Raw genomic sequence first — 113,058 nt, 5'->3', positions numbered from 1 at the left:
CGCAGACCACCAGGCGCAGCATGCTGTGACCCCAGCGGCTCATCCAGGCATCGTTGGCCTCGGCGAGCAGGTAATCGACTTCATATACGCGCTCCGGGTCGAGTCGGCCCAGGGGCTGAACGGCAAAGTCACGACCGGCATTGAGGTAGGGGTAGTCGCTGGTGCAGGGCTCGCTGGGCGGCGCCCAGTCGAAGTGCTCGCGCAAGTAGCGCGCCAGCGAAGGCCGGCGGCAGGCATAGCTGGGGTCGAGCAGAAAGTATTCGAGGTTGACCGCGACGAACTCCAGCGGATTGGTCAGTTCGTAGCTATCCGGGCTACGCGCAACCTGACCGTTGTCCAGATCGCGCGCACCGCGCTGTCCGACGCGTTGCTGCCAGCCGGCCAGGTCGAGTAGACGTGGATCGTCACTTAGGGTGAAGCGTCGCTCGCTCTGGCCGCGGCAATCTTCAGGCAACCCGACCAGGCCCATCGAGCTGACGCGTTGTCGGCATTGGCTGATGTGGCGGTGCTCGGCTGCGGGCCATAGGCGAGCGCGGTCGTAGAGATGGGTCAACTCATGCAGCAGGGTGGCCAGCAGTTCCTGGCGCTCGGTGCCGTGCGGGCGACCGGTACGGGTTTCTGCCGCCGAGCCGTCGACCAACCTCGGCAGCAGCTCTGCATTCAGTTCGATGCCGCTGAAGCGCCCGACCTGGCCGTAGACCTCCGAGGGCAGGCCGGTGCGCCAACTGACCTTCACCTCGCGATCCAGATGCTGGATGAGGCGCGGTGGCAATGCAGCCATCGCCTCGTCCAGCAGGGATTGGCTCGCCTGGTGCTGCGCGGTGTCGAGAGCGCCGTCCTCCAGCGTCAGACGCAACTGCGCCTGGGCGACGCCAGCGGCCAAAGCCAGCAGCGCGCCGCAGCACCAGGCGAGAAGGTGGGTCACAGAGCGAGAATGGCTTCGGCCAGTTGCAGGTCGCTGGCGGTCTGCGCTTCGGGCAGTTGCTGGCGAATGGTCAGCAACGCGGCTTCCAGTTGCGCGCCACGAATCTCCCCGGCGCTGGCGACGAAGCTGGCGGCGTCGTCACGAGCCTGAACCACAGCTTTCATGTCGCGCAGCGAAGTGGTGGTGTCGGATGTGAAGTTGATGCTGCGATCCAGGGCGCGCACCACGATGTTACTGGTGGCGACCACGGTTTGCGCCTGAACGATACCGCTGAACAGGGCGCAGGCGGTGACGGCGATGGCGAATGAACGACGCATGATGAGTAGCTCCGAGAACGGCAGAACGGACGATTTGACGCAGGCCGGCCGGCGCGGTTCCCCGCGCCTAGGCAAGTGGGCGAAGTTTACGGGGCGCAGCTTCAGCGGTCAGCAGCGAGCCGTTCGCTAGACGTGTACAAAGTTTTCACAAGCTGAGGATGGCCTGGGCCAGTGCGAGGTCATTGGCCTTGGCCAGTTCGGCGCTGTGACTACGAAGCAGCAACAGGGCTGCTTCGAGCCGGGCGCTGCGAATGGAGCCGTCACTGGCGACGAAGCTGGCGGCATCATCGCGGGCCGCGCGCAGCTGTTTCATGTCACGCAACGAGCTGGTCGCGTCCGAGGTGCCCTCGACAGTGCCGGCCAGGGCTCCGCCCAGGGTGTCGGTCGTCGCAACCAGGCTGCTGGCGCAGGCGGTGCCTGCCAGCCCGAGCGATAGCAGGGCTGCGATAAGGGATTTTTTCAGGTGCATTGGGATAACTCCGATGAGCGGGTCGCTGTTCTGCCCGCGTCCAAAGCTTAGCCCAACGTACCGTGCGACTCCATTGCTGGCTCAGCGCCAGAAAGGTTTGGCCAGCTCCTGCAGTCGCTGGGCGGCAGTGATACCAGCATCGGCCAGTTGCTGATCGTTGAGCTGCGCGAGTTGTTGGCGAGTGCGTCGGTTGCGTTGCCATTGACGCAGGGTCGAATAAAGCCCAAGCCAGTTCAGGACGTTGTGCGGACAGGTAGAGAGAGGGGGCGGTGCGTGCGATCCATGGCGTTCTCCCGTCGACAGACAAGGGTGGCGCTATAGGGTCTCGCAAGTGCTCATGGACGAGCAGATACAAGCGGGGAGAATTGTGCGGACGCAGTGGGCGTTCTATGGCAACTGTACTGCTCGATTGGGCCGTGACTGTTGCAGATAAAACGAAAGCCCCACCGCAGCAGAGACGATGGAGCTTTCAGAAGATCCCTGATTAGGGATGGAGCAAAGCAGGGTGTTAGCGCCAGAACGGCTTCTGCAGTTCGACGTAGCGCTGATTTTCGGTGATGCCGGCGTCAGCGAGCAGGCGGGCATCCAGTCGAGCCAGTTGACGACGGCTGACGATGCGGCGCTGCCACAGCGTAAGGGTGGCAATCACACGGAGCGGCCAGGCCGATTTGTCGCTGGCAACGCTTTGAGTTTGAAGCAGGGCGGAACTGAGGGTACGTTCCATGGCGATCATCCTTCCGCTTGTGGCGGGTCTGGTGTTTGCTTTCGATGAGCAAATTATCCCGAGCGGAGAGGTGAGCCAGTAGTCACAGCTGGATGAAATTGTTGTGCTATTAGATAGGTTGCTTTGTAACTGTTCGGTCAGGAATCGGTAGTTCTGTACCGGTCATAAGTTGAAAAACTGGGTGCAACCGATTTGCGCGAGATTTTTAACTGGGTGCAACCCGTTAATTCTGGTTTTTCGAACGGTACAGTTTTGAATTGATCTGTTTTGGTGATTGACCTGAAAATCAAGTTTTCACAGGGTCAACCTCGAAGTAGAAACGGCTTGATCAAGGCAAACATGCGCTCGGTGCTGAGCTCCACCGAGCACAGAGAGGTATCGAGGCTGAGGCTCGCTTGACTGGGTTCTTCATAGGGCGCGGAGATTCCAGTGAATTCTTTTATTAGCCCTGATCTGGCTTTTGAATAAAGGCCTTTGGGGTCGCGTTCCTCGCAGTGTTTCAACGAGGTGCTGATGTGGATTTCGCGAAACGCCTCGTCGCCGATGATTTCGCGGGCCATTGCACGGTCTTCACGGTAGGGAGAGATGAAGGAAGTAATCACGATGAGACCGGCGGTATTCATGAGCTTGGCGACTTCCGCGATACGCCTGATGTTCTCGGTTCGTGCCTCAGGAGAAAAGCCAAGGTCACGGTTCAGGCCGTGACGTACATTGTCACCGTCCAATACGAAGCAGGCGTGTCCACTTTCAACGAGCCTCTTTTCAAGAGCGAAAGCCAGGGTCGATTTGCCTGATCCGCTCAACCCTGTCATCCACATCGTGACCGGGCTTTGCCTGAGCAGGGTACGACGCTGGTCCTCCTTGACCTGCGTTGCCTGCCAGACCAAATTGCGAGCGGTTTGCTGTGATTCCATGGTTCTTTCCCGAGGTTTAAAGTTTTCCGAGGATGGCTGCTAGTACCAATGCCAGGTTGCCAGGTGTTGTCTGTCTATAAAGTCCTGCGTTGGCCAAGCCTTGCAAGCGGGTCAGTATCCCGCCGCGACGAGCATTTACAAAGGTATGCAGAATCTGTTGATTGTCTTCGCTTAGCAGCTCCTGACATTGGCTCAAGGCCGCCAGATTGATGTCATTCCAATCCTGAAAATGCCCTGCGAACATCCGGCGAATTCGATAAAGACGATCTTTGAGGCTGGAGTTGGCGCCGATCAGGTTGCCACCATGTTGGCGGTAGTCGACAGTGGGGGTTTCGCTGTAGTGGATGCGGCCCTGCGCGCCGCTGACCAGCATGTAAAGCCACCAGTCATGAGACACAATCGGTAGCTCTCGGGTGCGGGCCAGTAACCGCTGGGCACTGCGGTTAAAAACCATGGTGTTTCCCCCGGCCAGGCTTTGAACGAGGGCATTGGCAAACGATGGGGGGCGGCAGAAAAGCGGCGAGATACCAAATGGTTGACCGTCATCCTGTACAAGACGGGTTCGCCCGCAATATAGAGCGGGAATGTCTCCGTCTATCGACTGCATCCACTTCAGGGCACGCTGAAGGTGGTCAGGATGCCAGACGTCATCTTGGTCACTAAAAGCAAAGTAGTCGGCGTCGGTCCTCGGGACATTCGCTAATGCCATGAAGTTCGCGGCAAAGCCCTTTCGAGGGCCTTGGATAATGCGCAGACGTTCTTCGCCGAGCAGTTGCTGGTAACGTTTCAATAAAACCGGTGTGCCGTCGGTTGAGCCGTCGTCGGAGGCGATGATCTGCCAATTATCGTGGCTCTGATGGATGATTGATTGCAGCTGCTCATCCAAGAAGCGTTCACCGTTGTAGGTGCCCACTAGGACCGTTACGCGGTCTGTCGCTGCTTTTTCGATATCCAAAACAGGACCCTGGCAGTCGCCCATTCCCTGCACGGCTTCTTTGTACATGTATCGGCCCCTTTCTTGTCGCTATGGACCCAACCTGATCTTGATGGGTTCGGCAGCCCAGGTTTGCTCTATCGCAGAGGCGCCCATTCATGATGAGGCGCCTGGCGGTTAACGGTTGTGGGCCTCTTGCAGGGATTGCATCCTTACACCCTTACTCGCGGCGTTTGAGGCTTTCTGTGCGACTCGCCAGCCCGCGGGCCATAGGTCAGGCTTGGAATACAGGCGAGATTTCAGCGGGGGGCGGCCAGCAAAGTAAATTCGGTAGTTTTCGGTGCTTGCCCATGCGTCCCAGTTATAGAGTTCGCCAATGAGTGCGACTTGTTCTGCTGTCGGATGAGCTACCAGTTGTAGCAGGTTGTTCATCGGCAGAGAGCGATCTACGGCTACCTGCAGCGGGCGTATTGCCTGCTCAGCGGCCTGAATGTAGTGAGTGATGCCTTGATTGACAGTTTCCACAATGGCGCTCAGGTCGTAGTCCACGCCTCGCTCGACATCTTCCACAAACCTAAGCTCGCCTCGGTCGGTGCGGTAGCCGATGGTCGTCGGGTGTGGTGCGGAGAACAGCAGCTCGGCGACGGCGCGATTCTCGTAGAGCTCAGTCTGTTTTGCTTTGTCGAGCATTGCCGAGTCGGTCATTGCCTTGATGTTCAGCCCTGTTTTACGCCGTATCGCTGATGCTGGTTCGGAGAGTCCCAGGTAGTAGCCTTCCACTTCTATTGACAGCAGACCGTTGATTGCTCGCTCGAATGCGTGCTGTGTTGTGCCACTCCATCCGACATCGACGAACGCCACGCGCATTCCGTCGTTCAGCCCGAGGTCGAGCAAGTGTTGATGGAGTCCTCGACGTGTGTGACGAGCGGCTTGCAAGATGCGATGGCGCATGGCAACCAGGAACTGAGAAATGTGCTGGCGAGTACCGTCGTGTATGCGTGTGTCTGGCTGTAGGGCGAGGTCTTCCAAGAGCGTCGCATCAGGAAGCTCTACGCCAATACGGTCGAACAAATCCTGAAGGGTAATATTGTCTGCGCCGGATAATAGGAATGGCGCGTTTTCCATGAAATTCCGTTCATCTAGGGCCGCTAGCGTGAACGCTACTCTTGATCCTCGCAGGTAGAGCCCAGGCACTTCGCTGTGTGGATAGCGCTGATGCACTTGCTGCAGCAGGAAACCGTCGCGGGAGATGAAAAGGATCCGGTCGACGCGATCAAGTACGGCTTGCTCATGGATCCAGTCTAGGAATCCGTGCAGCAGTGGTCCTCCATACTGCCAGCCAAGCCGGAACCAGGCGTCAGTATTTCCCTGATAAGCCTCGTAGTGGATCAGTCCGGCACAGAGCTGCCCACTGACTTGTTCAACGGCGATTGGGGCGTGGATACCCTGCGGCGGGTGGTACTGCAGGGATCGTAAGCCTTTTTCCTGAGCGCGCTGAACATCACCCAATGGATTGTCACCTATGTGCAGTATCCGTGAGCCATCAAGTGCCAGTCGCTGCTTGAGCAACTCGAAAAGAGCACCCTCGTCTCGTTTGGTACAGTTGCAGTCGCTGGATATCAGGTAGTGGTCAGGTTCTAGCTCATGCTGCTCGGCGAGCTCTTTAAAAAAGCTGCGCGGTAAGTACATGTCAGAGGTCAGCACAATGGTCTTGCCTGCGCTACGGGCCTCGGTTAGCAGAGCCACCACTTCAGGGTTGGGACGAATAACTGCATGTTCCAACCGCTGCTCCAGGTCGCTCAGGGCTTGAGAGCCATGGCGAGGGTGCGAGAGGTTGTTGTAGATGTCCTCGAGAGTGATCTCGCCCCGACCATCGCGGTGCATATCCTGAAACCCCAGGGCTTGGGCCTCGATACGTTGCCCCATAAAGTGCGGTTCGGCCAGATGTTGTCCCATTAGTGCGAATAGCGCTAAAGGATCATCTACAAGGCGGACGAATAGCGTATCGAACACATCAAACGAAACCGCATCGACCAGAGGTAGCAAATTGCGGAAATCGTTCACCAATTGCGAATGGCGTGCCATGGTGGAGCTATTCCCTTAGTAGTTCAGCACCAGAAAGTCGACGCTGTTCTGATGCAGATTCTTGTTGTGGTAGGGGTCCAGCATGAAGTAGTCAGGGTGCTTTCGAAACAACTTACGTCGCTCGCTGGCCAGACGTTTGAGTTTGCTGGGGTCCTCATGATCTACGCCGCGAGACACTGATTCATGATGCAACAGCTGTGCGGCAGCACAGACAAGGTTATGCCAGCCGGCCTTATGAAGGCGTATGCATAGGTCGATATCGTTGTATGCGACAGGCAGCTCTTCGTCGAATCCACCAATGGCTTCGAACTTGCCGCGGTGGACCAGCAGGCAAGCACCCGTTACCGCGAGCCAGTTCCAGTCGAGCAGGTTGCGTCCAAAATAAAGCGGCGTGCTCGCGCAGGCGTTGTAAAAGGCATGGCCAGGGCCATCGGCGAGATTGACCACGCCACAGTGCTGAATCCGACGTGTAGCAGGGAACAACAACTTTGCTCCTACGGCGCCTGCATGTGTCTGTTGGGCGAAACCAAGCATACGCTCAAGCCAGTCTGCGGATTCCACCTGGGTATCGTCGTTGAGGAACAGCAGGTATTCGCCTTGCGCTTGCCCGGCAGCAAAGTTGTTGATGGCCGAGTAGTTGAACGGGTGCGGATAGCGCAGCAGGCGGATGCGTGTGTGCGCTTTTACCGACTCGTAGTACGCGAGTGCTGCGTCATCGGCGCTCTGGTTGTCTACGAGCAATATCTCGTAATTGTCGTAGCGCGTATGCTCCAGGATCGACTCCAGGCATTGACGCAAAATGCCGACGTTGTCCCGTGTTGGAATGATGATCGATATGAGCGCTTCATTGTGTGGCAGATAGTTGATGCGGAATTGTCCAGGCATGCCATCCACAGGTTCGACAATCCCGGATAGGCCGCGACGCTTCAAGGCATCTTCCTTGAGCAGGCGCACGGCATCACTGGCGTAAGGTTTTGCTTCTATACCGGACGCAATGGACGACGGCAGTACGCGCCAGTGATAGAGCACCTTGGGGATATGGTGAATACGTTGCGCCACTTCACTAACACGCAGTACCAGATCATAGTCCTGGGCACCATCGAATTGGCTGCGTAGCCCGCCTGTCGAACGGATCAAATCTGTCTTGATGCAGCAAAGGTGGCAGGTGTACATGATGCTCATCATGGCATCGGGTGACCAATCCGGCTTGAAGAACGGATCGCTGTAGTTGCCATGTGCGTCGATCTTGTCTTCATCGCTGTAGATCAAGTCTGGATCGTACTGATTGATTGCTTTCGCTACTTCATACAACGCATCCGGAGTGATCTCGTCATCGTGATCTAGAAAGACCGCATAGGTGCCTTTGGCTAGCTCAATTGCCATATTGCTTGCCGCGGCGATACCCCCATTGCGTTCAAGCAAGCGAACCTTGATCCGTGGATCTTTGAGCGCTTGCAGATAACTCCGAGTTTCCGGGTTGGGACCCGCATCCTCGATCAGAATCAGCTCCCAGTTCACGTACCACTGCTGTTTTACTGACTGGATCAGCTTTTCTAGGTACTGAGGCGCAACGCCGTAGACCGGTGTGATTATCGATATCAATGGGTTATGCGCAAAACCATTGAGTTCAATATCCACGGCACGGCTGCGGCTGGGTGGCAAGTAGCAGTATGGCGCTGTACCCGTCGTAGTAATGGCGTAGCGCATACCCCGAGGCTTACCAGTTTCGGCTTCTGTACGGTAGTGGAATGAGCTTTGCGCGCTTAGACCGTAGTCCTTTTCCAAAGCTTGTTGACGTTGCCAGCTCTCATAATGAGATAGGCCACGGAAAGCGAAGCCTAGGTGCTTGAAGGCAAGCAGCACCAGCCGTTGGCGCTGATTAACCGGTAGTCGATAGTAAAGAGCGCGCCCCAGCCGTTTGGCCAGCTTGCGGGTCCGTCGAGTGAGCTGTTGCACGTGATGTGAGAGGGTTCTGAGCGGTCGCGTCACACGCCAAGAGGTCGAGCGTTGCATCTCACCGATGCTGGCCTGTGTCATTGTCAGAGCTGTGCGCAGGTTATGCAGTTGCGTATGGAGCTCGCCGGTATTGTGCTCGAGGTGTTCGCGCCGCATGCGCTCATCGTTGACTTGCTGCTGCAGCGAGATGCGCTGCTGCTCCAGTTCACACCGCTGTTGCTCCAGATCCAATCGCTGTTGTTCCAGGCGGGTCGTCTGTTCGTGGTGCTGGTTCGTTTGTTGTTCGAGCGTATGCTTCAAGGCCAGTAGTTGCCGATCCTGAGCGGCCAGCGCGCGATCTAGTGGGGCCCGCTGCTCGAGCTGCGTGGACAGATCATCGAGTAGCGCTAGGGTTTGGTCACTATCTATGTTCTGCTCATCTCTCGCCAAGCAATCCATGAGCTCGAACATCTGCCGTGCAAGTGGATCTACGCGTGGGTCATGCTGCAGGTTATGCAATGTAACTTGGGAGTGGCGCAGGCCTTGGTCGAGGAAAGTCTCGATATAGCTATCAACTGCCATCGGTTCGGGGGTGTCGAGTCCGCAGAAGCGTGCGATACGTTGCAACTGCCCCCGTGGCTCGTCGATCAAGTGGTCGTAGCCGACAACCATGCGTGTGTAGCCCTGAGTCTCTCGAAAGCACGGCAGGTAGTGGTCGAGCCAGAGTAGTTGGCTTTTTTCCAGGCTTAGTCCATCACGCTTGTTCAGTGAATGAGCAACGCTAAGAGGGTCCCTACTACTGATCAGAAAAAGCGGCTCCAACTGCATATGTCGGAAAACCGCCTTCCAGAACGGCAGCAGGCGCGGCATGCGGGGATCTTTCAGCCCAAGGCGAGGATGCTTTTCGAGCATTTCCCCTAGATAGGCAATGGCGCGCTGCCCTTGAGCGCTTTCACACAAATTTGCCCAGTTGGTTTGGCTGCCTCCCGCCAGGCATTGCCAGTCGAACCCGTCTGAGCGCATGAGATCGTCGTTGATCGAGACGATGGCCAGATCTTCAAAAAAGCCTTTTTCGTTGTTGTTTTCGGCTGGTGGCATCAGATTCTCGCCAAGGCTGATGCCAAGCGCTTCGAGGGTGCGGGTTACTACGCTGGTGCCGCTGCGGTGCATACCCAAGACGACGATGATTTTCGTCTGCTCTACGCTCATTTAAACCTCAGAACCAGCGAATTTCTGGTCTCATTTTTATTGTTCGAACGGAGGTGTAGGTCTGTTCGGTGCGTATCAGGCTACCGCCTGGTTTTTCTTTGCAGCACGCTCTTTGGCCTGCTCAGCCTTGACGGCAAGGCGAATGGTTTCCAGATAGCCGCGTATGACTTCGTCTTTAGGTCCACAGATAAGGCTACGGCCCTCATGAAGCCAAAGGACCCGATCGCAGAGTGATTCGATGGCCTCCATGCTATGAGAAACCAGCACGACGGTTTTTCTGGCGCGAATCTTGTCACGCATTGCCTGATGAGACTTGAGCTTGAAGCTCTCATCGCCCACGCCCAGCACTTCGTCGATCAGCATGATGTCCGGGTCGGCATGAATGGCTACGGCAAATCCCAGGCGTGCGCGCATGCCTGTGGAGTAGGTGCCCACAGGACGTTCGAAGAACGCGCCAAGTTCACTGAAGCTGTGAATTTCATCCATCAGTGCGCGGACGCGTTTGAGAGACAGCCCCAGCAGCAGGCCGCCGATTATTACGTTCTCGCGCCCCGAGAGCTCCGGCTTGAAGCCAACGCTGAGTGCCAGCAAGCTCGCGCTTAGACCTGGCTGGCGCCAAAGCTTGCCTCTGTCGGGTTCGGTGATACCTGCGATCATGCGCAGCAACGTGCTCTTGCCTGCGCCATTGGCGCCGATCACGCCGAGCGTTTCGCCTGCTTTCAGCGTAAAGCTCACATCGTCTAGAGCCCAGAACTGGTTGTAGCGCAGAACGCCGGTGCGCTGACGATAAGACAGCCCTACATTACGGGCTTCGAGAATTACCTGATCGTTCATCGCGGTCTCAGTACAGCAGTTTGGGATAGCGGCGTTCGTTGCGTGCCAGTGTCAGCAGCGCCAAGCCCAGGATGGGCAGCGATAACGCTATGCAGTAACCGAGCGAGGACCAATGTGGCCACTCACCTCGCAAGAGGATGTCACGATATGCGCCAATCAACAGCACCATCGGGTTGTACTCAAAGGCCCCGCGCATGTGTTCCGGCACCTGATCCGCGCTGAAGAATATGCCGGACATGAACATCATGAGCATCAGCAAATTATCAACCACCAGTTTCAGGTCCTGGGCGAATGGGATGATCGCCGCCAGGAGCAGCCCGACAGCGATGATGAGCAATAGTTGTGTCAGGATCACCGGCAGCAAGCCTAGCCATTGCATGCCTGGCGTTTTGCCGGTGACCACGAGGAAGCCCAGCAGCAGCAGAAGTACGATGATGAATTTGAAGGTATTGCTGAAGATCTGTATGAGTGCGAACAGGCCCTTGGGTACATAAATCTGCTGAACCAGCCCGGCGTTCATCGGAATCGACAGGCTGGCCTGACGGACTGAACCATCGAACCATTTCCAGGCGATCATCCCGCACAGCAGGAAGGGCACATAATCCGGACCGCCCTGGCGCAAGGCAAGGCCGAAGACGACATAGAACACGGCCATGTACATGACCGGCTCGATGATCCACCACAGAAAACCAAGGAAGCGCCTCGCGATTTCCGTGCGCAAGTCGCTATACACTCCGTACAGCAATATTTCTCCGTAGTTCATCGATTTTAGCTACCAGATTGAAATGGCTGAGCCATTTAAACACAATGTGCTCGCTCTCCCGCAAGCATCTAGCGGATGGTTGGGGGGCCGCTCCATCTTCATAGCCTTACACCTAGAACAAGAGGCGTACATGCGGTTCATTCGGAATCTTTTCTCCCGCTCGGAGCGAGTGGTCGAATCGGCGCTCGTGCCGGGACCTCGTCCAGTCATGGTGGTCGGGATGCACCGTAGTGGAACCAGTTTTCTGACCGGCTCCCTACAGCAGGCAGGTCTGGAACTCGGTAAGTTCAGCGCCTGGAACCCCCATAACCTGAAAGGTAACAGAGAGAACCTCGATATTGTGGCGTTCAACGATGGCGTGCTGAACGCACGCGGTTTCGCATGGGACAATCCGCCCACGAGCCGCATTCTGTGGACTTCCGAAGAATATGCGCGGGCGCGGGAGTTGATCGCTGATTTCGCCGGTGCGCCACACTGGGGTTTCAAAGACCCGCGTTCATTGTTGCTGGTTGACGGTTGGCGAGAGCTGCTTCCCGACCTGCGTTTTGTCGGTATTTTCCGTCATCCTTCAGCCGTGGTTCAGTCGTTGCATGCTCGTGGCGGCATGCCCGAGGAGCATGCCCTGATGCTCTGGGCTGCTTATAACGAGCGCCTGCTGGCGTTGTATCGAGAGCAGCCTTTTCCTTTGCTCTGCTTCGATGAGGATGAGGTGACTCTGCATGACAAGCTCAATCAAGTTCTGCTTGAGCTAGGCCTCGAGCCCCTTGAAGGGGAGCGCTTTTTCAGCGCCGAACTCAAGCATCATCAGCAGCTTGCAATTCCGCTACCGGATGCTTTGCAGGCCATGTATCAGCAATTGCGTGCTTACGCGCGCTGAATAAGGGACGGACATGGCCTTGTTTCGCCGTAAGCCACGGCTCTCGATCGTGATGATTGTTTATCGGATGCCGGATCAGGCAGAGAAAACGCTGCTTTCTCTTAGTCCCACTTACCAACATGGAGTGCGGGAGACCGATTATGAAGTGATCGTGGTTGAGAACCACTCGGACAGTCTTCTGGGGCGTGAGCGGGCGATACGTCATGCCGGTAACGTTCGTTATTTCCATCGCCAGGAGACCCAGCGTACGCCTGTACATGCCATCAACTTTGGGGCGGCCCAAGCTCGTGGCAGTCATGTTGCGATCATGATTGATGGCGCTCGGATGCTTTCCCCCGGCGTGGTCAAGCTGGCACTGGACGCCTTCCGATTGGAGCCTGAGGCCGCGGTTTCAGCTCCCGGTTATCACATTGGCCATAAACTTCAGCAGGTAGCGGTCAATGAAGGGTATGACGAGGCAGCCGAGGCCGAGTTGCTGCAGAGCATCGACTGGCCGCGCGACGGGTATCGTCTGTTCGATATCGCAGTACTCAGTGGTTCCTGCCAGGGCGGCTTTTTCCAGAGCAACTACGAGAGCAACTTCATCGCCATGTCTGTACGGAAATGGAAAGCGCTGGGTGGGGTGGACCCGCGTTACAACGATTTCGGGGGCGGTAACGCCAATCTGGATCTTTACAAGCGTCTGCTGGAGTTTCCGGACACACCGTTTTACATGCTGTTCGGTGAGGGGTCCTTTCACCAATTCCACGGGGGTGTTACGACGGGTACGCGCAAGGCTGAGCGCGATGTGATCTACAAACAGTTGGACGATCAGGATCGCGCATTGCGCGGAGATGATCGTGCGCCGCCGAGTGTGCGACCGATCCTGTTTGGCACCCCACACCCGAGTGTCTACCGTTTCATTCGTCACTCGCTGGACAAGGTACAACCACAATGAGTCGCCCGCTGCTATCGATAATTGTGATCGTCTACGATATGCCGCGCCAGGCGCTTAACACATTGATCAGCTTAAGCCCTGATTATCAGCAGGGCGTCCAGGCTGCCGATTACGAAGTGATAGTGGTCGAAAACCGTTCACGAAGAAATATGGACGTCGAAGCGATCACTGCCTTGCCTGGAAATTTTCGTTACTTTCTGCGCGATGAGCCCGGTGTTTCTCCGGCCGCAGCGATCAATTTTGCTTTCACTCAGGCTCAGGGAGCTTTCGTCGGATTGATGATCGATGGTGCCCGCATGGTTTCGCCTGGTGTGGTGCAGTATGCGCTGATGGCACGGCGCATGACGTCCGAGGCTATGGTGGTAGTACCCGGTTATCACCTTGGTGAGCACGAACAGCAGTTTCATCTCAGCCGCGGCTACAGTGAGCAGCACGAGCAGCGCCTGCTCGAAGGTATCGACTGGCAGCGTAACGGCTATCGCCTGTTCGAGATTTCTTGCCTCAGCGGTGCCAATCCTAACGGTATTTTCCACCCGTTCATGGAGTGCAATTGCCTATTTCTGGATGTCGAGGTGTTTCGCGATATTGGCCAGGCCGATGAGCGTTTCGATTTGCCGGGGGGCGGTGCCTTGAATCTTTGCATCTACCGTAAGGCAGCAATGCATCCGCATACCCGCTCGTTCATGCTGCCCGGCGAAGGCTCTTTCCATCAATTGCATGGTGGGGTAACGACCTCGGAAGTCGAGGAGCGCGAGACGATCTTGAATCGCCAGCGAGAGCAGTTAACCGAGTTATTGGGCGAGTCATTTCGTTCTCCGACGGTGGAGCCTATTCTGCTGGGGAAGGTTCCTGGTCCGGCGCTTCGCTACCTGAAACACTCCGTAGAAAGGGGCATGCACCGTGTGCAGCGCTGCGCGGAGCGGCAAGAGGACATGTACGCCGACGAGCGCCTCAAGGAGGGCGCCAGACGAGGTGTTTTGGGTGCAACATCAGGTCTGCAATAAAGTACGACGTAGCGATCACTGTGACGCGCTCGCGACAACAACCTAGAGACTGAGCAGGAATTATAAGAATGACCCATGTGTACATGCCGCCTTCGATTCGCCATTTCGAGCCCTTGCATATGGTGTTCAGCACCTGGGTCGATCACTTGCCTTTCGGCTACGACCTAGTGGCGGCTCTCCGCCCCAAAATGCTTGTAGAGCTCGGCACTCATAAGGGCCTTTCCTACTTCACTTTCTGTCAGTCGATGAAGGAGAACGAGATCGACGGGCTGTGTTATGCGGTAGATACTTTCGAAGGCGATGAACACACCGATAAGTATGACGAGTCAGTTTTCACCGCAGTGAACAACCATAATCGCCAGAACTATCATGGCTTTTCCTATTTGATGCGCATGTATTTCAACGATGCACTGCGTCATTTTAGTGAAGACAGCATCGATTTATTGCACATTGATGGGTTCCATACTTACGAGGCGGTCAGTGAGGACTTCGCGAGTTGGTACCCGCGGGTAAAACCGGGTGGCATCATTCTTTTCCATGACGTTCAAGCGCGCCTGCAGGACTTCGGGGCTTGGAAATTCTGGGATGAGATTCGTGGTCAGTACGAAACCTTCACGTTCAATCACGGCTTCGGTCTAGGAGTGCTACGTAAGCCGGGGGGCGATCGTAGTCAGGACCCTGCATTGCTAAAACTGCTGTTCGAGGATTCTTCCGACAAGGCTGCTGCCTCTTTGCGGGCATTCTATGTGCACGCCAGCAAACACTTGGAGAACATGCGCAAGCTGAAGCGCATGGGGCAGGGTAGTCAGCCTGCTGCGCAACAGGCGATCAAATGAACGATACGCCGATGCCAGAGGCAACGCGACATACGGATGGTCTTGCATACGCGCAAGAGCTATTCGCAGACGGTCTGATAGACGACGCCATCTCGGTGCTTGAGGCCGATATCGAGCTGCAGGAGTCCATGGAGAAGCTTTCCTGGCTCATGCAGATTCGCCATAGAGGTTTCTTCAAGAAAACTACGCTGTCAGGGCATGATGTTTGGCCGCCGCGAGTGGGGCCCTCGGAGTTTGTATCGGGAGCAATCCCCGAAACCACGCCCGAGGCTCTCGATGCTGGGCTAATGGCACGCGGCATCATGAATCATGGGTCGCTGATTGTTAGAGGCCTGCTTGACCCGCAGACGGTTGAAGAACTCAAGGCCTGCGTGGATCATGCGATAGACGCGTACGATCAGCTGGCGAGCAATCAGGGTTGCAGTGAATGGTTCTCGCCCTTACGCCCCTGCGAGCAGAATGGTGATGTGCGTGTCGCGAGGAAGTGGGTGCGAGATGGCGGCGGCGTATTGGCTGGCGATTCGCCCAAAGCCATTTTCAAGCTGATTAGAATGCTCAAGCAGCAGGCAATTCTTCCTGTGATAGCTGACTACTTGGGAGAGCCCCCTGCGCTTTCTCTAAAAAAAACGACCCTCAGACGTGTCACTCCCGATAGCAAAGGCGGCTGGCATCAGGATGGTGCTTTTTTGGGGCAGGGCATCAGAACCTTGAATCTTTGGATTGCCCTGAGCGATTGCGGTGTCGATGCCCCGTCCATGGACATGATTCCTGCAAGGCTGGACCGGATAGTACCAACGGGTATGGATGGTGCTGATTTCGGTTGGTCCGTTGGTGATAAGGCCATCCTGAATGGTGTGGTGGGTCATACGCCAGTTCGTCTCAGGTTTCGTGCCGGTGATGTGATCTTCTTCGATGAGATGAATCTTCATCGCACGGCTGCCGATGAATCGATGACCTCCGCACGCCATGCTATTGAGGCTTGGTTCTTTGCGCCGTCGGCCTACCCGTTAGGCCAGATCCCAATTCTCTGTTGAGTGCTTGAATCGGATGCCCATGGATGACTGATTCGCGGATTTCCCGCAATTCGGGACTGGATTACCTGCGCGCGCTTTCTGTCGTGATCGTGCTGGCGAATCATTGTTTTCTGGGCCTTTTCGTCGCCACTAGCGTGGTGGCCTGGAATGGTTTGGCTTCCTATCTCAGCGCAAGTGCGATCATTTCAATCGAGTGGCTTTTCGTGCTCAGCGGTTATCTGATTGGCACGATGATGATCAGGATATTTGAGAAGCAGCATGATTCCTCATCGGCCTGTCGAGATTTCTGGTTGCGGCGCTGGTTCAGGACCTTGCCCTGTTATTACCTGTTCTTGCTGGTCAATATCGGCCTGAGTCAAGTATTGCCAGGGACGGGTACCTTCGAATGGACGTACGCCTTTTTCTCGCAGAACCTGCTGTTGCCAGAGCGACAACCGCATTTTTTTGGCGAGTCATGGTCGCTGGCGGTAGATGAATGGTTTTACCTGATCATGCCACTTTTGTTGATTGGCAGTGTTCGGCTGATGAAGCTCTCGATCAGGCAGGCCTTTTTCTTCTCAGCGTTGGTTTTGATCTGCATACCTTTCCTGGCAAGGCTGTATCACACAGTTCCGAGTAGTTTTTTCCAGTGGGATGCCGAGATCAGACGAATCACGATCTACCACTTGGATGCGACTGGTTGGGGCGTTCTGGCCGCAGCCTTGAGCCGTTGGTATGCACCTTGGTGGCAACGCTCACCAGCTCTTAAGGCAGGAGTTGGTGCTCTGCTGACCTTGCTGGGGCTCGCAGCCATCTGGAAGTTGGTGCATAGCGGTTGGCAGCCTTCGGTACCGTATGCGGTGGTTAATGCAGGTTCAATTTCCCTGATGGGAATAGGCACGCTCCTACTGCTGCCTGCCATTGTGTGCCTGCGCCCGGTTGCTGGTTGGCTGCACGGGCTTGTCGCGAAGATCAGCCTTTATTCTTACACGCTGTACCTGAGCCACTTTCCGCTTCTGTTCATTATCAGAGCGGTGTTCGAGTTGGACGCAGGCAGTCCCTGGCCTGTTTTGCTAGTGGCGGCTGCTATCTGGCTACTGCTGGTCTGGGGTATTTCGGTGTTGGTATTCAGCTTTTTCGAGAAGCCGGTATCGGACCTTCGAGAGCGAATCACTACACGGGTGGATGCGAAGCCATTCGGAACCTGAGGTGCCGTTGGCACCGCGGCGATATAAGCAGGTAGGTGATGGTGAAAGGACGGCAGATGTTCAAGACAACCGGAGGTCTGCGCCAGCCAGGGGCTTTCATTCCTCAGCTCGAATCCTTCCGAGGTTGGGCCATCCTTCTGGTCGTTGCGTTTCATGTGCACGGGATATTACTGGGAGAGGGCCCCTTATCTGCAGCTTCGTCGATTTGGCTACGGCTGGTTGGAGCTGGAAACACCGGAGTCACTCTATTCTTCGTGCTTAGCGGTTTTTTGCTGACGCGACCGTTTATCCGCGCACTGCATGAGGGGGCGAGGATCAGTATTGGGCACTTCTATCTAGCGCGAATTCTCCGCATCGTGCCTCTTTACTACGCTGTCGTCCTCGTTGCCTGGCTGGTGAGCGGTAACTCCACTGATGCCTTCAAGGCGCTGATGTTTATCCCTGTTGGCTTTTCAATTTTTCCTTTCAGTGTGCCCTGGTGGTCCTTGTGCACCGAGATGCAGTTTTATCTCTTGTTGCCCTGGCTGATGCTGGCGTTGCATCAGCGCAAGGGCCGCTGGTTGATTCTTCTGGGATTATCAATATGGCTGAGCCTGCATTGGCTGCATCTTCTTGAACCCGGTTGGTTGGTCCTACCTACCGGTAGTCAATCATCGTTGTTTGGGCGTGGTTTTGCGTTCTTGGTTGGTGGCCTGGCTGCCTGGTTCCACATGAGTTCAACCTACGCAAGGCTGGTAGCGTTTCCGCTGCGGGTGACGCTGATCGCACTGGCGCTTCTGGCCGCGTTGATTGCGCTGCTGCAGTGGTATGGTCTTGTGGGGCAGCGATCAGCGACTATGGCCATGCCCCTGTATCACGATCTTGAGGCGCTACTGTGGGCTGGCGTGTTGCTATGCGGTCTGGGGCCGATGGCGGCAGGCGGGCGGCTCTTTATAAATCCGCTGTTCAGTCATTTCGGAAGCATTTCCTATTCGCTCTATCTCGTTCATCTGCCCGTACAGTTTTATCTGCTACATCCGCTCAAGGTCGCTGGATTGAACACCTCTGACATCAGGATGATTACCGCCATAATTGCCAGCTTCATGCTGTCATGGTTTTTGGCAGTCCTCTGTCATCACGCTATTGAAAAACCATGCCTGCTATTGAAAAGCCAGTTACCGACGCTTAGCGGTAGGCCTCGGGCAGATCACGCCAGAGCGTAGCGAAGCCGGGCTCTGCTTCTCCAGCAGGACGGCCGTTGGTGTAGTAATAGAGCGCCAGCGATTTACGGTAGATGCCTTCAGGGCAGGTTAAAGGTTTCGGGTGGCCATGATAGGAGGTTGCTGTAGTGCTGAAGACTACGCAGCGATTAAGTAATGGCAGCACCTGCGTCGGAGGGCCTTGCATTTCTTTGTCCCAGAGCTCGAGATGTCCGCCGTATTCTTCGGGCCAATCCGGGTTTAGGTAGAGTAGGAAATTGAGTCGACGATCAAGGCCGAACTCACGATGAGTGGCGAAGTCCGCATGCACTTTGAGAAAGCCTCCTCGACCAATCTGGTGGATGCCGGCGCCTCGCAAGTTGGGATCTGGGATCAGGTTGCCAACACCGGTCATCCCGGCGAGAAAATCAAGAAAATAATGCGAATTCAATTCCCAGATCAATTGGCGGTAGCTCGGTGGCATGGCCATCAGATCGCGTATGTTGCGCTTATCTTTCTGTACGTACTCACCTGTTTGCTTGTCCTTGTGCGTAGCCTCATTCCAGATTGGCAGCGACTGGTCATGTGGGTATTCGGCAAGCAGGCGTGCCAATGTCGCACGAGGCAGGAAGTTGTCGATGACGATGTGCGGGAAAGGCTCGTTGGAGCGATATATTTCACCCAGCTCCGCGGCTGCCGTGCGCAGCGCGTCGTAATTGATCAACAATCCGGAGTCCGGTTGTATGTCCTTGTTGCCTGACAACTTGGGAAAGTTTTCTCCATTCATTCGCCAGGGATCCTTCTAGATGAGAGTTCTGTTTCGTCATGGTCGCGGTGCGCGCATGCGTCTCGTGCTGCTTGGCATTCTGCTGTGTACGGCCTATGCAGGCAATGCGGCCGAATCGCACGCAAAGCCAAACATCCTGTTGGTGCTGGTCGATGATCTGGGCAACAACGATATAGCAAGTTGGGGGGATGGCAGGGCGCCTACGCCAACGCTGGATGCACTGAGCGCAAGCGCAGTGCGCTTGCGTCGCCATTACACAGACAGTACGTGCTCTCCCAGTCGAGCCAGCTTGATCAGTGGCCGCCACCCAGTGAGCGTGGGCTTCCAGGCAGATGGCCTTGGACTGTCCCCCGACCTGGTCACTTTGCCCAAATCCTTGCGGTCGCTGGGCTATAGAACCCTGCATGTTGGGAAGTGGCATTTAGGTGAGGCGCTGGAGTACGAAGAGATTCAGCCCGGACAACAGGGCTTCGACTATTGGTTCGGCATGCTCAACCATTTCGTTCTGCAGGGGCCGGGGCCAGACGGGCGCCCGGTGCGTCGGCAGCCAACGCATATCAATCCGTGGCTGCAAGACAATGGTTCTGCGCCAGCCCAGCACCAGGGTTATCTGGACGATATCCTTACAGACAAAGCTGTCGAACTGGTGAAGTCAGGTGTGGGGGAAAAGCCTTGGTTCATCAACCTCTGGCTCTTCTCGCCGCATACGCCCTATCAGCCGAGCCCTGCCTTCAGTACGCAATTTCCCGATACGCCGGAAGGGAAATATTTCGCCATTCTGAGTCAGCTTGATCACAACATGGCGCGCTTGCTCAAAGCGCTTGAGGAAAGCGGTCAGGCGGACAATACCGTGGTGATATTCGCTAGCGATAACGGCGGTGCCAATATCAATATGGATAACAACTACCCGCTGATCGGCAAGAAGGCGACCTATACTGAGGGCGGAGTGCGCACGCCGCTTCTGCTTCGATGGCCGGGGCATTATGAGAATCAGGATATCCGAGAACCGACGGTGTTCATGGATATCTTCCCAACGTTGGTCTCCATCGCAGGAGGCAATCCCCCGAAGGGCCTTGCAGGTCGAAACCTGTTACCTCTGTTTGAGGGTGGCAGCGTACCGGGTTTTGACGCGCTCTACTGGGCAGGTGACAGTGGAGGAGCCCTGGGAATGACCTACTCAGCGCATCTGCTGAATGAGCGCCGATTCTTCTATCGCGAGCCATTGGGGCAATTACACAGTGGCGCAGTGACCCCGGCGATCGATAAGCATAAAAGCGAAGATCGTCCGGTTACCGAGTTTGACGGAAAGCAGGCTAGTGCCCTCATTCGCGGCTGGGAATGGCAGGTCAGGCCTGTTCCCCTGCAATGGCAAGCCGCAGATCAGAACTCACCGGGCGTGTTGACGGGCCGGAATTTTCAGCGAGCCCCTGTATTTGGTGGCTACAGCCTGGGGTTGTCGTTGCGACAGTTGAGTTTTGCTGGAGGCGCGCAGACGCTGGTGGATCAGCCAGGTGTTTGGGGAGTGCGACTGCTGCCTGATCGACGGCTTGAGGTTCGCCATGGCGGGACGCTTCAGCTCAGCGAGCCTGTGCAGGCTGATGGGCGTTGTGACAGTCTGGTAATCAGCACGCACGTGAAGCCGGCAAGCACTTTTCCTTTTCCAGGACCGGCCAAGGCTCGCCTGCTGCTTTATTGGAACGGTCAGCCAGTCTTAGATAGCGATCGGGTGCTTGAACGACCCGATACGGCAAAGGTATTGAGTAACCCGACTTACATTGGTGCGCAGGCTGATGGTAAGGAGGCGTATCGAGGTGCCCCCTTGTCCGAGCCGCTGCTGATCAACAAGTTGGTGCTGCCAGAGCAAGAGGGACTTGCTTTGAGCGATATGCTCCAGCGACTCTGTCGCTGAAGGTCTAGAAAGCAAGAACCCCGGCTCTAGCCGGGGTTCTTGTTTTTACGCTGAGCCTTATTCCACAGCCTTGACCATGTCCTCGATGACCTTCTTGGCATCGCCGAAGACCATCATGGTCTTGTCCATGTAGAACAGTTCGTTGTCCAGGCCGGCGTAGCCGCTGGCCATCGAACGCTTGTTGACGATCACGGTCTTGGCTTTGTACGCCTCGAGGATCGGCATGCCGGCGATCGGCGACTTCGGATCGTTCTTCGCTGCCGGGTTGACCACGTCGTTGGCGCCGAGCACCAGCACCACGTCGGTCTGGCCGAACTCGGAGTTGATGTCTTCCATCTCGAACACCTGTTCGTACGGCACCTCGGCTTCGGCCAGCAGCACGTTCATGTGGCCCGGCATACGGCCGGCGACCGGGTGGATCGCGTACTTCACGGTCACGCCACGGTGGGTCAGTTTCTCGGCCAGTTCCATCAATGCGTGCTGAGCGCGCGCTACCGCCAGACCGTAGCCGGGGACGATGACCACGGTGTCGGCGTTGGTCAGCAGGAAGGCGGCGTCATCGGAAGAGCCCGACTTGACGTTGCGCTCTTGCTGCGCGCCCCCCGGGCCGCCAGCGTCTGCATCGGCGCCGAAGCCGCCGAGGATGACGTTGAAGAACGAACGGTTCATCGCCTTGCACATGATGTACGAGAGGATGGCGCCCGAAGAGCCGACCAGCGAACCGGCGACGATCAGCATCGAGTTGTTCAGCGAGAAGCCGATACCGGCCGCCGCCCAGCCCGAGTAGGAGTTGAGCATCGACACTACCACCGGCATGTCGGCACCGCCGATGGGGATGATGATCAGCACGCCGATGATGAAGGCCAGTGCGACCACGATGGCGAAGGCATGGATGTCACCGGTGAAGGTGAAGTACAGGCCCAGGGCCACAATCGCCAGACCGACCACCAGGTTGACCATGTGCTGGCCCTTGAACACCACCGGTGCGCCCTGGAACAGGCGGAACTTGTACTTGCCGGACAGCTTGCCGAAGGCGATGACCGAGCCGGAGAAGGTGATGGCGCCGATGGCGGCACCGAGGAACAGTTCCAGGCGGTTGCCGGCCGGAATGGGATCACCCAGCGCGGCGACGATGCCCAGCGATTGCGGTTCGACGACGGCGGCAATGGCGATGAACACGGCAGCCAGGCCGATCATGCTGTGCATGAAGGCGACCAGTTCCGGCATCTTGGTCATTTCCACGCGTTTGGCCATGATCGAGCCGGCAGTGCCGCCGACCAGCAGGCCGACGATGACGAAGCCAATGCCCTGCACGGCCAGTTCGGCGCCGAGCTTGTAGATCAGGCCGACGGTGGTGGCCACTGCCAGTGCCATGCCGACCATGCCGAACAGGTTGCCGCGCCGTGACGTGGTCGGGTGCGACAGGCCCTTGAGCGCCTGGATGAAGCACACCGAGGCGACGAGGTAGAGAACAGTGATCAGGTTCATGCTCATGGTCAGTGCTTCTCCACCTGCGCTTTCGGCGCCTTCTTCTTGAACATTTCCAGCATGCGTCGGGTGACCAGGAAGCCGCCGAACACGTTGACCGCAGCCAGCGCCACGGCCAGGGTGCCCATGGCTTTGCCCAGCGGGGTGACGGTCAGTGCGGCGGCGAGCATGGCGCCGACGATCACGATGGCGGAAATGGCATTGGTCACGGCCATCAGCGGGGTGTGCAGGGCCGGGGTGACGTTCCACACCACGTGGTAGCCGACATAGATGGCCAGCACGAAGATGATCAGGTTGTAGATGCCGTCGGAAATCAGATCCATGTCTCTACTCCTTAGCCGTTCTTGCGCACGACTTCGCCGGCATTGCACATCAGGCAAGCCGAGACGATGTCGTCTTCTAGGTTGAGCTGGAACTGGCCTTCCTTGTCGATCACGAGCTTGAGGAAGTCCAGCAGGTTGCGTGCATACAGGGCGGAAGCGTCTGCCGGTACCAGTGCGGCCAGGTTGGTGTGGCCGACGAGGGTCACGCCGTGCTTGACCACGACCTGATCGGCCTCGGTCAACGGGCAGTTGCCACCTTGCGCAGCGGCCAGATCGATGACCACGGAGCCCGGCTTCATCTCTTGCACAGTGGCTTCGTGCAGCAGGATGGGTGCCTTGCGACCCGGAATCAGCGCCGTGGTGATGACGATGTCGGCCTGCTTGGCGCGTTCGTGCACGGCCTTGGCCTGGCGCTCCATCCAGGACTGCGGCATGGGACGGGCATAGCCGCCCACGCCTTGCGCGCACTCGCGCTCTTCATCGGTCTCGAACGGTACGTCGACGAACTTGGCGCCGAGCGATTCGATCTGCTCCTTAACCGCAGGGCGCACGTCGGAGGCCTCAATCACCGCCCCCAGGCGCTTGGCCGTGGCAATGGCCTGCAGGCCGGCGACGCCTGCGCCGAGAATCAGCACACGGGCGGCCTTCACAGTACCGGCAGCGGTCATCAGCATCGGCATGAAGCGCGGGTAGTGGTTGGCGGCGAGCATCACGGCCTTGTAGCCGGCGATGTTGGCCTGCGAACTCAGCACGTCCAGGCTCTGCGCACGGGAGGTACGCGGCGCGGCCTCGAGTGCGAAGGCGGTGATGCCGCGAGCGTTCATGCGCGCGATGGTGTCGTTGCAAAACGGGTTGAGCATGCCAACCAACACGGCACCGGCTTTCATGTGGACGAGCTCGGCTTCGGTTGGTGCGACCACCTTCAGCACGAGGTCGGCGCCAAAAGCGCTCGTCTCGTTGCCAATGGTCGCGCCAGCAGCCTCGTAAGCGCTGTCCGGAATGCTGGCGCTGATGCCGGCCCCCGCCTGCACGGTCACCTGATGACCTTGGCCGACCAGCTTCTTGATGGTCTCTGGGGTCGCGGCAACCCGCGTCTCCCCGACATGGGTTTCGAGAGGAACACCGATGTGCACTTCTAATCTCCTGCGTGATCTTTTTTGTGAACCGGTGCACTGCGCTGGCGCGCCGGCGATTGGGGATCAGCACATAACCCGCCGGAACGTGGCGAGCGCGGCGATTGTGCAATCGAACTCGTACCCTTACAAGAAGTTATGGAGTAAAAAAAATGGATTACTACAAGTAATGGGTCTATGAGGGATTTTTATATTACGTACAAGCCGCGCCGTTTCTGATCACAAGCAGGTCCCACGAGACTTTCAGAGGGCTTTTGCCATTCACCAAGCGAATGACCGTTGGTCGCATTGGCTGCTGTGTGAAAAGTGACGAACAGAACGTTCAAAATAGTGGAATAGCCCGAAAGTACTGGTCTTGACGCGAATAGATTCGAGGAAGGCGTTGTAGTGTGACCTTGTCTGCGCTACTCGTATCAATTCTGGCTGTATAAGAAGGAATGGTATTCGGCGTGCGTGATGACTGTACGAGTGGTTCATGCCTGTTGATAGGTGGCGGCCTGCACGAGTAGCCAGTCGCGAAAGGCCTTGAGCGCCGAGGACTCGGCCTTGCGCTCTGGCACCATCAGGTAATAGCCACGGTCGTTATTGGGAACTGCACGATCGAGGGCTATGACCAGGCTGCCGTCTTTCAGCTCGCGCTGAATCAGGAACGGCGGGATCAGTGCGATGCCCATCTCATGCTGTGCCGCCTGGGCCAGCATGGAGAATAGCTCCAGGCGTGGGCCGGTCATGTCGCGCGCGACGCTCATGCCCTGGGCGGCGAACCATTGGCGCCAGGCATAGGGGCGAGTGGTCTGCTGGAGTAAGGGGAGTGTCGCGATGCGTTCTGCATCGACCGGGGCGTCGCCCAGCAGCGCCGGGCTGCAGACCGGTAGTAGGTGCTCGTGCATCAAAAAATGCGCCTGCGTACCCGACCATTCCGCGTCGCCGTAATAGATGGCGGCATCGAAGTGGGTGTCGGCAAACAGGAAGGGGCGTGTGCGGTTGGTCAGGTGCACGGTCACTTCTGGATGCAATTGCTGAAAGGTTCGCAAACGCGGCAGCAGCCACTGAGTACCAAAGGTCGGCACCACTGCCAGTTCGATACTGCTGGTGCCCTGATTGCCCATCAGTGCCAGGGTGTCACGTTCCACTGCATCGAGTTGCGCGGCTACCTTGCGGCTGTAGGCGACGCCTGCTTCTGTCAGCACAACGCCGCGACGCGAGCGGCGGAATAACTCGACATTGAGAAAGCTTTCCAGTCCGCCGATCTGTCGGCAGATCGCGCTTTGCGTCAGGCTCAGTTCGTCGGCTGCCTTGGTGAAGCTCTGGTGGCGAGCGGCCGACTCGAAGGCGACCAGGGCTGCCGTGCTGGGGATCTTGCGGCGCATTTGTGCGAAAGCCTCATTCAGCGATGTTCTGTGCAGGCATTTAAGCTATCTCGAAGTGATTAAAAAGCACAGATCTGTGCGAATTCTGCGTTTGTCCTGTCTGCGCAGTGGGCCTAGGATCAATGCCATTCCTGGGTCGACTGGCTCGACCGATCATTCACCTGTTTCGAGGGTTCTCGCGATGGCCAAGGCAAGCTTCAACTGGATCGATCCGCTGCTGCTGGATCAGCAACTGACGGAAGAAGAGCGCATGGTGCGCGACAGTGCGCAACAGTTCGCCGACGACAAGCTGGCGCCGCGCGTGCTGGAAGCCTTCCGTCACGAGCAGACCGATCCGAAGATCTTCCGCGAGATGGGGGAAACCGGCCTGCTCGGCGCTACCATCCCCGAAGCTTACGGTGGCAGTGGTCTGAATTACGTGTGCTATGGCCTGATCGCCCGTGAGGTGGAGCGTATCGATTCCGGCTACCGCTCGATGATGAGCGTGCAGTCCTCGCTGGTGATGGTGCCGATCAACGAGTTCGGTAACGAGGCGACCAAGCAGAAGTACCTGCCCAAACTGGCCAGCGGCGAGTACATCGGCTGCTTTGGCCTGACCGAGCCAAACCACGGCTCCGATCCCGGCTCCATGGTCACGCGTGCGAAGAAGGTCGAAGGCGGCTACCGCCTGACTGGCAGCAAGATGTGGATCACCAATAGCCCGATCGCGGATGTCTTCGTCGTCTGGGCCAAGGACGATGCCGGCGAGATTCGCGGCTTCGTTCTGGAGAAGGGTTGGCAAGGTCTGTCCGCGCCGGCGATTCACGGCAAGGTCGGGCTGCGCGCCTCGATCACCGGCGAAATCGTCATGGACAATTTGTTCTGCCCTGAAGAAAACGCCTTTCCCGATGTGCGTGGTCTGCGCGGGCCGTTCACCTGCCTGAACTCTGCGCGCTATGGCATCAGTTGGGGAGCATTGGGTGCCGCCGAGTTCTGCTGGCATACCGCGCGCCAGTACGTACTCGACCGCAATCAGTTCGGCCGTCCCCTGGCGGCCAACCAACTGATCCAGAAGAAACTCGCCGATATGCAGACCGAGATCACCCTGGCCTTGCAGGGCTGCCTACGCCTCGGTCGAATGAAGGACGAGGGCACCGCTGCTGTGGAAATCACCTCGATCATGAAGCGCAACAGCTGTGGCAAGGCCTTGGATATCGCACGCATGGCGCGTGACATGCTGGGTGGCAATGGCATCAGCGACGAGTTCGGCATCGCCCGTCACCTGGTCAACCTCGAGGTGGTCAACACCTATGAGGGTACCCACGACGTGCACGCGCTGATCCTTGGTCGTGCGCAGACCGGTATCCAGGCGTTCTTCTAAGTCGTTACGTCTCTCAATGATCCAGGGTGCGCTTGACGCGCCCTGCGGAGAATTTTTATGTCCGGTGCTCTGTCGCATATCCGCGTGCTCGATCTTTCCCGCGTACTCGCTGGCCCCTGGTGCGGGCAGATCCTCGGCGACCTCGGTGCCGAGGTGATCAAGGTCGAACGGCCGGGAACCGGTGACGACACTAGGCACTGGGGGCCTCCTTATATAAAGGACGCCGAGGGTAACGATTCGCGTGAGGCGGCTTACTTCCAGAGCGCCAACCGCAACAAGCAGTCACTGACTTTGGATTTCACTCAGCCCGAGGGGCAGCGCCTAGTGCGTGAGCTGGTGGCGCAGTGCGATGTGTTACTGGAGAACTTCAAGGTGGGTGGCTTGGCGGCCTATGGCCTCGACTACGAGTCGCTGGCGGCGATCAATCCGCGCCTGATCTATTGCTCCATTACCGGTTTCGGTCAGACCGGTCCCTATGCCAAGCGCGCCGGTTATGACTTCATGATCCAAGGGCTGGGCGGCCTGATGAGTCTGACCGGGCGTCCGGAAGGTGAAGAAGGGGCTGGGCCGGTGAAGGTCGGGGTGGCTGTGACCGACATCCTTACCGGGCTGTATGCCACCGTAGGTGTGCTGGCTGCGCTGAATCAGCGTGAGCAATCCGGTGTGGGTCAGCATATAGATGTGGCCTTGCTTGATGTGCAGGTCGCCTGCCTGGCCAATCAGGCCATGAACTACCTGGCGACAGGTGTATCACCCAAGCGCCTGGGCAATGCCCATCCCAATATCGTGCCCTACCAGGATTTCCCCAGTGCCGATGGCAACTTCATCCTTGCGGTTGGCAACGACGGGCAGTTCCGCAAGTTCTGCGAGGTGGCGGGTATTGCGAACCTTGCCGATGACCCGCGCTTTGTCACTAACAAGGCCCGGGTTGCCCATCGTGCCGAGTTGATCCCGCTGTTGCGCCAGGCCACGGTATTCAAGACTACGGCGCAGTGGATCGAGTTGCTGGAAAAGGCTGGAGTGCCCTGTGGGCCGATCAATGATCTGCAGCAGGTGTTCGCCGACCCTCAGGTTAAGGCGCGGGGGCTGCGTCTCGATCTGCCCAATGCGCTGGGGAGTCGTACTCCGCAGGTCGCCAGTCCGCTGCGCCTATCCGCTACGCCAGTGGCCTATCGTTCGGCTCCGCCACTGCTGGGCCAGCACACCGATAGCCTGCTGCAGAGGTTGCTGGGCATGAGTGAAACGCAGATTGCCGAGTTACGCGAGGCAGGGGTTCTTTGAGCCCCTATATATAGTCGGCAGAGTAGTTGATTCGATTTACGTAATTATTTGCACGTCAGGGGTTTACAGCTCGTCGTGCTCATGTAGAATGCGCGCCACTTCAGCGATGAAGCGCTTCAAAAACTTCTTGTTAATCAATAAGTTAAGTTGAATGAAGGGCTTGCAAATCTGGATCTGGCGTGTAGAATGCGCGCCGGTCGGCAGGGTGTTGGTTTGACTCTGTTGGTGGTTCGGTCAAGTGGATCGAAAGCGGTAGAAAAGAGGTGTTGACAGCGGTTTTGAACGCTGTAGAATGCGCCTCCCGCTGGAGAGAAGAAGCTCTGATCGAAAGCGCAAGTGGTTGAGTAGAAAGAAGTTTCTCCGGAAACAAAATCGAAAAACAGCTTGACAGATAGAAAGGCTGCTGTAGAATGCGCGGCCTCGGTTGAGACGAAAAGCTTAACCAACTGTTCTTTAACAACTGAATCAAGCAATTCGTGTGGGTGCTTGTGAGGTAAGACTGATAGTCGACTGATTATCAGCATCACAAGTAACACTCGTGAATTCGAGAGTTTATTTGCGATTGCTGAGCCAAGTTTAGGGTTTTCTCAAAACCCAAGCAGTATTGAACTGAAGAGTTTGATCATGGCTCAGATTGAACGCTGGCGGCAGGCCTAACACATGCAAGTCGAGCGGATGAAGAGAGCTTGCTCTCTGATTTAGCGGCGGACGGGTGAGTAATGCCTAGGAATCTGCCTGGTAGTGGGGGATAACGTTCCGAAAGGAACGCTAATACCGCGTACGTCCTACGGGAGAAAGCAGGGGACCTTCGGGCCTTGCGCTATCAGATGAGCCTAGGTCGGATTAGCTAGTTGGTGAGGTAATGGCTCACCAAGGCGACGATCCGTAACTGGTCTGAGAGGATGATCAGTCACACTGGAACTGAGACACGGTCCAGACTCCTACGGGAGGCAGCAGTGGGGAATATTGGACAATGGGCGAAAGCCTGATCCAGCCATGCCGCGTGTGTGAAGAAGGTCTTCGGATTGTAAAGCACTTTAAGTTGGGAGGAAGGGCATTAACCTAATACGTTAGTGTTTTGACGTTACCAACAGAATAAGCACCGGCTAACTTCGTGCCAGCAGCCGCGGTAATACGAAGGGTGCAAGCGTTAATCGGAATTACTGGGCGTAAAGCGCGCGTAGGTGGTTCGTTAAGTTGGATGTGAAAGCCCCGGGCTCAACCTGGGAACTGCATCCAAAACTGGCGAGCTAGAGTACGGTAGAGGGTAGTGGAATTTCCTGTGTAGCGGTGAAATGCGTAGATATAGGAAGGAACACCAGTGGCGAAGGCGACTACCTGGACTGATACTGACACTGAGGTGCGAAAGCGTGGGGAGCAAACAGGATTAGATACCCTGGTAGTCCACGCCGTAAACGATGTCAACTAGCCGTTGGAATCCTTGAGATTTTAGTGGCGCAGCTAACGCATTAAGTTGACCGCCTGGGGAGTACGGCCGCAAGGTTAAAACTCAAATGAATTGACGGGGGCCCGCACAAGCGGTGGAGCATGTGGTTTAATTCGAAGCAACGCGAAGAACCTTACCTGGCCTTGACATGCTGAGAACTTTCCAGAGATGGATTGGTGCCTTCGGGAACTCAGACACAGGTGCTGCATGGCTGTCGTCAGCTCGTGTCGTGAGATGTTGGGTTAAGTCCCGTAACGAGCGCAACCCTTGTCCTTAGTTACCAGCACCTCGGGTGGGCACTCTAAGGAGACTGCCGGTGACAAACCGGAGGAAGGTGGGGATGACGTCAAGTCATCATGGCCCTTACGGCCAGGGCTACACACGTGCTACAATGGTCGGTACAAAGGGTTGCCAAGCCGCGAGGTGGAGCTAATCCCATAAAACCGATCGTAGTCCGGATCGCAGTCTGCAACTCGACTGCGTGAAGTCGGAATCGCTAGTAATCGTGAATCAGAATGTCACGGTGAATACGTTCCCGGGCCTTGTACACACCGCCCGTCACACCATGGGAGTGGGTTGCTCCAGAAGTAGCTAGTCTAACCTTCGGGGGGACGGTTACCACGGAGTGATTCATGACTGGGGTGAAGTCGTAACAAGGTAGCCGTAGGGGAACCTGCGGCTGGATCACCTCCTTAATCGAAGACATCAGCTTCTTCATAAGTTCCCACACGAATTGCTTGATTCATAGTCGAAGACGATGCTGTAACGCGACCCTGTTATAGGTCTGTAGCTCAGTTGGTTAGAGCGCACCCCTGATAAGGGTGAGGTCGGCAGTTCAAATCTGCCCAGACCTACCAATTGCTTGGTGCAGAAGATTACGGGGCCATAGCTCAGCTGGGAGAGCGCCTGCTTTGCACGCAGGAGGTCAGCGGTTCGATCCCGCTTGGCTCCACCACTCTCTACGTGTTGCGGTGAGTTAAAGAGTTCAGAAATGAGCGCTTCAGGGTAGACCTGGTGAGTGTTGATTTCTGGTCTTTTGACCGGTAAGAAAATCGTTCTTTAAAAATTTGGATATGTGATAGAAGTGACTAACAGCGTGTTTCACTGCACGTTGTTAATCAAGGCAAAATTTGTAGTTCTCAAGACGCAAATTTTCGGCGAATGTCGTCTTCACGATTGAGACAGTAACCAGATTGCTTGGGGTTATATGGTCAAGTGAAGAAGCGCATACGGTGGATGCCTTGGCAGTCAGAGGCGATGAAAGACGTGGTAGCCTGCGAAAAGCTTTGGGGAGTCGGCAAACAGACTGTGATCCAGAGATCTCTGAATGGGGGAACCCACCTAGGATAACCTAGGTATCTTGTACTGAATCCATAGGTGCAAGAGGCGAACCAGGGGAACTGAAACATCTAAGTACCCTGAGGAAAAGAAATCAACCGAGATTCCCTAAGTAGTGGCGAGCGAACGGGGACTAGCCCTTAAGTTGATTTGAGTGTAGTGGAAGGCTCTGGAAAGTGCCGCCGTAGTGGGTGATAGCCCCGTACACGAAACGCTCTTATCAATGAAATCGAGTAGGACGGGGCACGAGAAACCTTGTCTGAACATGGGGGGACCATCCTCCAAGGCTAAATACTACTGACTGACCGATAGTGAACCAGTACCGTGAGGGAAAGGCGAAAAGAACCCCGGAGAGGGGAGTGAAATAGAACCTGAAACCGTATGCGTACAAGCAGTGGGAGCCTACTTTGTTGGGTGACTGCGTACCTTTTGTATAATGGGTCAGCGACTTATATTCAGTGGCGAGCTTAACCGAATAGGGGAGGCGTAGCGAAAGCGAGTCTTAATAGGGCGCTTTAGTCGCTGGGTATAGACCCGAAACCGGGCGATCTATCCATGGGCAGGTTGAAGGTTAGGTAACACTGACTGGAGGACCGAACCGACTACCGTTGAAAAGTTAGCGGATGACCTGTGGATCGGAGTGAAAGGCTAATCAAGCTCGGAGATAGCTGGTTCTCCTCGAAAGCTATTTAGGTAGCGCCTCGTGTATCACTGCTGGGGGTAGAGCACTGTTTCGGCTAGGGGGTCATCCCGACTTACCAAACCGATGCAAACTCCGAATACCAGCAAGTGTCAGCACGGGAGACACACGGCGGGTGCTAACGTCCGTCGTGAAAAGGGAAACAACCCAGACCGTCAGCTAAGGTCCCAAAGTTATGGTTAAGTGGGAAACGATGTGGGAAGGCTTAGACAGCTAGGAGGTTGGCTTAGAAGCAGCCATCCTTTAAAGAAAGCGTAATAGCTCACTAGTCGAGTCGGCCTGCGCGGAAGATGTAACGGGGCTCAAACCATACACCGAAGCTACGGGTTCATCCTTTGGATGAGCGGTAGAGGAGCGTTCTGTAAGCCTGTGAAGGTGAGTTGAGAAGCTTGCTGGAGGTATCAGAAGTGCGAATGCTGACATGAGTAACGACAATGCGAGTGAAAAACTCGCACGCCGAAAGACCAAGGTTTCCTGCGCAACGTTAATCGACGCAGGGTTAGTCGGCCCCTAAGGCGAGGCAGAAATGCGTAGTCGATGGGAAACGGGTTAATATTCCCGTACTTCTAGTTACTGCGATGGAGGGACGGAGAAGGCTAGGCCAGCACGGCGTTGGTTGTCCGTGTTTAAGGTGGTAGGCTGATTCCTTAGGTAAATCCGGGGGGTCAAGGCCGAGAGCTGATGACGAGCGTTCTTTTAGAATGCGAAGTGGTTGATGCCATGCTTCCAGGAAAAGCTTCTAAGCTTCAGGTAACTAGGAACCGTACCCCAAACCGACACAGGTGGTTAGGTAGAGAATACCAAGGCGCTTGAGAGAACTCGGGTGAAGGAACTAGGCAAAATGGCACCGTAACTTCGGGAGAAGGTGCGCCGGTGAGGGTGAAGTATTTACTACGTAAGCCCATGCCGGTCGAAGATACCAGGCCGCTGCGACTGTTTATTAAAAACACAGCACTCTGCAAACACGAAAGTGGACGTATAGGGTGTGACGCCTGCCCGGTGCCGGAAGGTTAATTGATGGGGTTAGCGCAAGCGAAGCTCTTGATCGAAGCCCCGGTAAACGGCGGCCGTAACTATAACGGTCCTAAGGTAGCGAAATTCCTTGTCGGGTAAGTTCCGACCTGCACGAATGGCGTAACGATGGCGGCGCTGTCTCCACCCGAGACTCAGTGAAATTGAAATCGCTGTGAAGATGCAGTGTATCCGCGGCTAGACGGAAAGACCCCGTGAACCTTTACTATAGCTTTGCACTGGACTTTGAGCTTGCTTGTGTAGGATAGGTGGGAGGCTTTGAAGTGGGGACGCCAGTTCTCATGGAGCCATCCTTGAAATACCACCCTGGCAACCTTGAGGTTCTAACTCTGGTCCGTTATCCGGATCGAGGACAGTGTATGGTGGGTAGTTTGACTGGGGCGGTCTCCTCCCAAAGAGTAACGGAGGAGTACGAAGGTGCGCTCAGACCGGTCGGAAATCGGTCGTAGAGTATAAAGGCAAAAGCGCGCTTGACTGCGAGACAGACACGTCGAGCAGGTACGAAAGTAGGTCTTAGTGATCCGGTGGTTCTGTATGGAAGGGCCATCGCTCAACGGATAAAAGGTACTCCGGGGATAACAGGCTGATACCGCCCAAGAGTTCATATCGACGGCGGTGTTTGGCACCTCGATGTCGGCTCATCACATCCTGGGGCTGAAGCCGGTCCCAAGGGTATGGCTGTTCGCCATTTAAAGTGGTACGCGAGCTGGGTTTAGAACGTCGTGAGACAGTTCGGTCCCTATCTGCCGTGGACGTTTGAGATTTGAGAGGGGCTGACCTTAGTACGAGAGGACCGGGTTGGACGAACCTCTGGTGTTCCGGTTGTCACGCCAGTGGCATTGCCGGGTAGCTATGTTCGGAAAAGATAACCGCTGAAAGCATCTAAGCGGGAAACTTGCCTCAAGATGAGATCTCACTGGAGCCTTGAGCTCCCTAAAGGGCCGTCGAAGACTACGACGTTGATAGGTTGGGTGTGTAAGCGCTGTGAGGCGTTGAGCTAACCAATACTAATTGCCCGTGAGGCTTGACCATATAACACCCAAACAATCTGCCCTCAACGCAGAGGGTGTTGATGGTGAAGTCGACACAAAGCCGAAAATTTGCGAGAGCTACAAGCCTCTATCACGTATCCAAGGGATAGCGCCTAACCGCGACATCCCAACCGAATTGCTTGACGACCATAGAGCGTTGGAACCACCTGATCCCATCCCGAACTCAGTAGTGAAACGACGCATCGCCGATGGTAGTGTGGTGCTTCACCATGTGAGAGTAGGTCATCGTCAAGCTCCTATACGAAACCCCAGATCGCTAACGCGGTCTGGGGTTTCTTCTTTGTTGCGCGGAAAACACAGATCGCATCCTGCGGGTTGGTGCGCCTTCGCGAGCAGAGCTCGCTCCTACCGGCGATAGATCACTCCAGCGACTTAGGCGGATTTAACTATCTGCAGGCTATGGTCGTCTTGCTGTGATGAGTCACAGGCATTATCAATACGCGATCGCTTTTCGAATGATCATCGATTGATGAAGCCTGATCCTGGCGATCCCATCAGACGTGGCGAGCACTAAGGCATTCTCCTATGCGTCAATCGAGCCGAATCACCTTCCGTTCCACCTTTCGCATCAAGATCAGCGATCGAGAAAGCGACACCCTGATCGGTTATGCCGGCGATGTTTCCGAGTGCGGAATGAAACTGCTGACCGATACCCCGGTAGAGCCAGGAACCGAACTCAAGCTGCGTGTGCGTATGCGTGATCGCCAGGGTGAGATGCGCCAGGTGGACGTCGATATGACTTGTCAGTGGTCGCAGGAAAATACCCGCACAGGATTCTTTGAGGCTGGGCTCGCCCTGCAGGGGGATTCGGCCGAGTACGTCCGGCTGATCGAAGGGATGCGCAAAGTGCGTAAGGAGAAAGCTTAGGCGGGGCCAAAGCCGGTGACGCGCAGGTGAGGACGATCTGCTGCTGTAAGGCTGGCGAGGCGTGGTGGATGCGAGAGCGCATCCACCTTCGGTGAATCGGTCAGCCCAGGGTGCCGAGGATATTCACTCCTACTCGGTCAGGGATCTCATTCTGCGACAGCACATGCAACCCTGGGCTGAAGACCCGGGCGTAGCGTGCCAGCAACGGGCGTAGCTGCGGCATCACGGTAAGGATCGGGGGATGGCCGTCCTTGCGCAGTTTCTCCTTCACCACCGGCATGGTGTTTTGCAGTTGGTTGAGCAGGCTCGGCTCTACCGGGATGTTGTCCAGACTCACCGGGCCGGCCTGCTGTGCGATGGCCAGGGCGTTGAGCAGGGTGTTTTCCAGTGCATTCTCGAGGATGAACACCGACAGCTCCTGACGCTCGCCGGCGATCATGCCGACGATGCTGCGCCGCAGTGCATAGCGCACGTCGGATGCCAGCAGTACCGGGTCCTTGGTCGACTCGCTGGCTTCCAGCAAGGTGGTGGCGATGGTGACGATGTCCTTGAGTGGCACCTGTTCCTGCAGCAACTGGCGATAGACGCGGTGCTGCTGGGTATAACTGAGCTGGTTCTTCAGGCTCTCGGCCAGCTTCGGCGCCTGGACCTGGAGACGTTGCATCAGATGATCGACGTCATCGTGCTTGAACACGTCCGGCAGGTGCTCGCGGATCACCTTGTTCAGGTGCGTGGCGATCACGCTGGCACAGTCGATCACCTGGTAGCCGAGGTTCAATGCACGCGCCTTGTCCTCCGGTTGAATCCACACCACCTGCATGCGGTAGGCCGGGTCGACGCCGAGTATGCCGTCTATCTCGCCATACAACTCTGGCGAGGGAATGGCCATCATGCGATCGGCGTGCAACTCCGCACCGTCAATCTTCTCGCCGTTGATCTGGATACTGTATTGCGAAGCCTTCAGGCGCAGGCTGTCGCGGATATGCACCTCCGGCAGGAGGAAGCCCAGACTCTCCGAGAGGGTTTGGCGTACGCCACGTACGCGTTGGGTCAGCGGCGCGCCGGCGGCTTCGTTGACCAGGCCGACCAGCTTGTAGCCCAGCGATACCGACAGACGCTCCACCAGCGGAATGTCTTCCCACACCAGGTTCTGCGCGCGCTCCTGGTCCATTGCCTTGCCCAGGGCCTCGACCTGCTCAAGGCTGGCGGCCTCCCTGGGCGGGCCATTGCGCGCCACCATCCAGGCGACGAAGGCCACTAGAGCGGCGAAGCTGATGAAGGCCAGGTGCGGCATGCCTGGCACCAACGCCAGGGTGAACAGAATGCCGGCTACGGTATAGAGCAGCGCCGGTTGAGCCAGCAACTGGCGGTGTACCTGGTCGGTAATCTCCGAGGATTCGTTGATCCGCGTGACGATGATGGCCGCCGCAGTGGACAGCAGCAGTGCCGGGATTTGCGCCACCAGGCCATCACCGATGGTGAGCAGGGCATACTGCTGGAAGGCCTGACCCGCGCCCAGGTCGTAGACGAACAGACCAATGGCGAAACCGCCGAACAGGTTGATCAACAGGATCAGGATACCGGCGATGGCATCACCGCGGACGAACTTCGAAGCACCGTCCATGGCACCGTAGAAATCGGCTTCCTTGGCGACCTCGGCGCGGCGACGCTTGGCTTCGCTCTGTTCGATCAGTCCGGCATTGAGGTCGGCATCGATTGCCATCTGTTTACCCGGCAGGGCGTCGAGGGTGAAGCGTGCGGTGACCTCGGAGATGCGCTCACCGCCCTTGGTGACGACGATGAAGTTGATGATCATCAGGATCACGAACACCACCAGGCCGACGATGAAGTTGCCGCCGATCACCACTTCACCGAACGACTCGATCACCTTGCCCGCAGCACCGGTACCGGTGTGGCCCTCGAGCAGTACCACACGTGTTGAGGCGACGTTCAGGCACAGACGCAGCAGGGTGGTGATCAGGATCACCGTGGGGAACAGGGAGAAATCCAGTGGGCTCTTGGACGACACGCTGACCAGCAGCACCAGGATGGCCATGGCGATGTTGAAGGTAAACAGGGCGTCGAGCAGCACCGGCGGCAACGGCAGGATGACCATGGCCAGGATCGACAGGATCAACACCGGAATGCCGATGCGGCCGCTGCGGAAGGTGGGCGCGAGTTGCTGCAGTAGGTTCATGAATCAGCCCCTGTTGGCCAAGCTGTCGGGAATCGGAAGGTTGCTCGCCAGTTGCGGCTTGCTTCTGCGGCCCTGGCGCCAGGCCTTGAGCTGCAGGATGTAGGTCAGTACATGGGCCACCGCGGTATACAGCGGTGCCGGGATCTGCTGGTTGATCTGGGTGGTGAAGTAGATGGCACGTGCCAGCGGCGGGATTTCCACCACTTCGAGTGAGTGCTTGGCAGCCATCTGGCGCATGTACAGCGCGGTCTCGTCGACGCCCTTGGCCAGCACGAAGGGCGCGGCAGCCTTCTGGGTGTCGTACTTGAGTGCCACTGCATAGTGCGTTGGATTGACGATGACCACGTCGGCGTTCTTGATCACCCTGCTGATCTGCCGCTGCAACATCTGCCGCTGCAACTGCTTGATGCGTGCCTTGACCTCCGGGCGACCCTCCTGATTCTTGTGTTCCTCCTTGCGCTCCTGCTTGGTCATGCGCAGTTTCTTGAGGAAGAAGTAGCGCTGCAGCGGGATGTCGATGAAGGAGAACACGACGAAGATCAGCATCAGGCACAGGGTCAGATTGAAGGTCAGGTCAAAGGCTGCCGAGACGGCCTCGAGCACGCTGCTGCGCTGCAGCGCGATCAGGTCCGGGAGGGCCGCGCGCACCAGCACATAGCCAACGCCGAGCAGTACCAGCACCTTGAGCACCGACTTGAGCAGCTCGCTCCAGTTCTGTGCCGAGAAGATCCGGCCGAGGCCGGTGATGGGGTTGAGCTTGCTGAACTTAGGTGCGAAGTTCTTTGCGGAGAACACCCAGCCGCCTGGCACCAGCGACAGCACCACCACCAGCAGGGAGGTGAGCAGCAGTGGTGCGAGCAGCTTGATGAATACCAGCATGTTGTAGCCCAGCAGGGTGTCGAGGTCGTCGAGGCCGATCTCGCTGTGGCCGAACTGGATGTATGACAGGCGGAAGCTGTCATTGAGCCCTTCGAGGAACAGCCCGGCGCTGAACTTGAGAATGAACAGGGTGGCGATCAGCGAGATGGTGGTCGACAGGTCCTTGGAGCGCGCGACCTGGCCGTCGTCCTTGCTCTTCTTCAGCTTGTGCGCGGAAGCCTCTTCCGTTTTCTCCTGGCCACTGCTCTGCTCAGACATCACCGCCCTCGCGCAGAATCACGCCGATGCCATTGAGCAGCTCTCGGGTCAGGTGCAGGTAGCTGTCAGGCAGGTTGGGCAGGGTCAGGTAGATGCACAGCAGCCCCATCAGGATGCTGATGGGAAAGCCGAGGGAGAACAGATTCATCGCCGGCGAGATGCGGTTGAGCAGGCCGAAGCAGAACTGCACCAGGGTCAGGCAGAACACCACGGGCAGGGTTACCAGCACGGCGGCTGCCAGCACCCAGGAAAAGGCCTGGATGAAGCTCTGCGCGCCCTGAAAATGCAGGCCGCTGCCAACCGGCCAGAACAGGAAGCTCTGATACAGCACGCTGACGGTGACCAGATGGCCGTCGATGGCGAAGAACAGCAGCACCAGTAGGATGAAGTACAGCTGGTAGATGATCGAAGACGACGACACACCATTCACCGGGTCGTTGTAACGCGCCATGCTCATGCCCATCTGCGTCGATACCACCTCACCGACCAGCATGAAGATGGTGAACACCAATTGCAGGGTCAGGCCCAGCAGCACGCCGAAGGCGATCTGCTCCAGGGCGGTCATCAGGCCTTTGAGTGACAGTGGGTCGATCTGCGGCATGTCCGGCAGTGCCGCACCGAGGGCTACCGTCAGCGCCAGGGCGAGTAGGACGCGTACGCGCACCGACACCGCCTTGTGGTTGAACAGCGGCGCCATGCTGAGCAGGGCAACGATGCGGCAGAACGGCCACCAGTAGGCTTGCAGGCTGGTCAGATACTGGCTGGCGTGCAGCACGGGTTCGGACATGCGTCAGCCCACCAGGTGACCGGCCTGCTTGAAGGTTTCGATGAACAGGTCCCCCAGCGTGCGCAGGATCCAGTGGCCGGAGAACACCAGCATGGCCAGGGTGATCAGCAGACGCGGCAGAAAACTGAGCATCTGCTCGTTGATCTGCGTGGCGGCCTGGAAAATGCTTACCAGCAGGCCACCGAGCAGGCTCGGCACCACCAGCACACAGACGATCAGACCGGTGATGTAGACGGCATGGGCCACTAGCTGGGCGGCGTGTTCGGGCGTGAGCATCGCAAGGCCTCGCTAATAGGGCTGGATACTGGTGGTGAGGGTGCCGACCAGCAGCGTCCAACCGTCCACCAGAACGAAGACCAGCAGTTTGAACGGCAGCGAGATCATCATTGGCGACAGCATCATCATGCCCATCGCCATGAGTACGCTGGCCACCACCAGGTCGATTACCAGAAACGGCACGAAGATCATGAAGCCGAGCTGGAAGGCGGTCTTCAGCTCGCTCAACACGAAGGCCGGCAGCAGCAGGGAGAAATCCAGTTGGGCCAGGTCATCGGGCATTTCCTCGCCCGCGAGGGCGACCAGGGTCTCCAGCGAGTTCTTGCTGGTTTGCGCCAGCATGAACTGGCTGATGATGCGCTTGCCCTCGCCCAGCCCCTGCTCGAGGCTGATCTGGTCTGCTTCGAAGGGCACATAAGCCTCGGTGTACATCTCCTGCCACACCGGGCGCATCACCAGCAGGGTGAGGCACAGGGCGATGCCGATCAGCACCGGGTTGGGCGGGCTCTGCTGCAGGCCGATAGCCTGGCGCAGGATGGCCAGGACGATGATGAAGCGGGTGAAGCAGGTCATCATCATCAGCATGGCCGGGAGAAATCCCAGCAGCGTCATGATCAGCAGGATCTGCAGCTTGACGCTCAGGGTCTGGCCGTCTTCGGTGTCGTTGAAGTTGAACAGGGTGATGTCGCCGCCGGCCGCCTGGGCCAGCAGCGGGCAGCACAGCGCCGCCAGCAGCAGGCCGGTTTGCAGCAGCCGGCGCAGCATCACACGCCCAGCCCGCTAAGGCCGCTGCCGGACAGCTCGACGATGCGCAGGCCGTAGTTGCCGTTCATCACCACCACCTCGGCCTTGGCGAACAGTGCGCCGTTGACCTTCACGTCCAGCGGCTCGCCGGCCAGCTTGTCGAGGGCGATCACGCTGCCGGCATCGACATCCATCAACTCCTTGAGGGTGATCTCGGTGGAGGCCACCTCCAGGGTCACGTTGACCGGAATCTTGCCGAAGAAGCTCAGGTCCTGCTGCGGCAATGCGGTCGGCGCCTGCTCGGGCGCGGAGTCGCTGCCGGACTCGTCGAGATTGAGGCCGGCGTCGTTGATCAGGCTGTCGAAATCGTTATCGGAAATGGGGCTGCTCATGGTGTTTTCACGCTCTCAAGCGAAGTCAGGAACAAGGAGCCGTCGTCTTCGAAGATGGCGCCGCGAAACAGCTTCTGCTGGTTGATCTGCACGTCGCAGCGCTCCAGCAGGCGCATCGGCAGGATGTCGCCGGGGCGTAGCGCGAGCACCTGCGACAGGGGCATCTGCAGGCTGGCCACCACGCAGTCCAGGCGTACCGGCAACTGACGAATCTGATTGAGCGAGTTGCCGGCCTGGGCCGCGGGTGCAGGTGGCGTAAGGCGGCTGGTGAGCTCATCGACCAGTTGCGTATCGAGGTAGATGAAGATCGATGCCTGGCTGCCGGTGATATGGCTGGTGAAGTTGAACTCCGCCACGTACTCCCAGACAGCCTCTTCATAGGCGTTGTCATAAGGCTCAAGCCTGCCGAAGGTCTGCCCGGCGAGAATCGAGCGGGCGAACAACTGGCTGACATCCAGGCCCAGACGGGTGCGCATGCGTTGTTCCGAGGTGCTTACCGGTGTCTCTTCATGGTTGGGCAGACAGGTGCCGCCGTAGTAGCACTCCAGCGCTTCGGTCAGCAGAGGGCGGTCCATGGCGAAGCCAACCTTGCCCAGTGGCGAGCGATAGAGACACTCGGCTTCTTTATCTACCTGCTCGTGAACATCGACCCGAAGCAGCTCGAGATTGATTCGATAGTTGCGCAGAAAGTAGTCGCTGATGATTCGCGGATATTTGCTGGAAAGCTCGCGAATATAGTTGGGAATCTTATGATAGTGCCGGCCAAGTTTCTGCGGTTTCAACCGGGTCAGACTGTCGGCGGGCACGCCATGAAGGACTTTTTTAATCCCGGTCATGTTGTGGGCTGTATTCCTGGTTGTAACTGCGCGTGCACCCACGAGTCATCCGAAGGGCGTGCAGAGGACGTTTTGATGTGCCGGCGGGCCGCAGCAGCGTCGCCTGGGCCATGGCGTCTGAATCATCCGGGCACAGCGCTGCAGCCCAGTGATGACGAGGGGGAGTCTAGGCGTGGGGAGGGATAGAAATTAAATCAATAGATATCAAATGCTGTTTTTGATATCGGCTTGCCGGCATTGACAGGAAATAACAGCAAGTAATTCGGTGATTTTTTGTGCGCTTGTTAACGTCCGCCGCGTGATCCGTCGCACGTATATATGTCACGCCGACAAGTGCTGTCTGAAGTTGACCCATAAGAGCGACGGAAAGTTTCGGAAGATTAAGGGGCCATGTGAAAAAAATCTGTCATCTGCTTGGCAGTTTTGAACACGGGGTCGAATGCCGCCGCCTGGCTCATGAAAGACAACGGGTGATTTACCTTGAAGCATTCAACTCAAACGGTAAGTTACGCCTGCGACGAGCTGTTCGATGAACAGCTGGGGCAGCAACATATAGTCGTGATCGGTCAGGCCGATGCGGCCAGCGAGCGCCTGCTTACCGGTGGTTTGCAGCGCCAGGGATTTCCTGTTCGACGTTTCGCCAGTTGCCTGGAGTTGGACCCGGCTGCGCTGGAGGATGCCAGTCTAGTGCTGGTATTCGTCAGTAGTCTGGCCGGCAACACGCTTTATGCACAGGTTGGCGCCATCCTGCGTCAGGCGGGCCGTGTCGGCGTGGTGCCGGTGGTGGAATATGCCGACCAGGAGAAGGCCGCCGCGCTGCTGGAGCTCGGCTGCGTCGATTATCTGCTGGCGCCGTTCAGCGAAGCCCAGCTCAGTGCGCTGCTGCGTCGTCAGGAGTCGGCCAGCTCCGGCGAGGAGGGCTTCGTTTCCTGCTCGCAGGCCGGCCGCCGTCTGCTGGCCATGGCCCAGCGCGTGGCCATGACCCGCGCGCCGATTCTGATCACCGGCGAGACCGGCACCGGCAAGGAGCTGATGGCGCGCTACATCCACCGCTTCTCGGCCAGCGGTGACGCCCCCTTCATTGCCGTGAACTGCGCAGCTATCCCCGAGCAGATGCTCGAATCCATCCTCTTTGGCCATGAGAAGGGCGCCTTCACCGGTGCGGTCAATGCCCAGCCGGGCAAATTCGAACTGGCCAATGGCGGCACGCTGCTGCTCGACGAGATTGGTGAGCTGCCGCTGGGGTTGCAGGCCAAGCTGCTGCGCGTGCTGCAGGAGCAGCGTGTCGAGCGCCTGGGCGGGCGTCGGGAGATTGCCCTGGATGTGCGCATCATCGCCGCCACCAACCGTGATCTGCAGCAGGAAGTGTCCGAGGGACGCTTCCGTGCCGATCTGATGTTCCGTCTCGATGTGCTGCCGCTGCACATCAGCCCGCTGCGTGAGCGCAAGGAAGACGTGCTGGCCCTGGCACGTCGTTTCATTCGTCAGTATGCACCGCAGGACGCGCGCCATGAGCTGCTGACCGAAGATGCCTGCCGCGCGCTGCTGGCGCATGACTGGCCGGGCAACGTGCGCGAGCTGGAGAACTGCCTGCAGCGTGCGCTGATTCTACGCAATGGCCTGTACATCCAGGCTCAGGACCTGGGCCTGAGCGTGCCCGTAAGCAGTGCACCAGACCTGGCGCCACGCCTGCAGCCGCAGGTACTCGAAGGCGGCAAGGCAGCTTTGCGCGCGAGCGGCAAATGGGCCGAGTACCAACACGTGATCGACACCATCCGCCGTTTTGGTGGGCACAAGACCAAGGCCGCCGAAAGCCTTGGCATGACTCCGCGCGCGCTGCGCTATCGCCTTAACGCCATGCGTGAGCAGGGCGTTCAGATTCCCGTCTAGGAGAAGCAAAGGATGAATCCGATTAGCCAGGTGCAGCAGGACCTGCTGGGCCGCATGGAGCAGATGAAGAATGTCGGCGAAACCGCGTCGATCAAACCGGCGCAGGCCTTTGCCGGTCAGGCCGGCGAGGCAGGTTTCGCCACCGCCTTCGACGATGCAGTGCGCGCGGTGGACGCTCAGCAACATCGTTCCGGCGCGCTGATGGCGGCCGTCGACAGCGGACAGAGCGATGACCTGGTGGGAGCGATGATCGAGAGCCAGAAGGCCAGCGTGTCGTTCAGCGCCCTGATGCAGGTGCGTAACAAGCTATCCAGTGCTTTCGACGACATCATGAAGATGCCGCTGTAAGCGGATCGGGGACTGACGCGTGCTGCAGACCATAAGAAGCAAGCTGCCTGAAACCGGGCTGAAACTCGACCCACGCATGACCCTGATCGGTCTCGCGGTGATCGCCGCGTTGCTGGCGGTTGGTGTGGTGTTCTACCTCTGGCGTGATCAGGGCTCGTTCCGCCCGCTGTACGGCGCCGGCGAGGCCTATCCGGCCGCCGAGGTGATGCAGGTGCTCGATGGCGACGCCATCAACTACCGCCTGCACCCGCAGAGTGGTCAGGTGCTGGTGCGTGAGGATCAGCTCGGCCGGGCACGCATGCTGTTGGCGGCCAAGGGCGTGCAGGTCAAGGTGCCGGCCGGTTACGAGCTGTTCGACAAGGACGAGCCGCTGGGCACCAGCCAGTTCGTTCAGGACGTGCGCCTCAAGCGCAGCCTGGAGGGCGAGCTGGCCCGCACCGTGATGGCGCTCAAGGGCGTGGAAGGTGCCCGCGTGCACCTGGCGTTGCAGGAGAGCAGTTCCTTCGTGGTCGGCAAGCGCGAGCCGGGCAAGGCCTCGGTGATGTTGCAGCTGGCGCCGGGCTACAAGCTGACGCCGGAACAGGTCAGCGCCATCGTCAATCTGGTGGCTGGTAGTGTGCCGCAGCTCGAGGCCGGCAACGTGCAGGTGGTCGATCAGTACGGCGCGTTGCTGTCGCGCGGCATCGATACCCTCGGCGGCCCGGTGCAGAACTGGCAGGTGGTCGACGACTACCAGAGCAAGGCCGTGGCCAATGCCGAAGCGGTGCTGGCGCCGGTACTCGGTGGCGGCAATTACCGCATCAGCGTGTCGGCCGACATCGATTTCAGCCAGAAGGAAGAGACCTTCCAGGCCTATGGCGAGAACCCGCGTCTGCGCAATGAAGTGGTGCGTGACGAAAGTGTGCTCGACCAGCTGGCCCTTGGCGTACCCGGTTCGCTGGCCAATCGTCCACCGCAACCGGCCCCGCCGGCCAATCAGGCCGCCAACCAGCAGGCGCAGGCCGGCGCCCAAGGCGAAAACGCCAACCAGGCAGCGACCTCGTTGCGCAAGGAATCCAATCGTCAACTCGATTACGACCAGAGCATTACCCACGTCAAACACGCGCCTTTCAGCCTACGTCAGCAGAGCATCGCCGTGGTGCTCAATGCAGCGGTGGCGCCAGAAGGCGGCTGGACGCCCGAGGCGCGCGAGGAACTTACGGCGATGGTCAAGAGCGCCGTGGGTTTCAACCAGGCGCGCGGCGACCTGCTGACGCTGAGCGTCTTCCCCTTCACCGATGCCGGCATTGGTGGCGCGGGTGAGGATCTGCTGCCCTGGTGGGAAAACTCCAAGGTGCATGACTTGGCCAAGCTCGGCGTGTTCGCCCTGATCAGTCTGCTGTTGTTGCTGATGGTGGTGCGTCCTGCGGTGCGCAGTCTGAGCCAGCGCAACCAGACGGGGTTGCCGGCGATGGCCGAGGGCGATGATCAGCTCGCCCTGCATGCCGAGCGGGCGGCCGAACGCCTGCTGGCCCGCGTCGGTGACGACGCGCCGGGGGCTACCGTGCTCGGCGAACTCAGCCCCTTGTCGGAGATTCGCCTGCCGGCGCCCGGCTCGGGCCTGGAACTACAGATCGAACACCTGCAGATGCTGGCCAAGAACGATCCCGAGCGCGTCTCGGAAGTCATCAAACAGTGGATAGGGCGCAATGAACGAGACCTCAACCCAGCCTGACGGCCGCGGTGGTTCCACCGCCAAGGAAATGCGCCTGCGCGTGCAGAAGCGTTCGCTGAGTTCTTCCGAGCAGGCCGCGATCCTCATGCTGAGCATGGGTGACGAGATTTCCGCCGGCGTGCTCAAGCACTTCTCGCGCGAGGAGATCGTCAGCATCAGCCAGGCCATGGCGCGCCTGTCCAACGTCAAGCAGCCGATGGTCTCCGACGTCATCGGCCGTTTCTTCGAGGACTACAAGGAGCAGAGCAGCATCAAGGGCGCCTCGCGTGGCTATCTCGACGGCATGCTCAGCAAGGCGTTGGGCAGCGAAATCACCCGTTCGCTGCTCGACAGCATCTACGGCGAGGAAATTCGCGCCAAGATGGCCAAGATGGAGTGGCTCGATCCCAAGCAGTTCGCTGCCCTGATCGCCAAGGAGCACGCCCAGATGCAGGCGGTGTTCCTCGCTTTCCTGCCGCCGGGCATGGCCAGCGAGGTGCTCGAGTGCATGCCCAAGGAGCGCCAGGATGAACTGCTGTACCGCATCGCCAACCTCAGCGAAGTGAACAGCGACGTCATCGCCGAGTTGGAGCAACTGATCGAGCGCAGCCTGGCGGTGCTCAGCACCCAGGGTTCGCAGGTGCGTGGCATCAAGCAGGCGGCGGACATCATGAACCGCTTCAAGGGTGATCGCGGGCAGATGTTCGAGCTGCTGCGTGCCCATGACGACCAACTGGTCGAGCGCATCGAAGATGAAATGTACGACTTCTTCATCCTCTCGCGGCAGAACCAGGACGTGCTGCAGGCGCTGCTCGAAGCCGTGCCGCTGGAGGAGTGGGTGGTCGCCCTCAAGGGCGCCGAGCCCGAGCTGGTGCGTGCCATCCAGGGCGCCATGCCCAAACGCCAGGCGCAGCAGATGGAGTCGATCAATCGCCGCCAGGGCCCGGTGCCGTTGAGCCGCGTCGAGCAGGTGCGCAAGGACATCATGGCCGTGGTCCGCGAAATGTCGGCCAACGGCGAGCTGCAGGTGCAGCTGTTCCGCGAACAGACGGTGGAATGAGATGACGGTCAAGGTGATCAAGGGCGACACCCGCCAGTGGCGCGCCTACCGCTTCCCGCCGCGCAACAGCCAGCCGGCAGTGGACTGGAGCGGCGATGCCGCCGGTCTGCAGCGAGCCATGGCCGATGGCTTCCAGCAGGGTATCGAGAAGGGCTACCAGGACGGTCTGCAGCAAGGCGAGGAGGCCGGGCGCCAGGCCGGCTTCGAGCAGGGGCGCGACGAGGGCCTGAAAATCGGGCGCGAGGAAGGCCGTAACGAAGGCCGTCGCGACTTCGAACTGGCTGCGCAACCGTTGCAGCAGATCAGCGAGAAGGTCGAACAATACCTCGGCGAGCTGGAGCACAAGCGCCGCCAGGAGTTGCTGGAACTGGTGAGGAAGGTCTCGCAGCAGGTGATTCGCTGCGAACTCACGCTGCACCCGACTCAGTTGCTGGCGCTGGTCGAGGAGGCCCTGGCGAGCATGCCGGGCGAGCCCGAAGACGTACAGGTGCTGCTCAGCCCCGAGGAATACGCACGGATCAAGGCCGTGGCACCGGAGCGTGCTGCCGGCTGGAAACTGGTGGCCGACGAGCGCCTGGCGCTGGGCGAATGCCGCGTGGTTACGCCGCAGGCCGAAGCCGACGTGGGCTGCCAGCAGCGTCTGGACGCCTGCATCGACACCCTGGCCGAACACCTGCACCTGACCGAAGCCTGAGCGGGAGCGGACGCCGATGCTCGACTACAAACTCGACGAAGCGCTGCGCTCTCTCGACGGTGTGCAACTGGCCAAGGTGGCTGGGCGCCTGGTGCGGGTTTCCGGCATGCTCCTGGAAAGCCTCGGCTGCCAGCGCAGCACCGGCCAGCGTTGCCGGGTCGAGCAGGCTGACGGCAGTTTGCTGGACGCTCAGGTGGTCGGCTTCAACCGCGACATCACCTACCTGATGCCATTCAAGAAGCCGGTCGGCCTTGCGGCAGGATCGCGGGTATTCCCGGCCAAGGACGAGGCGCTGCTACAGATCGACGAATCCTGGCTTGGCCGCGTGGTCAATGGCCTCGGCGAGCCGCTGGATGAACGCGGCAAGCTCTCCGGGCGCGACCCGCTGCCGGTCGAGCTGCCTTCGGTCAATCCGCTCAAGCGGCGCCCGGTGGAGGCCGCGCTGGATGTCGGCGTACGCGCCATCAACGGCTTGCTGACTCTCGGCAAAGGCCAGCGGGTCGGCCTGTTCGCCGGCTCTGGAGTAGGCAAGAGCGTGCTGCTGGGGATGATCACACGGCAGACCAAGGCCGACGTGGTGGTGGTCGGGCTGATCGGTGAGCGCGGCCGCGAGGTGCAGGAATTCATCCTTCACTCGCTCGGCGAGGAAGGCTTGCGCAAGGCCGTGGTAGTGGTGGCGCCGGCCAACGAGTCACCGCTGATGCGCCTGAAGGCCACCGAGCTGTGCCACAGCATTGCCGCCTACTTTCGCGACCAGGGCCAGGACGTGTTGCTGCTGGTCGATTCGCTGACCCGCTACGCCATGGCACAGCGCGAGATCGCCCTGGCCCTCGGCGAGCCGCCAGCGACCAAGGGCTATCCACCGTCGGTGTTCGGCATGCTGCCGGAGCTGGTGGAAAGTGCCGGCAATGGCGAGAGCGGTAGTGGCAGCCTCAGTGCCATCTATACCGTGCTGGCGGAGGGCGATGACCATCAGGACCCTATCGTCGACTGCGCGCGCGCCATTCTCGACGGGCATATCGTTCTGTCGCGGCGTCTGGCGGACGTCGGCCACTACCCGGCCATCGACATTTCCGCCTCGGTCAGCCGCTGCATGAGCCAGGTCGGCGAGCCTGCGCACCTGGCTGCCGGGCGCCAGTTCAAGGAGTTCTACAGCACCTATGAAAAGATCAAGGAGCTGATTCCGTTGGGTGGCTACACCCCGGGTATGGACGCCAAGACCGACCGCGCCGTGCAACTGGCGCCCAGTCTCGAACGCTTCCTGCGCCAGGAGGTTGGTGCCAGCGCCGAACTCGGCGCCAGCATCGCCACCTTGCAGAGCATCATCAAATGAAAGAACAGCTGGAAATGCTCGGACGCCTGGCCAGTCTGCGCGGCAGCAAGGTGCAGCAAATGCTCGGCCGTGTCAGTTATCAACAGAACCTCTGCCAGCGCTACCGCAACAACATCACCGGTCTCAGCCGCCTGTGCGGCTTCACCGTGCCGATGACCACGCCACTGCAGCGCGACAACCAGCAGCGTTACAAGGCGACCCTGTACAAGATGGTCGAGCTGCAGCGGCGCGAGCTGGCGCTGGCCGAGGAGAACCTGGCGCGCATTCAGCGTGAGTTGCTGGCGGCGATGCGCAGCGAGAAGGTCATCACCCAGTTTCTCGAGGGCAAGATGGGCGAATGGCAGGACCTGCTTGCCCGCCAGGAGCAGAAGATTCAGGATGGTCTGGCTGCGCAGGCCTGGTGGCGCGCCCAGGTCAGCTAATTTTTTTCGACGTGTTTAAGTTGTTGCCGTGCCCGGTCGCTCTTAGGCCATAACACCACGCGAGTTGGATTCGAATCATGGAAATCAGCAGGCATCTCAAGCCCAGCCTCAACCTGCCCAGCGACGCACCGGCGCAGGTGCAGAGCGCGCGTCCGCAGCCAGGCGGCAATGCCCGCGCCAGCGCCAGCCAGGAACCGCGTCTGGAGCAGTTGCAGGACGCCCTGCGCAGCTTGCCGGACGTCGACCTGGACAAGGTCGCTCAGCTCAAGGCCGCCCTGGCGCGCGGTGAACTGAGCAGCGATCCGGCCGCCCTGGCCGGCAGCATGCTGACCTACCACAGCGGTAGCGATGCGTGACCACCGCGCGTGAGCAACAGCTGCTGCAGATCGTCGAGCAGGACCTGCATCAGGACTGCGCCGACTATCTGACCCTGCGTGGTCTGATGCAGGAGCTGTATCAGCAGTTGCTCAAGCGCGACAGCAGGCAGATCGACCTGCTCAATGAACAGATCCTGCCGCTGGTCGACCAGGCCAAGGCACGCGCGGAGCGCCGCAGCAAAGTGCTCGCCGCTTTCCAGCTGGGCAGTGGCAACAGCGCCATGCAGAAGCTGCTGGCGCGTTATCCACAGGCCCAGCGCAATCACCTTGTCCACACCTGGGAGCAGCTCGGCCAACTGGCCGGCCAGTGCAAGCGTCTCAACGAGCGCAACGGCAAGCTGTTGGCCATGCACCACGAGATTCTCGAACAGTTGCTCGGCGAGCCGGGCTCGGCGCAGCTGTACGCACCGCAGCCGTATTGAGAGGTTTGGCCTTTTAGGGGCGGCGATCCGTATTGGTCCACGCTGAACGCCGTTGGTGGGCCGAACATCATTGGTGGGCTTCAGCCCACGTGGACCATCGTTGGTAGGTTGAAGCGGATCGCCGCCCAGCCCACACAACGCCCTGCAGCTCATGTCCCGGCCTCAAAGCGCCTGTCGCGCCGTGCTAGACTCGCGCGCTTTCTATTCATGGTGATTCTTGCCGTGCCTCACGCTGCTCTCGCTCATCCGCCGCGCTGGCTGACCAATGCCCAGCTGCATCCGCAGCCGGCTGCCGGTGTGCGCGACTGGTTGTTCAACGAGGACTCGCTGACCCGCCGCCTGACCGCGCTATCCAACGACGGCTTCTCGGTGACGCCGCTGCAGGAAGGCTGGCAGCGCCTGCGCAGCGATGAGTGCGCGCTGCTCGGCGTAGCCGACGGCAGCCAGGGCTGGGTGCGTGAGGTCTACCTGCGTGGTCATGGACAGCCTTGGGTGTTCGCCCGTAGCGTCGCAGCGCGTAGCGCGCTGGAAGGTTCCGGGCTGAATCTGGCCGAGTTGGGCAGTCGCTCGCTGGGCGAACTGCTGTTCAGTGACCGAGCCTTTGACCGCGGCGAGTTGCAGGCCTGCCGTTATCCGGCGGCCTGGTTGCCCCTGGAAGTGCGTGAAGAACGCCTGTGGGCGCGCCGCTCCTGCTTCAGTCGTGGCGCCCTTGGCGTGCTGGTAGCCGAAGTGTTCCTGCCCCGGTTCTGGGTTGCCGCCGCGATCGAAGCCTAGCCTGGGCGGGCAGACGTAACCCATCGACCGCGTCGCCGGCGCATCGCCCCCTTCCTGCGCCGACTCCGTATAATCCGCGCAACCCGCACGGAGACGCTTCGATGTACACCCGCCTGCTGCAATCGACCACTCGCCTGCACCCGCGAGCCTGGGACTTCATCCAGCTGATGCGCCTGGAGAAGCCCATCGGCATCTACCTGCTGCTGTGGCCGACCTTGTGGGCACTGTGGGTGGCGGCCGAAGGCGTGCCGAGCCTGAAGAACCTGTTCATCTTCGTTGTCGGCGTGATCCTCATGCGTGCCGCCGGTTGCGTGATCAACGACTACGCCGATCGCAACTTCGACGGCCATGTCAGCCGTACCCAGTTGCGCCCGCTGGCCAGTGGCAAGGTAAAGCCGCGCGAGGCGCTGGTGCTGTTCGCCGTGCTGGTGGCGATGAGCTTCGTGCTGGTGTTGTTCACCAACGCCACCACCATCTGGCTGTCATTCGGCGGCCTGGCCCTGGCCGCCTGCTATCCCTTCATGAAGCGCTACACCTTCTACCCGCAGGTGGTGCTCGGTGCGGCCTTTTCCTGGGGCATGCCGATGGCCTTCACTGCCGAGACCGGCAGCCTGCCGCCAGAAGCCTGGCTGCTGTACATCGCCAACCTGCTCTGGACCGTGGCCTACGACACCTACTACGCCATGGCCGACCGCGAGGACGACCTGAAGATCGGGGTGAAATCCACCGCCATCCTGTTCGGCGACGCCGACCGCCTGATCATCGCCAGCCTGCAGGGCCTGGCGTTGCTCTGCCTGCTGCTGGCTGGCGCACGTTTCGAGCTGGGCCTTTACTTCCACCTCGGCCTGCTGGTGGCCGCCGCCTGCTTCGCCTGGGAGTTCCACGTGACTCGCCGCCGCGAGCCATTGGTGTGCTTCAACGCCTTCCTGCACAACCACTGGGCAGGGCTGGCGATCTTCATCGGGATCGTGCTGGACTACGCATTGCGCTAGGCGCTGCCGCCTACCTGTCATATCGCTGCAATAATTCCGTTATCTAATGCGGCGCAGACAGAGAACGAATAGAGGCTAAGGCCCCATGGTTGGCAAGAACATCCTGATCGTCGATGACGAAGCACCGATCCGCGAGATGATCGCGGTGGCCCTGGAGATGGCCGGTTACGAGTGCCTGGAAGCAGAGAATACCCAGCAGGCTCATGCCGTTATCGTCGACCGCAAACCTGACCTGATCCTGCTCGACTGGATGCTGCCCGGCACCAGCGGCATCGAGTTGGCCCGGCGCCTCAAGCGTGACGAGCTGACCAGTGATATCCCGATCATCATGCTCACCGCCAAGGGCGAAGAGGACAACAAGATCCAGGGGCTGGAAGTCGGTGCCGACGACTACATCACCAAGCCTTTCTCGCCGCGTGAACTGGTGGCCCGCCTCAAGGCCGTGCTGCGCCGTGCCGGCCCCAGTGATGGCGAGGCGCCGATCGAAGTTGGCGGCCTGTTGCTCGACCCTATCAGTCATCGTGTAACCATCGACGGTAAACCGGCCGAGATGGGCCCGACCGAATATCGTCTGCTGCAGTTCTTCATGACCCATCAGGAGCGCGCCTACACCCGTGGCCAGCTGCTCGACCAGGTCTGGGGCGGCAACGTCTACGTCGAGGAGCGTACCGTCGATGTGCATATCCGCCGCCTGCGCAAGGCGCTCGGTGAGGCCTACGAAAACCTGGTACAAACCGTGCGCGGGACTGGGTATCGTTTCTCCACCAAGGGTTAATCGCTGGCGCGAATGTGCGCCAGCCGCTCGACAAGGATGCGCTCCATCGTGAATCAAGACTGGCGTGGTGCCGTTGTGCGCCGGCTGTTGCTGTTGATCGGCGCCTGCCTGCTGCTTGGCTTCATTACCGGGGAATACGCCTGGGTGCTGGCCTGTGGTCTGGGCATTCACCTGGCCTGGACCCTCAGTCAATTGCTGCGCCTGCATAAATGGCTGCGTGAGCACAAACCCGACGAGCCACCGCCGGATGGCTATGGCCTGTGGGGCGAGGTGTTCGACAGCATCTATCACCTGCAGCGCCGCAACCAGAAGGCTCGCGGCCGCCTGCAGGCAGTGATCGATCGTGTGCAGGAGTCCACTGCGGCGCTCAAGGACGCCGTGGTGATGCTCGACAGCCAGGGCAACCTGGAGTGGTGGAACCGCGCCGCCGAGACCCTGCTAGGTCTCAAGACGCCGCAGGACAGCGGCCAGCAACTGGCCAACCTGGTGCGCGACCCGCGTTTCAAGGAGTACTTCGAGCGCGGCAATTACGCCGATGCGCTGGAGATTCCTTCGCCGGTCAACGACCGCCGTCGCCTACAGTTCCACATCACTCGCTACGGCAACCGCGAGCACTTGCTGCTGGTGCGTGACGTCACCCGCCTGTATCAGCTGGAACAGATGCGCAAGGATTTCGTCGCCAACGTCTCCCACGAACTGCGCACGCCGCTGACGGTGATCGCCGGCTATCTGGAAACCCTGTTGGACAACGTCGAGGCGGTCAATCCGCGCTGGCTGCGAGCGTTGCAGCAGATGCAGCAACAGGGCGCGCGGATGCAGACCCTGCTCAACGATCTGCTGCTGTTGGCCAAGCTGGAAGCTACCGACTACCCCTCGGACAACCAGCCGGTAGCGGTCGACCTGATGCTGCTGTCGATCAAGAACGATGCCCAGGCACTGTCCGGCGACCAGTTGCATCGCATCAGCCTGGAGGCCGATGCACATCTCAAGCTCAAGGGTAGCGAGGCGGAGCTGCGCAGCGCCTTCTCCAACCTGGTGTTCAACGCCGTGAAGTACACTCCGGCCGGTGGCGATATCCGCATTCGCTGGTGGGGTGACGAGCAGGGTGCGCACCTGGCGGTCAGCGACACCGGCATGGGCATCGAGGCCAAGCATTTGCCTCGCCTGACCGAGCGTTTCTATCGGGTCGACTCCAGCCGTGCCAGCAACACCGGTGGCACTGGTTTAGGCCTGGCCATCGTCAAGCACGTGCTGTTGCGTCATCGGGGCAATCTGGAGATCAGCAGCGTTCTCGGCAAGGGCAGCACCTTCACCTGCCATTTCGCTGCGGCGCAGGTGGTGCAGCGCGCACGCTGAATGCTTGCATTCGCCGCGGCGAAGCTCCAACCTCTAGCGATCATTGGCTAATCCGAACCTTCATGGACCCCTCCACGAGTATTCCCGCTTCTGCCTACCTTGCCGATTTCGGCCTCATGCTGTTCGCCCTGTTCCTGGTTCTGCTCAACGGTTTCTTCGTCGCCGCGGAGTTCGCCATCGTGCGTCTGCGCGCGACCAAGGTCGATGCCCTGGCCGAGGCCCACGGCTGGCGCGGGCATATCCTGCGTACCGTACACAACCAGATGGACGCCTACCTATCGGCCTGCCAGCTGGGTATCACCCTGGCCTCGTTGGGCCTTGGCTGGGTCGGCGAGCCTGCTTTCGCCGAGTTGCTGACGCCGCTGCTGGTGGCGGTTGGCGTGGAGTCGCCGAAGCTGATTCACGGTATCGCCTTCTTCACCGCGTTCTCGATCATTTCCTACCTGCACATCGTCATCGGCGAGCTGGCTCCCAAGTCCTGGGCTATCCGCAAACCCGAGCTGCTGTCGCTATGGACGGCTGCGCCGCTGTACGCCTTCTACTGGCTGATGTACCCGGCGATCTTCGTGCTCAATGCCAGCGCCAATACCATTCTGCGCATCGCCGGGCAGGGCGAGCCTGGGCCGCACCACGAGCATCACTACAGCCGTGAGGAGCTCAAGCTGATCCTGCATTCCAGCCGCGCCAGTACCGACAACGATCAGGACCTGCGCGTGCTGGCTTCGGCGGTCGAACTGGGCGAACTGGAGGTGGTGGACTGGGCCAACTCGCGTGAAGACCTGATTTTCCTGGAACTCAACGCCAGCTTGGATCAGGTGTTCACCACCTTCCGCCGGCACAAGTACAGCCGCTACCCCATCTTTGACGAGAACAAGGGTGAGTTCGTCGGCGTGCTGCACATCAAGGACCTGCTGCTGCACCTGTCCCTGCTGGAGATGCTGCCGTCGGCACTGAAACTGGGCGACCTGATGCACCCGCTGGAGCGAGTCAGCCGGCACATGCCGCTGTCGCAGTTGCTCGAGCAGTTCCGTCAGGGTGGTGCGCACTTCGCCCTGGTCGAAGAGGCTGATGGCAAGGTGATCGGTTACCTGACCATGGAAGATGTGCTCGAAGCGCTGGTCGGCGATATTCAGGACGAGCATCGCAAGGCCGAGCGCGGCATTCTTGCCTACCAGCCGGGCAAGTTGCTGGTGCGTGGCGACACGCCGCTGGCCAAGGTCGAGCGCCTGCTGGGCGTCGACCTCGACCATATCGAGGCCGAGACGCTGGCCGGTTTGATCTACGAGACCCTCAAGCGCATGCCCGAGGAGGAGGAAGTGCTGGAAACCGATGGCCTGCGCATCATCATCAAGAAGATGAAAGGGCCGAAGGTGGTCCTCGCCAAGGTGGTCAAGCTGGACTGAGTCTGCAAGGCGCCAACAGATGGTGCCTCACTCGGCGAAGAGGCCAAAAAGCACTGTCCGCTTGGTCAGTATTTTCCCCGCAAAACCAGGCCCTTTCAGGGCCTGTTCAGTTTCGCGACCGCTCGTCAGGTTTGGCGAATCACTCCCTGCATCGACAGTCTAGGTACTTGCGTCCCATCTCCGGTGGGCGACGTTATCCACTCATTGCCAAGGAAATCGTCATGCAGCTGTCCAGCATAACCCCCAAAGCAACACTCGCCCTGTGCCTGGCGGGCGCCTCGCAGGCCTATGCAGACTCGGTCACCGACCCGATCTCCACCTTCGGTGTCATCGCTTCGCACAATCAGTACAAGCTCACCGTGGACGATGAAAGCGACAAGGAGCGCCTCAACCAGGGCGGCCTGTTCTACCACTTCGGTAACAAGCTGACCGGGCAGGAAGGCTTCATCTACCAGGCGGGCATCGAAGGCCAGTACCGTGACAAGGACGATGTGGAATACAAGTCTGCGCGTGCCGATATCGACCTTGGTCTGCGTGCGGCGCTGAGCACCAACAACTATGTCGACGTGATCGTCGGTGGCGGCTACGACTGGGGCCGTATCGAGCAGGACAACGTCGGCCCGTTCGACAGCAACGTCAAGCTGACCAGCAAATCGCCGTTCGCCAAGGCCGGGCTCGGTTATAACTACCTGACGCCGGACTACACCCTGCGTCTGGAGGTGGGCGCTCGCTACTCGATCAATTCCGAAGCGCGTCTGAAGGTCGATGGCGACAGTGATTCCGTAGACCTCAAGGACAAGGTCAATCCGTACGGCGAGCTGACCGTGCTGTGGAACAAGGGCATCAACAACCTGCCGATCAGCACCAGCCTGTACTACACCCAGACCCGCTATGAGCTCGACAGCAACAGCGCGATTGCCGAGCGCAGCAAGCTCAAGCAGGAGCAGGTCGGTCTGCGTGTCGGCCTGGCGTTCTAAGCCAAGTCGCCTTTGAAACCGCCCGCACTGTCGGGCGGTTCTCCCCTCACTGCTGTTCCCCGCAGCGCATTACCTACCCAACCTCTGGCTGGCATGCCGAGTCGCTTCTGGCCAGCTGCTGCCTGATCCAGTAGGGTGTGATTCCGCCACTTCGCCGCGAAGACCTGTCAGTTGACTGACTCGGCCTTGAGCGGCTGTGGCTGCGGCCGACTTCGAGCTTGTCGAGCGCCCCTGAATCCATGAATCAATGGTAACGGCCAGTAGGCCGTTGCGTCCTTTGTGTAGCGAGGAATCACAGCATGAGTGCACCTGTCGTCATCGTCGGGACCGGCTTGGCCGGCTACAACCTGGCCAAGGAATGGCGCAAGCTCGACACGCAGACGCCGTTGCTGCTGATTACCGCCGATGACGGCCGCTCCTACTCCAAGCCGATGCTGTCCACCGGCTTCGGCAAGAACAAGGATGCCGATGGCCTGGCCATGGCCGAAGCCGGGGCTATGGCCGAGCAGCTCAATGCAGAGATTCGCACCCATACTCGCATCACCGGCATCGACCCCGGCCACAAGCGGCTGTGGATCGGCGAGGAGGCCGTGGCGTATCGCGATCTGGTGCTGGCCTGGGGCGCCGAGCCGATTCGCATCCCGGTGGAAGGTGAAGCCCAGGATGCGGTATTCCCGATCAATGATCTGGAAGATTACGCGCGCTTTCGTAGCGCCGTGGCCGGTAAGCGTCGCGTGCTGATCCTCGGCGCCGGGCTGATCGGCTGCGAATTCGCCAACGACCTGACTGCCGGCGGCTATCAGGTCGAGTTGCTGGCGCCCTGCGAGCAGGTGATGCCGGGGCTGCTGCATCCGGCCGCGGCAGCGGCCGTCCAGGCTGGCCTGGAAGGTCTGGGCGTGCGTTTCCATCTCGGCCCGGTGCTGGCCAGCCTCGATCGCCAGGGTGATGCGCTGCAGGCGACGTTGTCCGATGGCAGCCTGGTTCCGTGCGATGCGGTGGTTTCCGCTGTGGGCCTGCGCCCGCGCACTGCACTCGCTGCGGCAGCCGGTCTCGACATCAACCGTGGCGTGATGGTCGACCGCCATCTGCGGACCTCGCACGCCAATATCTACGCTCTGGGTGATTGCGCCGAGGTCGATGGGCTCAACCTGCTCTACGTCATGCCGCTGATGGCTTGCGCCCGAGCGCTGGCCAAGACCCTGGCCGGCGAGCCGACGGCGGTCAGCTACGGGCCGATGCCGATAACGGTCAAGACGCCGGTATGTCCGCTGGTGGTTTCGCCGCCACCGCGCGGCAGTCAGGGAGAGTGGACGGTCGAAGGCAGTGGCAGCGACATCAAGGCGCTCTGCCGTGAGGCTTCCGGAGCCCTGCTCGGTTACGCGCTGACCGGCGCCGCAGTGCAGGAGAAACTGGCGTTGAACAAGGAATTACCCGCGCTGCTGGCATGATTGCCTGCCGTTCTGTCGGATACGCCACGAAATTGCCTGGTTAAAGTGGTGGGCGAGACTGGCGCAGCGCGATGCGGCATGCCATTCTCCCAAGGGTCTGCCGCAGCGCAGAGCTGTTGCGGCGCCTTGGGCGCTGTTCTGGAAGAACAGCACGGACACAACAACAAAAAACCGTCAAAGAGGCATCTATGCGTAAACCGGAACTCGCCGCCGCCATCGCCGAAAAGGCTGATCTGACCAAGGATCAGGCCAATCGTGTACTCAACGCCGTACTGGAAGAAATCACCGGTGCACTGAACCGCAAGGACAGTGTCACCCTGGTTGGCTTCGGTACTTTCGTCCAGCGCCATCGTGGCGCCCGTACGGGCAAGAACCCGCAAACCGGCCAACCGGTGAAGATCAAGGCCAGCAACACCGTGGCCTTCAAACCGGGCAAGTCCCTGAAAGACGCGGTCAACTGAGCCCGCTACCCGGAGCCGCTCGGCTCCGGGTTCCCGCTGCCACTATAGGCTGTCAAACGCGTTGTGCCCGCCGTGCTTTTGGCAGGCTGTAGTCTTGCAAGAAAACCACTACAATGCGCGGCCATCATCTTCGATCACGAGGGCCTGTGCATGAAATTTCGTTTTCTTCTGTGGATGCTGGGTCGCCTGATGGCCAAGGCCAGCCGTGAAAATCCAGCCTTCCGCCAGCAGCTCGAAGGTCGCGACATGGTCTTTCAACTGCACACCCTGGACGGCAAGGTTGCCCGCCATTTCATCGTGGCCGGTCAACGTGTCACCAGCAAGCGAGGTACTGCCAAGGAGCCTGCTTTCGCCCTTGGTTTCAAGGACGCGGCCTATGGCTTCGAGACCATGACTGCGAAGAACAAGCAGCTGGCTTTCATGCAGGGTATCCAGAACAAGGACATCCAGATCCAGGGCAATCCGGCACTGGTCATGTGGTTCCAGGGGCTGACCAAGTACCTGATGCCGAAGAAGAAGACCGAGGCCCCGAAAAAGGCTGCCTGATAAGCACCGATTCGCGTCGCGGCTGGCCGCGACGCTGCGCTTTGGTTAGGCTGCCAGGCATGTTCCTGTGGAAAGCCTGAGCATGCGCCTTTTCCTCCTGCCCCTGCTGTTGCTGGCCACCGCCACGGCGCGAGCCGAGCCGGCCTCCGCCAAAACCCTGCTGCCGTTATTCGAGCTGGCGGGTATCCATCTACTCTGCGAGCAGAGTGCGCCGTTGCTGCAGCGTGGTCAGGGTGATGCCGAACGGAAACGCCTTGCGCAACTGTTTGCGGGCGAGGCGTTCTGTCTCGATCTGGCTGAACGGGTCGGCTCCCGTTTCGATGCTACGCAAGCCGAGCAGGCTCATGAACGTCTCGACAGTCCGCTGGCGCAGCGCTTCACCGCTGCCGAGCGTGCAGTCGGTGAGCAACCCGATGGGCTGGCTGAATACCGCGAGCGGTTGCAGGCACAGCCGCCACGAGGCGCGCGTCATGATCTGGTCAAACGTCTTGATGCCGCTGCACGCACCACCGAACTGGCCAGCCTGCTGCGTTACGAAGTCGGCAAGACCCAGGCGCTGCTGGCACTAAGAGCGCGGGGGGAGAGCCTCAGCGAGGCCGAGTTGCAGGCGCAGACACAGAAGCAGGCTGAAGCCATACGCCAGTCCAGCGGGAAGGCGGTGGAAACCTTCATGTTCTATGCCTACCGGCAGATGCCCAGCGATCAGTTGGCGGAGTATGCGGCGCTATACGAGCACCCCAGCGTCAGCCAGCTGCTCACCGTCAGTCTGGAGGTGTTGCCGCAACTGTTCGCCGAGCGCCGCGAGCAGTTGCGCAAGACGGCGAGCCAGCCGTAATGACCGAGGTGGGCGCCTGTCAGTGCGGGTGCTGAAACTGCGCTGCGAGCTCGCGCAGTGCGACTTCGGCGCTGAGTACCTTGCTGACGGCATCCTCGGCTTTTTCCCGGCTCAGGCCCAAGGCCTCGAATAGCTCGTCCGGGATCTCGCTCTGAGGTCCGGCACCGATACCGCGGTTACGCAGCAGGCTGACGGCCAGGCACACCAGGTTGGGGAAGGCCGCGCTGTCGCCGGCATAGGACGGGTCGTGCTGGAAGCGCAGGGCGCTGGACAGCTCTTCAGGCATATCCCAGTGACGCATCAGCCAGGCGCCGATCTGCTCGCGGGTGATACCCAGCAGGTGCTGCTCGATATGGCTGTGCGAGAGATGCGGGTTGACTTCCAGATGGCGGCAGATCAACGAGAAGTGCGGCGGGAAGACGTGCGCCAGAACCAGGTAACCGAAGTTGTGCAGCAGACCGGCGAGGTAGGTCAGGCCGGCTTCCGGGCGCTGTGCGCGGGGCATGGCCCGTGTCAGTCCTTCGATCACCGCAGCGGTGTAGATCGCCTGTTGCCAGTAGGGCGTGGCGTGCTGGGGCTGGTCCTTGGGCAGACTCAGGGTCTTACCCAGCGCCAGGCCTAGCGCCAGGTTGATCACCAGATCGAAGCCCAGCACGCGGACGATGGCATCTTCCACCGAACGGATCTTGCCGGGCGCGGCGTAGTAGGGCGAGGCTGCCCAGCTGACCACCTGGGCAGCCAATGCCGGGTCGGTTTCGACCACTCCTGTGATGTCGTCCACCGTGGCGTTGGGATCGACCCGTAGCTTGATGATCTTCTGTGCGGTTTCCGGTAGTGGCGGAATCTCGATGGTTTCTTCCAGACGCTGCTGGATGCGCCGCGCGGTGAAGGCCTGCACGGCCTGGGTGATCTCCGCGCGGTCATCATGCGGGCGATCCAGGTTCGGCTTGATCGCGCTCACCGGCTCGCCGAAACGCGCCGCACTGGCCTTGCTGAGCAGCGTCTTGAAGGCTTCGGTGGGGACTTCCAGCAATACGCCGGGCTGGCCGGAATCGATCAGCAGGCTGGGTACCTGCAACAGGCGTTCTTCATACAGGCAGGGCGAACTGGTCAGCGGCGGCAAACCGGGCAGGGCGGCCAGATCGTGCTTGCCGAGCATGCGCTCCAGGCGCTCGGGTTTGACTGCGGTGAGCTGGCGCCCGGTCAGTTCCGCCAGGCGTGACAGATCCAGCAAGTGGCTGCGCGGGTAGAGCACCAGCAGGGCACCGACGGCATCGTCCACCAGCACGGCCTGCAGGCGCGCCTCGCTCGGCTGGCCCGGTCGCTCCGCACGCACCTGGTAGGGTACGGCGAGTTTCTCCAGCAATTGCACGATCACGGCGGGCGGTTGCGGAGTGGCGTTGGCGGCGAGGGCAGCTTCAGTCATATCGATATCCAGCGTTGGCGCATGTGCCTCGGAGTATAACCAGCGAGGATTTGCGCAATGGTTCGTGGCGACGGTTGTCCTGTGAACAGGTTCACACTTGACCGTATTGCTGGCCATGACGCAACCAGCGTTCCAACAATGGAGCCACATGTTGTGGCCAATGTTCCAAAAGTGCCTGTGCGGCATCGCGAACTGCAGGCAGCAGATCGGCGTCGCGCATCAGGTCGGCGACCTTGAACTGCAGCAGACCGGTCTGCCGGGTACCGAGCATTTCACCGGGGCCGCGCAGTTCCAGATCCTTCTCGGCGATAACGAAGCCATCGGTGGTTTCACGCATGATCGCCAGGCGTTCGCGGCCGAGCTGCGACAGCGGTGCGTGGTAGAGCAGCACGCAGTGGCTGGCTGCACTGCCCCGACCAACCCGGCCGCGCAACTGGTGCAGCTGGGCCAGGCCAAGGCGCTCGGGGTTTTCGATGATCATCAGGCTGGCGTTGGGGACATCGACGCCCACCTCGATTACCGTGGTTGCCACCAGCAGCTGCAATCTGCCCTGCTTGAATTCTTCCATCACTGCGGCCTTTTCGGCCGGTTTCATGCGCCCGTGGATCAGCCCGACGCGCAGCTCGCCAAGTGCGGCGGACAGCTCCTCGTAGCTGGTTTCCGCAGCCTGGCAGGTCAGTTCCTCTGACTCTTCGATCAGCGTGCACACCCAGTAGGCCTGGCGACCCTGCTGGCAGGCGTTGCGCACGCGCTCGACCACCTCGATGCGGCGGCTGTCGGCGATCACCAGGGTATTGACCGGTGTACGTCCCGGCGGCAGCTCGTCGAGAATCGAGGTATCCAGATCGGCGTAGGCGCTCATCGCCAGGGTGCGTGGGATAGGTGTGGCGGTCATGATCAGCTGATGCGGGCTCAAGCGCCCGTCGATGCCTTTCTGGCGCAAGGCCAGGCGTTGCTGCACGCCGAAGCGGTGCTGCTCGTCGATGATCACGAGGGCCAGGCGTTTGAACTTCACCTCGTCCTGGAACAGGGCATGGGTGCCGACCACCATCGGGCAACCAGCGGCGATCTGATCCAGTGCGGCGGCGCGGGCCTTGCCCTTGAGCTTGCCGGCCAGCCAGGCCACTTCCAGGCCAAGCGGTGCCAGCCATTTGCTGAAGTTGAGGAAGTGCTGCTCGGCGAGAATTTCGGTGGGCGCCATCAATGCCACCTGGTAGCCGGCCTCCAGCGCCTGCAATGCAGCCAGGGCGGCGACCACCGTCTTGCCGGCACCGACGTCGCCCTGCACCAGGCGCAGCATCGGCTCGCTTTGCGCCAGGTCATAGGCGATCTCGGCACCGACGCGCTGCTGCGCGCCGGTGGGGGCGAAGCCGAGGTTGGCAAGGTATTGCTGCGGCAGCTTCTTCGCTGGCGGCAGCGCCGGCGCCTGTTGCGCGCGCACCTGTTCGCGCAGGCGCTGCAGGGACAGCTGATGGGTCAGCAATTCCTCGAAGGCCAGGCGGTGTTGCGCCCAGTGACGGCCCTCGGCGAGTTCTTCGACATCGGCGTCCGGCGGCGGGCGATGCAGATAACGGATGGCCTCATCCAAAGGCGCCAGGCGATAGTCGCGGGCCAGCTCGTCAGGCAGCCAGTCTGGCAGGCTGCGCGGGCCGAGCCTCGCCAATGCCTGCTGGCTTAGCTGGCGCAGGCGTTGCTGGGTCAGGCCTTCGGTGGTCGGATAGATGGGCGTCAGGCTCTGCTCCACCGGGGCCGGCTCGTCGCCGCTCTGCGCGCGATACTCCGGGTGATAGATCTCCAGGCCGGTGGCGCCGGGGCGCACTTCGCCATAGCAGCGCAGCGCCGTGCCGCGTTTGAGCCCTTCCTTCTGCGCCTGGCTGAAATGGAAGAAGCGCAGGCTCAGCGTGCCACTGCCGTCCTGCAGACGCACCAGCAGGCTGCGCCGCCGGCCCATGACCACGTCGGCACCGGCAACGATGCCCTCGACCACCGCATCCTGCCCGGGTCGCAGGGCGCCAATGGGGGTGATGCGGGTGCGATCCTGATAGCGCAGCGGCAGGTGGAACAGCACATCCTGCAGGTTTTCCAGGCCGACCTTGGCCAGTTTTTCCGCCAGCGCGGCGCCTACGCCTTTCAGCGCGGTGACGGGAACCGCTGACAGCTCGCTCACTTCCGGCCTCAGGCGCTCTTGGTCTGCGGGCTGCGGGCGACCGAGCAGAGGCGGATGGAGTCGGCCAGTACTTCGATGGCGTTGGGCCGCGGGAAGCTGGCGCGCCAGGCGATGGCCACGGTGCGGAACGGCACCGGCGCGCTGAGCGGACGCACTTCGATCACGCCTGGCGCGTAGTGGTGGCTGTCCACCGCCGAGAACGGCAGGATCGACACGCCCAGGCCGGAGGCGACCATATGGCGGATAGTCTCCAGCGAGCTGGATTCCACCGTGGTGTGCTTGCCGTGGTCGTCACCGCCCTTGCGCAGAGTGGGGCAGGCTTCCAGCACCTGGTCGCGGAAGCAGTGGCCTTCGCCGAGCAGCAGCAGGCTCTTGTCGTTGAGCAGCTTGGTGTCGATGGTATCCATCGCCGCCCAGGGGTGGCCGGCTGGCAGCAGCGCGTAGAAGGGCTCGTCGTACAGTGGCTTGGTCAGGACATCGGCCTCCTGGAACGGCAGGGCGATGATGATGGCGTCCAGCTCACCGGTACGCAGTTTGTCGCGCAGGATGTGGGTGAAGTTTTCCTCGATGTACAGCGGCATGTCCGGTGCGACCCGGTGCAACTGCGGAATCAGGTGCGGGAACAAGTAGGGGCCAACGGTGTAGATGGCGCCGATCTTCAGCGGCGCAGCCAACTGGTTCTTGCCTGCCTGGGCCAGTTCGCGAATGCCCTGGGCCTGCTCCAGCACCTTCTGTGCCTGGGTGACAATGCCCTCACCGACCGGTGTCAGACGTACGGCGCTCTTGCTGCGTTCGAAGATCAGCACACCGAGCTCGTCCTCCAGCTTCTTCACGCCGACCGACAAGGTCGGCTGGCTGACGTGGCAGCGCTCGGCGGCGCGGCCGAAATGCTGTTCCTGAGCGAGGGTGACGATATAACGCAGTTCGGTGAGGGTCATAGTGTTTATCCATTAAGTTGCCGCCAAGCATAGCCTTTGCAAACAGATGAACCAACCGCGCTAATAGGCTGTTGTAAAACTATCTCTACTTTTGCGTTTGCGTCGCCCCATCTTCAGCATCCATGCGGCCCGCCGACCGCTTCGCCGAAGCCTGCAAGCGGCCTGTTACACTGCGCCGTCGCATAGGAGTCATGGAGAAGAGCATGTCGGGATGCAACAGCCTGCTGATCGCCGGGTGCGGGGACGTCGGTACCCGTCTTGGCCTGCGTATGGCCGAACAGGGCTGGCGCGTAATGGGCATGCGCCGCAACGTGGCTGCGTTGCCTGCTGCCATCGAACCGCTGGCAGGTGATCTGCATGCCGACGTCTGTCCGCCGGATTGGCCACAAGGGCCGCTGGATTATCTGGTGTACTGCGCGGCGGCCATCCAGCATGACGAGGCGGGTTACCGCGCCGCTTATGTCGATGGTCTGCGCCGCGTGCTGGGCTGGCTGGCGCAGCATGGCCAGCGACCACGGCGCATTCTGTTCGCCTCCAGTAGCGGCGTGTATGGGCAGCAGGAGGGCGAGTGGATCGACGAGGACTCTCCGGCCGAAGCCCAGAGTTTTTCCGCCGTGATCATGCGTGAGGCCGAGTGCGTCGCGCTGGAAAGTGGCCTGTCGGCGACCACGGTGCGCCTGACCGGCCTCTACGGTCCAGGTCGCGAATGGCTGCTGAGCCAGGTACGCGGTGGCTATCGGGTCAGCGAGACGCCGCCGTTGTACGGCAATCGCATTCATGTCGATGATGCCGCCGGTCTGTTCGCCACGCTGTTGCAGGCAGACGTTGTCGGTAAGCCATTGGCCGATTGCTATCTGGGCGTCGATGACGAGCCGGCGCCACTGCACGAAGTAGTCGCTTGGCTGCGTGAGCAGTTAGGCGTCAGCCACTGGAGTGACGAACAGCGCGTGCGCCGAGCCGGCAGCAAGCGTTGCAGCAATGCCCGCGCCCGTGCGCTGGGTTGGGCGCCGCAGTATCCCAGCTACCGCGAGGGCTACGCGGCGATCCTCGCCGAGCGCTGAAATGGATGCCAACAGCCTGCTGGCCAAGCCGTGGTTGCCGGGCGTCGAGCTGTTTCATGCCGATTTCTCCGGGCAGGCGTTTGGCCGTCACAGCCATGATGCCTTCGCGATCGGTGCCATCGTACAGGGCGTCGGGGGCTATCAATGTCGTGGCCAGCGCTATGCGCTGCCTGCCGGCACCTTGTCGCTGATGAATCCCGAGGAGCCGCATACCGGGCACGCCGAGTCTGCGCGAGTGGTCTATCGCATGCTCTATATCGAAGAGTCGCGTTTGCCCGCGCTGCTCGGCCGCAAGCGTCAGCCCGGCGGCTTTCGCGAACTCAATCCGGCCGATGATGGGCTGGTGGCGCTCAGCCTGGCGCGCTTGGCGGGTGCTTTCGAGTGCAGCGATGTGCTGGCGCTGGAAAGTGAGCTTCTGGCTCTTCTGGAGCTGGTGTTCGTGCGTCACGGCGGCTTGCGCCAGGCACGGCCGGCATCACGCGACAGCGGAGTGACGGCTTATTTGCGCGATTACCTCGAAGCCCACTACACCGAGGCCGTCAGCCTGGAGCATCTGGCCGCTCTGGTACAGCGGCACCCGCGACACCTGATCGAGGTTTTTCGCCGCGCCTATGGCGTGCCGCCCCACACTTACCTGCTGCAGCGCCGGGTGCGTGAGGCCAAGCGCAGGTTGATGCAGGGGCAGGCGCTGGCCGAGGTGGCGCTGGAGCTGGGCTTCTATGACCAGGCGCATTTCAACGGCGTGTTTCGCCGCTTCACCGGGGTCACTCCGGGACGCTTTCGCACGCTGGCTAAGGGGTAAGGCCACTGCACTGCAGCACGAAGTCGCGGCGCTGCGCCAGGCTCATCCGCGGTACCTCGATGAGTTGATAACCGGCTTCTACATAAACCTTACGCATCACCCTGCAGGTTCGTTCGGCCTCGGCCGCATCCTGGCGGCGCTCGCTGTCGTTGCAGTAAATCTGCGGCCAGTGCGGCAGCAGGAACACCTGTCGGTGATAACGCAATTGGCGCACCGCCTGCAGCAGATGTTGGCCGACTGGCAGGTCGTTTAGGCGCAGGTAGCCGATGATATCGACCAGACTGCGGTCGAAGAACACCGGCCCCTTCATCGCCAGCGCCTGGCGATGAGCCCTGAGCTCCCAGGCCAGCATCAGCTCGGCGAACAGGCTCGGGTCGCGCCAGGGAAGCCCCAGGCCGGCGATGGACTGCTGGTCGCGGATGATCGCCCGACCGGCTTCCTCGGCGACGCAGTGGCCCGCCTGGGACAGGGCTGCCAGCAAGCAGCTCTTGCCGCTGCCCGGGCCGCCGGTGAGAACGTGCAAAGCTGGGTCACAGGGCATGTGCTGGGTTCCTCTGAGTTTTTTCCAATACATCCATACCGGTAGTTGCTGACACTGCCTCCGCCAAACGGAGGTCCCATGTTCGCGCTGTTTATGCTGGTTGCCGGTACCCATTTCGCTGCCTTGCTGTCGCCGGGGCCGGACTTTTTTCTGTTGATTCGTACTGCGCTGACGAAGGGGCGGCGCCAGGCCTACGGTTGTGCCTGCGGTATCGCCCTGGCCAACCTGTTGAGCATGTTGCTGGTGCTGAGCGTCATGGCGTTGTTGCCTGCCGAAGGCAGCTGGCTGTGGCGCGGCTTACAGGTCGTCGGCGGCCTGTATTTCGCCTGGATAGGCCTGCAGGCACTGGCTTCGCAGCGCGAGTTGGTGTTGCCGCAGGGCGATCAGCCGAAGCTGGGCGGGGTGTGGAAAGGCATGCGCCAGGGGCTTCTGGCCAGCAGCCTCAATCCCAAATTGCCGCTGTTCTATGCCGGTCTGTTTGGGGTGTTGCGTGAGTCCGCGATGCCTGCGTGGGGGCTGGGCCTGGCGATGCTATGGATGACCCTGGTGGTGCTGCTCTGGGATCTGGCGCTGGTGCGCCTGCTCGATCAGGCGCACTGGCGGGGTTGGTTGCAGCGGCATGTGCGCTGGCTGGATCGCGGCTGTGGCGGCTTGCTGCTGGCGCTGGGTGCGTGGCTTTTGCTGGGTGCCGTGTAGCGTGGCGCCGCTTCTCTGCGGGGCGGCACATTGTGATCAGCGGCGCTTGAGCAACCAGCGCTGCGGGCCGGGTTGGTACTCGGGCATCTCGTCGAACTGAGCGCGGTTCTGCGCTTCGAAGATGCGCAACTGATTGCCTTCATGCACGAATAGCCACGGGCTGCCCTGGTCGCCAGCCTGCAACCAGATGCTGTCATGTTCTCCGCTCATGGCGGCGCAATCACCTGCCAGGCACAAGGCGAAGCGTTCGGCGCCAGGCAGCCCCTGAACCTGACCGTCGCTGTTGAAGCGCACCAGGCCGCCCTGGCCGAGGCCTTCTTCGATCAGCCAATCACCGCCCAGGTAGTCGCGGTACAACGCCTGTTCGAAGCTGCCGCCCAGCGGTTTGGGTTCGCCGGATGTGCGGGTGAAGTGCTGCTCGGGCCAATAACCGCTGGCGATCTGAACCAACTCGCCGTTCTGGATGGAGAGCTGCTCCTTGTAGTCGCCATAAAAGGTCACCTGCCAGCGGCCTTCACCCGCGCCCTGCAGCTTGCCCTCGGCCAGTTCGAAGCCATTGCTGTAGCTGGCCTGGTGCTGTTCGGGGGCGATATGCCATTCGAGGTTGGGGCCATAGGCGAGCAGGGCTTCACGCAGGCGACCGCTTTCGCGCGCGGCATCGATGGCTGCCTGGTTGATCCAGGTTCCGCTCGGGTCGTTGTTCGGCGTACTGGCGCAGCCTGCTAGGACGGAGCTGCACAGCAACAGGGCGATCAGGCGCATGATGATCTCCGCACGGGGAGCAGGCGGGGCCTGAGCCCCGCCGCCGGGCTTACTCGATGACCAGGATGGCGTCCATTTCTACCTGCGCGCCGCGCGGCAGAGCGGCCACACCGATGGCGGCACGCGCCGGGTAGGGCTGCTCGAAGTAACGGCCCATGACTTCGTTGACCTTGGCGAAGTGCGAGAGGTCGGTGAGGAAGATGTTCAGCTTGACGATGTCCTTGAACGAACCGCCGGCGGCTTCGGCAACGGCCTTGAGGTTCTCGAACACCTGCACGGTCTGTGCTTCGAAGCCCTCGACCAGCTCCATGCTCACCGGATCCAGCGGGATCTGGCCGGACATGTAGACGGTGTTGCCGGCCTTGATCGCCTGAGAGTAGGTGCCGATGGCGGCGGGGGCCTTGTCGCTGGTGATGACGGTCTTGCTCATGAATCGCTCCTTGTGAGAACTGACTGGGTCGAGCACCCAGCCTACAGACTGGAAATAGGGGAATTGTGTCAGGCGCGTACTCGGGTGATACGCATCACGCCCTTGAGCGCGCGCAGCTTCTTGATCACGCGGGCCAGGTGTACGCGGTCATGCACGCTGACCACCAGCTGCACGACGCTGATACGGCCGTCGCGTTCGTCCATGCTGATCTTCTCGATGTTGCCATCGGCGGCATTGACGCTGCTGGCCAGTAGCGCGATCAGGCCGCGCTGGTGCTCCAGTTCGACGCGCAGTTCGACGTTGAATTCGCCGGTGACATCCTTGGCCCAGTTGAGCTGGATGCATTTTTCCGGGTTGTGGCGGATATCGACGATGTTCCGGCAGCTTTCCATGTGCACCACCATGCCTTTGCCGGCGGACAGGTAGCCGACGATGGGGTCGCCGGGAATCGGAGTGCAGCACTTGGCGTAGCTCATCACTAGGCCTTCGGTGCCGCGAATCGCCAGCGGGCCTTCGCTGCTCGGCAGGGTCTCGTCGCCGCTCTCGGCCAGTAGGCGGCGGGCGACGACATAGGCCATGCGGTTGCCCAGGCCGATGTCTTCGAGCAGGTCCTCGATGACCTCCTGGCGGTACTCGCCGAGCACCGCCTGAACGCGCTCGGGGGCAATCTTCTCCAGGTGCGTATCGAAGCTGGCCAGTACCTTGTTCAGCAGGCGTTCGCCAAGGCTGATGGATTCCGAACGGCGCTGCTGCTTGAGCGCGTGGCGGATGTGCGTGCGCGCCTTGCCGGTGACCACGAAGTTGAGCCAGGCCGGGTTGGGGCGGGCGCCCGGTGCGGTGACGATCTCCACCGTCGAGCCGCTTTCCAGCGCCTGCGACAGCGGCGCCAGGCGCCGATTGATGCGGCAGGCGATGCAGGTGTTGCCGACGTCGGTGTGTACCGCGTAGGCGAAGTCGACCGCGGTGGAGCCCTTCGGCAGCTCCATGATGCGGCCCTTGGGCGTGAACACGTAGACCTCGTCCGGGAACAGGTCGATCTTCACGCTCTCGATGAATTCCAGCGAGTTGCCGGCGCGTTGCTGCAGTTCCAGTACGCCCTTGACCCACTGACGCGCGCGAGCGTGGTTGCCCTTGGGCGCTTCGTCTTCGTTGGACTTGTACAGCCAGTGTGCGGCGATGCCGTTGTTGGCCATCTCTTCCATTTCGCGGGTGCGGATCTGGATCTCGATGGGCACGCCGTGCATGCCGAACAGCGTGGTGTGCAGCGACTGGTAGCCGTTGGCCTTGGGGATCGCGATGTAATCCTTGAAGCGGCCGGGCAGCGGCTTGTACAGGTTATGCACGGCGCCGAGCACGCGGTAGCAGGTGTCGACTTTGTCGACGATGATGCGGAAGGCGTAGACGTCCATGATCTCGTTGAACGCCTTACGCTTGCCGCGCATCTTCTGGTAGATGCTGTAGAGGTGCTTCTCGCGGCCGATCACTTCGCCTTCCATGCCTTCGCGTTGCAGGCACATCTGGATCGACTCCTCGATCTTGGCGACGATTTCCTTGCGGTTGCCCCGAGCGCGGCGCACGGCGGCGCGGATGCGCTCGGAGCGCATCGGGTGCATGGCCTTGAAACCCAGGTCTTCGAACTCCACGCGCATGTTGTGCATGCCCAGCCGGTTGGCGATGGGGGCGTAGATTTCCAGGGTTTCCTTGGCGATGCGCCGGCTCTTCTCGTGCGGCATGGCATCGAGGGTGCGCATGTTGTGCAGGCGATCGGCAAGCTTGACCAGAATCACGCGGATGTCGCGGGCCATGGCCATGGCCATCTTCTGGAAGTTCTCGGCCTGCGCCTCGGCCTTGGTCTCGAAGTTCATCTGGGTCAGTTTGCTGACCCCGTCGACCAGTTCGGCCACGGTTTCGCCGAACTGCGCGTTTAGAGCTTCCTTGGCGATGCCGGTGTCTTCGATGACGTCGTGCAGCATGGCGGCCATCAGGCTCTGATGATCCATGTGCATGTCGGCGAGGATGCTGGCCACGGCCAGCGGATGGGTCACGTAGGCTTCGCCGCTGCGGCGGCGTTGCCCGTCGTGCGCCTGTTCGGCGTAGAAGTAGGCTCGGCGTACCAGGTTGACCTGGTCATGGCCGAGGTAGGCCGAAAGTCGGTCGGCGAGAGCGTCTATGCCAGCCATGGGAGACTCTCCCGTTGGCAGCTGTGGCCCTGCGCCGCGCGACTTCGACCCGGCATCATCGACTTACAGAGGCTCGTTGGCCTCTTCCTCGAAGGCAGCGAACAGCGGTTCTTCTTCGACGATGTCTTCCTGGGCGACTACTTCGTAGTCCACCAGGCCGGCAGCGATTTCGCGCAGGGCCACCACGGTGGGCTTGTCGTTTTCCCAAGCCACTTTCGGCTCTTTGCCGCCGGTGGCCAGCTGGCGCGAACGCTTGGTCGCGAGCATGACCAGTTCGAAGCGGTTATCAACGTTGTCCAGGCAATCTTCGACGGTAACGCGAGCCATGGTGTTCCTCGTAACGTGTGCGGATAAGCTTGGCCCGAGCGGGCGAGCGGACTGAATAGTCTAAAAAATCACCAGCGACAATGGAAGCGCTGTTTTACGCCAGCAGTTCGCTGAGCAGGCCGGCATGGCGCTGCTGTTGCTGAGTTTGTGCCAGCTGGTTGCTGCGGAAGATGGCTTTCAGGTCGCTCAGGGCGTGATTGAAGTCATCGTTGATCACCAGGTAGTCGTACTCGACATAGTGGCTCATTTCGCTGACCGCTTCGCGCATGCGCCGCTCGATGATTTCGCCGCTGTCCTGGCCGCGATTGGTCAGGCGATGGCGCAGCGCTTCCTGGGTCGGCGGTAGGATGAAGATGGACTTGGCCTGCGGCATCAGCTTGCGTACCTGCTGCGCGCCCTGCCAGTCGATCTCTAGGATCAGGTCGAAACCTTCGGCCAGGGTCTGCTCGACCCATTTCTGCGAGGTGCCGTAGAAATTGTCGAACACCTGGGCATGCTCGAGAAACTCGCTGCGCTCGATCATGGCACTGAACTGGGCGTGGTCGACGAAGTGGTAGTTGACCCCGTCCTGCTCGCCGGGACGCATGGCGCGAGTGGTGTGCGAGACCGAGACGCGAATCTGCGGCTCGCTCTCGATCAGTGCCTTGACCAGGCTGGTCTTGCCGGCGCCGGAGGGTGCGGAAACGATATAGAGGGTGCCGGTGGTGGCCATTAGAGCTTCCTGAGCAAATCTTGATGGGCGTGAAAACGTAGCGAGCGACGGCTAAACAAGGCGAAATCAGGTGAGAAAGCGGAGTTTACGACTGTAAATGAGCATTTCGAACCTTATTTCAACGCGGTATAGCCTAGCGCAGCAGTTTTCACTCGATGTTCTGTACTTGCTCGCGCATCTGTTCGATGAGTACCTTCAGGTTGACCGCCGCCTGCGTGCTGCGCGGGTCGAACGCCTTGGAGCCGAGGGTGTTGGCCTCGCGGTTGAGCTCCTGCATCAGGAAATCCAGGCGTCGCCCGGCGGCGCCGCCGGCCTTGAGCACGCGGCGCACTTCGCTGACGTGGGTACTCAGGCGATCCAGCTCTTCGGCCACGTCGCTCTTCTGCGCCAGCAGCACCAGTTCCTGCTCCAGGCGTTGCGGGTCGAGCTCAGCCTGCATCTCGGCGAAGCGGGTTTCGATCTTCTGGCGCTGGCCGGCGAGCATTTGTGGTACCAGTTCGCGCAGGGCAGCGACTTCGTCGAGGATGCTGTCGAGGCGCTCGTTGAGCAGCTTGGCCAGCTCGGCACCTTCGCGGGCGCGCCCGGCCTTGAGTTCGCCCAAGGCCTGATCGAACAGCTTCAATGCGGCGGCGTTGAGCGCCTGCGGATCTGCCGAGTCGGCGACCAGCACGCCAGGCCAGGCCAGCACTTCCAGCGGGTTGAGCGGAGCCGGTTGCTTGATCAGTGCGGCGACCTGCTCAGCGGCGGTGATCAACTGACGCGCTCGCTCGCTGTCGACCTGCAGGGGTTTGCCGGCGCTTTCTTCGGCGAAGCGCAGGGTGCACTCCACCTTGCCGCGCGACAGGCCCTGGCGCAGCGCTTCGCGCACCGCGCCTTCGAGGTCGCGAAAGGCATCGGGCAGGCGCAGGTGCGGTTCCAGATAGCGGTGATTGACCGAGCGCAGTTCCCAGCTCAGTGTGCCGTGGGCGGTTGCCTGCTCGTTGCGGGCAAAGGCCGTCATGCTGTGAACCATGGGATACCTCGCGGAAGTCAGCTCGAAAAACGCAGGATTGTAGCTTAGGGTGCCTGCCCATTTCATGTGCAGGCGATCAGGCTTGCCGTCAGTCGCTGCCAATTCGGCATGTCGCCGCGGTCGACCGCCCCCTATAATGCATGCTGTTTTCACTTAACGAAGTAGGTATCGCTCGATGAAACGTCCCAGTGGCCGCGCCGCCGATCAGTTGCGCTCGATTCGCATCACCCGCAACTACACCAAGCATGCCGAGGGTTCGGTACTGGTCGAGTTCGGCGATACCAAGGTGATCTGCACCGTCAGCGTCGAGTCCGGCGTGCCGCGTTTCCTCAAGGGCCAGGGTCAAGGTTGGTTGACTGCCGAATACGGCATGCTGCCGCGCGCCACTGGCGAGCGTAACCAGCGTGAAGCCAGCCGTGGCAAGCAGGGTGGTCGTACCCTGGAAATCCAACGCCTAATCGGCCGCTCGCTGCGGGCTGCGCTGGACATGAGCAAGCTGGGTGAGAACACCCTGTACGTCGATTGCGATGTGATTCAGGCTGACGGCGGTACTCGCACCGCGTCGATCACTGGTTCGATGGTGGCGCTGATCGATGCGCTGAAAGTGCTGAAGAAGCGTGGCGCACTCAAGGGCGAGCCGCTCAAGCAGATGATTGCCGCCGTGTCGGTTGGCATCTATCAGGGCGAGCCGGTGCTTGACCTGGACTATCTGGAAGATTCCGCCGCTGAGACCGACCTCAACGTGGTAATGACCAATGCCGGTGGCTTCATCGAAGTGCAGGGCACGGCTGAGGGTGCACCGTTCCAGCCTGATGAATTCAACGCCATGCTGGCGCTGGCGCAGAAGGGCATGAACGAGATCTTTGAACTGCAGAAGGCCGCTCTGGTCGACTGAAACCCGTAACGAGCAAGGAGCACCAGGATGAATGACGATATGCAAAACCCGCTTCCGACGCCCAGTCAGGAGGCGCGTCAGTGGGCCATGTTCTGTCACTTCGCCGCGTTTCTCGGTCTGGTGTTCCCTTTCGGTAATCTGCTCGGCCCGCTGATCGTCTGGCAGATCAAGAAGGATTTCGACCCCTTCGTCGATGCGCAGGGCAAGGAAGCGCTTAACTTCCAGATCAGCGTGGCGCTGGCTGCCGTGGTCTGCTTCATCCTGATGGTAGTGGTGATAGGCTTCCCGCTGCTGATGCTGCTGGGGCTGGCCGCGTTGGTGCTGACCATCATCGCCGGTATCAAGGCCAATGAAGGGCAGAACTATCGCTACCCGTTCAGCTGGCGGCTGATCAAGTAATTCAATGGAGTTGTATGGCCGGGATGACCTCCGCCATGTCAGGGAAGGACAGTTTGATGAAAGTACGAATGTTGATGCTGGCTCTGTTTCTGACAGCGCTAGCTGGCTGCGGAGATGCTGCTCGGACGCTGGCCGAGCAGGCGAAACTGCAGGCTTTGAGGGCCGAGGCGGCGCAATTGCATGACGCCGGGCAGTCGCGACAGGCGATTGCCAAGTTCGAGAAGGTAGTCGATAGCCCGATCGCAACGGATGCGGAGAAGGCTCATGCACTTCGCTTCATCTCGCTGGGCTATTACGAGCTGAATGAATTTTCGCGCTCAGGCGAGTACGCGGCCAAGGCTGCAGCCTACTATCCGCAGGGCTCCTACGATTACCTGGTGAACATGGCCGACGCCGACCTCATGCAGGGACATGTACCTGAAGCCGCTGCCAAGCTGGAGCAGGCGCAGGCCATGCAGCCACGTGGTCTGGCGGCCAACAACGTGCTGGGTCTGCTTTATCTGGGTGACAACGGTCAGCAGTATGCCGATTACCCCAAGGCGCTTGTCTACAATCGGGCGGCCTTCGAGATCGAGCCGGGACGTATTACCGAGATCGCCTTGGTGCGTAACTACCTGGCTTTGCATGAATACGAGCAGGCCCAGGCTCATCTGCTCGATCTGAGACGGCGCTATGCCGATGACCAGCTTATACGCGACCTGCTGGAACAGGCTGAAAAGGGCCTGAAACAGGCTCGCGAGTGACAACAAAAAGCCGGCGATAAGCCGGCTTTTTCGTACCTGTCGTTCAGACGCTGAGAATCCAGTCGTAATCGACGATCAGCGGCGCATGCTGAGAGAAGCGTGGCTGACGCGGCAGGCGGGCGCTACGCACGCTGCGGCGCATGCCGGGCGTTAGCAGCTGATAGTCGAAGCGGTAACCCAGATTGAGCATTTCTGCCTGTTCGTTATCCGGCCACCAGCTGAACTGATCGCCTTCGCGGCTGACTTCGCGCAGGGCATCGACATAACCCATATTGCCCACCACCTCATCCATCCAGGCGCGTTCGGGCGCCAGGAAGCCTGGTGATTGCTGGCAGTCGCGCCAGTTCTTCACATCCATCTTCTGGTGCGCGACATGCAGCGAGCCGCAATAGATGTACTCGCGGCGCTTACGCCGTTGTTTGTCCAGATAATGGGTGAAGTCGTCCATGAACTTGAATTTCTGATTCAAGCTCTCATCACCGTCCCGCCCGCTTGGCAGCAGCAGGGTGGCGATACTTACCTTGTCGAAATCGGCCTGCAGGTAGCGCCCGTAGCGATCGGCCATCTCGAAGCCGAGGCCGCTGATCACCGCCTTGGGTTGCAATCGCGAGTAGAGTGCCACGCCACCTTGGCTGGGCACTTCACCGTCGCATGCATAGAGGAAATAACCATCCAGCTGGAAGGCTTGGTCGTCCATTTCAAAGGCGGAGGCACGGGTGTCTTGCAGGCAGATCACGTCGGCATTCTGAGCTTGCAGCCAGCTGAGCAAACCTCGCTCGGCTGCAGCCTGAATACCATTCACGTTCACACTGATGATCCGCATAAATGGCCCCCAAAAACACGTGCGTGTATGATACCCGAGCTCACCTCAATTAGCTAAATCCGTGCCGTCCGGGACTTTTTCATGCAAGCGTACCAGCGCGATTTCATTCGCTTTGCCATCGAACGCGGGGTTCTGCGTTTTGGTCAGTTCACCCTCAAGTCCGGGCGTACCAGCCCCTATTTCTTCAATGCCGGCCTGTTCGACAGTGGCCTGGCGCTGGCTCAGCTGGGGCGTTTCTATGCCGCTGCCATCGTCGACAGCGGTATCGATTTCGATGTGTTGTTCGGCCCGGCCTACAAGGGCATCCCGCTGGCGGCAACCACTGCCGTGGCGCTGGCCGAACATCATCAGCGTGATCTGCCCTGGTGCTTCAATCGCAAGGAAGCCAAGGATCATGGCGAAGGCGGCACTCTGGTCGGCGCGCCGCTCAATGGCCGTGTGCTGATCGTCGATGACGTGATCACCGCCGGCACCGCCATTCGTGAAGTGATGCAGATCATCCAGGGGCAGGGTGCCCAGGCTGCTGGCACTCTGATCGCATTGAACCGCCAGGAGCGTGGTCAGGGCGAGCTATCCGCGATTCAGGAAGTCGAGCGCGACTTTGGCATGCCGGTAGTGAGCATCGTGTCACTCGAACAGGTACTGGAATATCTGGCGGGGGATGCTGAACTGAAGCAATATCTGCCGGCTGTCGAAGCCTATCGCGCCGAGTACGGAATCTAGTCCTAGCACAAGGTAGTCCTATGCCTGCACCACTCTTGACCCGCTGTACGCTGCTCTGTAGCCTGCTGCTGCCGTTGTCTGGAGTGGCTGCCGAACTGTATCGCTATGTCGACGACAAGGGCGTGACGGTACTTAGCCGCCAGGGTGTGCCGCCGGAATTCATCGGCAAGGGCTATGAAGTGCTCAATGACCAGGGGCGTGTCGTGCGGGTGATTCCGCCGGCACCGACACCGGAAGAGTTCGCCCGTATGCAGGCGGACAAGGCCCGTGCCAGCAGCGATGCGCAGCTGTTGCGCCTGTATACCAACCTCGATGATGTCGACCGTGCCCGCTTACGCAAGCTGGCCGAGCTCGACGGCGTCACCAGTGTCGCCCGCGGCAACCTGCAGTCGGTGCGCACGCAGCAGGCCAACCTGCAGAGCCAGGCCGCCGACCATGAGCGAGCCGGACGCCAGGTGCCGGAGCAGTTGCTCGCTCAGATCAACAACCTCAAGGACGAGCAGCAGCGTCTGCAGCGTGATATCGCCCGCTACAAGGAAGCCCGCACCCAGGCCGAAGCCAGTTTTGCCGCTGACCGCGCACGGCTGGCCGAGTTGTTCGGCGACTCCGCGTCCAAGCCCTGAGCGAATATCCGCTGGCTCAATGCTGCGGCGGCGTTCGTTCGAAACTCACGATTTTCTCTCTGAGCCACTGCGGCAGCGGCGCACTGCTGCGTGTCGCGCTGTCGGCGTGCACGTAGACGATTTCACCGCTGGTCAGTAGCTCGCCGTCACGCCAGATGCCAAGGTCGAAGGTCAGGCTGGAGCGGCCCAGGCGTGCGCTGCGGATGCCGATCTGCAACAGATCGTCGAAGCGCGCCGGTGACCGGTACTCGAGCAGCGCACGGATGGCGAAGAAGTCGCCGCCATCCTGTGCCAGATCGGCCGGGTAGGCGATGCCCAGGGCGCGAAAGTATTCGGTGATGGCGACGTCGGCGTAGGTCAGGTATTGGCCATTGAAGACGATGCTCTGCGGATCGACTTCGGCCCAGCGTACGCGCAAGGTGTGGATGAAGGTGAACTGGCTGGCATCGGGCGTGCTGCTCATGGGCGATCCTCTATCAAGGTTGCCAGGTGAGCGTGCTGGTTGCGCGTGGGTGCGGCAAGTGCGAGTCGCCACATGGATGGGGGGAGATAAGCAGGCTCGATGGCCGGGTAGGGTGCGCCTTGTGCACCACTGTATGGCGGGCCATCACAGGTTTTTTGCGGGCGTCTTTCGGGATTGAGGGGCGGCCGCTTTGCCCTCTCCCGCCCTGCGGGCACCCTCTCCCTGAGGGAGAGGGTCATCAGAAAGCCGCGTTCGCGGCTTGCTTTTAGGGGCGCTTGCGGTTGCTGATCATGGTGCCGTTGCCGACATCGGTGAAGATCTCCAGCAACACGGCATTGGGTACACGACCATCGATGATGTGCGAGCTGGTCACGCCACCCTGCACCGCTTCCAGTGCGCATTTGATCTTCGGCAGCATGCCGCCATAGATGGTGCCGTCGGCGATCAGTTCGTTGACCTGCTCGGTGTTCAGGCCGGTGAGCACCTCACCCTGCTTGTTCATCAGGCCGGCGATATTGGTCAGCAGCATCAGCTTCTCGGCTTTCAGCGCTTCGGCCACCTTGCCGGCCACCAGGTCGGCGTTGATGTTGTAGGACTCGCCATCCGGGCCGACGCCGATGGGCGCGATGACCGGGATGAAGTCGCCCTTGACCAGCATGTTGAGCAGGTCGGTGTTGACCCCGGTGACCTCGCCGACATGGCCGATGTCGATGATTTCCGGCTGGGTCATCTCCGGCGTCTGACGGCTGACCTTGAGCTTGCGCGCGCGGATCAGGCCGGCGTCCTTGCCGGTCAGGCCGATGGCGCTGCCACCGTGCTGGTTGATCAGGTTGACGATGCTCTTGTTGACCTGGCCGCCCAGCACCATTTCCACCACGTCCATGGTGGCGGTATCGGTGACGCGCATGCCATCGATGAAGTGGCTTTCGATGGACAGCCGCTTGAGCAGATCGCCGATCTGCGGGCCGCCACCGTGTACCACCACCGGGTTGATGCCGACCGCCTTCATCAGCACGATGTCGCGGGCGAAGCCCTGCTTGAGTTCCTCGCTCTCCATGGCGTTGCCGCCGTACTTGATCACCAGGGTCTTGCCGACGAAGCGGCGGATGTAGGGCAGGGCTTCGGACAGTACCTTGGCTACCTGGGCGGCGGCGTCACGCTCGAGGGTCATGCAGGGGGCTCCTGGAACAATCGGTCAAAAGGGTAGTTGCAGGTCGGGGGCGACCTTGAGCAATTGGGTGCGGAAGACATCCTGGATACGCTCCAGCTCTTCCTGGGTGTCGGCCTCGAAGCGCAGCACCAGCACCGGCGTGGTGTTGGAGGCGCGGATCAGGCCCCAGCCCTTGGGATAGTCGACGCGCACGCCGTCGATGCTGGTGATGTTCGCCTCGCCCCATTGGCCTTCGCGCTGCAGCCGCTCGATCATGCCGAACTTGGTTTGCTCGGTGACCTTGATGTTGATTTCCGGCGTGGAAATGTCGCTGGGGAAGGCGCTGAACACCTGCTCGGCGTTGCGTTTCTCGAGGCTGAGGATCTCCAGCAGGCGCGCAGCGCTGTAGATACCATCGTCGAAACCGTACCAGCGCTCCTTGAAGAAGATGTGACCGCTCATCTCGCCAGCCAGCAGGGCGCCGGTTTCCTTCATTTTCTTCTTGATCAGAGAGTGGCCGGTCTTCCACATCACCGGACGGCCACCGTAGCCACTGATCAGCGGGGTCAGGCGACGGGTGCATTTGACGTCGAAGATGATGTCGGCGCCGGGGTTACGCGAGACCACGTCCTTGGCGAACAGCATCAGCAGGCGGTCCGGGTAGACGATGGTGCCGGTGTTGGTCACCACGCCGACGCGGTCGCCGTCGCCGTCGAACGCCAGGCCCAGGTCGGCATTCTCGGATTTGACGCGGGCGATCAGGTCGACCAGGTTCTCCGGCTTGCCCGGATCCGGGTGGTGGTTGGGGAAGGTGCCGTCCACTTCGCAGAACAGCGGAATCACGCTGCAGCCCAGCGCCTCGATCAGTTGCGGGGCGATCACGCCCGCGGCGCCATTGCCGCAGTCGACCACCACGCGCAGTGGCTTGGCCAGGGCGATGTCGTCACGGATAGTCTTGAAATAGCGCTGCAGCACGTCGACCTGTTGCACGCTGCCGACGCCGCTGGCCAGGTCGTTGTTGTCCAGGCGGGTCTTCAGCGCGAGGATCTGCTCGTTGGCCAGGGTGTCGCCAGCGATGATGATCTTGAAACCGTTGTAATCCGGCGGGTTGTGGCTGCCGGTGAGCATCACGGCCGAACGGCCCTCCAGCACGTTGGCAGCGAAGTACACCACCGGGGTCGGCACCATGCCGATGTCGGTGACTTCGCAGCCGCAGTCGAGCAGGCCCTGTACCAGTTGCTGCAGCAGTTCGGGGCCGGACAGGCGGCCGTCACGGCCAACAATGACCTTGGGCTCGCCCTGGGCCAGGCTCTGCGAGCCGATGGCGCGGCCGATCCAGTAGGCGTATTCGGCGGTCAGGGTGTCACCCACCACGCCACGAATGTCGTAGGCACGGAAAATGTCGGCGGGAAGTTTCGGGGCGCTTTGGCTAGTGCTCATTGCGGGGCTCTGCTCCAGTCCCAGGAGATCCTGGTCTTCATCGAGAATGTCGATATCGAGGATATCGGTGTCCTGAAACAGCGGGTCGACCAGCTCGGCTGGCTTGGCTGCCGGCTGAGTGGCGGGTGCCGCGGCTGTTCCTTTAACGGGGGTACTGCTGCCTTCAGGGCTGCTGCGGCGCGGCAAGCGCGCCAGGCTCTGTGCCAGCGTATCGAGTGCCGGCACGCTGAGGCTGAAGGCTTTGACGTTCTTGCCGGCAGAGAGTTCTTTCAGCATTTGTCCGAGCTGCCCTGCATCGAGGTTGACGCGCCGTTGCAGGGCGCCTTGCACCAGGATCAGGCCGATCACGGCGCCGCCCAGGGCAAGCAGAAGAGCCAGGCCGAGCATCGACGCAGGTACGCTGCTCTGCATCAGCGCTGGGCCGGGGATAAAGCTGATCTTCCAGTACGGATTGCCGGTGGAAAAGGTTTGTGCGCTGCCCTCGCCGGGCTGGCCACGTTGCAACAGCACCTGCGCCGGGGTGTTGGCGAACTGCTGGATCAGCTGCACCTGGCCGTATTCGGCAGGCAGCGCAGGCAGGGTGGCGAGCAGGCGTTGCAGGTCGAAGGCCAGCAACAGCGTGCCCTGAGCCGGCTGGTTCTCGCCAACGCGCAGGGCCACGGCGCTGTAGGCCAGCCAGCGCTGACCGACCCGGTAGGCTTCGACGGCGGGCTGCTGGCCACTTTCGGCGCGGCGCAGCATGTCCAGGCCGGCGAAGTTCATCGGCGCGGCGCGGCTGGTGTTCTGCACGGCTTCACCGCGGCGGTTGAGATGGGCGTCGATCACACCGTCCCAGTAACCCAGGCTGCGTTCGGCTTCGCTGACCTGCAGGCTGTCGCCGCTTTGCAGTGCTTGCAGCAGCTGCGGGTTACGCGCAGCGGCCAGGCTGTCGGCTTGCAGTTGCTTGAGCGCCTGTTGTACAGCGGCAGCCTGGTTGCTGCCGAGGGCCTGGGTCAACTCGGCCTGGCGAGCCTGGCTGCTGCTGCTATCGGCGAACCACAGCAACGCACCGCCGGCGCCGACGCCGATCAGGGCGGCCAGCAGGCCTGGCAACAGCGTCCCCAGCGAGGGATTGGTCGCCTTGCGCTTGGGCTGGTCCGGTACCAGGCTGGCGGCGCTATCGACTTCCTTGGCAGTACGCTTGAAGAGTTTCACGTAGGCGCTCCTCGGCGGTTCGTCCTGTGGGGGGAGGGTCAGTGGCTACCGGAATGGCCGAAGCCGCCAGCGCCACGTTGGGTCTCGTCGAACTGCTCGACCAGCTCGAAATGCGCCTGCACGACCGGCACCAGCACCAGCTGTGCGATGCGCTCGCCAATGGCGATGGTGAAAGGTGTCTGGCCGCGGTTCCAGCACGACACCATCAGTTCGCCCTGGTAGTCGGAGTCGATCAGGCCGACCAGGTTGCCGAGGACGATGCCGTGTTTGTGGCCGAGGCCCGAGCGCGGCAGGATCAGTGCCGCCAGGCCGGGGTCGCCGATATAGATCGACAGGCCGGTGGGGATCAGCACGGTCTGGCCCGGCTCGAGGACGATGTCTTCCTTGAGCATGGCACGCAGGTCGAGGCCGGCAGAGCCAGGCGTGGCGTATTGCGGCAGCGGGAATTCCTGGCCGAGGCGAGGATCGAGGATCTTGGCTTGCAGAGCGTGCATAGTCAGTTCTTGTTCAGTCGTTCGGCGATAAGGGTGATCAACTGGCGGGCGATCTTGCCCTTGCTGGTCTGGGCGAAGCTGAATTGCTGCAGCCCGCGGTCGATCACGGTGATGGCGTTCTCTTCACTATTGAAGCCGATGCTGGGGTTGGCCACATCATTGGCGACGATAAGATCGAGATTTTTGTCGCGCAGCTTGCGCGAGGCGTATTCGAGCAGGTTCTCGGTCTCGGCGGCGAAGCCCACGCTGAACGGGCGATCCTCGCGGCCGGCGATGGTGGCGAGAATATCCGGGTTGCGCACCATTTGCAGGAGCATCCCTTCACCGCTGCTAGGGTCTTTCTTCAATTTGTGCTGGGCGACCACTTCTGGTCGGTAGTCGGCGACTGCGGCAGCGGCGATCAGCACGTCGCAGGGCATGGCGGCTTCGCAGGCAGCGAGCATGTCGCGGGCACTGACCACGTCGATACGGCTGACCCGATCCGGCGTCGGCAGGTGCACCGGGCCACTGACCAGGGTGACGCGCGCGCCGGCTTCGGCTGCGGCTTCGGCAAGGGCGAAGCCCATCTTGCCGGAGCTGTGGTTGGTGATGTAGCGCACCGGGTCGATGTTTTCCTGGGTCGGGCCGGCGGTGATCAGAACGTGTAGGCCTTCGAGCGCCTGACGCTGGAAGCAGTCGGCGGCCAGGTTGGCCAGATCATTGGGTTCGAGCATACGGCCGAGGCCGACGTCACCGCAGGCCTGGCTGCCGGAGGCTGGACCGAACAGGCGCATGCCGCGCTGCTGCAACAGGTCGAGGTTGGCCTGGGTGGCGTCGTCGCGCCACATGGCCTGGTTCATCGCCGGTGCCAGGGCGATCGGCGCATCGGTGGCCAGCACCAGCGTGGTCAACAGGTCGTTGGCCACGCCCTGGGCCAGGCGGGCGATCAGGTCGGCGGTGGCCGGGGCGATGAGGATCAGGTCGGCCCAGCGAGCGAGCTCGATATGGCCCATCGCCGCTTCGGCAGCCGGATCGAGCAGGTCAAGATGGACGGGGTGGCCGGACAGCGCCTGCAGGGTCAGCGGGGTGATGAATTCTCGTCCGCCCTGGGTCATGACCACGCGGACTTCGGCGCCTTGATCCTTGAGGCGGCGAACCAGTTCGGCGCTCTTGTAGGCAGCAATACCGCCCCCCACGCCGACGATGATGCGTTTGCGATACAGCCGCTGCATAGGCCTGCCTTTTATATACCGGTGGATGTGCGCCACGTGACCAACGCCTCCCCAGGCCGGCCCCGTGTAAAAAGATGGGCTACGATAGCACAGCGCCTATAACGGAAGCAGTGGGCGCCTGGCTCAACATGGAGGTGCCGATGAGCATTCGCGACTGGCCCGCGGCAGAGCGCCCGCGGGAGAAACTGCTGGAGCAGGGCGCGGCTTCGCTGACCGATGCCGAGCTGCTGGCGATCTTCCTGCGCACAGGAGTTACCGGCAAGAGTGCGGTGGACCTGGCGCGCTACCTGCTGAGCGAGTTCGGCAGCCTGAGGGCCCTGCTCGAGGCCGATCTGACGGGCTTCAGCCAGCACCTCGGCCTGGGCCCTGCCAAGTACGCACAATTGCAGGCCGTTCTGGAAATGTCGCGGCGCCATCTGGCCGAGCGCCTGCGCCGCGATTCGGCGCTGGAGAGTCCGCAGGCCGTGCGCGACTACCTCAAGGCACAGCTGCGTCACGAACCGCATGAGGTGTTCGGCTGTCTGTTTCTCGATGCCAAGCACCGTGTGTTGGCCTTCGAGGTGTTGTTTCGCGGTAGCATCGACAGTGCCAGTGTCTACCCCAGGCAGGTGGTCAAGCGTTCGCTGGCCAACAATGCCGCCGCCGTCATCCTCACCCATAACCACCCATCGGGCGTGTCGGAGCCCAGTCAGGCTGACCGCGTGCTGACCCAGCGTCTCAAGGATGCTCTGGCGCTGGTCGAGGTGCGCGTGCTCGATCATTTCATCGTTGGCGATGGTGAGCCGCTGTCGATGGCCGAGCTGGGCTGGATGTAGCCTCAGGCCGGCTCGACCCTTGCCTTGATGCTGTGCAGCATGCGCCGGCGAATCAACCCGCTGACGGGGCGGATCGCCAGCCAATAGGGGGTGAATGCCAGGCGGCTGGTCCTGTCCGGGCAGTGCACACGGGTTTCGGTGATCAGGCGGGTGCTGCCATCGCTCGCCGGCTCGCACTGAAAGAACATCAGTAAACGAGCCACGCCGGGTTGGTGGAAGGCACGAAACGCCTCGCCATTGGCGCAGGGAAACAGGCTGAAGTCACTGCGCCAGAATCGGCCGATCAGTCCGTAGGCAGCCTGGTCGGCCTCGCGTGCCAACAGGCTGAAGGCGTGCATGCCGAACCTCGGCCGGTCCTGCAGTGCATTGCTCAGCCCCAGTCTGAGGGCCAGGCGTGCTGGCGCTTCGCGTAGCTGCAGGCAGCGGCGGATCAATGGATCGTCTTCTGCCTCCAGCATGGCGACGGCGTCGAGAATTGCCGACGGTGCGGCGAGGATCTCCAGTTGATGGCGCTCGCTGAACTGGTACTCGGGCAGCAACTGCGCGGCGAGGTTCACAAGGTCACCCGCGATACGCCCTGTTGGCCTTGCGGGTAGGCCCCGCTGCTCTACACTTTGCCACTGGGCAGCGAGAAGCCAGTCGTGTGGGCTCTGGCCTGGGTCGGAGTATGCAGCGGGGCGGTGAACAACAGGCGCATGGCGGCCTCCTCGTTCCTGGTGTCGGCGGCAAGCCTGCAACCCTAGCCGATTTGCCAGGCGCCGCGCACCTGATCGAGGCGACGAGCGGTCGAATCTTGATCAGGCCCCAAAGGCCCGGCTCCCGGCCGGTCCGTGTGCCGGGCTTTGAGTTTTATCCTGCGGTTTCCCTTGTTGCTCCCAGGGCTTTCTGGTATAAAGCAGCGCTCTTTTCTAGGGGCCCGGTTCTTGCGCTATCCAGTGCGCCCGGTAAGACCCTCGAGAAACGCGGCGCTGAGCGCCAATGACATTGAGTTTAAGCGGCCAACCCATGCCGGGTTGGGCATGTGGTTTTAGAGGGCTGAGGCATGTCGAGAGTCTGTCAAGTTACCGGTAAGGGTCCGGTAACCGGGAACAACATTTCCCACGCAAACAACAAAACCCGTCGTCGTTTCCTGCCGAACCTGCAGCACCATCGCTTCTGGGTCGAGTCCGAGAAGCGCTTCGTGCGTCTGCGCGTTTCTGCCAAAGGCATGCGCGTCATCGACAAGCGTGGCATCGACGTAGTGCTGGCTGAGCTGCGCGCTCGCGGCGAAAAGGTTTAAGGAGAGAGTCATGCGTGAACTGATCCGTTTGGTGTCCAGCGCCGGTACCGGCCACTTCTACACCACCGACAAGAACAAGCGCACCACCCCCGACAAGATCGAAATCAAGAAATTCGATCCGGTCGTACGCAAGCACGTGATGTACAAGGAAGCCAAGATCAAGTAATTGATCGGCTACCCGTCGAAGAAGCCCGCCCTTATGGCGGGCTTTTTTATTGTCTGCTTCTGTCGCGACTCGCGCGTGGGCAAGCCTACGCGACCATCGGTCGCGCAATTTTTTACGCAACTCGACCATCTGTCACTTACGTCACGTCAGGGCTCGGTTTAGACTGCGCCGTTGCCGTGGAACTGACTCATCCATCAGCTTTTGCTGGATGTGGGCATATGGGCTTCGGGCACCCTCCGTTCGTCATTTGCCCAGAGGCTCGCATGACCGCTTCAGCTCATTGTGTGGAAGTTCTGATCGCCGAGGCGGATCCCTGGACGTCCAATCTGCTGCAGCAACTTGTCCTCGATGTACGTGGTGATGCCCGCGTGCTGCAGGTCAGCGATGGCCAGGCCGCACTGGCACGCTGTAAGCGCCGCCTGCCCGACCTGGTGATCGCCGATGGCGAGCTGCCGGGGCTCGATGGCTTGGAGCTGCTGCGTCAGTTGCGCCGTCATCCGCGCACGCCGGCGTTGCCGTTCGTGCTCATCAGCGGTCGCCTTGATGCCAGCAGCGTGCGTGCGGCGCGGCCACTGGCGCCCAGCGCCTATCTGGCCAAACCTTTCAATGCCGAGAGTCTGCGCCAGCGTCTGCGGACATTGCTGCCAGCGCCTGCGGGCGCCGTGGCGGTGCGTCAGCCGTTGCTGGTTAGCGAGCTGCGCGATTTTCTCGATACGGTGCGCGAAGAGGGCCAGGGTGCGCCGCTGCTCAGCGATGTGCGCAATGCCGTGAGTCAGGGGTTGCAGGCTGGCGAGCAGGACTTGGGCGAGCTGGAGGCGGTATTTGGCAGCGACCCACAGATCACCGCGTTGCTGATCGCTGCCGCCAGCACGGCCGCCCAGCATCAGGGCGTACCTTGCCAGACCTTGGCCCAGGCGCTGCATCGCCTGGGAGTGGCGCGCACGCTGAACCTGGTGCTGGGGCTGGCCCTGCAGCGCAATGCGCAGTTGCGCGATCCGCGTCTGGCCGAACTGGCGACCCTTGCCTGGCAGCAGGCGCGACGCAGTGCCGATCTGGCGCGTTGGCTGGCGCTCGAACTGAGGCTCGATGCCGAGCTGTGCTACACCGCCGGCCTGCTGCACAACCTGGGCGAGCTGGCCTTGCTGCGCAGTCTGCAGGACTGGCTGGATGCAGGGGGTGAGTTGAGCAACGAGCAGATCGAGCAAGCCATGCAGCGTCGGTCGGCCAGCTTCGGCTCGGCCCTGCGTATCCGCTGGCGCCTGCCATTCGGTCTGCGCGAACTGATCGCGGCGTTCTATGGCCTGGGCAGCGGCGTGTTCTCGCGCGAGGCGTTGGTACTCAACCTCAGCGGCTCGCTGCTGGCGCTACCGGCCAGCGAGCAACCGGCGAGCCTGGCCGAGGCGCGTTGCGTACGAATGCTGCGGCTTGACCTGGGGTTGCTCGAGCGCCTGCCGGCGGAGCTCTATCAGGCTTCCTGAGTGCCGTGGCGGCGGGCATCGTCGGCCAGTTGGCGCAGAGGTTGCGGCCGACCTACGAAGTAGCCCTGGGCGTAGTCGATGCCCAGGCGACGCAGGCAGTCCAGGCTGGCCTGCGTCTCGACGAACTCGGCGACGGTGACCAGGCCAAGTTGCGCGGCGATCTGGCGCATCGAGCCGACCATGGCCTGATTGATCGGGTCGTGTTCGATGTCGCGAATGAAGCTGCCGTCGATCTTCAGGATATCCAGCGGCAGGTGGCGCAGGTAGGCGTAGGACGCGAAGCCGCTGCCGAAGTCGTCCAGCGCGACCTTCAGACCCTTGCCACGCAACTCCTCGATCCATTGTGCGGAAACGCCCAGCTCGCCCAGTGCGACCATTTCCGTCACTTCGATGCACAGCTTGCCTGGCGGTAGACCATGGCGCTGCAACTCGTCCTGCAGCAGGCGGTGGAAGCCGCAATCAAGCAGGGAACTGGCGCTGATGTTGACGTTGACCTGCGCCAGCTGTGCCAGGTGACGCGGATTGGCGGCCAGCCAGGCGCACAGGTGCTGGATTACCCAGCGGTCGATGGCGCCGAGAAAGTCATAACGCGCTGCCGCGTCGAGAAACTGCGCCGGGCTGATCCACTCGCCACTGTGCGGGTCGTGGTAACGCAGCAGCACTTCGTAGTGCAGGCCGGCCGCGGTGCTCTGCAGGGCCTGTACCGGTTGGAAGAACAGCTCGAAATGACCGCGCTCTGTAGCCTCGCGCAAGCGGGTGATCCATTGCAGCTGGCGCTGATGTTCGAGCAGCGCACCGTCGGCCGGGTTGAACTGCTGCACGCGGTTGCGCCCCTGGTGCTTGGCCAGCTGGCTGGCGCTGCTGGCCCAGTTCAGTGCGGTTTCCCAGTCACGTACGCCGGAACTCAAGGCCAGCATGCCGATACTGACGTGCAGACGGAATGGCCGCCCCTGCCAGGTGAAGACGAACTGTTCGACGGCTCTTCGCAATTGTTCGGCCTGCTCCAGCGCGGCGGCGTCGTCGACTTCGCGTAGCAGTACGGCGAACTCGTCGCCGCCGACACGCGCCAACTCGGCATGGCGTGGCAGCTGGTGCTGCAACTGGCCGGCCAGCTGGCGCAGCAACTGGTCGCCAGCGGAGTGACCGAACAAATCGTTGACCTGCTTGAAGCGATCCAGCCCCAACAGCAACAGATGGCTGAAGCGCCGTTTGGCGGTGCCGCTGAGTGTTTCCGACAGCAGCCGCTCCAGCTCGCGGCGGTTGAGCAGACCTGTCAGGGCGTCATGGGCCGCCAGGCTTTGCAGGCGTTCTTCCAGGGCGCGGCGCTCGCTGAGGTCGACCACGATGCCTTCGATGAAATCCTGATGCGGGCGCAGGTGCAATGACAGGTAGATCCAGCGCGGGCGCTGGGCCAGGTCGTACAGCTCACACTCGCAACTGACCGTGCCGGCCTGCTCGTCTAGCTGGCGCAGCAGGGCGCGCCACTGCGTTTCCCCCAACAGGCGCTGCAGGGACAGGTTGTCGAGATCAGACGGCAGAGGCTCGCTGCCGAGCAGGCGTACCAGGCTTGGGTTGGCCTCCAGCAATCGGCCGTCGCGGTGGCAGCGGAAGATACCCTCGCCGCTATGGCGGAACAGCGCTTGGTATTGCTCCAGGTTATCGATGGCCTGTGCCTGGCTGCTCAGCAGTACGCGGCGTACGCGCTCCAGCTGTTTATCGAGCAGGGCGCCGAACAGCAGCATGCTCAGCGCGGGCAGGTAGGCGTACAACGCATAGAAGCCGGCTGGTAGCGGAATCAGGCCGGCGCGGCTCAGCGGCACTAGCAGCATCAGCACCAGCGCGGCGCTCCAGCACAGCAGGTAGCCGGGTGCATAGGGGCGGCGCTGGGCGATGCCGAGCACCATCAGCAGCATCTGATAGAGCCCGGTGGCCAGGGTCAGCAGGTTCAGCGTCTGGTAGGCGGCAGGATGTTCGACCAGCAGGCCGCCCACGCTGACCAGCAGGGTGGCAGCGAACAGGGCGTCGCGCAGCCAGCGCAGGCGTCCCAGGTGCAGGCCGAGAGCGCTGGCGATGAACAGCGAGCTGAAAATCATCATGCCTGCGGTAGGCAGGTTGATCAGCAGCTTGGGCAGCAGCGGCCATTGTGGCCAGAGCAGCCCGGCCAGGTTGTACAGGCTGGCGTTGTACAGCGCCACGCACAGCGAGGTGAGGCTGAAGTAGGCCAGTTGCGCTTCACGCAGGGTGCTGTACTTGACCATATAGAACAGCGCCAGGGCGATCAGGACACCGATCAACAGGCCGCTCTGCAGCCAGCTGTGGGCAATCAGTTGCTGGCCATGCTCTGCACCGACCAGTTGCAGCGGCAGGTTGATCGCCGAATGACTTTGTACGCGCAGCAGCAGGCTATGCGGGCCATCGTCCAGCCGTGGCAGGTTGAGCAGGAACTGTGGGTAGGGTTCGCCACGTTCGCTGAATGCACGATTTGCGCCGCTGTACAGCGGGCCGAGCGACTGCTCGCCGTCGAACAGCCAGACCTCCAGATCATCGAGGAAGGTCTGGCCGATGATTAGCTGCAGGCGCTCGGCCGGCGGCGTCTGCAACTGCACGGCGAGCCACCAGGCGCTGCGTGTGTAGCCGATGCGTGCCGTGCCCTGCACTTCACGACCTTCTTGCTCGATGCGCTGCAGTACTTCGCTGGCGCTGAGTTGGCCGGAGGGATCTTCCAGCAGCAGGCTGTGCTCGATGCTCACCGGTCTGGCCAGGTCGGCTGCGCTGAGCTTCAGTAGCGGCAGCGCGCTGCCCGCCCAGGCCGGTAGGGTGCCGGCCAGGCAGAGCAGCAAGATCAGTGAGCGAAGCGGTCGAAGCATCCTTGGCGCCTCATGGCTACTACGAGGGCGCCGAGGTCCGGTGAACGCTGTTGGGTCGGGGAGCGGTCGGGCGCAGGTGAATTCTAGCCGACTACTGGCGTGATGATTGCGCGGCGAGTCTCATCCGTCGGGATCGCGCGACCAATGACCGCCGCGCGGCGCCTCGATCATGCAGTCTGCGTACGCTCCTCAACGGTCTTTTCTGCGCGGGTCCAGCGATTGGCCCGGGCGAAGGTGCCGAAGTCGTTGAAGCGTACGCCCATCTCGCGCATCACCCTGTGGGCGAAGGGCACGGTCAGCTGGCGGATGTAGAAGGGCTCCTTGACCACGAAATGATGGATCGCATGGCTGCTGCCGAAGTTGAAGCAGAACGCCTGCAGCGGCCACAGCCACCAGGGGTTGAGCACCTGAGTCTGCTGGATCACGTTGCCCGGCTCGACATCACCGTAATAATGCATGTTGGAGCTGACGAAGTGCAGGCAGAAGGTGCGCAGCACATTGGGGCCGACCAGCACCACCACGGCGATGTTCACCACTGCCATCACGTTCAGCATCGTGGCCGACCAGGCGATCGGAGCGCCGATGGCGGTGCTGGCCCAGTCCAGCAGATGGAAACCGAGGAACAGGTACCAGGTCGCCCAGTTGAGCAGCCCCAGCGGCGCGTAGACCTTCAGCGTGCGGGTCAGGATCAGCCGGCGGTGCTCGGGGTTCTTCGCCCGCAGCCAGCGAATGAACGAGCTCATCATGTTGTCGCCGACCATCAGCAGGCGCGCGATGCCCCAGGGCTCGCCGTTGGTGATGGCGCGCTCCTCCATGTCGGCTTCGCTGCCGGAAACCTTGTGATGGTTCAGGTGCAGATGGCGGCGTACCCACGGATTGATGGTGCTCGGCCGCGCCAGCCAGACCAGCGCCAGCATCAGGTTGTGCGGCAGCGGTCGCTTGCGGAAATACATCGAGTGGATCAGGTCATGTTCGAGCTCGTGGGTCAGCGAGGCGAAGAAGGCGTTGAGCAGCAGGCAGGCCCACCAGGCCAGATGACCGCCGACGTACAAGGCTGCCGAGCCGATCATGCCGAGCAGGGCGAAAGCCAGGGTGCCGGCACCGAGGGCGTCCTGATGCAGCAGGATCGGGTAGCGCTGCCGCAGTGCATTGCCATGGGCCATCACCTGTTCACGGATATAAGCGGCGCGTTGCTGGTCATTAAGGCTTGCGGGAGAAGGGGACATGCCGACATCCTCTTGTTATTGGGCTGTGACTTCACTGTGCCGTGACGGTCGTCAGAGCGCCCGACCGTGCACGCCAACCTGCCTACCGGATACGCCAATCTGCATGACCGCCGAACCCACCACCCTGGCCAGCTGGACCCGCGCCCTGCGCAAGCAGCTCGATGCCCTCGGGCTCGACAGCGCTGCCCTGTGTCACGAGGCAGGGCTTGACCCGGTACTGCTCGACGACCCCAATGCACGCTGCCCGCTATCGCTGACCACGCGCCTGTGGCAACTGGCAGTGGCCGCCAGCGGTGACCCGGCGTTGGGCCTGAAGACCTCGCAGTACGTCAGCCCAACCACTTTCCATGCCCTGGGTTATGCACTGATCGCCAGCAGCAGCCTGCGCGAAATGTTCGAGCGCATCGTGCGTTACCACCGGGTGGTCAGCGATGCGCTGCAGCTGGAGCTGTGCGAAGTAGGTGATGCCTACGAGTTTCGTTTTCGCGTGCCGCCAGGCAGCCCGGCACCGGCGCCCGAAGCGCTGGATGCCTTCGCCGCGATCTACGTGCGCAGTTGCCGCAATCGCCTGAACCGTGAGTTCTCGCCGCTGCTGGTGCAGCTGCAACGCCCGCGACCGGCGGACCCGACACCCTGGCAGGCGGTGTTTCGCGCGCCGCTGCAGTTCGATGCGCAAGAGAGTGTGCTGCGTTTTCCCCGTGCGGCATTCGAGCAGCGCCTGGATGACGGTAACCCGGAGCTGGCCGAGCACAACGAGACGGTACTGCGGCGCAACCTGGAGCAATTGCAGGCGGCCAGTTGCAGCGAACGGGTGCGTAGCTGCCTGGAGGCGCAATTGCCCGATGGCGAGCCCTCCGCCGAGCGCATCGCCCAGACCCTGCACCTGAGCCTGCGCAGCTTGCAGCGGCATCTGGCCGAGGAGGGCACCAGTTACGAGGCGCTGCTCGGCGAGACGCGACACGCCCTGGCACTGCGGCATATGCGCGACCCGCGCTGCTCGATCAGTGAAATTGCCTACCTGCTCGGCTTCAGCGACAGCAGCAGCTTCGGCCGCGCCTTCAAACGCTGGACCGGGCAGACGCCGAGCCAGTACCGCGATGGATGCAACAACGCATGACCCAGTACGACCTGATCCTGGCCGGGGCTGGCCATGCCCATCTTGGTGTGTTGCGCCGCTGGGCCCTGGTGGAGCGCCCGCCGGGGCGCATCGCCCTGCTCAGCCTCGGCCCGGAGGCCTGGTACGCCGGCATGTTGCCGGGGTTGATCAGCGGCCGCTTCAGCGCCGCGGACTGCCGGGTGGAGTTGCAGCCATTGTGCCGCGCGGCGAAGGTCGATCTGATCGAGGGCGAGATCGCCTCATTGGATGCCGATGCACGAGTCCTGCAGCTCGAAGACGGGCGCTGCCTGCGCAGCGAGTGGATGTCGCTCAACGTCGGCGCCGGCATGGCCATCCCACCACAGCAGGGTGATGCCATGCGGGTGCTGGCCGCCAGGCCCATCGACAAGCTGCTCGAAGGCTGGCGGCAATGGCAGGCAGAGCCACGGCGCATGGCCATTCTCGGTGGTGGTGCCGGCGGTGTGGAACTGGCCCTGGCGTTGGCCGACCAGGTACCGGCGCTGGCGCTGTTCTGTGGCGGTACCTTGCTCGATGGTTTGTCGCCGGGGTTGCGCCTGCGTGCACTGGGCCATCTGCGTCAGCGCGGCGTGCAGGTGCGCGAACATTGTCCAATCGGGCGGATCGAGGATGACTGGCTGCTCAGCGGCGACGAGCCGGTATGGCGCGGGCGGCGCCTGTTGCTGGCCAGTGGTGCGCGACCCTGGCCATGGTTGACTGCCAGCCAGTTGGCCACCGATGCCGCAGGCTTCATTGCCATTCGTCCGACCCTGCAGAGCGAATCCCACGCCCAGATCTTCGCCGTCGGCGACAGCGCCAGCCTTGACGGCATGCGTCGCAGTGGGCGTTTCGCGGTGCGCCAGGCGCCGGTACTCAGTGCCAACCTTCAGGCCGCGCTACAGGGGCGCCCGCTACGTCAGTACCGTGCGCAATGGCAGAGCCTGGCGCTGCTCGCCACCGGCGATGGCGGGGCGCTGCTCGGCTGGCATGACTGGAGTGCTGGCGGGCAGTTGTACGGGCATTGCAAGGACTGGCTGGACCGACGTTTCGTAAAACGCCATCGCATGGTCGGGTAGCCGGCCATCGAGGCCGATGCGCAGTGGTCTCGCGGCCGTTCGCTAATGCCGCTCGGTTAGGCGTCGATACAGTGGCTGGGCCCCGGCAATATTGCGCTGCAGAGTTGTTTGATCGGTCTGCCAGGGTCTGATCGTCTAAATTCATGGCAGTGTGCTACCAAAGTTTTATGGTGCTGGTGCTTCCAAGCTGCTCGAATCCCGGTCATGGTGCCCGGTCTGCATACGCTGATTTTCCGTCGGGCCTGTCGTATACGTAGCCTGCTGCCCAGGTTGCGTGGGATATTCAAGGAGAGAACCCGCCGTGACCCCGTCCGCCTACAGCGCCTCGTCGCGCACCAGAACAAGAACTCTGAGGTCGGTCATGCAAGCTGCCTTTGTCCGTTCCCCCGTTGCCTGTCTTCTCCACGCCCTGGGGCTGGCTGCATTGATGCTGGTCTACCAGCAGGTGCAGTTGCCTGCCTACGTCAGCGTGCCGTCTTTCCTGCTGCTGGCGCTGTGGCCGTGGCTAGGCCCCTGGCAGCGCCGTGACGATGTCGCCCCTGCCGCACGACAGGCCGCCGTTACCGATTTCGTCGAACTCAGCCGTGGCCTTTCACGGCATACCTGCCATAACGCGCTGTCCGCGGCCAAGGTGGCCCATGCGGTCAAGCACCTGGCAGAGCGCCTGCAGTCGCAACTGGCGGCCGTGCAGCAGGTGAGTCAGGCGGCCGAGGCCATCACTCACACCGAGCAGGACAGCGCCGCCCGTGCCGAGCACACCCTGGCTGCCGCGCAGCATGTGCGTGAAGCCAGCGCCAATGGCCAGGCCGAGCTCAACCAGGCTATCGAGCGCATGCAGCAGCTCAGCGCGCAGACCCTGGCCAGCCGCGAGCTGATCGATGGCCTGGGCAGCCGTACCGAACAGATCGAGCAGGTCACCCAGGTGATCCAGTCCATCGCCAGCCAGACCAACCTGCTGGCGCTCAATGCGGCCATCGAGGCCGCACGCGCCGGCGAGATGGGCCGTGGTTTCGCCGTGGTCGCCGATGAGGTGCGCAACCTCGCGGCGCGTACCGCCAGCGCCACCGAGGAAGTCAGCCAGATGATCGCTGACATACGCCAGCAGAGCACGGCGGTGGTTGACCATATCCAGCGCCAGAGCGTCGAGCTTGAGCAGGCTGCGCAACAGATCGAGACGGCCGGCAGCCGCCTGCATGGCATTGCCGATCAGGCCGAGGAAGTCGAGCAACAAGTAGCGCAGATCAGCGCCGGCACGGCGGACAACCACCAGCGCTTGGCCAGCTTGTCAGCGGCCGCGCTGCAGCTGCAGGACGATGTCCAGGGCAGCGAGGGGCAGACGCGGCAACTGGCCGCTGCCGCCGATCACCTGGTCGGCCAGGCCGAGACGGTCAGCGAACAGCTCGCCGAGGTGGGGCTGGACGACTATCACCAGCGTGCCTATGACCTCGCCCGTGAGGGGGCGGCGGCCATCGCCGAACAGTTCGAGCGCGACCTGCAGGCTGGCCGTATCAGCCTCGACGACCTGTTCGACCGCCACTACCAACCCATCGCCGGTACCCAGCCGCAGAAATACCGTACGCGCTTCGACCAGTACGCCGATCAGGTACTGCCGGCGCTGCAGGAGCCTCTGCTCAAGCGCCATGAAGGGCTGATCTTCGCCATTTCCACCACGCCGGAAGGCTATGTGCCGACCCATAACGCCGCATTCAACCACCCGCCCAGCGGCGACCCGGCGCTGGATGCCACCCGCAGCCGTGGCAAGCGTCTGTTCAACGACCGCACCGGCATTCGCTGTGGCAGCCACACACAGGCGCTATTGCTGCAGACCTACATGCGCGATACCGGCGAGCTTATGCACGACCTATCGGTGCCGATCATGGTGCGTGGGCGGCACTGGGGTGGTTTGCGTCTGGGCTATCGACCCGAGCCGTAGGATGGTCGTGCGATTAAGGGTGCGCACGGCGCACCCTGCGGGCCGATTGGGTTTGCATGGGCAGGATTGTTTAGCCAGTGCATAACCAAGCGTATGAAAAACCCGATTTAACGCACGTCAAACCCTGTGCGACGCTGCCAAGCCATGATCTCCCCGGCCTGCCAAGTCCATGTTCCGCTGTACCGCGCTCCCGCGCGGCGGCGCTTGTTGGAGCGGTTAAACCCGCTGCTGACGATCATCCTCGCCTTCTGGGCGCTGTGGCATTGCCGCCACGCCCGCCCGCCGGACGCCGTCCCCGCCCGCTGAATACCGATGGCTGCGCCATGCCCGTAGCCGCTGCTATCACCTTGTCTGCCTGTGCAACCTGTTCACGAATCGAACGGGCCGTGCGGACACCGAGCGCCAAACTGGCGCAAGCGAGCGCAACATGACGACTTTCGCCCCCGTGCAGGAAGCTCAGGACTTCCTGACGAACAATCCCGATATCGAGCTGATCGAGCTGTTCATCCTCGATGCCAATGGCGTGCCGCGCGGCAAGCTGCTGCACCGCGAAGAGCTGCTGGCGCTGTACCAGAGCGGCCGGCCGCTGCCGAGCACCATGCTCGGGCTGACCATCCAGGGCGAGGATGTCGAGGACTCCGGCCTGGTCTGGGAGGTGGGCGATATCGACTGCCGCGCCTACCCGTTGCCCGGCAGCCTGGTGCGCCTGCCCTGGCGGCAGATGCCCACCGCTGCCGTGCAGGTGTCGATGCACCCCAGCGAAGGCCTGCCGGCCACCCCGGCCGACCCGCGCCAGTTGCTGATCCGCGTGATCGAGCAACTTGAGGCAGAGGGTTATTACCCGGTGATGGCCTGCGAGCTGGAGTTTTACCTGCTCGACCAGAAGCGTGATGCCGAAGGCCGACCGCAGCCAGCGCTGGACGCCGATGGCGGCCGCCCACGACAGACCCAGGTCTACGGCCTGCGCGAACTGGAGCAGATCGAGCCGTTCCTGCGCGATCTCTATGCCGCGTGCAAGGCGCAGGGCATTCCCGCGCGCACGGCGATCTCCGAATACGCCCCCGGTCAGGTGGAGATCACCCTGGAGCACGGCCCGGTACTGGCGGCGATGGATCAGGCGGTGCGCTACAAGCGCCTGGTCAAGGGCGTGGCGCACCGCCACGGTATGCAGGCCTGCTTCATGGCCAAGCCGTTCGATCATCTGGCCGGCACCGGCATGCATATGCATGTCAGCCTGGCCGATGCGCAGGGCGATAACCTGTTCGCCAGCGACGACCCCGCCGGCACGCCGCTGCTGCGCCAGGCGGTCGGCGGCATGCTTGCCAGCCTGCTCGACTCGCTGCTGCTGTTCTGCCCCAACGCCAACTCCTACCGGCGTTTCCAGGCCAATAGCTATGCGCCGCTGGCGCCCACTTGGGGTGTGGATAACCGCACCGTGAGCCTGCGTGTGCCCGGCGGCCCGGCCAATACCCGGCATGTCGAGCACCGCATCTGTGGTGCCGACGCCAACCCTTACCTGGCGGCGGCGGCGATTCTCGCCGGGATTCACCGTGGCATTCGTGACCACCTCGACCCCGGTGCGCCAATCGAAGGCAATGGTTACGCCCAAGCCACCGAGTACCTGCCGACCCAGTGGTCGGCGGCGATCCAGGCATTGGAGCAGTCCAGTTGGGCGCGCGATGCCTTCGGCGCTGAATTCCTCAAGGTGTTTCTCGCGGTCAAGCGCGCCGAATACCGCCAGTTCATGGCCGAAGTCGGCGAGCAGGATTGGCGCTGGTACCTGAGCAATGCCTGAAGGCCCTTATCTGAGGAAATCGCGGCTGAAGCCCCTCCCACAGAACGGGAGATTGTGGGCGCTCCCTGTGGGAGGGGCTTCAGCCGCGACAATAGATCCATCGGTGCGAGCGCACCCCAAGGACATGCAATGAACGCGATCAAGCAACCTGTCAAACCCTCCGCCGAGCGTGCGCCGTCCTACTACTCGGCATCGCTCAACTTCGAGAGCGACTACCCGACGCTGCAAGGCAGCGTCACCGTCGATGTGGCCATCATCGGTGGCGGCTTCACCGGTGTCGCCACGGCGGTGGAGCTGGCCGAGCGCGGCCTCAAGGTCGCCGTGGTGGAAACCAACAAGGTCGGTTGGGGCGCCAGCGGGCGCAACGGGGGCCAGGTCACCGGCAGCCTGTCCGGCGACGAGGCCATGCGCAAGCAGATGCGCAACACCCTCGGCGAGGAGGTGGACGACTTCATCTGGCACCTGCGCTGGCGCGGCCACGAGATCATCAAGAACCGCGTGGCCAAGTACGGCATCGACTGCGATCTCAAGCACGGCCATCTGCATACGGCGATGAAGGCCAGCCATATGGACGAGCTCAAGGCCACCTACGACGAAGCGCTGCGCCGTGGCATGAGCGATGATGTGTCCCTGCTCGACGCCGCCGGCGTGCGTGCGCAACTGGGCAGCGAGCTGTACTGCGGCGCGCTGAAGAACACCCGCAACATGCACCTGCACCCGCTCAACCTGTGCCTCGGCGAGGCCAAGGCCGCCGAGAGCCTGGGCGCGCTGATCTTCGAGCACTCCGAAGTGCTGGATATCGTCCACGGCCCACGTCCGGCGGTGGTCACCACGGGTGGGCGCATCGAGGCCAAGCAGGTGCTGCTGGCCGGCGATGTCTACCACAAGCTGGAGCGGCGCAAGCTCAAGGGCATGATCTTCCCGGCCATGGGCGGCATCGTCACCACCGCGCCGCTGGGCGCCGAGCTGATCGAGGCGATCAACCCCTTCGATCTCGCGGTGTATGACTGCCGCTTCGTGCTCGATTACTACCGCCTCACCGGTGATGGCCGCCTGCTGTTCGGCGGCGGTGCCAACTACTCCGGGCGCGATTCACGGGATATCGCCGGCGAGCTGCGCCCGTGCATCGAGCGCACCTTCCCGCAACTCAAGGGCGTGAAGATCGACTTTCAGTGGAGCTGCGCCATGGGCATCGTGATGAACCGCATCCCGCAACTGGGCAAGCTGTCGAGCAATGTCTGGTACTGCCAGGGCTACTCCGGCCATGGCGTGGCGACCACCCACATCATGGGCGAGATCATGGCCAAGGCCATCACCGGCGATCTGGAGCAATTCGACACCTTCGCCGCCTGCAAGCACATCAAGGTTCCGCTGGGCGATCAGCTCGGCAACCCGATGCTGGCCGCCGGCATGTGGTACTACCAGATGCTGGAAAAGCTGCGCTGAGCGAAGCGGGCGAATGACGCGCGGGCGCACCTGGCGGGCGCCTTGGTGCTGCCAGGGCCTTTTTCGTATGATGGCCGCCCGGAAGATCTGGAATGCTGCGGCGTGAAATCGTCATCGAACAATGCTTCACCGGGCCAGGCCGCAACTGGCAGCGCCAGGCTCGACATGAGCGAAGTCGTCCGCCAACTGTCCTGGGACGATCTGCGCATCATCAAGACGCTCAGTGAATGCGGCAACCGTGCCGACACGGCGAAGAAGCTGGGCGTCAACGTGTCGACCATTTCGCGGCGCCTGGCGCAGGTGGAGAAAATCCTCGGCGTCGCGTTGTTCGATCATCGCCGCTCCGGGTACATGCTCACCGCCGAGGGCGAGGAGTTGCGCGCGCTCGGCGAGCGGGTGGAGCTGGATATCGTCAGCGTCACGCGGCGCGTATCCCCCGTGGGGCAGGGGCCACAGGGCAAGATCCGTATCACCACCAGCGACTCGCTGCTGCTCTACTTTCTCACCCCGATCATCGCTGACTTCAAGGCCGTCAACGAAGGCATCGCGGTCGAGGTGCTGGTCGGCAACCAGACGCTGAGCCTGGCGCGGGACGAATCGGATATTGCCGTGCGCGCCACCACCAAACCGGCCGATAGCCTGGTGGGACGCAAGCTGGCAACCATTGCCTGGGCACCCTACGGCCGTGTTACGGATGCGACCATTGCCGCGCCTTTCGCTGAAGGGCAGGCATGGGTGTCGTACTCCGGCGGTTTGTCCGGGCTCAAGGCGGCGAGCTACCTGGAATGCCGGGTTACGGCCGCGTGCATTGCCTATCGGACCGACTCGGTGGCGGCAGCGAGCGCTGCCATTGCGGCGGGGCTGGGTTACGGTTTTCTGCCCTGCATGCTGGGCGACATCACGCCCGGGCTGGTGCGAGTGGGGCCGGTGGTGCCGGAGCTGGATGATCAGCTGTGGCTGCTGACTCACCAGGACATCCGCAAGTCATGGCGGGTCAAGGCGTTCATGGCTTTCTGCTCGGCCGCAGTGGCCGAACAGAAGGCGCTGATAGAGGGGCGCTGGGTGGCGGATGCCGGCGGGAGTCCTGCTTAGTCGGCGCGTGCACCGATCACCGCCCGGCAGGCGATCTCGATCAGTTGCGGCCGTTGCGCCAGGCGGGATACGCCGATGATGTTGCTGGCGCACTGCGGCCGCTCGCTGCCATAGGCGGCCTTGCGCACCTTGCCGACCACGGCGAAGGCCGCGTCCATGTCCAGCACGAACAGTGTCTCTTCGACGACGTCTTCCATTGTCGCGCCATACAGCGCCAGCAGTTTGGCGATGTTGTCGTAGCTGGTGCGCATCTGCTCGCCCATGGCCGAGAAATCACTCGGACGGCCTTCGCTGTCCAGCGGCGCCGGTGCGACCAGATTGCCGTTCTCGTCATGGTTGAACTGGCCGGAGACGAAGATCTCGTTACCCACCTTTCTTGCCTGCGGATAGCCGTAGGCGTCTTCCCATGGAACGCCCCAGTAGGCGGTGTTTTCGTTGTACGGACGTGAAGCTGCCATTGCCTTCTCCTTGTATGGACGGGCCGCGTGGATCGCGGCGTCCTGCGTAATCGGGAGCAAAAGGTAGCACCGCCATGGCGCTGGTGTTTGTGCATTTATGCGCTCACGGAGGCGCAAATATGCACAAACAAACCGCCTGTCGTTCGGCTAACTTGAGTGCCTGTTCCGGACGTGATCGCTCTACGACGAGCCTTCCGGGACGTGCCCTACAACAATCATTCAGCAGACAGGTAACCGCCATGAACAATCCGAAAACCGAAGTTCTCACTCCCTTCAATAGCCAACTGATCTTCATCGACCAGCAGCCGCAGATGGCCTTCGGCGTACAGAGCATCGACCGCCAGACCCTGAAGAACAACACCGTGGGCCTGGCCAAGGCCGCCAAGATCTTCAACGTGCCGACCACCATCACCACGGTCGAGACCGAGAGCTTCTCCGGCCACACCTATCCTGAACTGCTGGCGGTATTCCCCGATACGCCGCTGCTGGAGCGCACCTCGATGAACTCTTGGGACGACCAGAAAGTCCGCGACGCGCTGAAGAAGAACGGCCGCAACAAGATCATCGTCTCCGGCCTGTGGACCGAGGTGTGCAACACCACCTTCGCCCTGTCCGCCATGCACGATGCCGGTTACGAGATTTACATGGTCGCCGACGCCTCCGGCGGCACCACCCAAGCGGCCCACGACTACGCCATGCAGCGCATGATCCAGGCTGGCGTGGTGCCGGTGACCTGGCAGCAGGTTCTGCTGGAATGGCAGCGCGACTGGAAGAACCGCGACACCTATGACGCCGTCATGAACCTGGTCAAGGAACATTCCGGTGCCTACGGGATGGGCGTGGATTACGCCTACACCATGGTGCACAAGGCGCCCGAGCGCGTGCAGCATGGCCCGACTCTGGCCCCCGTCGCCGCTCCTATCTGAGCCGATGCCAGCCTTCGCGCAACGGAGGCTGGCTCCAACTCGCAACAGATGCGGAGACAGACAATGAACCAGACGCAAGCGGACACCGTCACCCTGGTGGTACGCCATCAGGTGCAGCAGCAACACGAGCAACGCTACGAAACCTGGCTGCGCCAGATCATCGACATTGCCGGCGATTGCGCTGGCCATCTGGGCGTCGACGTCGCGCGCGAGCGCCAGGACGGCCTGGTGCACTTCACCTGCGTGTTGCGTTTCGACCAGTTGCAACACATGCAGGGCTGGCTCGACTCCGAGGCGCGCAAGCAACTGGTTGCTGACGTGCAGCCGTTGTTGCGCGCTGGCGACGACACCGAGGTGTTGCTGGGCAAGGATTTCTGGTTCGTGCCACGGGAGGCGGTGCAGCCACCGCCGCGCTGGAAGCAGGCGATCGTCACCTTCCTGGTGATCATGCCGCTGAGCCTGCTGGTACCGGCGCTGTGGCAGCCGGTATTCACTATGCTTCCAGGGCTTGCAGGCCCACTGCTGAGCAACGTGTTGATCACCCTGAGCATCGTCCTGCTCGTGGTGTACCTGTTCATGCCCATGGCCACGCGCGCCTTTGCCGCCTGGCTGAAGCCTCACGGCCAGGAGCAACGTTCATGAGCCGTAATCCACACGATGAAAACCGCCGCCGCATCCTTGCTGCTGGCGGTGTATTGGGCGCCGCCGGGGCGATCTGGTCCGCCCTGCCTTTCGCCACCTTCGCCAGTGATTCTTCAACTCGTTCCCCAGGAGGCTCCATGAGCGCCGATCTCATTCTGTTCAACGGCCGTCTGCATACGGTCGACCCGGAAAAACCACACGCCACTGCGGTCGCCATCAAGGATGGCAAATTCGTTGCAGTGGGCAGCGATGCCGAAGCCATGGCCCTGCGTGGTGCTGCCACCCGCGTGGTCGACCTGCAGAAACGCACGGTGATTCCCGGCCTCAACGACTCGCACCTGCACCTGATCCGTGGCGGGCTGAACTACAACCTGGAGCTGCGCTGGGAAGGCGTACCGTCGCTGGCCGAAGCCATGCGCATGCTCAAGGCCCAGGCCGAGCGCACCCCGGCGCCGCAGTGGGTGCGCGTGGTCGGCGGCTGGACCGAGTTCCAGTTCGCCGAGAAGCGCATGCCGACCCTGGAAGAGATCAACCGCGCGGCGCCGGATACGCCGGTGTTCATCCTCCACCTGTACGACCGCGCCTTGCTCAACCGCGCAGCGCTGCGCGCCGTGGGCTACGACAAGAACACCCCCAATCCGCCGGGCGGGGAGATTCAGCGCGATGCCAACGGCAATCCCACCGGCATGCTGATCGCCCGCCCCAACGCCATGATTCTCTACGCCACCCTGGCCAAGGGGCCGAAGCTGCCGCTGGAGTATCAGGTCAACTCCACCCGCCAGTTCATGCGTGAGCTCAATCGCCTGGGCGTGACCAGCGCCATCGACGCCGGTGGCGGCTACCAGAACTACCCCGACGACTATCAGGTGATCCAGGAACTGGCCGACAAGGACCAGCTCACCGTGCGCATCGCCTACAACCTGTTCACCCAGAAGCCCAAGGAAGAGCTGACCGACTTCAAGAACTGGACCGGCAGCGTCAAGCTGCATCAGGGCGATGACTTCCTGCGCCACAACGGTGCCGGCGAAATGCTGGTGTTCTCCGCCGCCGACTTCGAGGACTTCCTCGAACCGCGCCCGGACCTGGCGCCGAACATGGAGGCCGACCTGGAGCCGGTGGTGCGTCATCTGGTGGAGCAGCGCTGGCCGTTCCGCCTGCATGCCACCTACGACGAATCCATCTCGCGCATGCTCGACGTGTTCGAGAAGGTCGACCGCGACATTCCCTTCAATGGTCTGCCCTGGCTGTTCGACCACGCCGAGACCATCAGCCCGCGCAATATCGAGCGGGTGCGCGCGCTCGGCGGCGGCATCGCCATCCAGCACCGCATGGCATTCCAGGGGGAATACTTCATCGACCGCTACGGCGCCAAGGCGGCCGAAGCCACGCCGCCGATCCAGCGCATGCTGGCCGAGGGGGTGCCGGTCGGCGCCGGTACCGACGCCACCCGCGTGGCCAGCTACAACCCTTGGACAGCGCTGTACTGGCTGGTCAGCGGCAAGACCGTCGGCGGCACCACGCTCTACCCGCAGGGCCTGCCACGGGCCACCGCGCTGCAACTGTTCACCCACGGCAGCGCCTGGTTCTCCAGCGAGCAGGGCAAGAAGGGGCAGATCAAGGTGGGCCAACTGGCGGATCTGGTGGCCCTGTCGGCGGACTTCTTCAGCGTCGAGGAAGAACAGATCAAATGGCTGGAATCGGTGCTCACCGTAGTCGGCGGCAAGGTGGTGCACGCCACCCGCGAGTTCGACAAGCTGGCGCCGCCGAGCGTGCCGGTGATGCCGGACTGGTCGCCGGTGGCCATCGTGCCCGGCCACTGGAGCCCGACTGCCGCGCCGCTGACCGCGAGCATCCACCAGTGCATCGGCTCCTGCGCCGTGCACCAGCACCAGCATGATCGTGCGCGCCGCAGCAGTGTGCCGGTCAGCGACCACCAGGGCTTCTGGGGCGCGTTCGGCTGCTCCTGCTTCGTCTTCTGAACCTGCCTGCAGCCAGCCCGAACGGGTTGGCTGCAGCGCGCCAATTTCCCCTATTCCCAGACAAGGTCCGCTCCGATGACCACCGCCAAACCGTCGCCCTGGGGCGCCCTCAACCACAGCACCTTCCGCTGGCTATGGCTGGCCAGCATCGCCTCGAACATCGGCACCTGGATGCATGAGGTCGGCGCTGGCTGGCTGATGACCAGCCTGTCGGCCAATCCCATGCATGTGGCGCTGGTGCAGGTGGCCGGCTCGGCGCCGATGTTCCTGCTGGCGCTGCCGGCCGGGGCCATGGCCGATATCGTCGACAAGCGCCGCTACCTGCTGGGCGTGCAGATATGGATGGCCGCCGTGGCCACTGCGCTGGCGACACTGACCCTGCTCGGGCTGACCAGTGTCTGGCTGCTGCTGGGCATGACACTGGCCATGGGTGTCGGCACCGCGCTGATGATGCCGGCCTGGTCGGCGCTGACCCCGGAGCTGGTGAGCAAGCGCGATTTGCCCTCGGCCATCGCCCTGTCCAGCCTCGGCATCAACGTCGCCCGTGCACTCGGCCCGGCCATCGCCGGTGTGCTGGTCAGCCTCAGTGGCCCCTGGGCGACCTTCGCCCTCAATGCCCTGTCGTTCTTCGCGGTCATGGCCGTGCTGCTGACCTGGAAGCGCGAGCGCCAGGTCGCCACCTTCCCAGCCGAACGCCTGTTGGGTGCCATCCGCGCCGGCTGGCGCTACAGCCGTGCGTCCAAGCCGCTGCAGGCGGTGCTGGTGCGCGCGGCGGCATTCTTCGTCGGTGCCAGCGCCGGCATGTCGCTGCTGCCGCTGATCGTGCGTGGCGAGTTGCAGGGCAGCGCCAGCGACTTCGGCCTGATGCTCGGCAGCGTCGGTGTCGGCGCTGTTCTAGGCGCCACCCTGCTGCCACGCATTCGCGAGCGCATCAGCAGCGACCGCCTGGTGCTGCTGGCCAGCCTGCTCTACGCCCTGGTGTTGCTGGCCCTGGCCAGCGTGCGCCACTTCGCCGCCTTGCTGCCGGTGATGCTGCTCAGCGGCGCGGCGTGGATCGCCGTGCTGTCCAGCCTGCAGGTGGCCGCGCAGACCTCGGTGCCGGACTGGGTGCGGGCACGGGCGCTGTCGGTGTACATCCTGGTGTTCTTCGGCAGCATGGCCGCTGGTGGCGCGCTCTGGGGCTTCGTCGCCAGCCATGCGTCGATTCCGCTGGCGCTGTTCGCCGCCGCTGGCTGCCTGGTGCTGGGCCTGCTGCTGACCGGCAGATTCCCGCTGCCGGTCACCGCAAGCGAAGACCTGGCGCCCTCGCTGCACTGGCCTGCGCCGATTCTGGCTGACGAGGCCGACCTCGAGCGTGGCCCGGTGATGGTCACCCTGCACTACGACATCGCGGCCGAGCATGCTGCAGCGTTCCGCCAGGCGATGAACGAGGTGGCGCGCATGCGTCGACGCAACGGCGCGTTCTCCTGGGGGTTGGTGCAGAACAGCGAGAACCCGCGGCACTGGCAGGAGTTCTTCTTCGACGAGTCCTGGCTCGAACACCTGCGCCACCATGGCCGGGTGACCCGTGCCGAGCAGCGCATCGAGGCTGCCGCCCGGCAGTTCCAGACGGCCGGCGTGGCCATCCGCATCGATCACTTCCTGATGCCGGCCCGGCAGGCCGCGCAGGCAGCGGAGACCGCCCCGGCCTCCGTGTGATCGCAGGGGCGCCCGGTCACAGGCCGGGCGGCCCATATCCCGCGCCGAAGGCGCCGTGGCTGACGGCGCCTTCGGCCTTTCTAGGCCATATCGCTCTGGCTGAATTCCTCGGCGAGGAAATCGATCAGGGTGCGCACCGACGGCAGCAGGCCGCGCCGCGAGGGGAAGATGGCGTGGACGATGCCGCACTTGGGCGCCCAGCCCGGTAGCATCTCCACCAGGCTGCCGGCGGCCAGGTCGTCGCGTACCGCCACACGCGGCAGGTGCACGATGCCGACACCCGCCAACGCGCCGTCGCGCAGGGCGCGCAGGTCATCGGTGATCATCCGTGGCCGGTGTGCGATCACCAACTTGCCATCGTCCGGGCCGAGCAGCTCCCACTGGTAGTCGCGCTGCGCGCCGCCCCAGTGCAGGCTCGGCAGGCTGCCCAGTTGTTCGGGCGGGAAATCCTTCGGCAGCGCGGCCAGCAGATTCGGGTGCCCCACCAGGCATTGGGTACTGGCGGCGAGCACTTTCATCACCATGTCGGTGTTTTCCAGCGGCGGGAAACGCACTCGCAGGGCCACGTCGAAGCCTTCATGCAGCAGGTCCACGCGGCGGTTGGTGCTTTCGATGTACAGCTCCACCAGCGGGTACTTGAGCATGTAGCGGGTCAGCATCGGCCCCACCCAGGAGTTGAGCAGCGTCGTCGGGCAGGCCAGGCGCACCAGGCCGCGTGGCTCGGCGCGATTGCGCTCGATCACCTCCGCCGCGCCTTCGGCCTCCACGCGCATGGCCAGGCAGCGCTGGTAATACGCCTGGCCGATCTCGGTGAGCGACAGGTGCCGGCTGGTGCGGTGCAGCAGGCGCACGCCGAGGCGTTCTTCGAGTTCGGCGATGCGCCGGCTGAGCTTGGACTTGGGCATGTCCAGCGCGCGCCCCGCTGCAGCGAAGCCGCCATGCTCCACCACCTGGGTGAAGTAATAGAGGCTGTTGAGGTCTTCCATTGATCGTTCTCCAAATAGAACGCTAGAGGCAGTTTTAGCAGTCTAGTCGGTTAAAGGTCTCGAATTTAATCTTTCTTCCATGCAGTGACGCACTGCTGAACGAAACCCAACGCACCGGATCGCCGGTCACCACTGAAAACATTTCGAGGACTTCACCATGACCAACGCCACCTACAACCGCCTGGACAAAGACAACGCCGTCGTACTGCTGGTCGACCACCAGGCCGGTCTGCTGTCCCTGGTTCGCGACATCGAGCCGGACAAGTTCAAGAACAACGTGCTGGCGCTGGCCGACCTCGCCAAGTTCTTCAACCTGCCGACCATCCTCACCACCAGCTTCGAGACCGGCCCCAACGGCCCGCTGGTGCCGGAGCTGAAGGAAATGTTCCCGGATGCCCCGTACATCGCCCGCCCCGGCCAGATCAACGCCTGGGACAACGAAGACTTCGTCAAGGCGATCAAGGCCACCGGCAAGAAGCAACTGATCATCGCCGGCGTGGTCACCGAGGTGTGCGTGGCGTTCCCGGCCCTGTCGGCCATCGAGGAAGGCTTCGACGTGTTCGTGGTGACCGATGCCTCGGGCACCTTCAATCAGATCACCCGTGACTCGGCCTGGAGCCGCATGACTCAGGCCGGCGCGCAACTGATGAACTGGTTCGCCGTGGCCTGCGAGCTGCACCGCGACTGGCGCAACGACGTGGAAGGCCTGGCCAAGATCTGCTCGGATCACATCCCGGACTACCGCAACCTGATCACCAGCTACAGCGCGCTGACCGCTGGCAAGTGATCCTCGCCTGAAACGCAAAAAACCGGGGCCTGCAAAGGCTCCGGTTTTTTTGTGGGCGATTTTTCGTTCGCTCAGCGCAGGTGTTCGTCCCCGGGCGTCGCGCCGCGATTGCCGGGGCTGCTCAGCGCCAGTTTCGCCGGGCCGGATTCGCGTTCGGCGATGAAGGTGGCGGGCGGTGAGCCATCGGCATTGAGATGGAGGATGCGCTCGGGCCTGCCTTGCTCATCAAAGAACACCTGGCCGAGGCCGGCGGCGTTCCACAGGCGCTCGCCGGCGCGGCTGCGGTCGGGAATCAGCGGCGTGACGCGCATACGGCGGCGCTTGGTCAGCCAGTTGAGCGGCGACCAGGGCGCGTAGAGCCAGCGGTTGAGACGGTCGAACCAGTCCAGCAGCTTGTGTGGAAATTCGTTCTTGATGCCGCTGCTGGTGATCTGCCAGATGGTCGGGCTGGCGCGCTTGTGGCGGATGTTCACGCGGTAGACGAAGGAGTAGTGCACGTCGCCGGAGAGAATCACGAAATCCCTCGGCGTACGTGAATGGCGGAAGATGTTCATCATCACGCTGGCCGCGCCGCGGTGGGCCATCCAGTTTTCCGCATCGACCATCAGCGGGTGGCCGGCCAGGGTGAAGAGTTTCTGGATGCCTTCGATCAACTTCACGCCGAACATCGGCGCCGCTGAAACGATGATGCAGCTGGGGTGATCGAGCAGCGCCTGCTGAAAGTCGCACAGCGCCTCCCAATCCATCAGCCCCGAGGGTTTTGACAGGTGTCCTTCACTGCGCCAACGCCGCGTGCGGGTATCCAGTACCAGTAGCGCCGGTGTGCTCGGCAGCACGTAGTGCCACTGTTCGAAATGCAGCAGCTGGTCGATCAATCCGTCCTGTAGCTCGGCCTGGAGGTGTTCGTCCTGGCGCTGCTCAAGCAGTTCGGCAAAGGCCTGCAGCGGCTTCTCGAACACATCCGGGTTGTTGCCCCAGCCCTGACACAGCAGATAGGCGAGCAGGGCGTTGCCGATGATGCGCTTGGAGAAGGGGTGGCCGTAGGCGGTCTGCTCCCAGCGCGCGGATAGATTCCAGTCATCGGTGACGTCGTGGTCGTCGAAGATCATCAGTGTCGGCAGGTGGGCGAATACCCGGGCGGCCTGGCCGAGCGTCCGGCGGAAGGCGTCGATGCGCTCGCGCTCGTTGGTGTAGCGCTGCTGTTGTTCTTCATCCAGCGGCGGCTGGTCTTCGCTGATTAGCGTCCAGGGCAGCGGCGACCAGACCAGCAGGTACATGGCGATCATCTCGGCGAAGGTCACCAGGTGATTGTCGGCGCTGCTGCTGGTGAACACCGGCTTTTCCACACCCCCGAAGAACTTGTCGCGCAGGGTCTGGTTGCTTTTCACCGCAGGTAGCAGCTCAGCTCGCTGGTAGTAACCGACCGGGTGGCCATACAGCGCCTGGCTGTCCTCGACCACGGCGCCTTCGAGAAACTCGTCGAACAGACCGAGGCGGGCGATCAACTGGTGAATGGCGCACAGCATCGGCCCGGCGACGTCGTCGACGTAGACCTGATCGCCACTCATCAGCAGCAGCGCCGGACGCTGGGTGGCGTCGTGCTGCTCGGCCAGCAGGCGGTCGGCGCAGAGCAGGCCGTCAGACGCGGCGTGGTGCGGCTTGCGGCAGGAGCCATGGAGCAGTTGATCGACCCGTGAGCGCAGGATGAAGTCGGCATGCTCGGCGCCGTCGTAGAGCAGGTGCTGCGCCCAGTCGGCCATGCCACGAGTGCCTTGGTCCTCGACGATCTGCAGGTCATAGGCGATGCGCACATCCTGCGGCAGCGCCTGCTCCAGCGACAGGTCGATCAGGTGCAGCACCGCGTGGCGGCCCAGCGGCAGGCGTTGGCAATGCGCGTCGAGGCTCTGCGTGCGCGGCTCTTCGCCGTCGGCCCGCAGCCACAGTTGCAGGTCCAGCGCGCGACTGGCCACCAGCCAGAGCACCAGCCGGTCAGGCTCCATGCGGCGCAGCAGCGGGCCGGCGAGAACATCGGGCAACGAGGTGCGGGCGCGATCGGGCATGCAAGGGCCTACCTGAAGGAAAGGACAGGCCTTGGACAGTGGCAGGAGGCCAGCCGTTCCTGATTAGCCTCAGCATGCGCCAGGGAGCCCGGCTGCAGTCTCTTGCCGGTCGCGATCTGCTGGTCTTGGCGTGAGGGTCAGGTGCGATTGCTGATTTGAAATACGTTGCCCTCTGCGCCCTTGCCGTCGCAGAAACACAGTGTTTCGGTGCTGCCGTGCAGCTTACCCATCTGCACCCCAAGCCCGATCAGGCACATTCGCTCCGCAGCAACATCGCAGGCATGGAAGCAGAGCTTGATTGAAGTACCCGGCGCGCTTTTGCCCTTGTGGAACGCAATGCGTGAGGTTGGCGAGTCGGCAGCACCGATGTCTGTGAAGGTCCCTTCGCTTGAAATGACCTGCATCGCGAATGCGCGGCAGTAAAAGTCGGCAAGCGCCCTGGGGGGCTGAAGATGATCACGCGGCTCAGATGCATGAGACGACTGCCGGAAGTTTGCGGGAAAGGTAGCGCAGGGTAGCTCGCGCCACGGGATTTGCCGAGGCTCAGCTCTCCGCTGCCTTGCGCAGGCGTTCGAAGTCGAGAATCTCGATCTCGCCATAGTTGAGGTGAACCACGCCCTGCGCCTGCAGCTCCTTGAGGATCTGGTTGGTGGTCTGGCGCGACAGCGAGAGCATCAGCGCCAGCTGTTCCTGGGCCAGGTGCAGCACGCGGCGCGGTTCGCTCTCGCCGTAGTTCTCGGCGATCAGCAACAGGCGTCGGGCCAGGCGTGGTGCGGCCGGCAGCAGGCTCATGTCTTCCAGGGCGACGAAGGCCAGACGCAGCTTGTGGCTCATCAGCAGGGCGAAGTCGCGCCAGTACTGTGGCTCGCGCTCGAGCAGGGCGAGCAGGCCGTGCTGGGGTAGCAGCAGCAGGGTGCTGGCGCTCTCGGCAAAGGCATCGTGGGTGCGCGGCAGGCCATCGAACAGGGAAATCTCGCCGAACCAGTAAGGTGGCTCGACCAGGGTCAGCAGCGCCTCCTTGCCGTTCTCGCTGACGGCACCGACACGCACTGCACCTTCCACTACCGCGTACAGCCCACTGGGCTTGTCGCCACGACGAAACAGCCGCTGGCCGGCGTCCAGATGCTGCACCTGGGCCATATTCAGCAGGCTCTGGCTCAGCGCCGGAGGCAGTGCGGCGAACCAGTGGCCCTGGTTCAACTGGCTGAAGTAATGATGCGGATCGGGCATTACGGTTCCTGAACGGTTGCGCGGTGGTGCGGCGATCCCTGCCATTGTCGGCTAGCTGACAGTGCGACGAGCCGTGGTGAGGTGATCATGCTCGGGCCTGTTTCACACATGAGGACGATAACAATGAAAACCCTCGTCGATCACCTGGCGCAGTATGCCGCCTACCACCGCGACCGACGCAACATCGCCAGCCATTTCATCGGCATCCCGATGATCGTGCTGGCCGTCGCCGTGCTGCTGTCGCGCCCGGGCTTCGAGCTCGCCGGGCTCTGGCTGGCGCCTGCGACCCTCACCGCCCTGGCCGCTGCCGTGTTCTACCTGCGCCTGGATACCCGCTTCGGTTTGCTCATGACGCTGCTGCTGGGGCTGTGTCTGTGGGTGGGGGCCGGCCTGGCGGCGGCATCCACCGCGCTGTGGTTGTCAGCCGGCATAGGCCTGTTCGTGGTCGGCTGGATCATCCAGTTCGTCGGTCACTACTACGAAGGACGCAAGCCGGCCTTCGTCGACGACATCATGGGGCTGATCGTCGGACCGCTGTTCGTGGTGGCTGAACTGGCCTTCCTGCTCGGCTTGCGCAAGGAAGTCGAGCACGCCGTGGTGGAAATCGCTGGACCGACCTGCATTCGTGAGAAGAAAGCGCTGGTCTGAGCGCGCTTCTTCTGTTCGTCGCGGCTGAAGCCTCTCCCACAAAACCGAGTGAGCGTGGGAGGGGCTTCAGCCGCGAGCCTTTCTAGTACATCGCCATCCACTGGGTCGTCATCGAGCGTGCATGACGATCCACGGTGATGGGGGCGAAGGGGCGGCCGGAAACGCTTTGCAGCGTGTTGCTCTGGCTGTTCATGTCGGCCAGCGCGGCGCGCAGATAGCTCCAGCGCGTCTGCAACTTGCTTACCTGCGGATCGGATTGATCCTTGAGCGCCTGCAGTTCGCCGTCGATCGCCGGCAGCAGCAGGCGCTCGTCCTGGCCGAGGTAGGTGCCGGGTTGTTCCCGGGCGATCTCGAAGGTGCCCAGATAGGAGCGGCTGAGGTACTGCACGCTGAGGTACTCGACCTTCGCCGCCAGCTCGCTCTGGCCCTCGGCTCCGGGCAATGTGCGGGCCGCGCTGAGAAAGTCGCGTAGGGCACGGCTGAGGTCTTCGGGGAAGCGCCAGGGCACATTCTCGTCACCGGGGCCATAGGAAACACCGTTGCGCAATTGGGTAACGAGTGCCTGATGGGCGCTGGTGAGTTCGGCGCTGCCCTGGGGCAGGCTTTGCATGGCGCCGGCCAGAGCGGCCAGATCGGCTTCCAGGCGCTGCTGATGGGTCTTCTGGAAACCTTCGCCACGTAACAGCATCAGGCTGCTGGTGGCGCGGCTGGCGTGTATCTGAATCTGTTCCTGCGGGCTGACGGCTTCGGCGAAGGCCATGGACGAGAGCCCGACGAAGAGTCCGAGCGACCAGAGAAAAGCGTGGCGCAACAGTGCTTTACAGCGCATCCGGGGTGCTCCTTGTTATTGTTTTGAGCAGGTATGCATTGGCAGCGTCAACGACGCAGCGTCAAGACTACTGCGCCAAGCGTAGCGAAGCATGACCCGAAAGAGTGATTTCGTCGGAAATCGCCACCGTTCAGGGGCTTTTCATCAGATTGCGCAGGTACTCGGCGGTGAAGGCGTCGGCGGGGAAGAAGGTTTCCAGTGCCAGTTCGGCGAGGGTCACGTCGTTCGGCGTGCCGAACACCGTGATGGTGCTGATCAGGCTGAGCACGCCTTGCTCGCTGTGCAGTTGCAGCGGCACCAGCACGGCGTCGCTCGGTGGCGCAGGGACTTCCGTCGGCGCCGGGTAAGCGCGCAGCTCATCGAGCAGGGTGAACAGGGTTTCGTCGCCGCTGATCTCCGCATCGCGCTGCAGGCGCATCAGCAGGTGCGCGCGCCACAGTGCCAGGTTGGCGATGCGCGGTGCCAGGCCTTCGGGGTGCAGCGACAGGCGCATCACGTTGAGCGGCGGGCCGAGCAGGAAGTCCGGCATGCCGGCGAGGAACGAGGTGGCCGCCGCGTTGGCGGCCAGCAGGTTCCACTGCCGGTCGATGGCCAATGCCGGATAGGGCTCATGGGCCTTGAGCAACTGATCGATGGCCTGGCGGGCGGGGGCCAGCGCCGGGTCGGTCAGATCGTGCTGGCTGTACAGCGGGGCGAAGCCGGCCGCGCTGAGCAGGCGATTACGCTCGCGCAGGGGAATGTCCAGCTGCTCGGCCAGATGCAGCAGCATGTCGCGGCTGGGCTGGGCGCGGCCGGTCTCGACGAAACTCAGGTGGCGCGTGGAAATCTCGGCCTCGCAGGCGAGGTCGAGCTGGCTCAGGCGACGCCGCTGGCGCCATTGGCGCAACAGGGCGCCGGCGGTCTGGGATTGGCTATTCATGGCCTGCACGATAGTCCAGCCAGGTCATGTCAGCCATTACCTGGCAGGTAATCGACGCGCTGCTGGTTCCGGCGAAATCTGTAGGTCAGGCACCACCCCGGTGTCCCTATGGAGGATTCGCCATGAACGTACTGCAACCTTCCCCGATACTGCGCAACGCGCTCTTGCTCGACGGTTTGCTCAGCGGCGTCACCGGCCTGCTGCTGGTCCTGGCGGCCGGCTGGCTGGGCGCCTTCCTCGAATTGCCGCGCCTGTTGTTGCTGGTCGCCGGTAGCGCGGCGTTGCCCTTTGCTGCGCTACTGGTGTGGTTGTCCAACCGTGCTGAAATCAGCCGCCAGGCCATCTGGGCGGTGATTGCGGTCAACGCGGTCTGGGTGATCGACAGTCTGCTGCTACTGGTGATCGGCTGGGTCTCGCCGAACCTGTTCGGCTACGCCTTCGTCATCGCTCAGGCTTTGGCGATCGGGTTGCTGGCCGAACTGCAATGGTTCGGCCTCAAGCACTCGCGGGCTGCCGTCGCCTGATGGGATCGGTTCAGAGGCCACGCAACGCCAGTTCGGCGCCGAGTAGCAACAGGCCGATGAAGAACCAGCGTTTGAAGCGTTCCGCGCTGATGCGCTTGCGCAACCACTGGCCGGCGGCCATGCCCAGCAGGGCAGGCAGCAAGGCCAGGGCAGATAGCCCGAGCACTGCCGGTTGCAGCAGTTCACCGCTGTGACCGAGCGCTGCCGCCAGGGCCAGGGTAGATACGCTGAACGACAGCCCCAGGGCTTGCACCAAGTCGTCCTTCTCCAGGCCGATGGCCTGAAGAAAGGGCACGGCTGGAATCACGAAAACGCCGGTAACGGCGGTGATCGCACCGGTGATGGCGCCGATCACCGGGCCCAGCCACGCTTCCCTGGCCCGCTCCACACGAAAGTGCACCTTGGCCAGGCCGAGCAGCGCGTAGAGCACCAGGGCCGCGCCGAGCCAGCGCGTGGCGCCCGGTAGGTCCAGGCTTTGCAGCAACCCGGCGACCAGCAGCGTGCCGAACAGAATGCCCAGCAGCATCGGCCACAGGCGGCGCAACATTGGCAGCGGGCTGCGGCCGTCGCACAGTTGCCAGATGTTGGTCATCATCGATGGGATGATCAGCAGCGCAGCGGCCTGCAGCGGCGCCATCACCAACCCGAGCAGACCGACGGCTATGGTCGGCAGACCAAGGCCGACCACGCCCTTGACCATGCCCGCGAGCAGGAAGGTGACGAGGATCAGCGGCAGATGCTCGGTCATCGCGCCGCCCCCTGTTCGTGGATCGCCCGGCTGTCGGCAGGCGCCTCGTCGCGTTCCTGCATGCCGTAGTCGCGCAGCACCTGGGCCACGCGCAGACGATAGTGGCTGAAGACCTCCTCGCGTCCTGCCATCTGTGCGCGTCGGTGTTCATCGCGCTGGCGCCAGGCCTGGACCGAGGCTTCGTCCTGCCAGAACGACAGCGACAGGATCTTCCCAGGCTGGGTAAGGCTCTGGAAGCGCTCGATGGAAATGAAACCCGGCTGTTCGGCGAGCAGCGGGCGCAGCTCTGCGGCGAGGTCGAGATAGTCCTGCTGTTGGTCCGGCTTGGCCTCGACTTCGAAGATCACGGCGAGCATCGGCTTTCTCCCTGGCTGGCTCTGGCTGAAGTTGCCTGCCAGTATCCACATTTGCTGCACGCCATGTTTCGTCATGAGGTGAATTATGGAATACGCACCAGGTTTCAGTTCGATCGCCGCCCTGCTCGCCGATGCCGGACGCGCCAGCATGGTCTGGGCACTGATGGACGGCAGTGCACGGCCGGCCGGTGAGCTGGCCTTGCTGGCGGGGCTGTCGCCGTCGTCGACCAGCGCGCACCTGGCCAAGCTGGTGGAGGGCGGCCTGCTGGCGCAGCAGCGGCATGGGCGCAATCGCTATTACCGTCTGGCCGGGCCGGAAGTCGGGCAACTTGTGGAGGCGCTGGC

Annotated in this window: 107 protein-coding genes, 2 tRNA genes and 3 rRNA genes (2 of these 112 running past the window's edge); 61 read left to right on the top strand and 51 right to left on the bottom strand. The window is 61.7% G+C overall.

The window, feature by feature from the left end:
- From EL191_RS23470 to EL191_RS23420, 11 genes are all read right to left on the bottom strand, one after another.
- Positions 1–925, bottom strand: partial view of a DUF7844 domain-containing protein gene (locus tag EL191_RS23470; protein ID WP_041975360.1) — the start only. It extends 1,031 nt beyond the left edge of the window; 925 of the gene's 1,956 nt are visible here — the first part of the coding sequence; its start codon is at positions 923–925; its stop codon lies off the left edge, out of view.
- The gene (locus EL191_RS23465) at positions 922–1,242 is read right to left on the bottom strand and encodes a DUF2388 domain-containing protein (RefSeq protein ID WP_013717819.1); all 321 of its coding nucleotides are present in this window, start codon (positions 1,240–1,242) and stop codon (positions 922–924) included. Before EL191_RS23465 ends, EL191_RS23470 begins: the two co-directional genes overlap by 4 nt.
- A 145-nt stretch (positions 1,243–1,387) precedes the next feature.
- Positions 1,388–1,711 carry a DUF2388 domain-containing protein gene (locus tag EL191_RS23460; RefSeq protein ID WP_013717818.1) on the bottom strand — a complete coding sequence of 108 codons (324 nt, stop codon included), beginning with the start codon at positions 1,709–1,711 and terminating at the stop codon, positions 1,388–1,390.
- A gap of 81 nt (positions 1,712–1,792) precedes the next feature.
- Complete coding sequence (locus EL191_RS23455) at positions 1,793–1,921, bottom strand: DUF1127 domain-containing protein (protein ID WP_394298137.1); 129 nt, start codon at positions 1,919–1,921, stop codon at positions 1,793–1,795.
- A 298-nt stretch (positions 1,922–2,219) separates the two neighbouring features.
- The gene (locus tag EL191_RS23450) at positions 2,220–2,435 is read right to left on the bottom strand and encodes a DUF1127 domain-containing protein (protein ID WP_013717816.1); all 216 of its coding nucleotides are present in this window, start codon (positions 2,433–2,435) and stop codon (positions 2,220–2,222) included.
- Positions 2,436–2,737: 302 nt separating this feature from the next.
- Positions 2,738–3,349: an adenylyl-sulfate kinase gene (gene cysC / locus EL191_RS23445; RefSeq protein WP_041975358.1), complete on the bottom strand. Its 612-nt coding sequence runs from the start codon at positions 3,347–3,349 to the stop codon at positions 2,738–2,740.
- Between the two features lie 16 nt (positions 3,350–3,365).
- Positions 3,366–4,352: a glycosyltransferase family 2 protein gene (locus EL191_RS23440; RefSeq protein ID WP_232005498.1), complete on the bottom strand. Its 987-nt coding sequence runs from the start codon at positions 4,350–4,352 to the stop codon at positions 3,366–3,368.
- Positions 4,353–4,460: 108 nt separating this feature from the next.
- A complete protein-coding gene (locus EL191_RS23435) occupies positions 4,461–6,368 on the bottom strand; it encodes an HAD family hydrolase (RefSeq protein ID WP_052435022.1) in 1,908 nt (635 codons plus the stop codon).
- A 15-nt stretch (positions 6,369–6,383) separates the two neighbouring features.
- On the bottom strand, positions 6,384–9,512 hold the full coding sequence (locus EL191_RS23430; RefSeq protein WP_080764229.1) for a glycosyltransferase: 3,129 nt from the start codon (positions 9,510–9,512) through the stop codon (positions 6,384–6,386).
- A gap of 75 nt (positions 9,513–9,587) precedes the next feature.
- The gene (locus EL191_RS23425; protein ID WP_013717811.1) at positions 9,588–10,346 is read right to left on the bottom strand and encodes an ABC transporter ATP-binding protein; all 759 of its coding nucleotides are present in this window, start codon (positions 10,344–10,346) and stop codon (positions 9,588–9,590) included.
- Positions 10,347–10,353: 7 nt separating this feature from the next.
- Entirely contained in the window at positions 10,354–11,109 is a 756-nt protein-coding gene (locus EL191_RS23420) for an ABC transporter permease (protein WP_041975352.1), read from the bottom strand.
- A gap of 130 nt (positions 11,110–11,239) precedes the next feature.
- Here EL191_RS23420 and EL191_RS23415 point away from each other — a divergent pair, with 130 nt between their 5' ends.
- The 7 genes from EL191_RS23415 to EL191_RS23385 all read left to right on the top strand — a co-directional run bounded on the left by EL191_RS23415 (position 11,240) and on the right by EL191_RS23385 (position 18,186).
- On the top strand, positions 11,240–11,986 hold the full coding sequence (locus EL191_RS23415) for a sulfotransferase family protein (RefSeq protein ID WP_041769620.1): 747 nt from the start codon (positions 11,240–11,242) through the stop codon (positions 11,984–11,986).
- 13 nt (positions 11,987–11,999) lie between these two features.
- A complete protein-coding gene (locus EL191_RS23410; RefSeq protein WP_041769619.1) occupies positions 12,000–12,923 on the top strand; it encodes a glycosyltransferase family A protein in 924 nt (307 codons plus the stop codon).
- Entirely contained in the window at positions 12,920–13,927 is a 1,008-nt protein-coding gene (locus tag EL191_RS23405) for a glycosyltransferase family 2 protein (protein WP_041975347.1), read from the top strand. Before EL191_RS23410 ends, EL191_RS23405 begins: the two co-directional genes overlap by 4 nt.
- 68 nt (positions 13,928–13,995) lie before the next feature.
- Positions 13,996–14,763, top strand: a complete 768-nt coding sequence (locus EL191_RS23400) for a class I SAM-dependent methyltransferase (RefSeq protein WP_041975345.1) — start codon at positions 13,996–13,998, stop codon at positions 14,761–14,763.
- On the top strand, positions 14,760–15,797 hold the full coding sequence (locus EL191_RS23395) for a phytanoyl-CoA dioxygenase family protein (protein ID WP_041975343.1): 1,038 nt from the start codon (positions 14,760–14,762) through the stop codon (positions 15,795–15,797). The genes EL191_RS23400 and EL191_RS23395 overlap by 4 nt, the downstream gene beginning before the upstream one ends.
- A gap of 23 nt (positions 15,798–15,820) precedes the next feature.
- The gene (locus EL191_RS23390; protein WP_013717804.1) at positions 15,821–16,984 is read left to right on the top strand and encodes an acyltransferase family protein; all 1,164 of its coding nucleotides are present in this window, start codon (positions 15,821–15,823) and stop codon (positions 16,982–16,984) included.
- Between the two features lie 56 nt (positions 16,985–17,040).
- Positions 17,041–18,186 carry an acyltransferase family protein gene (locus tag EL191_RS23385; protein ID WP_041975341.1) on the top strand — a complete coding sequence of 382 codons (1,146 nt, stop codon included), beginning with the start codon at positions 17,041–17,043 and terminating at the stop codon, positions 18,184–18,186.
- On the opposite strand, the gene EL191_RS23380 is transcribed toward EL191_RS23385, so the two are convergent.
- On the bottom strand, positions 18,149–18,949 hold the full coding sequence (locus EL191_RS23380; protein ID WP_013717802.1) for a 2OG-Fe(II) oxygenase: 801 nt from the start codon (positions 18,947–18,949) through the stop codon (positions 18,149–18,151). The genes EL191_RS23385 and EL191_RS23380 overlap by 38 nt on opposite strands.
- Positions 18,950–19,004: 55 nt before the next feature.
- Here EL191_RS23380 and EL191_RS23375 point away from each other — a divergent pair, with 55 nt between their 5' ends.
- The gene (locus EL191_RS23375; protein ID WP_126403530.1) at positions 19,005–20,858 is read left to right on the top strand and encodes a sulfatase family protein; all 1,854 of its coding nucleotides are present in this window, start codon (positions 19,005–19,007) and stop codon (positions 20,856–20,858) included.
- Positions 20,859–20,915: 57 nt separating this feature from the next.
- On the opposite strand, the gene EL191_RS23370 is transcribed toward EL191_RS23375, so the two are convergent.
- The 4 genes from EL191_RS23370 to EL191_RS23355 all read right to left on the bottom strand — a co-directional run bounded on the left by EL191_RS23370 (position 20,916) and on the right by EL191_RS23355 (position 25,172).
- Entirely contained in the window at positions 20,916–22,352 is a 1,437-nt protein-coding gene (locus EL191_RS23370) for an NAD(P)(+) transhydrogenase (Re/Si-specific) subunit beta (protein WP_013717800.1), read from the bottom strand.
- Between the two features lie 2 nt (positions 22,353–22,354).
- The gene (locus EL191_RS23365; RefSeq protein WP_013717799.1) at positions 22,355–22,669 is read right to left on the bottom strand and encodes an NAD(P) transhydrogenase subunit alpha; all 315 of its coding nucleotides are present in this window, start codon (positions 22,667–22,669) and stop codon (positions 22,355–22,357) included.
- Positions 22,670–22,680: 11 nt separating this feature from the next.
- A complete protein-coding gene (locus tag EL191_RS23360) occupies positions 22,681–23,802 on the bottom strand; it encodes a Re/Si-specific NAD(P)(+) transhydrogenase subunit alpha (RefSeq protein WP_041975339.1) in 1,122 nt (373 codons plus the stop codon).
- Between the two features lie 473 nt (positions 23,803–24,275).
- The gene (locus EL191_RS23355; protein WP_013717797.1) at positions 24,276–25,172 is read right to left on the bottom strand and encodes a LysR family transcriptional regulator; all 897 of its coding nucleotides are present in this window, start codon (positions 25,170–25,172) and stop codon (positions 24,276–24,278) included.
- Between the two features lie 181 nt (positions 25,173–25,353).
- Between EL191_RS23355 and EL191_RS23350 the strand changes: the two genes are divergently transcribed.
- The 8 genes from EL191_RS23350 to EL191_RS23310 all read left to right on the top strand — a co-directional run bounded on the left by EL191_RS23350 (position 25,354) and on the right by EL191_RS23310 (position 34,249).
- Positions 25,354–26,532 (top strand): acyl-CoA dehydrogenase, encoded by a 1,179-nt coding sequence (locus EL191_RS23350; RefSeq protein WP_041975336.1) that lies wholly within the window; start codon positions 25,354–25,356, stop codon positions 26,530–26,532.
- Positions 26,533–26,589: 57 nt separating this feature from the next.
- On the top strand, positions 26,590–27,813 hold the full coding sequence (locus EL191_RS23345) for a CaiB/BaiF CoA transferase family protein (protein ID WP_013717795.1): 1,224 nt from the start codon (positions 26,590–26,592) through the stop codon (positions 27,811–27,813).
- A 606-nt stretch (positions 27,814–28,419) separates the two neighbouring features.
- A 16S ribosomal RNA gene (locus EL191_RS23335) occupies positions 28,420–29,955 on the top strand.
- A gap of 85 nt (positions 29,956–30,040) precedes the next feature.
- Positions 30,041–30,117 (top strand) — tRNA-Ile (locus tag EL191_RS23330).
- A gap of 22 nt (positions 30,118–30,139) precedes the next feature.
- Positions 30,140–30,215: transfer RNA gene (locus EL191_RS23325), tRNA-Ala, on the top strand.
- 254 nt (positions 30,216–30,469) lie between these two features.
- Positions 30,470–33,362, top strand: a 23S ribosomal RNA gene (locus EL191_RS23320).
- Positions 33,363–33,500: 138 nt separating this feature from the next.
- Positions 33,501–33,616 (top strand): 5S ribosomal RNA (rrf, locus tag EL191_RS23315).
- Together the 16S, 23S and 5S rRNA genes with 2 tRNA genes alongside form the textbook arrangement of a ribosomal RNA operon.
- A 291-nt stretch (positions 33,617–33,907) precedes the next feature.
- Complete coding sequence (locus EL191_RS23310; protein WP_013717794.1) at positions 33,908–34,249, top strand: PilZ domain-containing protein; 342 nt, start codon at positions 33,908–33,910, stop codon at positions 34,247–34,249.
- Positions 34,250–34,349: 100 nt separating this feature from the next.
- Here the strand turns inward: EL191_RS23310 and EL191_RS23305 are convergent, their stop codons facing one another.
- Genes EL191_RS23305 through EL191_RS23275 form a run of 7 tightly spaced genes read right to left on the bottom strand, consistent with a single transcriptional unit; the run spans position 34,350 to position 40,618 of the window.
- Positions 34,350–36,446: a flagellar biosynthesis protein FlhA gene (locus tag EL191_RS23305; protein WP_013717793.1), complete on the bottom strand. Its 2,097-nt coding sequence runs from the start codon at positions 36,444–36,446 to the stop codon at positions 34,350–34,352.
- A 3-nt stretch (positions 36,447–36,449) separates the two neighbouring features.
- Entirely contained in the window at positions 36,450–37,583 is a 1,134-nt protein-coding gene (gene flhB / locus EL191_RS23300) for a flagellar biosynthesis protein FlhB (protein ID WP_013717792.1), read from the bottom strand.
- The gene (gene fliR, locus EL191_RS23295; protein WP_041980424.1) at positions 37,576–38,370 is read right to left on the bottom strand and encodes a flagellar biosynthetic protein FliR; all 795 of its coding nucleotides are present in this window, start codon (positions 38,368–38,370) and stop codon (positions 37,576–37,578) included. The genes flhB and fliR overlap by 8 nt, the downstream gene beginning before the upstream one ends.
- 3 nt (positions 38,371–38,373) lie before the next feature.
- Positions 38,374–38,646 carry a flagellar biosynthetic protein FliQ gene (locus tag EL191_RS23290; RefSeq protein ID WP_013717790.1) on the bottom strand — a complete coding sequence of 91 codons (273 nt, stop codon included), beginning with the start codon at positions 38,644–38,646 and terminating at the stop codon, positions 38,374–38,376.
- Positions 38,647–38,658: 12 nt separating this feature from the next.
- Positions 38,659–39,411: a flagellar type III secretion system pore protein FliP gene (gene fliP / locus EL191_RS23285; protein WP_017360520.1), complete on the bottom strand. Its 753-nt coding sequence runs from the start codon at positions 39,409–39,411 to the stop codon at positions 38,659–38,661.
- A complete protein-coding gene (gene fliN, locus EL191_RS23280) occupies positions 39,411–39,782 on the bottom strand; it encodes a flagellar motor switch protein FliN (protein WP_013717788.1) in 372 nt (123 codons plus the stop codon). The genes fliP and fliN overlap by 1 nt, the downstream gene beginning before the upstream one ends.
- Entirely contained in the window at positions 39,779–40,618 is an 840-nt protein-coding gene (locus EL191_RS23275; protein WP_017360519.1) for a FliM/FliN family flagellar motor switch protein, read from the bottom strand. Before EL191_RS23275 ends, fliN begins: the two co-directional genes overlap by 4 nt.
- 480 nt (positions 40,619–41,098) lie before the next feature.
- Here EL191_RS23275 and EL191_RS23270 point away from each other — a divergent pair, with 480 nt between their 5' ends.
- The 19 genes from EL191_RS23270 to EL191_RS23180 all read left to right on the top strand — a co-directional run bounded on the left by EL191_RS23270 (position 41,099) and on the right by EL191_RS23180 (position 58,424).
- On the top strand, positions 41,099–42,508 hold the full coding sequence (locus EL191_RS23270; RefSeq protein ID WP_041980423.1) for a sigma-54 dependent transcriptional regulator: 1,410 nt from the start codon (positions 41,099–41,101) through the stop codon (positions 42,506–42,508).
- Between the two features lie 12 nt (positions 42,509–42,520).
- Positions 42,521–42,856: a flagellar hook-basal body complex protein FliE gene (locus EL191_RS23265; protein ID WP_041980422.1), complete on the top strand. Its 336-nt coding sequence runs from the start codon at positions 42,521–42,523 to the stop codon at positions 42,854–42,856.
- A gap of 19 nt (positions 42,857–42,875) precedes the next feature.
- Complete coding sequence (fliF, locus tag EL191_RS23260) at positions 42,876–44,570, top strand: flagellar basal-body MS-ring/collar protein FliF (protein WP_041980421.1); 1,695 nt, start codon at positions 42,876–42,878, stop codon at positions 44,568–44,570.
- Entirely contained in the window at positions 44,545–45,609 is a 1,065-nt protein-coding gene (locus EL191_RS23255) for a FliG C-terminal domain-containing protein (protein ID WP_013717783.1), read from the top strand. Before fliF ends, EL191_RS23255 begins: the two co-directional genes overlap by 26 nt.
- A 1-nt stretch (position 45,610) precedes the next feature.
- Positions 45,611–46,303, top strand: a complete 693-nt coding sequence (gene fliH, locus EL191_RS23250; RefSeq protein ID WP_041980420.1) for a flagellar assembly protein FliH — start codon at positions 45,611–45,613, stop codon at positions 46,301–46,303.
- Between the two features lie 16 nt (positions 46,304–46,319).
- Entirely contained in the window at positions 46,320–47,636 is a 1,317-nt protein-coding gene (fliI, locus tag EL191_RS23245; RefSeq protein ID WP_013717781.1) for a flagellar protein export ATPase FliI, read from the top strand.
- Entirely contained in the window at positions 47,633–48,058 is a 426-nt protein-coding gene (locus EL191_RS23240) for a flagellar FliJ family protein (protein ID WP_013717780.1), read from the top strand. The genes fliI and EL191_RS23240 overlap by 4 nt, the downstream gene beginning before the upstream one ends.
- Before the next feature lie 77 nt (positions 48,059–48,135).
- On the top strand, positions 48,136–48,414 hold the full coding sequence (flgM, locus tag EL191_RS23235; RefSeq protein ID WP_013717779.1) for a flagellar biosynthesis anti-sigma factor FlgM: 279 nt from the start codon (positions 48,136–48,138) through the stop codon (positions 48,412–48,414).
- Positions 48,411–48,857 carry a flagellar export chaperone FlgN gene (gene flgN / locus EL191_RS23230; protein ID WP_013717778.1) on the top strand — a complete coding sequence of 149 codons (447 nt, stop codon included), beginning with the start codon at positions 48,411–48,413 and terminating at the stop codon, positions 48,855–48,857. Before flgM ends, flgN begins: the two co-directional genes overlap by 4 nt.
- A gap of 222 nt (positions 48,858–49,079) precedes the next feature.
- Positions 49,080–49,631 (top strand): chorismate--pyruvate lyase family protein, encoded by a 552-nt coding sequence (locus EL191_RS23225; protein WP_026041862.1) that lies wholly within the window; start codon positions 49,080–49,082, stop codon positions 49,629–49,631.
- Positions 49,632–49,732: 101 nt separating this feature from the next.
- Positions 49,733–50,623, top strand: coding sequence for a 4-hydroxybenzoate octaprenyltransferase (ubiA, locus tag EL191_RS23220; RefSeq protein ID WP_013717776.1), 891 nt, complete (start codon positions 49,733–49,735; stop codon positions 50,621–50,623).
- A gap of 85 nt (positions 50,624–50,708) precedes the next feature.
- A complete protein-coding gene (phoB, locus tag EL191_RS23215; RefSeq protein WP_013717775.1) occupies positions 50,709–51,398 on the top strand; it encodes a phosphate regulon transcriptional regulator PhoB in 690 nt (229 codons plus the stop codon).
- A 48-nt stretch (positions 51,399–51,446) separates the two neighbouring features.
- Complete coding sequence (gene phoR / locus EL191_RS23210) at positions 51,447–52,754, top strand: phosphate regulon sensor histidine kinase PhoR (protein ID WP_013717774.1); 1,308 nt, start codon at positions 51,447–51,449, stop codon at positions 52,752–52,754.
- Positions 52,755–52,816: 62 nt separating this feature from the next.
- On the top strand, positions 52,817–54,157 hold the full coding sequence (locus tag EL191_RS23205) for a hemolysin family protein (RefSeq protein WP_041980419.1): 1,341 nt from the start codon (positions 52,817–52,819) through the stop codon (positions 54,155–54,157).
- A 221-nt stretch (positions 54,158–54,378) separates the two neighbouring features.
- Positions 54,379–55,134, top strand: coding sequence for an outer membrane beta-barrel protein (locus EL191_RS23200; protein WP_013717772.1), 756 nt, complete (start codon positions 54,379–54,381; stop codon positions 55,132–55,134).
- A 299-nt stretch (positions 55,135–55,433) separates the two neighbouring features.
- The gene (locus EL191_RS23195; protein ID WP_041980418.1) at positions 55,434–56,582 is read left to right on the top strand and encodes an NAD(P)/FAD-dependent oxidoreductase; all 1,149 of its coding nucleotides are present in this window, start codon (positions 55,434–55,436) and stop codon (positions 56,580–56,582) included.
- Between the two features lie 188 nt (positions 56,583–56,770).
- Positions 56,771–57,043 (top strand): HU family DNA-binding protein, encoded by a 273-nt coding sequence (locus EL191_RS23190; RefSeq protein ID WP_003242571.1) that lies wholly within the window; start codon positions 56,771–56,773, stop codon positions 57,041–57,043.
- Between the two features lie 150 nt (positions 57,044–57,193).
- Positions 57,194–57,589: a hypothetical protein gene (locus EL191_RS23185; protein ID WP_013717769.1), complete on the top strand. Its 396-nt coding sequence runs from the start codon at positions 57,194–57,196 to the stop codon at positions 57,587–57,589.
- Between the two features lie 82 nt (positions 57,590–57,671).
- The gene (locus EL191_RS23180; protein WP_174447368.1) at positions 57,672–58,424 is read left to right on the top strand and encodes a hypothetical protein; all 753 of its coding nucleotides are present in this window, start codon (positions 57,672–57,674) and stop codon (positions 58,422–58,424) included.
- Between the two features lie 19 nt (positions 58,425–58,443).
- Here the strand turns inward: EL191_RS23180 and EL191_RS23175 are convergent, their stop codons facing one another.
- The 3 genes from EL191_RS23175 to EL191_RS23165 form a co-directional block, all read right to left on the bottom strand.
- Complete coding sequence (locus tag EL191_RS23175; protein WP_013717767.1) at positions 58,444–59,850, bottom strand: aminoacyl-tRNA deacylase and HDOD domain-containing protein; 1,407 nt, start codon at positions 59,848–59,850, stop codon at positions 58,444–58,446.
- Between the two features lie 91 nt (positions 59,851–59,941).
- Positions 59,942–62,017 (bottom strand): ATP-dependent DNA helicase RecG, encoded by a 2,076-nt coding sequence (recG, locus tag EL191_RS23170; protein WP_017360511.1) that lies wholly within the window; start codon positions 62,015–62,017, stop codon positions 59,942–59,944.
- Positions 62,018–62,025: 8 nt separating this feature from the next.
- Positions 62,026–62,955, bottom strand: coding sequence for a hydrogen peroxide-inducible genes activator (locus EL191_RS23165; RefSeq protein ID WP_003464616.1), 930 nt, complete (start codon positions 62,953–62,955; stop codon positions 62,026–62,028).
- 203 nt (positions 62,956–63,158) lie between these two features.
- On the opposite strand from EL191_RS23165, the gene EL191_RS23160 reads away from it, so the two are divergent.
- The gene (locus EL191_RS23160; protein WP_041980415.1) at positions 63,159–64,016 is read left to right on the top strand and encodes an NAD-dependent epimerase/dehydratase family protein; all 858 of its coding nucleotides are present in this window, start codon (positions 63,159–63,161) and stop codon (positions 64,014–64,016) included.
- 1 nt (position 64,017) lies between these two features.
- Complete coding sequence (locus EL191_RS23155; protein ID WP_041980414.1) at positions 64,018–64,818, top strand: helix-turn-helix domain-containing protein; 801 nt, start codon at positions 64,018–64,020, stop codon at positions 64,816–64,818.
- Here EL191_RS23155 and EL191_RS23150 read toward each other — a convergent pair.
- Positions 64,808–65,359: an AAA family ATPase gene (locus tag EL191_RS23150; protein WP_041980413.1), complete on the bottom strand. Its 552-nt coding sequence runs from the start codon at positions 65,357–65,359 to the stop codon at positions 64,808–64,810. The genes EL191_RS23155 and EL191_RS23150 overlap by 11 nt on opposite strands.
- Before the next feature lie 78 nt (positions 65,360–65,437).
- Here EL191_RS23150 and EL191_RS23145 point away from each other — a divergent pair, with 78 nt between their 5' ends.
- Positions 65,438–66,055 (top strand): LysE family translocator, encoded by a 618-nt coding sequence (locus EL191_RS23145; protein WP_041980411.1) that lies wholly within the window; start codon positions 65,438–65,440, stop codon positions 66,053–66,055.
- Positions 66,056–66,091: 36 nt separating this feature from the next.
- On the opposite strand, the gene EL191_RS23140 is transcribed toward EL191_RS23145, so the two are convergent.
- From EL191_RS23140 to EL191_RS23115, 6 genes are all read right to left on the bottom strand, one after another.
- The gene (locus EL191_RS23140) at positions 66,092–66,817 is read right to left on the bottom strand and encodes a hypothetical protein (RefSeq protein ID WP_017360505.1); all 726 of its coding nucleotides are present in this window, start codon (positions 66,815–66,817) and stop codon (positions 66,092–66,094) included.
- 49 nt (positions 66,818–66,866) lie between these two features.
- Positions 66,867–67,247, bottom strand: coding sequence for a RidA family protein (locus tag EL191_RS23135; RefSeq protein ID WP_013717760.1), 381 nt, complete (start codon positions 67,245–67,247; stop codon positions 66,867–66,869).
- Positions 67,248–67,315: 68 nt separating this feature from the next.
- Entirely contained in the window at positions 67,316–69,427 is a 2,112-nt protein-coding gene (spoT, locus tag EL191_RS23130) for a bifunctional GTP diphosphokinase/guanosine-3',5'-bis pyrophosphate 3'-pyrophosphohydrolase (protein WP_013717759.1), read from the bottom strand.
- Between the two features lie 63 nt (positions 69,428–69,490).
- Complete coding sequence (rpoZ, locus tag EL191_RS23125) at positions 69,491–69,754, bottom strand: DNA-directed RNA polymerase subunit omega (RefSeq protein WP_003242550.1); 264 nt, start codon at positions 69,752–69,754, stop codon at positions 69,491–69,493.
- A gap of 94 nt (positions 69,755–69,848) precedes the next feature.
- On the bottom strand, positions 69,849–70,466 hold the full coding sequence (gene gmk / locus EL191_RS23120; protein WP_013717758.1) for a guanylate kinase: 618 nt from the start codon (positions 70,464–70,466) through the stop codon (positions 69,849–69,851).
- Positions 70,467–70,614: 148 nt separating this feature from the next.
- Entirely contained in the window at positions 70,615–71,478 is an 864-nt protein-coding gene (locus EL191_RS23115) for a YicC/YloC family endoribonuclease (protein ID WP_041980409.1), read from the bottom strand.
- Between the two features lie 175 nt (positions 71,479–71,653).
- Here EL191_RS23115 and rph point away from each other — a divergent pair, with 175 nt between their 5' ends.
- Genes rph through EL191_RS23100 form a run of 3 tightly spaced genes read left to right on the top strand, consistent with a single transcriptional unit; the run spans position 71,654 to position 73,515 of the window.
- Positions 71,654–72,373, top strand: coding sequence for a ribonuclease PH (gene rph / locus EL191_RS23110; protein ID WP_041980407.1), 720 nt, complete (start codon positions 71,654–71,656; stop codon positions 72,371–72,373).
- A 27-nt stretch (positions 72,374–72,400) separates the two neighbouring features.
- A complete protein-coding gene (locus EL191_RS23105) occupies positions 72,401–72,772 on the top strand; it encodes a DUF4870 domain-containing protein (protein ID WP_041980405.1) in 372 nt (123 codons plus the stop codon).
- 14 nt (positions 72,773–72,786) lie between these two features.
- On the top strand, positions 72,787–73,515 hold the full coding sequence (locus tag EL191_RS23100; RefSeq protein ID WP_232005497.1) for a tetratricopeptide repeat protein: 729 nt from the start codon (positions 72,787–72,789) through the stop codon (positions 73,513–73,515).
- Positions 73,516–73,558: 43 nt separating this feature from the next.
- Here EL191_RS23100 and EL191_RS23095 read toward each other — a convergent pair whose 3' ends face one another.
- Entirely contained in the window at positions 73,559–74,338 is a 780-nt protein-coding gene (locus EL191_RS23095; protein WP_017360498.1) for an exodeoxyribonuclease III, read from the bottom strand.
- A gap of 81 nt (positions 74,339–74,419) precedes the next feature.
- Here EL191_RS23095 and pyrE point away from each other — a divergent pair, with 81 nt between their 5' ends.
- Together pyrE and EL191_RS23085 are read left to right on the top strand one after the other, a co-directional pair.
- Positions 74,420–75,061, top strand: a complete 642-nt coding sequence (gene pyrE / locus EL191_RS23090; RefSeq protein WP_041980401.1) for an orotate phosphoribosyltransferase — start codon at positions 74,420–74,422, stop codon at positions 75,059–75,061.
- Positions 75,062–75,081: 20 nt separating this feature from the next.
- Complete coding sequence (locus EL191_RS23085; RefSeq protein WP_041980399.1) at positions 75,082–75,684, top strand: DUF4124 domain-containing protein; 603 nt, start codon at positions 75,082–75,084, stop codon at positions 75,682–75,684.
- A 16-nt stretch (positions 75,685–75,700) separates the two neighbouring features.
- On the opposite strand, the gene EL191_RS23080 is transcribed toward EL191_RS23085, so the two are convergent.
- The 5 genes from EL191_RS23080 to coaBC all read right to left on the bottom strand — a co-directional run bounded on the left by EL191_RS23080 (position 75,701) and on the right by coaBC (position 81,636).
- Positions 75,701–76,147, bottom strand: a complete 447-nt coding sequence (locus EL191_RS23080; protein WP_041980397.1) for an acyl-CoA thioesterase — start codon at positions 76,145–76,147, stop codon at positions 75,701–75,703.
- Between the two features lie 265 nt (positions 76,148–76,412).
- Positions 76,413–77,318, bottom strand: a complete 906-nt coding sequence (gene argB, locus EL191_RS23075) for an acetylglutamate kinase (protein ID WP_041980395.1) — start codon at positions 77,316–77,318, stop codon at positions 76,413–76,415.
- Between the two features lie 24 nt (positions 77,319–77,342).
- Complete coding sequence (algC, locus tag EL191_RS24485) at positions 77,343–78,737, bottom strand: phosphomannomutase/phosphoglucomutase (RefSeq protein WP_196770190.1); 1,395 nt, start codon at positions 78,735–78,737, stop codon at positions 77,343–77,345.
- A 1,232-nt stretch (positions 78,738–79,969) separates the two neighbouring features.
- A complete protein-coding gene (dut, locus tag EL191_RS23065; protein WP_013717747.1) occupies positions 79,970–80,425 on the bottom strand; it encodes a dUTP diphosphatase in 456 nt (151 codons plus the stop codon).
- Positions 80,426–80,427: 2 nt separating this feature from the next.
- Positions 80,428–81,636, bottom strand: a complete 1,209-nt coding sequence (gene coaBC, locus EL191_RS23060; protein ID WP_041980393.1) for a bifunctional phosphopantothenoylcysteine decarboxylase/phosphopantothenate--cysteine ligase CoaBC — start codon at positions 81,634–81,636, stop codon at positions 80,428–80,430.
- Between the two features lie 140 nt (positions 81,637–81,776).
- On the opposite strand from coaBC, the gene radC reads away from it, so the two are divergent.
- Positions 81,777–82,451, top strand: coding sequence for a RadC family protein (gene radC / locus EL191_RS23055; protein ID WP_024310040.1), 675 nt, complete (start codon positions 81,777–81,779; stop codon positions 82,449–82,451).
- A gap of 2 nt (positions 82,452–82,453) precedes the next feature.
- Here radC and EL191_RS23050 read toward each other — a convergent pair whose 3' ends face one another.
- Positions 82,454–83,008 (bottom strand): DUF2867 domain-containing protein, encoded by a 555-nt coding sequence (locus EL191_RS23050; protein WP_041980392.1) that lies wholly within the window; start codon positions 83,006–83,008, stop codon positions 82,454–82,456.
- Between the two features lie 485 nt (positions 83,009–83,493).
- On the opposite strand from EL191_RS23050, the gene rpmB reads away from it, so the two are divergent.
- From rpmB to EL191_RS23035, 3 genes are all read left to right on the top strand, one after another.
- Complete coding sequence (gene rpmB / locus EL191_RS23045) at positions 83,494–83,730, top strand: 50S ribosomal protein L28 (RefSeq protein WP_003242523.1); 237 nt, start codon at positions 83,494–83,496, stop codon at positions 83,728–83,730.
- A gap of 10 nt (positions 83,731–83,740) precedes the next feature.
- Positions 83,741–83,896 (top strand): 50S ribosomal protein L33, encoded by a 156-nt coding sequence (gene rpmG, locus EL191_RS23040; RefSeq protein WP_003464575.1) that lies wholly within the window; start codon positions 83,741–83,743, stop codon positions 83,894–83,896.
- Positions 83,897–84,159: 263 nt separating this feature from the next.
- Positions 84,160–85,374 carry an HDOD domain-containing protein gene (locus tag EL191_RS23035; protein ID WP_041980391.1) on the top strand — a complete coding sequence of 405 codons (1,215 nt, stop codon included), beginning with the start codon at positions 84,160–84,162 and terminating at the stop codon, positions 85,372–85,374.
- Here the strand turns inward: EL191_RS23035 and EL191_RS23030 are convergent.
- Positions 85,362–88,241 carry an EAL domain-containing protein gene (locus EL191_RS23030; protein WP_041980390.1) on the bottom strand — a complete coding sequence of 960 codons (2,880 nt, stop codon included), beginning with the start codon at positions 88,239–88,241 and terminating at the stop codon, positions 85,362–85,364. The genes EL191_RS23035 and EL191_RS23030 overlap by 13 nt on opposite strands.
- A 167-nt stretch (positions 88,242–88,408) precedes the next feature.
- Entirely contained in the window at positions 88,409–89,467 is a 1,059-nt protein-coding gene (locus EL191_RS23025; RefSeq protein WP_041980389.1) for a fatty acid desaturase, read from the bottom strand.
- Positions 89,468–89,570: 103 nt separating this feature from the next.
- Here EL191_RS23025 and EL191_RS23020 point away from each other — a divergent pair, with 103 nt between their 5' ends.
- The 6 genes from EL191_RS23020 (at position 89,571) to EL191_RS22995 (ending at position 97,923) form a co-directional block, all read left to right on the top strand.
- A complete protein-coding gene (locus tag EL191_RS23020) occupies positions 89,571–90,584 on the top strand; it encodes an AraC family transcriptional regulator (protein WP_041980388.1) in 1,014 nt (337 codons plus the stop codon).
- Positions 90,581–91,657, top strand: coding sequence for an FAD-dependent oxidoreductase (locus EL191_RS23015; RefSeq protein WP_013717739.1), 1,077 nt, complete (start codon positions 90,581–90,583; stop codon positions 91,655–91,657). Before EL191_RS23020 ends, EL191_RS23015 begins: the two co-directional genes overlap by 4 nt.
- Positions 91,658–92,018: 361 nt before the next feature.
- The gene (locus EL191_RS23010) at positions 92,019–93,590 is read left to right on the top strand and encodes a methyl-accepting chemotaxis protein (RefSeq protein WP_026041861.1); all 1,572 of its coding nucleotides are present in this window, start codon (positions 92,019–92,021) and stop codon (positions 93,588–93,590) included.
- Between the two features lie 427 nt (positions 93,591–94,017).
- Positions 94,018–95,385, top strand: coding sequence for a glutamine synthetase family protein (locus tag EL191_RS23005; protein WP_041980387.1), 1,368 nt, complete (start codon positions 94,018–94,020; stop codon positions 95,383–95,385).
- 129 nt (positions 95,386–95,514) lie between these two features.
- Positions 95,515–96,831 carry an NAD(P)/FAD-dependent oxidoreductase gene (locus EL191_RS23000; protein WP_041980386.1) on the top strand — a complete coding sequence of 439 codons (1,317 nt, stop codon included), beginning with the start codon at positions 95,515–95,517 and terminating at the stop codon, positions 96,829–96,831.
- Positions 96,832–96,933: 102 nt separating this feature from the next.
- A complete protein-coding gene (locus EL191_RS22995) occupies positions 96,934–97,923 on the top strand; it encodes a LysR family transcriptional regulator (protein WP_013717734.1) in 990 nt (329 codons plus the stop codon).
- Here the strand turns inward: EL191_RS22995 and EL191_RS22990 are convergent.
- Positions 97,920–98,381 (bottom strand): RidA family protein, encoded by a 462-nt coding sequence (locus EL191_RS22990; protein WP_041980385.1) that lies wholly within the window; start codon positions 98,379–98,381, stop codon positions 97,920–97,922. The genes EL191_RS22995 and EL191_RS22990 overlap by 4 nt on opposite strands.
- Before the next feature lie 239 nt (positions 98,382–98,620).
- Between EL191_RS22990 and EL191_RS22985 the strand changes: the two genes are divergently transcribed.
- From EL191_RS22985 to EL191_RS22970, 4 genes are all read left to right on the top strand, one after another.
- Positions 98,621–99,307 (top strand): hydrolase, encoded by a 687-nt coding sequence (locus tag EL191_RS22985; RefSeq protein WP_013717732.1) that lies wholly within the window; start codon positions 98,621–98,623, stop codon positions 99,305–99,307.
- Positions 99,308–99,370: 63 nt separating this feature from the next.
- Positions 99,371–99,949, top strand: coding sequence for an antibiotic biosynthesis monooxygenase (locus tag EL191_RS22980; protein ID WP_013717731.1), 579 nt, complete (start codon positions 99,371–99,373; stop codon positions 99,947–99,949).
- Entirely contained in the window at positions 99,946–101,928 is a 1,983-nt protein-coding gene (locus EL191_RS22975; protein WP_041980384.1) for an amidohydrolase, read from the top strand. The genes EL191_RS22980 and EL191_RS22975 overlap by 4 nt, the downstream gene beginning before the upstream one ends.
- A gap of 75 nt (positions 101,929–102,003) precedes the next feature.
- The gene (locus tag EL191_RS22970; RefSeq protein ID WP_041980383.1) at positions 102,004–103,626 is read left to right on the top strand and encodes an MFS transporter; all 1,623 of its coding nucleotides are present in this window, start codon (positions 102,004–102,006) and stop codon (positions 103,624–103,626) included.
- An 80-nt stretch (positions 103,627–103,706) separates the two neighbouring features.
- Here the strand turns inward: EL191_RS22970 and EL191_RS22965 are convergent, their stop codons facing one another.
- Positions 103,707–104,612 (bottom strand): LysR substrate-binding domain-containing protein, encoded by a 906-nt coding sequence (locus EL191_RS22965; protein ID WP_041980382.1) that lies wholly within the window; start codon positions 104,610–104,612, stop codon positions 103,707–103,709.
- Positions 104,613–104,769: 157 nt separating this feature from the next.
- Between EL191_RS22965 and ycaC the strand changes: the two genes are divergently transcribed.
- A complete protein-coding gene (gene ycaC / locus EL191_RS22960) occupies positions 104,770–105,399 on the top strand; it encodes an isochorismate family cysteine hydrolase YcaC (protein ID WP_013717727.1) in 630 nt (209 codons plus the stop codon).
- 71 nt (positions 105,400–105,470) lie between these two features.
- On the opposite strand, the gene EL191_RS22955 is transcribed toward ycaC, so the two are convergent.
- The 3 genes from EL191_RS22955 to EL191_RS22945 all read right to left on the bottom strand — a co-directional run bounded on the left by EL191_RS22955 (position 105,471) and on the right by EL191_RS22945 (position 108,689).
- Positions 105,471–107,459, bottom strand: coding sequence for a metallophosphoesterase family protein (locus EL191_RS22955; protein WP_041980381.1), 1,989 nt, complete (start codon positions 107,457–107,459; stop codon positions 105,471–105,473).
- A 137-nt stretch (positions 107,460–107,596) separates the two neighbouring features.
- Positions 107,597–107,863, bottom strand: a complete 267-nt coding sequence (locus tag EL191_RS22950) for a hypothetical protein (RefSeq protein WP_126403529.1) — start codon at positions 107,861–107,863, stop codon at positions 107,597–107,599.
- 139 nt (positions 107,864–108,002) lie between these two features.
- Entirely contained in the window at positions 108,003–108,689 is a 687-nt protein-coding gene (locus tag EL191_RS22945) for a Crp/Fnr family transcriptional regulator (RefSeq protein WP_041980380.1), read from the bottom strand.
- 123 nt (positions 108,690–108,812) lie between these two features.
- Between EL191_RS22945 and EL191_RS22940 the strand changes: the two genes are divergently transcribed.
- Positions 108,813–109,337 (top strand): Mpo1 family 2-hydroxy fatty acid dioxygenase, encoded by a 525-nt coding sequence (locus tag EL191_RS22940; protein ID WP_041980379.1) that lies wholly within the window; start codon positions 108,813–108,815, stop codon positions 109,335–109,337.
- A gap of 82 nt (positions 109,338–109,419) precedes the next feature.
- On the opposite strand, the gene EL191_RS22935 is transcribed toward EL191_RS22940, so the two are convergent.
- Positions 109,420–110,166, bottom strand: coding sequence for a hypothetical protein (locus EL191_RS22935; protein ID WP_041980378.1), 747 nt, complete (start codon positions 110,164–110,166; stop codon positions 109,420–109,422).
- 130 nt (positions 110,167–110,296) lie between these two features.
- Positions 110,297–111,085, bottom strand: coding sequence for an MmyB family transcriptional regulator (locus tag EL191_RS22930; protein WP_041980376.1), 789 nt, complete (start codon positions 111,083–111,085; stop codon positions 110,297–110,299).
- Positions 111,086–111,207: 122 nt separating this feature from the next.
- On the opposite strand from EL191_RS22930, the gene EL191_RS22925 reads away from it, so the two are divergent.
- Positions 111,208–111,609, top strand: coding sequence for a hypothetical protein (locus EL191_RS22925; RefSeq protein ID WP_017360474.1), 402 nt, complete (start codon positions 111,208–111,210; stop codon positions 111,607–111,609).
- Positions 111,610–111,619: 10 nt separating this feature from the next.
- Here the strand turns inward: EL191_RS22925 and EL191_RS22920 are convergent, their stop codons facing one another.
- Together EL191_RS22920 and EL191_RS22915 are read right to left on the bottom strand one after the other, a co-directional pair.
- Entirely contained in the window at positions 111,620–112,357 is a 738-nt protein-coding gene (locus EL191_RS22920) for a sulfite exporter TauE/SafE family protein (protein WP_041980375.1), read from the bottom strand.
- Positions 112,354–112,713 carry an antibiotic biosynthesis monooxygenase family protein gene (locus EL191_RS22915; protein ID WP_041980373.1) on the bottom strand — a complete coding sequence of 120 codons (360 nt, stop codon included), beginning with the start codon at positions 112,711–112,713 and terminating at the stop codon, positions 112,354–112,356. Before EL191_RS22915 ends, EL191_RS22920 begins: the two co-directional genes overlap by 4 nt.
- Before the next feature lie 85 nt (positions 112,714–112,798).
- Here EL191_RS22915 and EL191_RS22910 point away from each other — a divergent pair, with 85 nt between their 5' ends.
- Positions 112,799–113,058, top strand: the start of a protein-coding gene (locus EL191_RS22910) for an ArsR/SmtB family transcription factor (RefSeq protein WP_041980372.1). The gene runs 433 nt beyond the window's last position; 260 of the gene's 693 nt are visible here — the first part of the coding sequence; its start codon is at positions 112,799–112,801; the stop codon falls past the right edge of the window.

Origin of the sequence: Pseudomonas mendocina, from assembly GCF_900636545.1 — a bacterium.
Taxonomy (GTDB): Bacteria; Pseudomonadota; Gammaproteobacteria; order Pseudomonadales; family Pseudomonadaceae; genus Aquipseudomonas; species Aquipseudomonas mendocina.
This window is presented reverse-complemented; position numbering and strand designations above follow the sequence as displayed.

Coding starts and splice junctions, on each gene's coding strand:
- EL191_RS23465 (WP_013717819.1), bottom strand. CDS start 1,242: ATGCGTCGTTCATTCGCCATCGCCGTCACCGCCTGCGCCCTGTTCAGC.
- EL191_RS23460 (WP_013717818.1), bottom strand. CDS start 1,711: ATGCACCTGAAAAAATCCCTTATCGCAGCCCTGCTATCGCTCGGGCTG.
- EL191_RS23450 (WP_013717816.1), bottom strand. CDS start 2,435: ATGGAACGTACCCTCAGTTCCGCCCTGCTTCAAACTCAAAGCGTTGCC.
- cysC (WP_041975358.1), bottom strand. CDS start 3,349: ATGGAATCACAGCAAACCGCTCGCAATTTGGTCTGGCAGGCAACGCAG.
- EL191_RS23440 (WP_232005498.1), bottom strand. CDS start 4,352: ATGTACAAAGAAGCCGTGCAGGGAATGGGCGACTGCCAGGGTCCTGTT.
- EL191_RS23435 (WP_052435022.1), bottom strand. CDS start 6,368: ATGGCACGCCATTCGCAATTGGTGAACGATTTCCGCAATTTGCTACCT.
- EL191_RS23430 (WP_080764229.1), bottom strand. CDS start 9,512: ATGAGCGTAGAGCAGACGAAAATCATCGTCGTCTTGGGTATGCACCGC.
- EL191_RS23425 (WP_013717811.1), bottom strand. CDS start 10,346: ATGAACGATCAGGTAATTCTCGAAGCCCGTAATGTAGGGCTGTCTTAT.
- EL191_RS23420 (WP_041975352.1), bottom strand. CDS start 11,109: ATGAACTACGGAGAAATATTGCTGTACGGAGTGTATAGCGACTTGCGC.
- EL191_RS23415 (WP_041769620.1), top strand. CDS start 11,240: ATGCGGTTCATTCGGAATCTTTTCTCCCGCTCGGAGCGAGTGGTCGAA.
- EL191_RS23410 (WP_041769619.1), top strand. CDS start 12,000: ATGGCCTTGTTTCGCCGTAAGCCACGGCTCTCGATCGTGATGATTGTT.
- EL191_RS23405 (WP_041975347.1), top strand. CDS start 12,920: ATGAGTCGCCCGCTGCTATCGATAATTGTGATCGTCTACGATATGCCG.
- EL191_RS23400 (WP_041975345.1), top strand. CDS start 13,996: ATGACCCATGTGTACATGCCGCCTTCGATTCGCCATTTCGAGCCCTTG.
- EL191_RS23395 (WP_041975343.1), top strand. CDS start 14,760: ATGAACGATACGCCGATGCCAGAGGCAACGCGACATACGGATGGTCTT.
- EL191_RS23390 (WP_013717804.1), top strand. CDS start 15,821: ATGACTGATTCGCGGATTTCCCGCAATTCGGGACTGGATTACCTGCGC.
- EL191_RS23385 (WP_041975341.1), top strand. CDS start 17,041: ATGTTCAAGACAACCGGAGGTCTGCGCCAGCCAGGGGCTTTCATTCCT.
- EL191_RS23380 (WP_013717802.1), bottom strand. CDS start 18,949: ATGAATGGAGAAAACTTTCCCAAGTTGTCAGGCAACAAGGACATACAA.
- EL191_RS23375 (WP_126403530.1), top strand. CDS start 19,005: ATGCGTCTCGTGCTGCTTGGCATTCTGCTGTGTACGGCCTATGCAGGC.
- EL191_RS23370 (WP_013717800.1), bottom strand. CDS start 22,352: ATGAGCATGAACCTGATCACTGTTCTCTACCTCGTCGCCTCGGTGTGC.
- EL191_RS23365 (WP_013717799.1), bottom strand. CDS start 22,669: ATGGATCTGATTTCCGACGGCATCTACAACCTGATCATCTTCGTGCTG.
- EL191_RS23355 (WP_013717797.1), bottom strand. CDS start 25,172: ATGCGCCGCAAGATCCCCAGCACGGCAGCCCTGGTCGCCTTCGAGTCG.
- EL191_RS23350 (WP_041975336.1), top strand. CDS start 25,354: ATGGCCAAGGCAAGCTTCAACTGGATCGATCCGCTGCTGCTGGATCAG.
- EL191_RS23345 (WP_013717795.1), top strand. CDS start 26,590: ATGTCCGGTGCTCTGTCGCATATCCGCGTGCTCGATCTTTCCCGCGTA.
- EL191_RS23310 (WP_013717794.1), top strand. CDS start 33,908: ATGCGTCAATCGAGCCGAATCACCTTCCGTTCCACCTTTCGCATCAAG.
- EL191_RS23305 (WP_013717793.1), bottom strand. CDS start 36,446: ATGAACCTACTGCAGCAACTCGCGCCCACCTTCCGCAGCGGCCGCATC.
- flhB (WP_013717792.1), bottom strand. CDS start 37,583: ATGTCTGAGCAGAGCAGTGGCCAGGAGAAAACGGAAGAGGCTTCCGCG.
- fliR (WP_041980424.1), bottom strand. CDS start 38,370: ATGTCCGAACCCGTGCTGCACGCCAGCCAGTATCTGACCAGCCTGCAA.
- EL191_RS23290 (WP_013717790.1), bottom strand. CDS start 38,646: ATGCTCACGCCCGAACACGCCGCCCAGCTAGTGGCCCATGCCGTCTAC.
- fliP (WP_017360520.1), bottom strand. CDS start 39,411: ATGCTGCGCCGGCTGCTGCAAACCGGCCTGCTGCTGGCGGCGCTGTGC.
- fliN (WP_013717788.1), bottom strand. CDS start 39,782: ATGAGCAGCCCCATTTCCGATAACGATTTCGACAGCCTGATCAACGAC.
- EL191_RS23275 (WP_017360519.1), bottom strand. CDS start 40,618: ATGACCGGGATTAAAAAAGTCCTTCATGGCGTGCCCGCCGACAGTCTG.
- EL191_RS23265 (WP_041980422.1), top strand. CDS start 42,521: ATGAATCCGATTAGCCAGGTGCAGCAGGACCTGCTGGGCCGCATGGAG.
- EL191_RS23255 (WP_013717783.1), top strand. CDS start 44,545: ATGAACGAGACCTCAACCCAGCCTGACGGCCGCGGTGGTTCCACCGCC.
- fliH (WP_041980420.1), top strand. CDS start 45,611: ATGACGGTCAAGGTGATCAAGGGCGACACCCGCCAGTGGCGCGCCTAC.
- fliI (WP_013717781.1), top strand. CDS start 46,320: ATGCTCGACTACAAACTCGACGAAGCGCTGCGCTCTCTCGACGGTGTG.
- EL191_RS23240 (WP_013717780.1), top strand. CDS start 47,633: ATGAAAGAACAGCTGGAAATGCTCGGACGCCTGGCCAGTCTGCGCGGC.
- flgM (WP_013717779.1), top strand. CDS start 48,136: ATGGAAATCAGCAGGCATCTCAAGCCCAGCCTCAACCTGCCCAGCGAC.
- ubiA (WP_013717776.1), top strand. CDS start 49,733: ATGTACACCCGCCTGCTGCAATCGACCACTCGCCTGCACCCGCGAGCC.
- phoB (WP_013717775.1), top strand. CDS start 50,709: ATGGTTGGCAAGAACATCCTGATCGTCGATGACGAAGCACCGATCCGC.
- EL191_RS23205 (WP_041980419.1), top strand. CDS start 52,817: ATGGACCCCTCCACGAGTATTCCCGCTTCTGCCTACCTTGCCGATTTC.
- EL191_RS23200 (WP_013717772.1), top strand. CDS start 54,379: ATGCAGCTGTCCAGCATAACCCCCAAAGCAACACTCGCCCTGTGCCTG.
- EL191_RS23195 (WP_041980418.1), top strand. CDS start 55,434: ATGAGTGCACCTGTCGTCATCGTCGGGACCGGCTTGGCCGGCTACAAC.
- EL191_RS23190 (WP_003242571.1), top strand. CDS start 56,771: ATGCGTAAACCGGAACTCGCCGCCGCCATCGCCGAAAAGGCTGATCTG.
- EL191_RS23185 (WP_013717769.1), top strand. CDS start 57,194: ATGAAATTTCGTTTTCTTCTGTGGATGCTGGGTCGCCTGATGGCCAAG.
- EL191_RS23180 (WP_174447368.1), top strand. CDS start 57,672: ATGCGCCTTTTCCTCCTGCCCCTGCTGTTGCTGGCCACCGCCACGGCG.
- EL191_RS23175 (WP_013717767.1), bottom strand. CDS start 59,850: ATGACTGAAGCTGCCCTCGCCGCCAACGCCACTCCGCAACCGCCCGCC.
- EL191_RS23165 (WP_003464616.1), bottom strand. CDS start 62,955: ATGACCCTCACCGAACTGCGTTATATCGTCACCCTCGCTCAGGAACAG.
- EL191_RS23160 (WP_041980415.1), top strand. CDS start 63,159: ATGTCGGGATGCAACAGCCTGCTGATCGCCGGGTGCGGGGACGTCGGT.
- EL191_RS23155 (WP_041980414.1), top strand. CDS start 64,018: ATGGATGCCAACAGCCTGCTGGCCAAGCCGTGGTTGCCGGGCGTCGAG.
- EL191_RS23150 (WP_041980413.1), bottom strand. CDS start 65,359: ATGCCCTGTGACCCAGCTTTGCACGTTCTCACCGGCGGCCCGGGCAGC.
- EL191_RS23145 (WP_041980411.1), top strand. CDS start 65,438: ATGTTCGCGCTGTTTATGCTGGTTGCCGGTACCCATTTCGCTGCCTTG.
- EL191_RS23140 (WP_017360505.1), bottom strand. CDS start 66,817: ATGCGCCTGATCGCCCTGTTGCTGTGCAGCTCCGTCCTAGCAGGCTGC.
- EL191_RS23135 (WP_013717760.1), bottom strand. CDS start 67,247: ATGAGCAAGACCGTCATCACCAGCGACAAGGCCCCCGCCGCCATCGGC.
- spoT (WP_013717759.1), bottom strand. CDS start 69,427: ATGGCTGGCATAGACGCTCTCGCCGACCGACTTTCGGCCTACCTCGGC.
- rpoZ (WP_003242550.1), bottom strand. CDS start 69,754: ATGGCTCGCGTTACCGTCGAAGATTGCCTGGACAACGTTGATAACCGC.
- gmk (WP_013717758.1), bottom strand. CDS start 70,466: ATGGCCACCACCGGCACCCTCTATATCGTTTCCGCACCCTCCGGCGCC.
- EL191_RS23115 (WP_041980409.1), bottom strand. CDS start 71,478: ATGGTTCACAGCATGACGGCCTTTGCCCGCAACGAGCAGGCAACCGCC.
- rph (WP_041980407.1), top strand. CDS start 71,654: ATGAAACGTCCCAGTGGCCGCGCCGCCGATCAGTTGCGCTCGATTCGC.
- EL191_RS23105 (WP_041980405.1), top strand. CDS start 72,401: ATGAATGACGATATGCAAAACCCGCTTCCGACGCCCAGTCAGGAGGCG.
- EL191_RS23100 (WP_232005497.1), top strand. CDS start 72,787: ATGGCCGGGATGACCTCCGCCATGTCAGGGAAGGACAGTTTGATGAAA.
- EL191_RS23095 (WP_017360498.1), bottom strand. CDS start 74,338: ATGCGGATCATCAGTGTGAACGTGAATGGTATTCAGGCTGCAGCCGAG.
- pyrE (WP_041980401.1), top strand. CDS start 74,420: ATGCAAGCGTACCAGCGCGATTTCATTCGCTTTGCCATCGAACGCGGG.
- EL191_RS23085 (WP_041980399.1), top strand. CDS start 75,082: ATGCCTGCACCACTCTTGACCCGCTGTACGCTGCTCTGTAGCCTGCTG.
- EL191_RS23080 (WP_041980397.1), bottom strand. CDS start 76,147: ATGAGCAGCACGCCCGATGCCAGCCAGTTCACCTTCATCCACACCTTG.
- argB (WP_041980395.1), bottom strand. CDS start 77,318: ATGACCCTCGAGCGTGACGCCGCCGCCCAGGTAGCCAAGGTACTGTCC.
- algC (WP_196770190.1), bottom strand. CDS start 78,737: ATGAGCACTAGCCAAAGCGCCCCGAAACTTCCCGCCGACATTTTCCGT.
- dut (WP_013717747.1), bottom strand. CDS start 80,425: ATGCACGCTCTGCAAGCCAAGATCCTCGATCCTCGCCTCGGCCAGGAA.
- coaBC (WP_041980393.1), bottom strand. CDS start 81,636: ATGCAGCGGCTGTATCGCAAACGCATCATCGTCGGCGTGGGGGGCGGT.
- radC (WP_024310040.1), top strand. CDS start 81,777: ATGAGCATTCGCGACTGGCCCGCGGCAGAGCGCCCGCGGGAGAAACTG.
- rpmB (WP_003242523.1), top strand. CDS start 83,494: ATGTCGAGAGTCTGTCAAGTTACCGGTAAGGGTCCGGTAACCGGGAAC.
- rpmG (WP_003464575.1), top strand. CDS start 83,741: ATGCGTGAACTGATCCGTTTGGTGTCCAGCGCCGGTACCGGCCACTTC.
- EL191_RS23035 (WP_041980391.1), top strand. CDS start 84,160: ATGACCGCTTCAGCTCATTGTGTGGAAGTTCTGATCGCCGAGGCGGAT.
- EL191_RS23030 (WP_041980390.1), bottom strand. CDS start 88,241: ATGCTTCGACCGCTTCGCTCACTGATCTTGCTGCTCTGCCTGGCCGGC.
- EL191_RS23025 (WP_041980389.1), bottom strand. CDS start 89,467: ATGTCCCCTTCTCCCGCAAGCCTTAATGACCAGCAACGCGCCGCTTAT.
- EL191_RS23020 (WP_041980388.1), top strand. CDS start 89,571: ATGACCGCCGAACCCACCACCCTGGCCAGCTGGACCCGCGCCCTGCGC.
- EL191_RS23015 (WP_013717739.1), top strand. CDS start 90,581: ATGACCCAGTACGACCTGATCCTGGCCGGGGCTGGCCATGCCCATCTT.
- EL191_RS23010 (WP_026041861.1), top strand. CDS start 92,019: ATGCAAGCTGCCTTTGTCCGTTCCCCCGTTGCCTGTCTTCTCCACGCC.
- EL191_RS23005 (WP_041980387.1), top strand. CDS start 94,018: ATGACGACTTTCGCCCCCGTGCAGGAAGCTCAGGACTTCCTGACGAAC.
- EL191_RS23000 (WP_041980386.1), top strand. CDS start 95,515: ATGAACGCGATCAAGCAACCTGTCAAACCCTCCGCCGAGCGTGCGCCG.
- EL191_RS22990 (WP_041980385.1), bottom strand. CDS start 98,381: ATGGCAGCTTCACGTCCGTACAACGAAAACACCGCCTACTGGGGCGTT.
- EL191_RS22985 (WP_013717732.1), top strand. CDS start 98,621: ATGAACAATCCGAAAACCGAAGTTCTCACTCCCTTCAATAGCCAACTG.
- EL191_RS22980 (WP_013717731.1), top strand. CDS start 99,371: ATGAACCAGACGCAAGCGGACACCGTCACCCTGGTGGTACGCCATCAG.
- EL191_RS22975 (WP_041980384.1), top strand. CDS start 99,946: ATGAGCCGTAATCCACACGATGAAAACCGCCGCCGCATCCTTGCTGCT.
- EL191_RS22970 (WP_041980383.1), top strand. CDS start 102,004: ATGACCACCGCCAAACCGTCGCCCTGGGGCGCCCTCAACCACAGCACC.
- EL191_RS22965 (WP_041980382.1), bottom strand. CDS start 104,612: ATGGAAGACCTCAACAGCCTCTATTACTTCACCCAGGTGGTGGAGCAT.
- ycaC (WP_013717727.1), top strand. CDS start 104,770: ATGACCAACGCCACCTACAACCGCCTGGACAAAGACAACGCCGTCGTA.
- EL191_RS22955 (WP_041980381.1), bottom strand. CDS start 107,459: ATGCCCGATCGCGCCCGCACCTCGTTGCCCGATGTTCTCGCCGGCCCG.
- EL191_RS22950 (WP_126403529.1), bottom strand. CDS start 107,863: ATGCAGGTCATTTCAAGCGAAGGGACCTTCACAGACATCGGTGCTGCC.
- EL191_RS22945 (WP_041980380.1), bottom strand. CDS start 108,689: ATGCCCGATCCGCATCATTACTTCAGCCAGTTGAACCAGGGCCACTGG.
- EL191_RS22940 (WP_041980379.1), top strand. CDS start 108,813: ATGAAAACCCTCGTCGATCACCTGGCGCAGTATGCCGCCTACCACCGC.
- EL191_RS22935 (WP_041980378.1), bottom strand. CDS start 110,166: ATGCGCTGTAAAGCACTGTTGCGCCACGCTTTTCTCTGGTCGCTCGGA.
- EL191_RS22930 (WP_041980376.1), bottom strand. CDS start 111,085: ATGAATAGCCAATCCCAGACCGCCGGCGCCCTGTTGCGCCAATGGCGC.
- EL191_RS22925 (WP_017360474.1), top strand. CDS start 111,208: ATGAACGTACTGCAACCTTCCCCGATACTGCGCAACGCGCTCTTGCTC.
- EL191_RS22920 (WP_041980375.1), bottom strand. CDS start 112,357: ATGACCGAGCATCTGCCGCTGATCCTCGTCACCTTCCTGCTCGCGGGC.
- EL191_RS22915 (WP_041980373.1), bottom strand. CDS start 112,713: ATGCTCGCCGTGATCTTCGAAGTCGAGGCCAAGCCGGACCAACAGCAG.